Raw genomic sequence first — 112,022 nt, forward strand, 5'->3', positions numbered from 1 at the left:
CGCTCGCCGAGCAGGAGGTCGCCACGATCCGGACCCTGCTCGACCAGGCGGGACTGCTGTGAGCGACGTCCTCATCGGAGTGGACATCGGCGGCACCGAGATCGTCGCCGGACTCGTCCACGACGGCGGCCGGGTCAGCGCTCGCCGCAGCTGCCCCACGCCGCGCACCGGGGGGCGCGACATCGTCGAACGGGCGAATGAGCTGGTGAGCGGCCTGCTGCGGGAGAGCCCCGAGCCCGTCCGCGCCGTCGGGGTCGGAGCCCCGGGCACGATCGACCCGGTCAGCGGGTGCGTGACCTCGTGCACCGACACGGTGCCCGGGTGGCTGGGCACCGAGATCGCCGGTCCGCTGTCGGAGCGGTCCGGGTTGCCGGTCGCGGTCGACAACGACGTCCGGGCCGCCGCGGCGGCCGTGGCGCTCGACGAGCAGGTCCGCGAGTTCGGGCGAGTCCTGTACGTGTCGTTGGGAACCGGCGTCGGCGGGGCGTTGATCGTCGACGGCCGAGTGCTGCGGGGGCGGTTCGGGACGCACGGGGAGATCGCCCACCTGATCACGCCCGAACCCGGCCACCTGCCCTGCGGCTGCGGGCGTCACGACCACCTCGAAGCCGTCGCGGCGGGACCGGCGATCGCCGCCGCGTACGCCGCCGGGGGCGAGGACGCTCCCGCGCTGCCCGAGGTCGCCGCCCGGCTCCGCGACGGTGAGGAGCGTGCCGCGCTCGTCGTCGAACGCGCCGGACACCTCCTCGGGAGGACCTTGTCCGGCCTGGTCACCGCGCTCGACCTCGACGCCGTCGTGGTCGCGGGAGGAGCGGCCGGGCTCGGCGACCCGTTGCTCGGCCCGTTCGCCGCCGCGCTCGACGCCGAATCTCGCCCACCCGCGAGGACGACGCCCGTCCTGCGTCCCGCCACGCCCGACACACCCGTGCTCGGTGCAGCACGGGTGGCCGCGCACCACAGCCCGGAGGTCGTCCATGAGTCGTGACCGCGTGATCCAGCAGATCGAAGGCGGTCTGATCGTGTCCTGCCAGGCCGGGGACGGGCACGCGCTGCGCGACTCCGCCACGATCGCGCGGATGGCCCGCGCAGCGGTCGACGGCGGAGCCCGCGCGATCCGCTGCGGCGGAGTGGGTGGTCTCGACGACGTCGCCGCCGTGCGCCAGGCCGTCGACGTGCCGGTGATCGGGCTGACCAAGCACGATCGGGCCGGTGTGTTCATCACTCCCACCGTCGAGGACGCCCTCGCGGTCGCCCGCCTCGGTGCCGAGATCGTCGCGCTGGACGGGACCAGTCGGCCGCGCCCCGACGGTGCTGACCTGGCGACGGTGATCAAGGCCGTGCACGACGAGGGGGCGCTGGTCATGGCCGATGTCGCGACGCTGCCCGACGGCGAGCTCGCGGCCGCCGCCGGTGCCGACGTCGTGGCCAGCACGCTGTCCGGCTACACCGAGGACACGGCCGGCCGCACCGGGCCGGGTCCCGATCTCGCGCTCGTGGCGGGCCTGCGCGGTGCGCTTCCGGAGCACGCGATCGTGGCCGAGGGGCGCTACCACTCGCCGTCGTCGGTCGCCGAGGCCGTGGAGCGCGGTGCGACGGCGGTCGTCGTCGGGACCGCCATCACCGATCCGTCCTGGATCACCCGGTCTTTCGCCCAGGCCACGAGATCCGGCCCTGCGTGAGGTGAGAACCACTGGCTCAGGTGGCGGGCTGGGTGAGGCCCCGCAGCGCTTCGTCGACGCAGTCGGCCCAGCGGCGATCCCCGAGGTGGGTGACGCCGGAATCGCCGGTGAAGGCGCTGGAGATCACCGTGGTGGGGGTGAGGTCGGCGAGCGCTCGAAGGGTTGCCGCCAGCGATTCGCGGTCGCTGTGACCGGGGATGTAGCCGGCGAACCAGCCGCCGTCCTCGCCGCGGACGAGGGTGTCGCCGGTGAACAGGTAGCTCTCGCCCTCCGCGCCCGGCACCAGGAAGCAGGCGCTTCCCGGCGTGTGTCCGGGAGTGGGAATCGCCTCGAAACCGGGCGGTTCGGTCCCGCGCCGGTCGAACGTGCCGTCCACCGCGCAGGTCTCGGCGACGATCGGCGCCTCGACGGCGGTGGTGTGCAGTGTCGAGCCGAACCGCTGCTTGACGGTGCGCAGTGAAGGTGCGATCTCGTCCTGGTGGCTGAGGTACTGGCGCACGACACCGCCGAGCCCGGCGATCTCGTCGAACTCGGACTCCAGCGTGGTGTTGTAGAACAGCACGTTCCCGCCGGGTGCCGTCCAGAGGTAGGCGTGCGTGTTCAGGCCGGGGAACGGGTGCTCGGCTTCGGTCTCCCAGAGGTCGGGCCGGATCTGCTTCATGGTGTCCTCCTGGTCGTCGTTCCTGCGGACGACGTTAGGAGTTCCAGTTAGCTCGAAGTCAAGGTGAGCGGAGCCGTGCGGAACGTCACCGATCCGGTGATGTGCGGCCGTCGCGGTAATAGGGATCGGGGCGAGTGGGTACCCCTGCGGTCAGTGCGCTGTCATCGAGCGCCACAGGAATGGAGGGACCATGACCAAGCGCGACGAAATGCGGGTGGACAAGGCGCTGCAGGGCCTCGAGTTCCCGGTCGACCGCGAACGGATGGTCGATTTCGCCACCGACCGCGAGGCCGACGCTGAAACCCTCGCCGCACTCCGATCGTTGCCCGCCGGCCAGTACGCGAACAAGGATCAGGTCCTGGACGCCGTTCCCCAGCAGCCGGAAGGCGACGCCCCAGGCGGCACAGCCCGAGGCTGACCCCACCTCAGTCGGCTCGCTCGGGGGCATCGCTGCGGCAGGTCCCAGTTTTAGTCATAACTGAGCGGACATTTCGGACATGATCATGGCTCGGTTTGGACTAAAACTGGGACCTGCCGTGCACCTGCGGTGTCGCCGGAGCATGCGGGCCGTTCTCTAGGCCGAAGCGGTTCCGGTTGTGCTTTCGCGGTCACTCGTGGACCTCGTGTCGCTACCATGCCCGTTGCGCCTGCGTGATCATCGAGCTTCGCCCGTCGGGCGGGGGCTCGGGGGATCGCCGGTGGGCTGAGCGACGGCGAGAGGGAGAGCGGCCGGTATGACCACGAGCGAGAAGGCGGCACCGGTTCTCGACCACGGTGACTTACCCGGGCTCTTCCAGGCCGCGGATGAGATGTCCGTCGTCGGCCAGCGCAGGTACTTGCGGGCTGTGCGCGGGCGTTTGCTGCTCTCGGTCCTCGCCGCGGTCTCCGCTGCGTTCACGATCCCGGCGGGTTCCGCTGACGTCGCGGCGATCGGGACCGCGCTGTTCTTCGTCGGCGCGCTGAGCGTCGACATCCTCGTGCTGCGCAGCCACTCGAACCAGGCCTGGTACCAGGGCAGAGCGCTCGCCGAATCGACGAAGACCCTCGCCTGGCGCTACGCGGTCGGCGGAGCGCCGTTCCAGACCAGCGTGCCGGAAGCCGACGCCGACCGCGTGTTCGTGGACCGGCTCGCCAAGCTGCGCACGGACTTCGGTTCGGTCCCGCTCCTGCCCAGCCGTGCGAGCGCGATCAGCGAACGCATGCGCTCCCTGCGCAACGCCGACTTGGCCGAACGCCAGCAGGCCTACCTGTCCGACCGCATCGAAGACCAGCAGAACTGGTACGCGGACAAGGCCAAGTTCCACCAGCGGCAAGCGGACATCTACCAGCGGCTCATGCTCGTGTGCGAACTCGTCGGCATCGCCGCCGCGCTCGCGAGGGCCTTCGGCGTGGTCACCTTCGACCTCGCCGGGATCGTCGCCGCAACCGTGTCCGGTCTGGCCGCGTGGACCAGTGCCCGGCAGCACGCCACCACGGCGCACGCCTACGTGGTGGCGACCCACGATCTCGAGCTCGTCCGGGAGCACCTGCGCCATCACCCGGACGAAGCCGGGTGGGCCGCGGCGGTCGCGGATGCCGAAGCGGCCATCAGCCGCGAGCACAGCACCTGGCGCTCCTCGCACGGCGAGTAGGAACGCGGAGGTCACATGGGATCCACCCCCGGGGCGAACGCGGCGTGGCCGTACCTGGTCGCCTTCGGACTCCTCCTGCTCGGCGCGCTGGCCGCTCGGGCGGGAGCCTACTTCTGGGCGCAATCCAGAGCGGTTGCGCGAGTGCCGATCTCGCTCGGCCCCTACGACGTCGCGCTGCTGACCGGTCATTCGACTCGCGTCGTCGAGACGGCCCTCGCGTGTTTGGCGGAGGCGGACGCGGTCGTCGTGAATCACAGCCAGTTCTCGACGTTCAGGAGAGGCGCCCGCGCGGACCTGCAGGTGTGGGACGGCGTGCAGCGGCAGGTGCTGGACCTGCTGACCAAGGAGACGACCGCCCAAGCCCTGGCCCGGAAGTTCGCCCGCACCGACACCGGCGCGCACCTGCGACGACGGCTGGTGTCCGGGGGATACCTCCTCGGTTCCCCGAACCACCTGCGGCTCAGGCTGATCGTCCGGGCACTCATCCCGTTCGTCCTGGTCACGATGATTCTCGTGCAGCTGGGGATCGGCTTCGGACAGAACGTGACCATGATGCTGCTCAACGTCGAGGTCCCGGCGGCCGCGCTCGCCTGGTGGTGGGGCGAGAGCTCGTTGACCTTGACGCGCACCCGATTGGGCAAGCGCACGAAGCGGGAGATCGGATCGCTGGTGCGCAAGCATCGGACCGGGGAAGCGCAGCTGAAGCGGGAGAAGGTCGCGGACAGGCAGAAGATCCAGCAGCTGCGCGAGGCGATCGCCGCGCGCGCAGGGGAGTGGCGCCTGTCCCCCGGATGGATCGGCTCCGCGCCCGGGATCGTGCCCTTCATGGGATGGATGGGGTACCTGGCCGTACGAGCCGAGCACTGGGATTCGGCATCGCGCCGCCCGCTCGGTTCCCTGCTCCCCGCGCGGAAAACCGGCCCCGATCGCCGCGTCGGGTGGCTCTACCGATCGCTCGGCGCGCTCTGCGCCGTGGTCGCGTTGCTGGTGTTCTGGGTCGTGGATTTCGGCTGGGGCGCGATCGCGTTGTTCGTCGCCTGCTGCCTGGTCGGCGCGGGCCTGGCGACGCGCGGGCGGAAGCATCTCGCGGTCGAGGGGCGGGAGGCGCTGCGGAGCGGTCAACGGCCGCCGGTGCTCTACCTCCGCTCGTTCGCCCACGACGCGTTGCTCGAAGGGGCGTCACCGTTCCGGTCGCTCATGACCGCGCTGGGCTCGCGGTCCTCCTACATCGAGGAGATCGCCCGAGCCGTCCGCAACTTCGGGACACTCGTGGCGATCGGGGACCCCGGATCACGGCTTCCCGGCTTGGGCCCTGCGCAGATCTACGTCGAGCCGGATTCCACGCGCCCCGGCCAGGAACTCCAGCGGTGGCAGGCCGAAGTGCTCGGTCTCCTGCGAGGTTCCGCGCTCGTGCTGATCTCCGCGGGCTACAGCGACGGGCTGAGGTGGGAGTTCGCGCAGGCGACGGCGAACGTGCTGCCGGAGAGACTGGTCGTCTTCGTCCCGCTCAACCGCGCTCAGTACGCCCGGTTCCGGGAGCTCACCGAGGCGTACTTCCCCGCCGGACTTCCCGCGGACCCGCGCAAGAGCTCGACCTGGGGGAGCGAGCCCGTCCACGGGTTGGTCCACTTCGATCGCGACTGGACGCCGCACTTCGTCCCGTTCCGCCGCCACGCTTTGCTGCAGCTGCACCTCGGGCGGGTCGCGGTTCGGCTGAGCTTCCGCCGGATGCGAAATCGGCTGATGCACGCCCTCTACCCGGTTTTCCGGAGCAACCAGGTGATCTGGTCGGGCATCGAGGTCCCGGTCTTCTTCGGCCGGACGAGCCGCCACCTGATCGTCGGCGGATCGTCGTACGCCCGCGCGGTGGCGGTGCTGGTGGTGCTGAGCATCGCGTGGGCCTCCACGCTCGGCGGGGGCGGCTGACGGGATCGGGCCGGTCGCCGCGGGTGGGGTCGTCGCCGCACTTCGCGAAACCTCTGACCGGGTTATCGTGACCTGCATGAGCTGGGGTTTTCGCTTGTTCGCGCTCGTGGTGCCGGTCGTGTTGGCGGTGACGGCGTGCGGTGGCGGTGCGCCGCGCGGGCCTGCTCCGGCGCCGCCCGCGCCCAGTGCTCCTGCCCCGAGTCCCGCTCCGCCGCCGACTCCTGCGGTGCAGGTGAAGCAGGCTCCCGAGGGGTTCGTGCGGTTGCACGACGTCGACCCGTCGATCGTCGAGGAGATCCGCTACGCGACCCCGCACAACTTCACCGGTGATCCCGTGCCCGGCTACGACGAGCCGATGTGCGTGGTGACCCGCCCGCTCGCCGACGCCTTGCACAGGGCGCAACAGCAGGTCACCGCTCAGGGGTACACGCTCAAGGTCTACGACTGCTACCGGCCGCAGCAGGCCGACGATCGCTTCGTCGAGTGGGCGAAGGACGTCCCCGACCAGCGGATGAAGGACGAGTTCTACCCGGGCATGGAGAAGTCGCAGCTGTACTCCGGCGGCTACATCGCTAAGGACTCCGGGCACAGCCGGGGGAGTTCGGTGGACCTGACCCTGGTGCGGCTGCCCGTGCCGCCCCAGCGGCCTTACACGCCGGGGGAGCCGCTGGCGTCGTGCGCCGCACCGGTCGGGCAGCGGTTCCCGGACAACAGCGTCGACATGGGCACCGGCTTCGACTGCTTCGACGAGCGGGCGCACACCGACGCCTCGGGCGTGACCGGTGAGGCCCGTGCCAACCGGGACCGGCTGCGCGACGTGCTCACCTCGGCCGGCCTGGAGGGCTACGAGAACGAGTGGTGGCACTTCAACCTGCCGCAGGAACCGTTCCCGGACGAGTACTTCGACTTCCCGGTCAACAGCGCGGCCTTCCGCTGATCAGCTCGAACGCCGCTGTCGCAGTCCCACTGCCGACCGTCGCATCGTTGTGCAACGCAACTTCGTGAGTGTTGTGTCGTTGTTCACCTCAGAGTCGATGACAAGCCGGGGGCGCGGCTCGACAACCGCGCGCTCCGGTACGCCGTGCCGGGGCGGTGACCTCACCTGCTCGGACCGCGCACCGATCGACTGCGCAGTTCGCACCATCCGATGACGCAGGGAGCGACCGCATGTCCCGTTCCGTTCACCGCTCGCCTTCCGCAGCGCGCAGACGCGCGCGCGGGCTGATCACAGTGACCGCGTTGTCGCTGGTGGTCGGTGGCGTGCACGCCGCACCGGCCACCGCGGCCGACGAAGCGCCCACCACGCCGGGCATGGTCAGCGAGGGCTTCTACGACCCGCCGGCCGAGCTCCCCGAGGCGGACGGCGCCCTGGTGCGCACCGAACCGCTGCCGCTGGCGCTGAGCCTGCCCAGCGTCGGCGGGAAGCAGCTGCCGGGAACGGCGACCCGCCTGATGTACAAGACCACGGACTCCAACGGGAAGCCCGCGGCGGTGACGGGCGCCTACATCGAACCGTCGGCGCCGTGGAAGGGCGAGGGACCGCGCCCGGTGGTGGCCGTCGCGCCCGGAACCATGGGCCAGGGCGATTCCTGCTCGGCCTCCCAGGGCCTGGAGCGCCCGATCGCCTTCAACGGCGACCACGTGTCGGTCGGTTATGAGGACATCGCGATCTACCGGCTGCTGGCCGAGGGGAACGCGGTCGTGGTCACCGACTACGTGGGCCTGGGCACCACCGACCGGCTGCACACCTACGTGAACCGGATCGACGGCGGCCACGCCGTGCTCGACGCCGTGCGGGCGGCCCGCTCGCTGCCCGAGACGTCGATCACCGGCGACTCGCGCGTCGCGCTCTACGGCTACAGCCAGGGCGGCGGGGCGACGGCCTCCGCTTCCGAGCTGCAGCCCACCTACGCCCCGGACGTGGAGCTCGCGGGCGCCTACGTCGGCGCGCCCCCGGCGAACCTCACCGAGGTCATCGAGGGCATCGACGGCAGCGCGCTGGTCGGTGCGATCGGGTGGTCGCTCAACGGGTTCCTCCAGACCAACCCCGACCTCAAGCCCATCGCCGACCAGCACATCAACGAGGACGGCAAGGCCGCCCTGGAGGACCTGTCCTCGCGGTGCATCGGCGACGGCATCGCGCGCTACGCCTTCAACAAGACCTCGAACTGGACCACCACCGGGCAGAGCCTCGGAGAGGTCGTGGAGGCCGAGCCGGCGGTGCGCGAGGTCCTCGACGCCCAGCTCCTCGGGACGACGAAGCCGGCCACGCCGGTCCGCGTCACCACCGGCGTGCAGGACGACATCGTGCCGCACGACCAGGCCCGCCAGCTGGCGGTGGACTGGTGCTCGGCAGGCGGTGAGGTCACCTACACCCCGGTCCAGCTCCCGGACCTCGGCAAGGGGCTGATCACCAACCACGTCACGCCGCTGCTCGCCGACCAGGGCAACGCGATCTCCTGGATCACCGACCGGCTCTCCGGAGCCCCGGCGTCCAGCAACTGCGACACCCTGCCGGAACAGCCCTGACGCGACGGGGCCGCGAGCACTGCGCCCGCGGCCCCGCCCTCGGGCACGACAGCGCTTGAGCATGCCGCAGCGGCATGGTGCATGGTCTCCCTCTCGAGACGACCCCGAGAGGGAGACCATGCACCACGACACGTTGATCGTCGAAGGCCTGATGCTGCTGCTGCTCCACGACGAGCACGGGACCATCGCCGGAGCGGGCACGCTCCACTACACCCTCGGCGGGGCGATGCTCGTCGAGCTCGCGCTTCGCGGGGCGATCGACGCCGAGGAAGGTCGGGCGAGCCTGAACGGCCCCGAGGTTCGTGCGGTCGGGGACGTGCCGATCGAGGACCCGTTGCTCCGGTCCGCTTACGACGCCGTCGCGCAGAAGACCCAGCGCGTGCAGCCGCTCCTGCTCAAGATCGGCGGCGGCCTGCGGGAGCCGGTGATCGACCGGCTCGTCGAGCGCGGCCTGGTGCGGCGCGAGGAGAAGCGGGTGCTGGGAGTCTTCCGCAGCACCCGGTGGCCCGCCGAGGACTCCCAGCACGAAGCGGACCTCCTGGAGGACGTGCGCGCGGTCCTGGAAGACGGTTCGGAGCCCGATTCCCGCACGGCGGCGGTGATCGCGCTGCTGTCGTCCAGCGGTGCGCTGCCGACGCTGCACCCCACCCCGAAGTGGTCGAGCCGAGTCGCCACCCGCGCGAAGGAGATCGAACAGGGCAGCTGGGGAGCCTCGGCCGTGAACGCGGCCGTCACCCGGACGGCTGCGGCCATCGCCGCGTCGAGCGCCGCCGTCAGCGTCGCCGTGATCGCCGGAGTTCAGTGACACCGGGAAAACTGCTGTTCGAAGTACTTCTGGCCTGGAGCGGCGCATCGGGCGCAGGTGCAGAATCGGAGGCATCGCCGACCGAGGGGATCGTGTGCGATGACCGAGTTGCTGCCCGCTCTGCCCGATGAGGGCTTCCAGCGCGTGCTCTGCGTGGTCGCGCATCCGGACGACATGGAGTACGGCACGTCCGCTGCTGTCGCGCGGTGGACGGCGCGCGGCGTGGACGTCGGATATCTGCTGCTCACGCGAGGTGAAGCAGGCATGCCGAACCCTCCGGAGGAGACCGCGCGGCTGCGGCTGCAGGAGCAGCGGACCGCGTGCGAGACGGTCGGCGTCGAGCAGCTCGCGGTCCTCCAGCACCCCGACGGCGTGCTGGTCCACGGCCCGGAGCTGCGGCGGGACATCTGCCGGGAGATCCGCCGGTTCAAGCCGGACGCCGTGATCGGCATGCCCTACGAGATCGAGACGCCCTTCGGGTTCAACCAGCCGGATCACCGCGCCGCCGGGCTGGCGACCGTCGACGCGATCAACGACGCGGGGACCCGGTGGATCTTCCCCGAGCAGATCGACGACGAGGGCTTCGAGACGTGGAGCCCGCGGTGGTTCCTCATCCCCGGGATGCCCGGGGCGGGGGACGCGACGCACGGCGTGGACGTCACCGGCAGGCCGGTGGAGCTGGGGGTCGCCTCGCTGGAATCCCACGCCGCGTACCTGGCGGCGCTCCCGGACCACCCCGTTCCAGCGGATTTCATCCCGAAGATCTTGGCCGCCAACGGAAAACTGCTCGGCGTGGAGCACGCGGTGCTCTTCCGCGCCGTCGACCGCCACGCGCCCCCGCCCTTCCTGGACGACCTGACCTGACCCGCCGCCGTTCGCGGGATCGAGATCGACCTGCGGGCGGGACTTCGGCTCGCGTTCGGCCGTGCGGGCGGAATCGGGTGTGATCTCCCTCGTGTCGTGGTCGCGCCGCCGCGGGAGCAGGTAAGGTCAGCGCTATCTACTCACGAGTAGGTAGTTGCCGCCAGGATCGCCCGTCGACCGGGGTGAAGCCGGTTGTTCTGGCAAAACCGGCGTGTGGCAGGGGTGTTCGTCGGTAGGGTGGCGAGCGGGTCGGATTGTCGCTGAACAGCTGGGGGTTGCGTGACGCTCGTGGGGCGGCACGATTCGTTGCGCGTCCTCGCCGATGCCGCCTCGGCCGCGAAGGTCGGACAGGGCGCGCTGGTCATGGTGCGAGCCGATCCCGGACTCGGTGTCACGAGCCTGCTCGAAGCGCACGTGTCGGCCATGCGGGACTCGGGCCTGCGCCTCCACCGGATTCCGGTGCTGCGGCCGGGTGGTCGCACGTCGCTGTCGGATCAGATGCCCGAGCTGGACGAGCCCGCGATGGTCGTGATCGACGACCTGCACCAGGCCGATGACGCAACGCTGCTCGCGCTGCACGCCCTCGCCGAGGACGTCTACAGCAGGCCGCTGCTGATCGTGGCGGGCAGGCATCGCCGCGTCGCGGCTCAGCGGTTCGCCGCGCTCGACAGGTTCGCGATCGTGCACGACCTCGAACCGCTGACCCCCGACGCCGTCCGCGCGATGCTCGGGGAACCCTCACCGCGCGCCGCGGACGCCGGGGGCAACCCGTGGTTGCTGAGCCGGATCCACGCCGCCGACCGGCCCGCGCAGGTGACGGTCTGGGCGGCGGACCTCGCCGGTGCGGACACCCACCTGCTGCGCTGCGCCGCGCTGCTGGGCGACGCCGCTTCCGTCGACGAGCTCGCGGCGGTGACCGGCGCGACGCCGAGTGAGGTGCTCTCCGGCGTCGCGAGGCTGACCGCGCAGGGGCTGGCCGAGGAAGCGGCCGGCGAGGTGCGGCTGCGATATCCGTTGCTGCGCAAGGACATCGTCTCCACCTCCAGCGGTCTGCGGGGCTCGGTGGCCAAGGTGCTCGCCCAGCGCGGTGCCCGTGTCGAACGCGTCGCCGAGCACCTCGTGCACGGCACGGTGGATTCCTGGACCATCGACTGGCTCACCGAACGCGCCGAGATGCTGACCGCGCGGGCCACGCCGGCGGTCGTGCGGCTGCTGGAGCGGGGAGTGGCCGCGCTGCAGCCCGGCGACCCGAGACTGCCTCCGCTGCGCGCGGCGTGGGTCGAGGCGCTGCTGTGGAGCGGGCAGATGGACCGGGCCCGGCGCGCGGCCTCCGAAGGCCTGCTGGCGCAGCCCGACGAGTCGATCCGGAACCGGCTCCTCGCCGTGCTGGGCATCATCGCCAGCGGCGAGTTCACGCCCGAGCCGGTCCTCGAGGTGCTGGAAACCGTTCGAGGAGAAGGAGATCTGCCGCCCCGGCTCGCCGTCCTCGACGCCTACGCCCAACTGCTGGCCGGGGACATGGAGGCCACCCAACGCGCCGTCGCGGCGGCGAGCCCTGCCGCAGCAGACGATCCGCTCGTCGAGGTCTACCTGTGCAACGTCCGGACGATCGGGCTGTGCCTGCTGCGCGACTACGCCGCCGCGCGCGAACAGCTGGACCGGGGCGCCGTGCTGCTGGAGATCTCGGCCTACGACCGGGCGCAATGGCTGATCTCCCGGATGCTGCGGGCGCTGCTGCAGAACCTGGAGCACGACCCGGACGTGCTCGAGACCATCGAGCAGGCGAGGCCGATCGCCCGCGATCTGGGGCTGGGCTTCCTGCCCTGGCTGCACACGATCGCCGCCGTGGCCGCGCTGAACTTCGGCGAGTGGGACCGTGCGCTCACCGAGGTCGAGGACGCGCTCGCGCTCCCGCACCAGCACGGCATGGCCGGCCCGCTGCACGCGGTGGCGGCCACGATCCTGTTGAACCGAGGGGACCTCCCGGCGGCCCGCGCCCACGCCCAGCTCGCCGACCGGGCCCCGATCTACGGGGTCGCGATGTTCTACGAGTCGTTGATGATGGTGACCCGTGCCGTGCTGGCCGGTGTGGACGGAGATCTCGAGCGCGCGATGGAGATCGTGCGCGACGTCGTCGAGCGCAACGTCGGCATGCGGCACGACCGCTCGATCGCGCCGGTGTGCGTGCCGCTGGTGCGCATCGCCGTCGCAGGTGGGGAGAAGGAACTCGCGCTCCGGCTGATCGACCGGATGCGGGAGTGGAGCGACGAGGACGACGCCAAGGTGAACTACTGCTTGGGCCTGGTCGACGGGGACGTGGACCGGTTGCTCGCCGCCGCGCAGGACTTCACGGAGAACAGCACTCCGCTCGTCGCTGCGCAGGCCGCGCAGGACGCGGCGGTGGCGCTGGCCGCCTCCGGCAGGTCGGCCGCCGCGAAAGCCGCCTACCAGAGCGCGATCGACAAGTACGCGGCGATGGCCGCCCACCGGGAGATCGACAGGACCGCGGCCAATCTCCGCTCCTACGGCGTGCAATTCGGCGCCTCCGGCCCGCGCGGACGGCCCAAGCACGGCTGGGACAGCCTCACCGGCGCTGAGCTGAGGGTCGTGGAACTGGTCGCGCAGGGCCTGACGAACCGGGAGGCCGCCGAGCGGTTGATCCTCTCGGTGCGCACCGTCGACTCGCACGTCTCCCGCGTCCTGCGGAAGCTGGACTGCTCGTCCCGCCTGGAACTGGCCGTGAAGTTCCGCGACCGGGATGCCGACGCCTGAGGAATCGTCGACGGTGGTCGTTGCCGCAGGTGCGGGACTCGGCTCGCACAGCAATGCCTTCCCACGTGGTTCTCCGCCACCCGCACCGCCGAGCAGGGCGATTCCGCGATGCCCCAAAGATCAGCAACATTGCTGATGTTTCGGTACCGGCCTTCTGATGATCTGTAGGTGCTGCGCTGGGGGGCGCGGTCGGCACGGGGGTGGCGGCACAGCCGACCCCCGTGCCCTGCACATTTCGGCCGCAAGCACCGGCCGATCAGAGGAAGGCAGACCGGACATGACCGAATCCGGAGAGGCGGACGTCGTCGCCGTGGCGTCGGCCGGCGTGCACGACCTGGCCAGGGCGACCACTTCCGTGCTCGAAGGCGCCGGACCGGTGGGCGAGGTGGGCACACCCGTCGTGCGGACCCTGACCCACGTCTGGGAGGGCTACTTCGGCGCCCCGATCCCACCGGAGGGCACCAACTGGAACGCCTACACCCACGAGCAGCTGTACGCGATGGTGTGGGAGAGCGCCGACGTCACCGACGTCACCGGTGTTGCCGACGAATGGGGCAGGCACAGCACCGAGCTCGCCGGCCACGCTGATTCCCTGCAGCGCAACCGTTCTGCGATGCAGACCCACTGGAGCAGCGAGTCCGCCGACGCGGCCGGCGGCAGGCTGGGGATGATCGGTGACCGGACGTCCGGCGTGGGGGAGCGGGCGAGCACGGTCTCGCACGCCACCCAGAACGCGGGCGACGCCCTGTCCTCCGCGCGCAACGCGATGCCTCCGCCACCCGGGGACGCGACCGGCGCCGTGGTCGGGACCGGTGTCGCCGGAGCGGGCGCGGGTGCCGTGGTCGGCGGGGTCGTCGGTGCCGCCGCGGGCGGTGTGGGAGCGGTTCCCGGCGCGATGATCGGCGCTGCTGTCGGAGCGGCTGCGGCCGGGGGCAGCAGCATGTTCCTGGCCTCCGCCAACGCCGCCGAGAAGAAGGCGGAGGCGGTGCACGTCATGTCGCAGTACGAGGCGGTTCTGCGCCGCAGCAGTACCGCGATCGCTCCGGACGCGTCGGGCGCCGCCTGGGGGTCGGCGCCCGCCGCGACCAGTGCGGCCGGCTTCTCCGGGACGTCGGTCGGAGCACCCACCGGCGGAGCGCCGTGGGGGAAGTTGGTCGGTGGCCCCGACCCGCTGGGAGGAGCGGGACGCGTCGGTGCCGGGATGGGAGTTCTCGGCGCTCGGGGGATGTTCGGTGCGGGCGGCGCCGCCGGATCGAACGGCATGGCCCCGGGGCGGGGCGCGTCGGCCGGTGGTGACGACGACGAGCAGGTTCACGAGAACAAGCTGCCCACCATCGACCAGGGACTGTTCGACGACGACCGACCGGCGAGCGCGCCGGTCATCGGCTGAGAGGGGAGCGGACCGTTGAACAGTGGATACCGCGTCACGACCGACGATCTCGCCGCGCAGGTCAAGGAGCTCTCCAGGGTCGGCGATCAGGCCGACGGGCTGGTGACCTCCGCGCGGCAGCTGGCCGAGCGGATGCCGATGCTGGGCACCGCGCCGCCCGCGCTGCACCTGGCCATGCGACTGCGGGAGAGCGCGGGTGATTCCGGGTTGACGCAGGAGATCACCGCCGCGCACACCGAGCTCTCCCACTTCCACAGCGCGCTGCGCGACACCGCCACCGGCTACGAACACACCGACACAGCGGCTGCCGACGCGCTGCGCGACGCGGACGGGCGGACGACGTGACGACCGCGATCGCCCGCCCGACGGGCGAGGGAATCCACTTCGGACAGGTCGAGCTCGACCTGCTGTCCACCCACGCGGGCGTGCCGTTGCCCTTCCCGCTGCGCATCCCGTCCTTCGGGCGCATCGACGGGGAGCGGGACGTGCTGTTCGCGGCCGCCGGGCAGACCCTGCGGATGCGCGGTCTCGCCGATGAGGACGGCCCGGCCGGTGCCGCCGCCGAGCTGGTCGCCGCGCTCCGGCAGTACCGGGGCGCGCTGGACCTGGTGCTCGTCGACGAGTCCGGGGCCACCGGCGTGCTGGCGATGATCTACCGGTCCTCGGCGCTGATCTTCGAGCAGCGGCTCGACGGCGATCCCGCAGGCACCGTGCGGATTCGCCGGATCGCCTCGAACGCGCTGGTCGACGAGATGGTGGCACTGGTCCCGGAGCGCGCTCCGGTGAAATCGATGCCGATCAACCTCCCGCGACGCGTCGTGGACGACGTCGCCGAGCTCAACGCGATCGCCGACGACCGAACCAAGCAGCGTCGCTTCCGCGAGCTCGTCCGGGATTCCGGCGGTGATCCGGGGGCGCTGGACCGGCTGGTGAGCGCCTTGCCCACCCTCATCGGTCGCGGTCAGCTCGGTGCGACCCGGCACACCTGCGGCGGCGATCGCCGCCAGGGGATGGAACTGTCCTGGTTGGACGGTCCGCACGGGCGGCTCCGGGTGAGCAGGACCGAGGCCGGCTGGGTGAGCATCAACCCGCTCCGCCCGGCGGTCGTGCGGGCGGCTCTGGCCGACCTGGTCGCGATCGCGCGCGAGCAGCGCTGATCTGAACTCTCGAGAGGACCCAAGGTGAACTCTGCACAGCAGTGGCTCGCGGACTACGACGCGACGCTCGCGCGTGCGGCCGCCGACGCGAAGGCGGCCAGCGCGGGCCTCAAGCACGTCAACGGCACGGCGTCGTCGCCGCGCGGCGAGATCTCCGTGCAGGTCGGGCCCAGCGGTGCGCTGGTGGACATCCGGCTGACCCCGGCCGCCCGCGCGCTGGAGGCCGAGAAGCTCGCCCAGCTCATCCTCGCCACGACCCAGCAGGCGCAGCGGATGGTCGGCACGCAGGTCATGGAGATCATGACCGACTACCTCGGCGACGGGCCGGCGTTGGACTTCGTCCGGGAGAACATGCCCGTCGACACCGACGAGCCGGGACCGCAGGACGACGAGGACTTCTTCAACAACCCGAGGGTGATCGTCTGATGAGCGCACCCTCCGGCGACTTCCGCGTCGACCACGAGCAGATCCGCGCCCACGCGGGAACCGTGGCAGGGCTGTCCGACGTGCTGTCGGCCACGGCAGGTGCGATGACCGGTGGACCCGCGGGCAACGCGCTGGGCACCTTCCTGGAGTTCGCCGCCGCGGGGCTGGACGACGCCATTTCCCAAGCGGCGCAGTCGGTCTCGGACGCGTCGGGCGTGCTGGACAGCGTGAGCCGCGGGCTGACCGGCACCGCCGAGGACTACCAGCGCGCCGACGACGACGGCGTCGCGCTGCTGCGCGAGGGGGAGAACCGGTGAGCGCCGAGATGAGCCTTCCGCTGGGTTCGGCCGGGACCATGCGCTTCGTCGCCGACGTGCGGTCCACCAACGACGCGGTCCGCGGCGGCGGGTGGGATTCCGGGAGATACGGCTCCGGCGACGCGTCCGGTGGTGCGACGGGGGATCCGCTGTCGGCGCTGGTGGGATCCGGTTTCGGGTTCCTCGCCGATCTCGTGCCGTTCCTGGGCGAACCGCTGCAGCAGCTCGCGGGCGACCCGGGCGCGATCGCCTCCAGCGTGCAGGGTCTGCAGGACGTCGGCAGCGGGGTCGCCTCGATCTCCGACTCCTACGGCCAGGCGGCCGGCCCGGAGACCAGCGGCTGGTCCGGCGCTGCGGCCACCGAATACCTCAAGACCGCGGCCGAGCTGGTCGGCGGACTCCAGGGGATCGGTGAGGCCAGCACCGGGCTGGGCGAGGCGCTGGCGGGCATGGGTGATGCGCTGGCGAAGACGGCGAACGAGGTGACGATCCTGGTCAACGAGGCCGTCGGCCGGATCGTGCTCATCATGAACCAGGCGCTGGCCGCCGCGCAGGCGACGTTCGGCGCGAGCATCGCCGCTGCGATCCCGCAGGTGGTGCAGGTCGCCGCCGAGTACGGCGCCCGGATCTCGGGGCACATGGGCAACCTGCTCGCCAGCGCTCAGGGGCTGCTCGGGCACGTGGACGAGATCATGAAGGTGCTCAGCGCGGTCGGCGGCGTGGTCTCGAAGATCGCCGACCAGGCCGAGCAGGTCACCGCCGGATCGACCGCACCCGGCGGTCCCGGCGCCGCTTCCGCGGTGCCCACCTCGGGCTCCGCTCCCACGGGCGGCGGAGCCTCCACGTCCCCGGGACTGACCAGCGCGGCATCGGCGCTCGGGTCAGGAGGTTCGCCGGGAATCCCGAGCCCCGGCGGCGTCGCCTCCGCCGGGCCGATACCGGGCACCTCCCCGGCGGCCGGCGCGAGTGCCGGAGCCGGCGGGGGAGTGCCTTCGGGCGCAGGCGGTTTCGGCATGGGTCCCTTCGCCCCGCAGCAGAAGCAGCAGCAGTCGCAGGAGGATTCCGAGCGCTCGTCACCGCTGTCGGCGCGGCTGTCGGGCACGCTCGACTTCCCCGAGCACGACGACCCCGAGTACGGCCCGCGTCACCCCTGATTTCCTGGCACACCGCCCCGAGCGATTCCTGGTGCTCGGAACGCTGCGAGCATTGGTTTGAGCGACCCGGCGCGGTTGATTCAGCGACAGGGCCGGTTCGGGTACTTCCTCGCCGTGGCGGAAGCGGCGGCTTCAAGGCCTCTGGTGGATTCGCGTAGTCGAGTGACCTGAAATCTCTGGCGGAAAAGCCGTGGAGTCACTGATAGTGATCATCGGCTGATGGAGGGTGGGCGTGCAGGCTCGCGTGTGACGACCGCGAGTTGCTCGGCGCTGCTGTACGCCGGTGGTCCAACGCTTATTTGTGCTGGTATTCAGCTCTGTAGGCGCTGGGTTCGGTGGGCGGCTCGCTCTCGGACTCGCTCTCGGACTCGTGGAGCCCGAGCTGGACCGAACGGCGGATCTGATCGCGGTTCTCGCGCACGACCTCGGTGAAGAAGCGGTCGGTGCGCTCGTCGTTGAGCACGTCGAGGATGACCCGGATCGTGGTGTCCACGATGGACTTGACGATCTCGTCGTGGAACGGCAGGTGCTTGATCCGGCCCACCTGCTGGTCGTTCTTGAGCTTCTCGGTGACGATCTCGCGCAGCACTTCCCGGTGCTCGCCGAGCGAGCGCGCGACGTTCTCCGGGTAGTGGCCGGTTTCAACGACCTTGACGACCTCGTCGAGGACCGCCACTGTGATCGGCTTCTTGATGGCGAGCACGATCGGACGCGAGAAGCGCTCGATGATCCGCTGCGTGATGCGTTCGCCGAAGGCCCGGTCGGCGGTGCGGGCGAGCCGCATCAGCAGCACGACGACGCGCAGCAGCCGGAACCCGCGCAGGGCGGGGTGGGCCACCGGGATCATGCCGAGGATCTCGTACCAGCTCTGCATCGGGAACCGCCGCGTCCAGCCCGCCTCGCGCCACCGCCACAGGAACTCGACGAAGAAGACGCCGCAGATCACCGTGTCGATGATGAACACGGTGTGCGCCGTCTCGTGGGAGGTGTCGAAGAAGGTGGCGTAGCAGAGGAGCGCGAGCGAGAACACCGCGAGCACGAGCATCGCGATGTCCAACGTGGGCGTCCGGCGGAGTGCCACGGTTGCGCTGGTCATGGTCGTGATTGTGTCTCACGTCCATCCCAGCACGGGAACACCCGCGCCGAGCACGGGGCGGCGTGGGGCCGAGCGGCCCGCCCTCTCCCAGTTTTAGTCCAAACCGAGCCATGATCATGTCCGAAATGTCGGCTCAGTTAGGACTAAAACTGGGACCTGGTGCGGCGCTCTCGGCGAGTGGCGGTCAGACCCGGGTTGGTTCTGGGGTGAAGTGGCGGTTCGCGGTGGGCTGGAACATCAGCCAGGTCGCGGCCACGACGCCGACGATGTGGATCATCCTGACCAGCAGGAACGGCCACGCGAACGGTCCGTCGCCGCCGAGCGCGCCGATCAGGGTGCTGCCGCCGGCGATCTCGAGCGCGGCGGGCACGACCATCGAGGCCAGGCCGAGGACGCTGAGCATCACCGTCAGCGAGGTCCGGGCCCAGCGCCTGCCGCGGGCGAAGTGGAAGATCAGCACGCCCGCGATCGCGAACACCGGCAACCGGATCGCGAGCTGGGAGGCCACGTCGGAGCCGAGCGCGTTCTCGCTCGCGGCCCGCAGCACCGCCAGCGCCGACTCGGCCACGCCGCAGGCCACGGCGATCGTCCAGGCGGTGGTGGCGCGTCGGACTGAAACAGGTGCGTTCATGCCGGTCAGTCAAACTCGAACGTCCGCCCGGTGCCTCCGGTGCATCCCCGGCATCGGCCCTGACGCCGTTCGCGTGCTCAGGGGTTCATCACCGCGCGGCGAACGGTCTCGCGGAGCAGTTCGCGGCGGCGCTGGTGGTCCTCGCCGGGTTCGTCCGCGGAGGCGGCGTAGACGTTGCTGACCGGCGACCAGGCCATCGACATCGCGATGACCAGGGCCATCACGTCGAATGGGTCGCCGGGCACGACGTTCCCCGCGGCCTGGGCGTCGGCGATCGCGCGGATCTTGTGGTCGTTGCGGTGATCGGTGTCGGCCACCAGATGGCCCTGAGGCCGGCGCTCCATCCGGGACCAGGTGGCCAGCCGGATGAGGTCGGGGCGCAGCAGGTAGTCGTCGTAGAGGCGCACCGCCCAGTCGGCGAGATCGGGGCCGATCGGCACGGCGTTGACGATCCGGTCCAGGGAGGCCGTGAAGATCGCGTCGAACAAGGCCTCCTTGTTGCCGAAGTAGCCGTAGAGCTGGGCCTTGTTCGTGCGCGCGGCGGCGACGATCCGCTCGATGCGTGCGCCCGCGATCCCGTGCTCGGCGAACTCCTGGGTGGCGGCCTCGACGATGCGATCGCGGGTGGCGGCTCCGCGCGAGGTCAGGGGCTTGTCGACCATCAGTTCAGGGTAGCAAACAGAACAGTTGGTTTGCCTTCTGGCGCGGGCCGGACTAGCTTGGAACAGACAGAACAGTCTGTTTGAAGGAGTGCCGATGCGCACCACCACCGGATGGCGGGCCGACGGGCCTGCCCAGAAGCTGCACCGCACGTCCCTGCAACGGCGCGAGCTGCGAGCCGACGACCTCGCCGTTCGGGTCGACCACTGCGGCGTCTGCCACACCGATCTGCACAGCATCAACGCCGCCGACGGTCCGGTCGTGCCGGGGCACGAGTTCACCGGCACGGTCACCGACATCGGCCGGGACGTGACCGGTTTCGCCGTCGGAGATCCCGTCGCGGTCGGCAACATCGTGGACTCCTGCGGCGAGTGCGCGATGTGCCTCGCCGGTCAGGAGAACTTCTGCCACGAGTTCCCGACCCTGACCTACGGCGGCACCGACCGCCACGACGCGACGCCCACGCTGGGCGCCTACTCCCGCGAGTACGTCGTCCGGGAATCCTTCGCCTACGCGCTTCCTCGCGGGTGGGAGGCCGCCGCGGTCGCTCCGCTGATGTGCGCGGGGATCACCGTGTGGGAGCCGTTGCGCGCCCTCGGCATTGGCAGCGGCAGCCGCGTGGCGGTGGCCGGGCTCGGTGGCCTGGGGCATCTCGCGGTGAAGTTCGCGGTCGCGCTCGGTGCTGAGACCACGGTGATCAGCCGGAGTCCCGGCAAGCTCGACGACGCCCGGCGGCTCGGCGCGCAAGACCTGCTGGTCTCCGGTGACGATGCTCAGATGGCCCGCTCGCGCGACCGGTTCGACGTCATCATCGACACCATCTCCGCGGTGCACGATCCCGGTCCGTACCTGCGGCTGGCGGCCGTGGACGGAACGCTCGTCCAGGTCGGGCACCTCGGATCGGTCTCGCTGAACGCGATGGACCTGCTGATCGGGCGGAAGAAGTTCACCTCAGCCGGGAGCGGAGGACGGCCCGCGACTCGCGAGATGCTCGACTTCTGCGCCGAGCACGACATCACCGCCGACGTCGAGGTGCTGCCGTCGTCGCAGGTCAACGAGGCCTTGGAGCGCCTGGGGCGCAACGACGTCCGCTACCGCTTCGTGCTCGACATGTCCGATCTGGACTGAGGATCCTCGTGCTCCGGAAGCTCCGCGCAGGGGGCGATGGTGAGCAGGCCGATGCGGTACGGGCGGCGGACGTAGCACTCCCGGGGAAGGGGTGAGTTGTCCGCGGCGGGTTTCGCGCTCACTCTGGGGAGGTGGACAGCGAGAGCTACGCCCGTTTCCTGCCGGACTCCTACCGGCGGCGTGCCTCCGAAGTGGAGCCGACGTCGACCTGGTGGAACTGGCGGGGCGGTCGCGTGCACATCGCGCGGGCCGCGGCTCCGGAGGCCTCCGCGCGGGTGCTGGTGATCCACGGCGCCGCCGGTCACTCGGCCGCGCTGTGGCCGGTGTGCTCGCCGGTCGCGGGCATGGCCGACCTCCTGGTGCCCGACCTGCCGCCCTACGGCCGCACCGCCGTGCCGAACCCGAGCGGCATCAGGTACTCGGACTGGGTCGATCTCCTGTGCGATCTGGTGATCGCTGAGCGGCGGCGCGACGACCGGCCGCTGGTGCTGTTCGGAGCGAGCATGGGCGGGATGCTGGCCTACGAGGTCGCCGCCCGGACCGGGCAGGCGTCGGCGGTGGTCGCGACCTGCCTGCTCGACCCGGCTGATCCCGAGGCCCGCCGTCGCGCGGCCCGCGGCCCGCTCGGCTCGATCCCGCCTGCCGGTCTGGCCCTGCTGGAGCGGCTGGTCGGTGGTGTCCGGGTCCCGATGCGATGGCTCGCCGACGAGCGCCGGATCAGCGGCAACCCGGAGCTCTCGGCGATGTGCGCGGCCGACCCGCGCGGCGGCGGAGCCCGCACTCCGATCGGTCTGCTGACCAGCTTCGTCAACTACCGGCACGTGCCGCCGGAGACCTTCGCCGCGTCGCCGGTCATCCTCGCCCACCCGGCGGACGACGACTGGACGCCACCGGAGCTCAGCCTCCGCTTCCTGGACCGCATCGAGGCGCCGACCACGGCGGTGATGCTCGAGAAGTGCGGTCACTACCCGGCCGAGGAACCGGGCCTCACCCAACTCGCCGAAACTCTCTACAGCCTCGTCGGCAACACCCTCGAGGAAAGTGCCGAAGGTTGAACGAGAACGGCCCGGGAACCGTCCACGTGGGACTGCTCCCGGGCCGCTTCGGAGAGTTTCCTACTTGAGCTCGGCGCTGGACTTGCCGAGCAGTCGACGGGCGACGATGAGCTGCTGGATCTGCTGGGTTCCTTCGAAGATGTCGAGGATCTTCGAGTCGCGGGACCACTTCTCCAGCAAGGACTCCTCGGTGTACCCGACGGTGCCGCAGAGCTCGACGCAGCGCAGCGTGATGTCGACGACCGAGCGACCGGCCTTGGCCTTGGCCATCGACGCCTGCAGCGAGTTCGGCTTGCGGTTGTCGGCCATCCACGCGGCCTGCAGCGTCAGCAGGTACGCGGCCTCGTAGTCGGCCTCCAGCTGCAGGTATGCGGCAGCGGCGGCGTGCTGGGAGTTGGCGGGGCGGTCGTAGTCGACCGTCACGCCGGCCTCGGCGAGAACCTTCGCGGTCTCCTCCAGCGCGGCACGCGCCACGCCGATCGCCATGGCGGCGACCAGCGGGCGGGTGTTGTCGAAGGTCTGCATGACGCCCGCGAAACCGGACTTGGTGTCGATCTCGGGGGAGCCGAGCAGGTTCTCCTTCGGCACCCGGCAGTTGTCCAGCCGGATGACCGCGGTGTCGGAGGCCTTGATGCCGAGCTTGTGCTCCAGGCGCTCGACCTTGATGCCCGGACGGGTCTTCTCCACCACGAACGACTTGATCGCGGCACGGCCGAGCGACTTGTCCAGCGTCGCCCACACGACGACGGTGTCGGCGCGGTCCCCGGCGGTGACGAAGATCTTCTCACCGTTGAGGAGGTAGTCGTCGCCGTCGGCCACGGCGGTGGTGGTGATGTTGGCCGAGTCCGAGCCGGTGCTCGGCTCGGTGATGGCCATGGCCGCCCAGACGTCGGCGAAGCGCTTGGCCTGCTCCTCGTTGGCGACCGAGGCGATCGCCGCGTTGCCGAGGCCCTGGCGCGGCATGGCCAGCAGCATCGCCACGTCGCCCCAGCACATCTCCATGGTGCCCAGCACCAGGTTCAGGTTGGCGCCGTTGCGGTTGCCCTTGTCCTTGTCGTCGCCGTCCTTGCGCACGCCGGCCGCGCCCGCGCCGCCTTCACCGGAGGAGTTCAGCCCGTCCAGCAGCGCGGCGAGGGTGTCGAGCTCCTTGGGGTAGGAGTGCTCGGCGCGGTCGTACTTGCGCGAGATGGGGCGGAAGACCTCGGAAGCGGCTTGGTACGCCTGGTTGACCAGCGCGTTCGCCTTCTTGGGGATCTCAAGATTGATCATGGGAATAAGTCCTTCGCGTCTCGAGAGCCCTCGTCAGACGAGGACCGCGCCTTCCATCACGCCGATGGCCCGCAGGTCGCGGTACCACCGCTCCACGGGGTGTTCCTTGGTGTAGCCGTGGCCGCCGAGCAGCTGAACGCCGAGGTTGCCGATGAGCATCCCCTTGTCGGTGGCGAGCTTGCGGGCCAGCGCGGCCTCGCGGGCGAAGGGCTTGCCCTGCTCGGCGCGAGCGGCGGCGCGCAGCGTGGTCAGCCGGATGCTCTCCAGCTCGATGCCGATGTCGGCGACGCTGAACGCCACGGCCTGGCGGTGGCTGATCGGCTCGCCGAACGCGGTGCGCTCGTTGACGTAGGGGATCACGTAGTCGAGCACGGCCTTGCCGGTGCCGGCCGCGAGCGCGGACCAGCCCAGCCGGGACAGCCGGACGAGGTCGGTGAACACGTCGAGCTGCCCGCCGCCCAGCAGCGCGGTCACCGGGACGTTGACGTCGTCCAGGTGGACCTTGCCGGTACCGGCGGAGCGCAGACCCATCGCCGGGTCGGCTTCGATGGACAGCCCGTTGGTGGAGGACTCCACGAGGAACAGCGCGGGGCTGCCGTCGAGGTTCGCCGAGATGATGAACAGCTCGGCCTGCGCAGCGCGCGGGACCAGCGACTTCGTACCGCTGAGCTGGTAGCCCTGCGGGGTGCGCTTGGCCGTGGTGGTGGGCTTGAGCGGGTCGCCGAGCGCGACGTGCTCCTGCAGCGCCAGCGCGGCGGCGGGCACGCTCTCGCCCGCGAAGGCCGGCAGGTAGGTGGCCTGCTGGTCCTCGTCGCCCCACAGCGTCAGCGCGGTCGAGACCGCCGACGGCGCGAGCACCGCGACCGCCAGGCCCATGTCGCCGTGCGCGAGCGCTTCGGTGACCAGCACGTTGGTGACCGCGGACCGCTCGGTGCCGATGCCGCCGAGCGACTCGGGGATGCCCACGACGCTCAGGCCGAGCTCGCCGGCGCGCTCGAGGAGGTCCTCGGGCGGGGCGAGCTTGGCGTCGGCGTCCACGGCGGCGGGCCGCAGCTGCTCGGCGGCGAACTCGCTGACCGTCTCGGCGATGAGCGACTGCTCGTCGTCGGGCGAGAGGTCGAAGAGGTCCTTGGCCGGGGCCGGGGTCAGGCGCGCGGGCTTGTTGTGACCCTGCGCCTTCTTGAACGACCTGGTCGCGGCACCGGCGGCCCGGAAGCCGGTCCGGGTGCCCGACTGCACGAGCGTCTCGAACTGCTTCCGCAGGCCGAACTTGTCGATGATCGGCGCGCTGGCGATCTTGGTCAGTGCGGCGAGGCCGAGGCCCATGGCGTCGCGCTTCCGGGCGCCGCCTGCCTGTCCGCGATGGGCGTTTGACACGGTGCGTCTCCAATCGGCCGGCGTCGGCCGGGCATTACCTACTGACGAGTAAAATAACGTGTCCGGGGACCGTTGCGCCAGAGAGGTCGATCACGGCTTGCTTGCTTTTTCGCGCGGCGAATGGTTGAGCGACCGATTTCCGGTGGTCGTTGATGCGATTGGCTAGTATCACTGACCGAATTCTGTGGCAGGGGGCACATGTCGCTCGAGCAGCTGTACCTGGTGCTGCTCGCCGGTGGGTTGGTGTTGCTGGCGGGTGTGGTGGGCACTCGCGTCGCACACGGGGCCGGGCTGCCCAGCCTGCTGCTGTTCCTCGCGCTGGGCGTGGTGGTCGGGGAGGACGGGTTCGGCGTCGACTTCGACAACGCCGAGCTGGCGCGCAACCTCGGCACCGCAGCGCTCGCGGTGATCCTCGTCGAGGGCGGCCTCACCACGAAGTGGTCCGACGTGCGCAAGCTCGTGGCTCCGGCCGGAGTGCTGGCCACGGTCGGCATCTGCGTCAGCCTCGTGGTCACCGCGGCGGGAGCGCACTTCCTGCTGGGCTTCGACTGGCAGCTGGCCCTGCTGCTGGGCGCGATCGTCTCCTCGACCGACTCGGCCGCGGTGTTCTCGGTGCTGCGGGTGCTGCCGTTGCCCCGCCGGGTCGCCGGATTGCTGGAAGCCGAGTCGGGGTTCAACGACGCGCCCACCGTGATCCTCGTGCTGCTGTTCAGCACGACCCCCCTGGTGGTCTCGCCGGGGCCGTTGCTGGCGAGCCTGCTCTACCAGCTGGTGATCGGTGTGCTGGTCGGGCTGGGCGTCGGGTGGGTGGGCGGCGTCGTGCTGCCGCGCCTCGCCCTGCCGGCGTCCGGCCTCTACCCGCTCGCGTCGTTCGGGCTCGGGCTCGTCGCCTTCGCCGCCTCGGGTGCCGTGCAGGCCAGCGGGTTCATCGCCGCCTACCTGTGCGGGGTGGTGCTGGCCAACAGCGGGTTGCCGCACCGCTCGGCGACCCGCTCGTTCGCCGAGGGACTCGGTTGGCTGGCCCAGATCGGCCTGTTCGTGCTGCTCGGCCTGCTGGTCACCCCGAGCAGGCTGGCGGTCGAGGTCATTCCCGCCCTGGTCGTCGGTCTGGTGCTGCTGCTGGTCGCCCGGCCCCTGTCGGTGGTCGTCTCGCTGGTCTGGTTCCGGATCCCGTTGCGGGAGCAGGCGTTCCTGTCCTGGGCGGGGTTGCGCGGAGCGGTGCCCATCGTGCTCGGGACCTTCCCCGTGGTGCAGGGCGTTCCCGGCAGCGAGCGGTTGCTGGACGTCGTGTTCGTGCTGGTCATGGTCTACACCGTCGTGCAGGGCCCGAGCTTGCGGCCTGCCGCGAGGTGGCTGGGCATCCTCCCCCGGGAAGCGACCAGGGAGATCCAGGTCGAGGCCGCCCCGCTGGACGTCCTCGACGCGGAGCTCCTGTCGATGTCGGTGCCGCCGGGTTCGGCCATGCACGCGGTGTCGATCCGCGAGCTTCGACTGCCCGAGCCCAGCGTCGTCACGCTGGTCATCCGGGACGGTCACACCTTCGTCCCCAGCCCCGAGACCGCCATCGAGTCCGGGGACGAACTGCTCATCGTCACCACGTTCTCCCAGCGCCAGCGCACCGAGCAGCGCCTCCGCGCGGTGAGCCGCAAAGGCCGTCTGGCGCGCTGGTTCGGGGAGCGCGGCGATCCCGCGTGATTCGCGTCAGGTCTTGCGGGCGACCTCCGCGCTGAGCGCCTCGGACTCGTGGCGACGGCGGATGCGTCCGAACGTCCAGATCGTCACCGCGTGCGCGAGCGCCAGCACCAGCAGCAGAACGCCGATCCTGCCGATCACCGTCTTGGGGTCGCCTCCCATGTCCATCGGCAGGATCGCGATCAGCGCGGCCAGGCCGAGGGTCGCGAGGTGGAACACCACCGTGACCAGCTGGTTGAGCGGGCCCGCGTTCTCCCCGAGCTCGCGCAGGTAGGCGGTTCCGCTGCGCCGCAACAGGTGGCCGTCCACGACGACCAGCACCACCGCCACGAGAAGGAACGTCACCAACGATGCCATCGAACGACTCCTTTCCTCGCCCGTCGCCGTACCCCGAGATCGAGTGCGGGCAAACGCGAGTCCACCGAACGCACCAACGTTCGCGCGGCGAGTCGATGGCGGAGTCCGCGGTGGCTACGGCCTCGGCGGTGCCTGCAGGGGGCGCAGCTTGAGCCAGAGGAGGAACAACCCGCCGACGACCAGCATCGACAGGCCTGTCCACAGGTTGATGTTGATGCCCTGCGCCTTCTCCAGCTCGGCGGCGTCGGGGGCGATCCCGGCGGCGGCGATGAGCAACCCGTAGACGACGAACAGCCCGCCGATGACGGTCCGGACGTCGAAGAGTCGCGAGGCCGTGCCGGATTCGCGTTCCAGGTCCTCGATCTCGGCTGCGTGGTGGGCGATGTCGGTTTCTTCGCGCGGCTCGTCGACCATCACGGCTCCTAGAGGGTGAACGGGATGTAGCAGAGGGCGGAGAGGATCAGCGCACCCCAGCCGAGCACGGCGGGCTTGCGGTACCAGGCGTCGTCACCGGCGGCCACCACGCCCTTGTCCCTGGCGGAGGCCCTGGTGTAGACGAGCCCTTCGAGCTCGGCGTCCGGCTTCGGCTTGGTGGCGAGCGCGATCGGAACGCTGACCAGCAGGTCCACCGCGAAGGCGATCATCGATGCGGTCATGTTCGCGCCTTGGTCGGATCCCATCTCCACGATCCCGGCCTGGTAGGCGAAGTAGAACGCGATCGGGGCCGCGGTTCCCAGCAGCAGGCCCCAGAAGCCGGCCTTGGCGGTCATCCGCTTCCAGAACAGCGCCAGGATGAACGTCGCGAACAGCGGGACGTTGAAGAACGCGAACAACGTCTGCATGTAGTTCATGATGTTGCTGAACGAGGCCGCGAGGAACGCCGTGCCCATGCCGATGACCACGCCGATGGCGGTGATCGCGCGGCCCACCTGCAGGTAGTGCGCGTCGGGCATGTGCGGCTTGATGTACGCGCGCCAGATGTCGGTGGTGAACACGGTGTTGAAGCTCGACACGTTCGCGGCCATGCCGGCCATGAAGGAGGCCATCAGGCCGGTGACGGCGAGCCCGAGCACCCCGTTGGGCAGCAGGTCGCGCATCAGGATCGGGATCGCGTCGTTGTAGTCGTACCCACCGGTCTTGCCGATGGTCGGCTCGATGACCATCGCGATGATGCCGGGCAGCACCACGATCAGCGGGATGAAGATCTTCGGGAACGCGGCGATCAGCGGGGTGCGGCGCGCGGCGGAGAGGTTCTTGGCCGACAGCGACCGCTGCACCTCCGCGAAGTTCGTCGTCCAGTAGCCGAAGGAGATCGCGAAGCCGAGTCCGAGGGTGATGGTCAGCCAGTTGGTGCCCAGCGGGTTGGTCTCGCCGAATCCCGTTCCGGCCCAGGTGGACAGGAACATCTCGCCCTGCTGCGAGGTGACCTTCTCGATCAGCCCGTCGATTCCGCCGACCCGCACCAGTCCCAGCACCGTGAGCGGGATCAGCGCCGCGACGATCACGAAGAACTGCAGCACCTCGTTGTAGATCGCCGAGGACAGCCCGCCGATGACGATGTAGGCGAGCACGAAGATCCCGGCCAGCAGGATCGAGATCGGCAGCGGCCAGCCCAGCAGGGCCCGCAGCACGATGGCCAGCGCGTAGAGGTTCACCCCGGCGATCAGCACCGAGGCGACGGCGAAGATGATCGCGCTGAGCAGGTGCGACGAGCGGCTGAACCGCAGCAGCAGGAACTCCGGAACGCTGCGCACCTTCGAGTTGTAGTAGAAGGGCATCATCACCAGGCCGAGGAACACCATCGCCGGGATCGCGCCGATCCAGTACCAGTGCACGGTGTAGGCCCCGTACTGCGCGCCGTTGGCGGCCATTCCCAGGATCTCGGTGGCGCCCAGGTTCGCCGAGACGAACGCCAGTCCCGTCACCCAGGCCGGTAGCGCCCTACCCGCGAGGAAGAAGTCGAGGCTGTTGCTGACGCTGCGCCGCGCGGCCAGCGCGATGCCGAGGACCACGGCGAAGTAGATGATCAGGATGAGCGTGTCCATCCAGTTCATCGACAACCTGAGGTCGTCCGCTGCCAGAACCATGGGCCCCATCTCCGTCGCTCCGCTGACGATGTTCGACCAACCGGACATCGTTCGGGAACGCTACGGGAGGGGCGATCACCCGGTCAATCATCCATTCATACGGCAGGTTGCTAGTCCGATCGGATGTGAACCATTGCGGGACCGAAACTTTCGGACCATCCACAGTGGAACTCACATGTCCGCGGCGGCCAGGAAGTCCTCGCGGGCTTCCGAGCTCGTGTGCTGCGGCCACAGCGCGTGCAGCGGGACGAACGTCGGCGGGAGGAGTTCGAGCACGCGGACCGAGCCCCCGGGTGCCGCGCCCGCGGCGGCGGTGACGAACGCGACGTGGTTCGTGCCCTGCACAGCGGTGGTCGGGGGAGTGCCCTGGATGGGATTGCGCCGGACATCGGGTTCGAAACCCGCTCGGCGGCAGCTGTCGATGAGCAGGTCGGTGTAGCCGGAGTTGCCCGGCCGACCCCACACCATGATCGTTTCCTCGGCGAGCTCGCCGAGTTCGACGGATTCGCGCCGGGCGAGCCGGTGATCGGCCGCCACCGCCACCCGCAGCCGGTGGTGGGCCAGCGTGGTCCGGGTCAAGCCGCGCTCCGGCGCCATTCCGCGGCACAGCCCGAGATCGAGTTCCCCGGCGATCAGCTGCTCGGTGAGCTCGCCCGGGTAGCGCTGGTTGACCTGGGTGGACAGCTCCGACTGCACGTCGTGCGCGCGTCGCAGCAGCGCGGTCACCTCGTCGCCGGTGACCGCGGGAGTGTGACCGATCCGCAGCACCTCGGTCTCGCCGCGCCCGATCCGCCGGGCGCGGTGCAGCGCCGACCGGGCCGCGCCGTGCAGCAGCCGGGCGTCGGCGATCAGCGCCTCACCGGCGGGCAGCACCCGCAGCGTCGAGCCGCTGCGGTCCAGCAGCTCCACTCCCACCTCGCGCTCCAGCGCGCGGATCGAGGTGGACAGCGCCTGCTGGGAGAGGTGCAGCCGACGGGCTCCCCGGGTGAACCCGCCCTCCTCCGCGACAGCGATCAGGTGGGTGAGTTTGTGCAGGTCGATCGTCATCGGAACCATCCTGCCCCACGTGTCCTCGACAGCAGAAAGCGAACCGGCGTGGGCCCCCTCAGCGCCCACGCCGGTTCGTCCGCCCCACGCGGCTCAGCGGGTGGTGTAGCCCCCGTTGGGGAACAGCGTCTGGCCGGTGAACCACCAGCCCTCGGTGGTCAGGTGCCGGATGATCGGCACGATGTCCTCGATGTTGGTCAGCTGGTTGCCCAGCGCCTGGGACTTGTGGAACTCGACGCGTTCCGGCGTCTCCTGCGGGTAGAAGAACGGCGTGTCCATCGGGCCGGGCGCGACGACGTTCACCGAGATCCCGCGGTCCGCGAACTCCTTGGCCGCGGCCCGGGTGAAGTGCTCCAGCGGGGCCTTGCCGCCGGCGTAGGTGGAGTAGCCGTCGGTGAACGCGGCCAGCAGCGAGGTGCCCAGGCTGATGATCTTGCCGCCGTCGTTGAGACGCCGACCGGCCTCCTGGATGAAGAAGTACCCGGCCTTCGCGTTGATCGCGAACATCCGGTCGAACTCCTCCTCGGAGGTCTCCAGGATCGGCTTGCGCAGCACCATCCCGGTCGTGTTCACCGCGATGTCCACGCCGCCGAAGTCGTCCACGGCCGCGTCGAAGAGCTGCTGCACCCCGGCGACCTGCGTCAGATCGGCCTGAACCGAGATGGCCTGGCTGCCGGCTTCCTGCACGGCGCGCACGGTCTTCTCGGCGTCGGCGGCGGAGGCGTCGCCGTGGTAGTGCACCACGATCTTCGCCCCGTCCTCGGCGAGCGTCCGGGACAGCAGGCCGCCGAGGTTCTTGGCGCCCCCGCCGATCACGACGACCTTGCCCTGCAATGCGTTCGCACTCATCGTTAACCCCCTCGTCGGTTTCGCACCCCCGACGCTATGGGGATGAGCGGGAGCTGGAAAACGCGAACAACTGGTGGGTCCACAAGGAACTCGGATAGCTGCAGGTCATGGGTTTCCGGAGGCGGAGTCCGCCACTTTCGTGTGACTGGCGGGAAACCGCCCGGAGGCCGTTCTCGATCACCTACACTTCGCCGCGAAACGCGTCCGCTGCATGGAGGAACCCGTGGCGACCTGGGAAGACCTGAGCAAGTTCATCCGCACCGAGTACCTGCCGGCGCCGGAGGACGATGACGACGACGAGCTCGAAGAAGAGCCGGAATACCGGATCATCGAATCCAGCGAGGAGGAGATCCGGATCCTCGTCGAGTACGAGGACGACCGCAGCCAGATCGTCATCGTCTGCCGCGAACGGCTGGACGACACCGAGGACTGGGTCCAGGTGGTCTCGGTGATCGGCCGCGCCGACCAGGTCGACCTGCACAAGCTGCTCGACGAGCTGGGGCAGACGTCGGTGGTCTGCGGCGCGGTGGTCATCGGTGAGCACGTGGTGCTCCGGCACTCCGTTCCGCTGCTCAACCTCGACATCAACGAGTTCGTCGACCCGCTGAACTTCGTCGCCGAGACCGCGGATCACTTGGAGGAGATGTTCTTCCCCGAGGACGACTACTGATCCGCTCAGTCGGCGCGCCCGGTGACGGCCACGGTGACCCCGAGGCCGATCATCGAGGCGCCGCCGGTGCGGGTCAGCTGGGTGATTCGCCGCGGTGAGCGGCCGAACCAGCCGCGCGCGGCGGAGGCCATGAGGCCCCAGACGCCGTCGGAGGCCAGTTGCAGGAGCGCTCCGGCCAGGCCCAGCACCAGCATCTGGGCGATGACGCCGCCCGCCTCGCGGTCGACGAACTGCGGCAGCACGGCCATCAGGAAGACGATGCTCTTCGGGTTGCTGATCCCGACCAGCACGCCTTCCCAGATCCTCTGCGAGCCCGGAACCGGTTGCGGGTCACCGAGATCCGGTGCCGGTGCGCGCATCGCCTGAACGCCGAGGAAGATCAGGTAGGCGGCTCCGGCCAGCTTGATCGCGGTGAAGGCCAGGGCGGAGTGCGCCACCACGGTCCCCAGCCCGAGGGCGACCGCGATGACCAGGAAGTACCCGCCGAGCGCGTTGCCCAGCGCGGACGACAGCGCGGCGCGTCGGCCGTGCGCGAGGGCACGGCCGACGACGAAGAGCACGCTGGGCCCGGGAATCGCGGACAGCAGCAGCGACATCGCGCAGAACGCGATCAGTGCGTGCAGGTCGACCACGGTTCGAGCATGACACGCAGATCAGCCGGTGGTGGCCGGAATCGCCGCATCCGCGCGCTCTTCCGGCTTGGTCCGCGTCGCGCCGAGCATCAGCAGCACGCTGACACCGGCCAGTGCCGCGCCCACCCACAGCGGTGAGGTCAAGCCGAGGCCCGCCGCGATGGTCAGGCCACCCAGCCAAGCGCCGAGCGCGTTGCCGACGTTGAACGCGGCGATGTTGATGGCCGAGGCCATCGTCGGCGCGTCACCGCCGTAGGTCATCACCCTGGTCTGCAGCGGGGGAACGGTGCCGAACCCGAATCCTCCCATCAGCAGGATCGCCACCACGGCGATCACCTTGAACCCGGCGAGGAACCCGAACGCGGACATCACGATCGTCAGGCCGGCCAGCAGCACCAGCAGGGTGCCGTCGAGGTTCTTGTCGGCCATGCGGGCCCCGAACAGGTTGCCCGCGAACAGGCCTGCGCCGAACACCAGCATCAGCCACGGAACGGTGCCCGCCGCGAAGCCGGAGACCTCGGTGACCAGCGGCGCGATGTAGGTGAACGCGCCGAACATGCCGCCGAAGGCCAGGATCGTGATCGCCACGGTCCACCACACCTGGGGGCGGCGCAGAGCGGTGAGCTCGGCCCGCAGCCGGGTCGGGACCACGTCGGCGTCGACCTTCGCCCCCGGCACCAGCAGCTGGATGCCGACCAGCGCGATCAGGCCGATCGCGGTGATCGCCCAGAACGTCGAGCGCCAGCCCATCGCCTGCCCGAGGAACGTGCCCAGCGGCACGCCCAGGACATTGGCGGTGGTCAGGCCGGTGAACATGATCGCCACCGCGCCCGCCTTGCGGTTCGGTGGCACCAGCGCGGCGGCGACCACCGAGCCGATGCCGAAGAACGTGCCGTGGGTCAGCGCGGCGAGGATCCGGCCGGTCAGCATCAGCCCGTAGGTCGGCGCGACGGCCGAGAGCAGGTTGCCCGCGATGAACAGGAACATCAGCGAGACCAGGACTTTCTTGCGGGGAAGCCGGGTGACGGCGGCGGTCAGGAAGATCGCTCCGACCGCCACGGCCAGCGCGTAGCCGGAGATCAGGTAACCGGCGACCGGGATGCTGACCTCGAAATCGGCGGCGACCTCTGGGAGTAGGCCCATGATGACGAACTCGGTCAGGCCGATGCCGAACCCGCCGAGTGCGAGGGCCACGAGTGCAACGGGCATTCCCGTCGGCTCCTTACGTGCGTCTGTTGGTATCTAGCGCACGCAGGTAGTTGCACGCGCTGGGTAAATAGTTGCACGCGCGCTATATGGGCGCAAACGGCTACAGTGGGGACGAGGCGGATGTCACCGGCAGGGAGGTGCGGCAGTGGGTATCGCCGACGACGCGGTGGAGATCCGCGCGCGCGGCTGGCGCACGCTCGCCGCGCTGCACGGCAAGATCGAGACCGCGCTGGAGAAGGCGCTGCAGGCCGACCACGGCCTGTCGGTCGTCGAGTACACCGTGCTCGACGCCCTGAGCAGGCAGGACGGCTGGCACATGCGCATGCAGCAGCTCGGCCGCGCCACCGCGCTCAGCGGCAGCGCCACGACGCGCCTGGTCAGCAGGCTCGAAGACCGGATGCTGCTGACCCGCGTGCTGTGCCGCGACGACCGGCGCGGCATCTACACGGAGCTCACCGACCAGGGGCGCGCCTTGCTGGAAGCGGCCCGGCCGACGCACGACGAGGCCCTGGCGAAGGCGCTCGCGGAGACCGAGCAGGTTCCCGAGCTCGCCCCGCTGGTCGAGGCCTTGCACCGGCTCCCGCAGCTCGGCGAGTAGATGCCGGCGACGGGCGCGAGCATCGGCACCCCCGGTCGCCGCAACGAAGACCGCTTCGCCATCGGCCCCGACTGGGCCTTCGTCCTCGACGGCGCCACCGCACCGTCCGGTGTGGACAGCGGCTGCGTGCACGACGTCGTCTGGCTGGTCCGGCGGCTCGGCGGAGCGCTCGCGGAGCTGCTCACGATCAGCGACGACCCGCTCGCCGACCTCCTCGCCGAAGCGATCGACCGAGTCCGCGCCGCCCACGCCGACACCTGCGACCTGAACAACCCGAACAGCCCGTCCTCGACGGCGACCCTGCTGCGCCGGGGTGAGGGAACCGAGTACCTGGTCCTGGCCGACAGCCCGCTCGTCCTCGACGTGGGTGGTGAGGTCCGAGCCGTCGTCGACGACCGCATCGACCACCTGCCGAGCCGCACGCTCGACGCGGTCACCGAACTCCGCAACTCCGACGGCGGTTTCTGGGTCGCCTCGACGAAACCCGAAGCCGCGCACCAGGCTGTCACCGGCACGCTCCCGCCGTTCCGCAGAGCGGCCCTGCTCACCGACGGCGCCTCGCGGCTCGTCGACCACTTCGCCCTCACCGACTGGCGCGGCCTCCTCGACCTCCTCGAAGAGGAAGGCCCGGCCACCCTCCTCGCCCAGGTCCGCCAAGCCGAGTCGACCAACCCCCCACCAGCCAGAGCCAAACCCCACGACGACGCCACAGCCCTCTTCTGGCTTCCAGCCCCACACCCCTCGCACTGAGCTCACTGCGAGCCCTCGCACCTCCCGCGTGTTGCGCAGAGGGCAACAATCCCAGTTTTAGTCCAAACTGAGCCGACATTTCGGGCACGAAAGCCCCCCAATTAGGACTAAAACTGGGGCCGGGCAGCCGCCGCACACGAAACCGGCCACCACATCGGCGAAGCCACCCGGTCGCACGCTGGTCCGGGTCGAGGAAACCTCCCGTCTCGCCCGCAGGACTTCGAAAACTGCGGTTTTCGCACCGTCAAAAACTGCCGTTTTCGTACCGTCGATGGGACTGTCGGGGTAACGGTGTTTCCAGCCTGACGCGCCGGGCGTGGGTCCGGCGGGATGGGCACTGTGAGTGATGAGCTCTGACGCTGTGAGCGCAGACCGGAAGAAGATCGGCAAGTCGGATCGGACGTTGTCTCCTGAGCAGGCCGCTGTGGCCGAGATGGTGGCGATGGCCAAGGACAAGGGCCTGGATTTGACCGGTCCGGATGGGCTTTTGAAGCTGTTCACCAAGAATGTGTTGGAAACGGCGTTGAACGAGGAACTGACCGAGCACCTCGGGCATGAGAAAAACCGTGCCGACTCGGGCCGGGATTCAGCGAATGTGCGCAACGGTTCCCGTCCGAAGACCGTGATCTCCGATGCGGCCGGCGCGATCGAGATCACGGTTCCGCGGGATCGTGAAGGAACATTCGAGCCGCGGATCGTACGAAAGCGGCAGCGCCGTCTCGGCAGTGTGGACGAGGTGGTGTTGTCACTGTATGCGAAGGGATTGACCACCGGGGAAATTTCCGCGCATTTCGCGGAAATCTACGGGGCGTCGGTGTCCAAGGACACGATCTCCCGTATCACCGACACGGTCGTACGGGAGATGGAGGATTGGCGCAACCGTCCGCTGGATTCGGTCTACGCCGCGATCTTCATTGACGCTGTCGTGGTCAAGGTCCGGGACGGTCAGGTGGCCAACCAGCCCGTCTACGCGGCGATCGGGGTCACTGTGGACGGCCGCAAGGACGTGCTGGGGCTGTGGATGGGCACCGGCGGCGAGGGCGCGAAGTTCTGGCTGTCGGTCCTGATGGATCTGAAAAATCGCGGCATCACCGATGTCTTCTTCTGCGTCTGTGATGGCTTGAAAGGACTCCCGGATTCCGTCGCCTCGGTGTGGCCGCACACCATCGTCCAGACCTGCATCGTCCATCTGATTCGCAACACTTTCCGGCTCGTTCCCCGGCAGAAATGGGATGAGGTCAAAAAGGACATCAAACCGATTTACACCGCACCGAACCCGGACGCGGCACTGGCCGCTCTTGACGATCTCGATGAGAAATGGGGCAAGCAGTACCGGGCCATGATCCGATTGTGGCGCAACGCCTGGGAAGAATTCACGCCGTTCCTCTCCTACGACGTCGAGATCCGGAAAGTGCTGTGCTCCACCAATGCAATCGAATCCCTCAACGCCCGCTACCGTCGAGCGGTCCGCGCACGAGGACATTTCCCCAACGAACAGGCAGCGCTGAAATGCCTGTATCTTGTAACCCGCAGCCTGGATCCCACCGGAGCCGGCCGCACCCGATGGACGACACGTTGGAAGCCAGTCCTCGACGCCTTCGCCATCACCTTCGGTGACCGCTGGCCGGACGCCGAAACCTACTGATCAACACGCTGGAAACACCGTTCCTGCGAAAGACCCCCGTCGATTCCTGCGGTTTTCGTGTGGGTTGGTGCGGTGGGCGGTGGTGAATGCCGTGTCTGGGGGTCTCGGGTGCTGTCAGGTGCAGCGTTCGGCGAGGGCTAGGGCGTCGTGGGGTGCGTGGGCTTTGATGTCGTTGTCGAAGTAGGCGTAGACGTCGCGGTTCTCGCGTTCCTTCGGGGGTGTGGCGACCGTGTGGTCGGTGAGCGGGCAGTCGCCGTTGCGCCAGGCATCGATCAACCTCGCGAAGCGGTCGAGTTCGGCCGCGGTGTAGCCGCTGGCGTAGAGCTCCTCGGCGCCGTGCAGCCGCAGGTAGACGAAGTCGGCGGTGACGTCTTCGAGGTGCGGCCAGGAACCTGCCGCGTCCGCCACGACCAGGCCGATGCCGTGCTGCCGCAGGAATTCCACGGGTTCCGGCGCGGCGAACGAGGGGTGGCGGACCTCCAGCGCGTGGCGCAGCGGGCGGTCGGCGTCGGTTTCGGTCAACGCCCGCCCGTCGAGGCGTTCGTCGTGGCGCGCGGCGAGTTCGGCCGCCTGCGCGGTCGAACGGGGCAGCAGCGCGAAGAACTCGTCGAGATGCTCCGGGTTGTAGGCGAGCGACGGAGGGAGCTGCCACAGCAGCGGCCCGAGCTTGTGCCCGAGCGCCAGCAGCCCAGAGGCGAAGAAGTTCGCCAAAGCGGTCTCGACGCCGCGCAGTCGCTTCATGTGCGTGATGTAGCGACTGCCCTTGACCGAGAACACGAAGTCGCCAGGCGTCTCCTCGGCCCAGCGCCGATAGCTCTCCGGCCGCTGCAACGAGTAGAACGACCCGTTGAGCTCGACAGACCCCAGCCGCCCTGCCAGGTGCGCCAGCTCATCCCGCTGCCGCAACCCCTCCGGGTAGAACGCCCCGCGCCAAGGCCCGTAACGCCACCCGGAAGTCCCCACCACAACCCGACCGGCCACCACCCCACGCTAACGCCCCCAACCCCACCTGGCCGGACCCATCATTCGTTTTGAACCGGTCTCCAGGAAGCGTCCCAAATCACGGCCGTCGGGCTGTTGAGGTGATCGGCTCTACACTCTGCCGGTTTGATTAGTCGTCATACGTCAGGCCGTCTTGAAGCCAGGTTTCGTCTGAGAAGTCTCCGTCGTCCTCTTCCCATTTCGGGGTATTTGAGGGCCGGGCTTCGGTTGGCTGTGGTGGTTCTTCGTCGGTGTGTTCGGTGTTAATGAATTTGGTTACGCCCGAGAACAAGTCGACCATGTGCTCGTTCGTCGACATCTGCTCGACGAGCGTCTGTGGTGTGATCGTTCCGTCGAGGTAGTCGCGAACAGTCTTCACCGGCATGCGTGTGATCACGAAAAGATGCTCATGTAAAGCTGCGCGAGGTGGCGTAACAGGAAGGCGGCCAGCACTAAGAACAGGAAGACCGCGAGCGTGATGAGCACGGGCCAGCCTGGTGTGTTGCGGATGTATCTACGGCTGAGGAATCCGGGTAGCAGTTGCCGTCGCTGCGCGGGTGTCTTGTCCCGATGCCGGGTGCGATGCCCTCCAGGCTGGATTTCCTCAAACCTGTCGAATGGGATCAGCTGCTCATCCGAGCTGGGCACCTCTGGCTCTTCCCCATTGCCGTTGCGCGGTGGGGGTGCGTTGCTGTCTTTCGACATGTCGTACTCCCACTGAAGATCGGTCGATCACCTCAGGCGACGAAAGGCAGGACGTTTTCGGGGGTGGGGGAAGTTTTCATGAAAACTTCCCCCACCCCCGAAAAGAGACCGTCAGCTCGGTCGGGATCAGCTGCTGCGGTTGGCCGAGGCTTCGAGGGCTCTGCGGACCAGGACCTTGGCGAGGTGGCGGCGGTAGTCCGCGCTGGCCGTGGGCTGGTCCGGGGGAGAGGTGTCCTCCGCTGCGCGGTCCGCTGCTTCGGCGGGGTTGGCGCCGGAGGCCAGGGCCTCCTCGACGCCCGCTGCGCGCATCGGGGTCGGGCCCATGTTCACCAGGGCGACGCGGTTGCCCGCGACCGCCACGCCCACGACCGCCCAGTCGATGGCGCGCTTGGTGAACTTCTGGAAGTCCCAGCCCTGCGCGGAGTTCTTCTCGACCCGGATCTCCACCAGCAGCTCGTCCTCGCCGAGCGAGGTCTCGAAGAAGTCGGTGAAGAAGTCCGTGATCGCGATCTCCCGGGTGCCCGAGGGGCCCTGGGCGACCAGGACCGCGTCCAGCGCCAGCGCCACCGCGGGCAGGTCCGATGCCGGATCGCCGTGGACCAGCGAACCGCCGATGGTGCCGCGGTGGCGGACCTGCGGGTCGCCGATGGTGCCCGCAGCGTGGGCCAGCAGCGGCACCTCGCGCTGGAGCAGATCCGAGTGCTCGACGTCGTGGTGCCTGGTCAGGGCACCGATGCGGATCTGCGAACCCTCCTCGCGGATGTAGGAGAGGTCGCGCAGGCCGCCGACGTCGATGACGACCTCCGGCACCGCCAGCCGCAGCTTCATCAGCGGCAGCAGGGAATGCCCGCCCGCCAGCAGCTTCGCGTCGTCGCCGTGCTCGGCGAGCAGGGTCAGCGCCTCGTCGACCGTGCCGGCGCGCTTGTAGGTGAAGGCGGCAGGGATCATTCCGCGGCCCCCTGCTTCTCCTTGGCCGCGTCGAGCACGGCTTGGACGATGTTGTGGTACCCGGTGCAGCGGCAGAGGTTGCCCTCCAGCCCGGACCGGACGTCGGCCTCGGACGGGGTCGGGTTCTCCTCCACAAGGGACACCGACGCCATCACCATGCCCGGCGTGCAGTAACCGCACTGCAGACCGTGGTTCTTCTGGAAGGCGCGCTGCATGGGGTGCAGCTGCTCGCCGTCCGCCAGCCCCTCGATGGTCGTGACGTCGTGGCCCTCGGCCTGTGCCGCGAGCACCGTGCACGACTTCACCGACTCACCGTCGAGCAGCACCGTGCACGCACCGCACGACGTGGTGTCGCAGCCGATGTTGGTGCCGGTCAGCTCGCAATCGTCGCGCAGGTACTGGACGAGCAGGGCGCGGTCCTCGACCTCGTGGCTCCGCTGCTCGCCGTTGACGTTGATCGAAACTTGCACGAAGGAAACTCCTCAACGCTTCGCAGGTGTACTACCTGAACAACAACAGCGGGACTTCTATGCCTGGGTGATGGCCTGCCACACCCGTTCGGGGGTGGTGGGCATGTCGATGTGCCGGACACCGAGGTGGGCGAGCGCGTCGACCACCGCGTTCTGCACCGCCGGAGTGGCCCCGATGGTCCCCGCCTCGCCGATCCCCTTGGCGCCCAACGGGTTCAACGTCGTGGGGGTCTCCATCGTCAGCAGCTCGAAGCTCGGCAGCTCGGCGGCGGTGATGATCGCGTAGTCGGCGAAGCTCGCGTTCTGCGGGTTTCCGTCGGCGTCGTAGGAGACCTCCTCCAGCAGGGCCTGCGCCGCGCCCTGCGCGATGCCGCCGTGCCGCTGGCCCTCGGTGAGGACCGGGTTCACGATCACGCCCGCGTCGTCGACCGTGATGTGCCGCAGGTAGTCGACCTTGCCGGTCTCGACGTCGACCTCGACCAGCGCGAGGTGACTGCCGAACGGGAACGTCGGCCGGTCCTCCACGAAGTGCACGTCGGCTGCCAGCCCGTCATCGGCCTTCTGCGCCAGCTCCGCCCACGAGACCGTGACGCTCGGAGTACCGCGAACCTGCCACGTGCCGTCGGTGAGCTCCAGGTCCGCCTCGTCGATCTCGATCATCTCGGCGGCCAGCTTGCGGGCCTTCTCCTTGACGTCCACCGCGGCGCGGTGCACCGCCGTGCCGCCCAGCTGGAGCGAGCGGGAGCCCATCGTCCCGACGCCCTTCGGGATCAGATCCGTGTCACCGTGCACGACCTCGATCTTGTCCAGGTCGATGCCCAGCTGCTCGGACACCAGCATCGCGAACGACGTCCAGTGGCCCTGGCCGTGCGCGGAGCTGCCGGTGAGCACCAGAGCGCTGCCGTCGGGCCGGATTTCGACGTGCCCGGTCTCGCCCTCGGTGTTGTTCGGCGCGGTGATCTCCACGTAGCTGGACAGGCCGATGCCCAGCTGCTTGGTGGCGCCGTCCGCGCGCCGCTTGGCCTGCTCCTCGCGCAGCGAGGCGTAGTCGGCGGCCGCCAGGACCGAGTCGAGGCCCTTGATGTACTCGCCAGAGTCGTAGAGCATCCCGCCCGCCGTCTGGTACGGGAACTGCTCCGGTTTCACCAGGTTCGCGCGGCGCACGTCGGCCGGGTCGGCGCCGATCTCGGCGGCGAACAGGTCGATCGCGCGCTCGATCGCGGCGGTCGCCTCCGGGCGGCCCGCGCCCCGGTAGGCGCCGATCGGCGTGGTGTTGGTGACCACCGTCCGGCCCTGCGACTCGACCTTCGGGATGTCGTAGACGCCGCTGGCCATCATCCGCGTGAACACCGGCAGGAACGCGCCCATCCGCGGGTAGGCGCCCACGTCCTGCACGATGTCCAGCCGGTAGGCGAGCACCGTTCCGTCGCGCCGGCCGCCGATGGTGACCACGTGCCGCTGCGCGCGACCGTGGGTCATCGCGACCAGGTTCTCGCTGCGGGTCTCGACCCACTTGACGGGCTTGCCGACCTGCTTGGACAGCAGCGACAGCAGCGCGGCCTCCTGCTCGGAGCCGATCTTGGCGCCGAAACCGCCACCGACGTCCGGCGTGATCACCCGCAGCTTGTCCTGCGGCAGGCCGAGATTGGCCATCAGCTCGTCGCGGCAGGCCTGCGCGTTCTGGTTGGACAGCCAGAAGGTGACCTTCTCGCCCTCCCAGGCGCACGCCGCCGAACGGCCCTCCAGCGAGGCCGCGGCCACGCGCTGGTTGAGGATCTGCTCGCTGACCACGACCTCGCAGTCGTCGAAGAGCGAGTCGTCGGCCTCACCGGCGGCGCCGATGATGTTGGTGCCCGCCTCCGGGAAGACCAGCTTCTCGTCGGCCAGCGCCGCGTCGAAGTCGATCACCGCGTCCAGCGGCTCGTAGTCGATGGAGACCATCTCCGCCGCGTCCTGGGCCTGGCCGAGGGTGTCGGCGACCACCGCCACGACCGGCTCACCGGCGTAGCGGACCACGCCCTTCGCCAGGTGGGGCCGGTCCAGTCCTGGCGGGGTGGGGCCGGAGAGGCTCCCACCGGACGCGTAGGGCGGGAGGTCGACGTCATCAGCGGTGAAAACCCCGTGCACGCCCGGAGCCGACTTGGCTTCGTCGACGTCCACTTCGGTGATGGTGGCGCTCGCCAGCGGACTGCGGACGAACAGAACGTGCAATGCCCCCTGGAGGGCGGGCTCGCGCAGGTCGTCCACGTAGGTGCCGCCGACTGTGAGAAGGCGCGGGTCTTCGACACGTTGGACCCGGGTGCCGAGAATGCTCAAAGCTGCCTCGCAGTCAACAGGATCAAAAAGAGTTCGGGAACTGCCCCAGAGTCTTGTGCTCCGGACTGTGACCCACAAGACTTGACGCTCGGAGAAAGTCGGCGTGTCGGGATTTCTCCGAGGCGGACGGGTCGACGCGATGTTCGGCTGATCGGGTGAACCCGTACTCTGACAACGTTGAATGTCACAGTACGGCCTGACATCGTCGTAGGTTTTGGTGTTCGATCACGGAATGACCTCGCTCATCCAGCAGTCGCCGGGCGCTGTCCCGGCGGATGGCGCGAACCTCAGCCAGATCCTCATCGCCACCGGTAGTGCCGGACTGCTGGCCGCACTGCTGATCGCCCTCGGCCACGGACACCGCACCGGGAAGATCACGGTGCTGGCCCGCCTCGCCGAACGCTCCGAGCACTCGTGGCTCTTCCGCGGACTTCCCGGCTGGTCGGCTTTCCCGTTGCGACTCGCCCTGCTCTCGCAGCTGGTGCTGCTGCTGGGCATCTACTGGGACATCGCGCTGCGCATCACGCGGGGACGCGGGGACGGGCCGCTGTCGAACGCCGCGCACTACCCGATCCTGTTCGGGATCTTCGGCCTCTGCGCCGCGGGCACGCTGGCGATGGTGCTGCCGGTCGGCGAGCACCCGGGCCGGGCCGCGCTGCGCATCACCAAGTGCTGGGAAGCGCCCACCAGCGGACTCCTGCTGGGGCTCGCCGGATTCTTCTCGCTGCTCGGGTTCCCGCTCGACGCGGTGTGGCAGCGGCTGTTCGGCCAGGACGTCACCTTGTGGGGCCCCGCGCGGTTGATGGTCATCGGCGGCGCGTCGTTGGCACTGGTGGCCATGGCTCTGCTGGAGCGCGAGGGCCGGTTCGTGCGCACCGGCCGCGCCGAGACGATGCGCGCCCTCTACGTGCGGCGGAGTCTGCTCTGCGGAGCGCTGCTGGTCGGGCTGTCGTTGTTCCAGGCCGAGTGGGACTTCGGGGTCCCGCAATTCCGGATGGTCTTCCAGCCCCTGCTGATCGCCATCGCCGCCGGCTGCGCGCTGGTCGCCGCGCGGCTGTGGGTGGGCCGCGGCGGCGCGATGCTCGCGGTGGCCCTGTTCGTGCTCACCCGCGGCGTCCTCACGATCCTCGTCGATTCGGCGCTGGTCGGGCTGAGCTCGGCGATCCCGCTGTACGTGGTCGAGGCGCTGTGCGTGGAGATCGCGGCCGTCGCGCTGGCGCGACGACCGCTGGCGCTGGGCGTGTTCTCCGGGATGCTGATCGGAACCATCGGCTACACCAGCGAATACGTGTGGACCGCCGCCGCCTACCGGCTGCCGTGGTCGCCCGACATGCTGCCCGAGGGCGTGGCGATGTCGCTGGTCGGCGGCGTCTGCGGCGGTCTGATCGGGGCGTTGCTGGTGCGAGCCCTGCGCGGGGAGCTGCCGCCAGCGCGAGTGCGCAACGCCGTCTTCGCGGTGGCGATCGCCGGGATCGCGGCTGCGGTGGTCAACGGGCTGGTCGGGACGTCCCCGGACGGCGTGCGCGCCACCGTGGCGGTCGACGAGGCGACGAAGCAGGCCGAGGTGCGCATCGAGCCCGTGACGATGGCCCAGCACCCGACCTGGCTGACCGTCACCGGGTGGCACGGAGACGCGCTGCACGTCGACCGGCTGACGGAGGTCGCTCCCGGCGTTTACCGCACCAATCAGCCGATGCCGGTGGCCGGGCCGTGGAAGACGATCCTCAGGCTGCACACCGGCCGGGCCATCCTCGCGACCCCGGTGTACTTCCCGGCCAACGCGGCCAGGAACCAGCCGGGGGTGTCCGCGCCCGCGCAGTTCACCCGAGACGCCCTCCCGGAGTACCAGCTGCTGCGCCGGGAAGCCGCGCCCAGCATCCCGGTCTGGCTCTGGCCCGCTGCGTCGTCGGTGGTGGCGGCGTTGTCGCTGGCCTACGTCCTGGCGCTGGGCTGGGGAGCGCAGCGCATCGGCCGCGCCATCTCAGGCCCGCCGTGCGGCGAAGCCGGCAGCACCCCCGCCCACCTCGCCTCCGACTCCCGCTGACCCCACCCAGCCCGAACCTCACTCGGCCCAGCCGGGGTCCTGGGGAGAGCGCGACCTCGCCCGGTCCCAGTTTTAGTCCAAACCGAGGCGCATCCGTGTCCGTTTTGTCCGCTCAGTTTGGACTAAAACTGGGATTTGCCCTGAAGTGGGGACGCGCGGTTCGTGGTGGGCGGGGCTCGTTCGGGGGACGGGTGGGTGATCGTTCAGTGTGGTACTTGTCACATTCGGCTGTGGCGGGCAGAGTCTAGGTCGAGGTCCCACCACCTAGGCGCGAGAGGTGTACGCCGATGGCCCCCACGACGACCGAACTGGCCGAGTTCCAGAGGGCGCTGACGCAGCTGCGGGCGAGCGCAGGCGCGCTGCGGCAGCGGTACGGCGACGCCGCAGCCGTCCGCCGCATCGACAACGACCTCGAAAGACTCGACATCGACGCCGCCGAGCTCACGTCCGCCGTGCCCGTCCCGCGGCGCAGCGACGACGTCCGCGACGACGTGGTGATCGTGCCGGACACCCCCTACGACCCGTCGCTGTGGCGCGACGTCGACGACGAGGGGCTCGGCGGGCACTCGCGGTACTGATCCCGGGCGATCGATTCCGCTCGGCGGACCCGCGCAGGGCGCGCGGCGTGGCGAGAAGGTTGCGCCGGTCGGGGGACTACCGAGCGTGCTGTGATCTGATCCACAATGATCGGCCTCATGGTGAGCACATCGGACGACTCACGACAACGAGGTCAAAGAATGTCCGCTCCCGCTAGCGCCGGCGGCCGCGCTCGGATCGGTGCGCGCACCTTGCGCACCGATCGCTGGTGGCTCCCGCCCCTGGTGACCTTCCTCGGCCTGCTGGCCTTCGTGGTCTACGGCTTGATCCGCACGTTCATGAACCAGTGGTACTGGGTACCGGAGCACAACTACCTGGCACCGTTCTTCTCGCCCTGCCTGTCGGCCGCCTGCGTGCCGGGCTCCAGCCACTTCGGGCAACCGTTCCCGGACCTGGGCTGGCTGATCCCGCCGCCGATCTTCGTGCTGCCGTTCGTGCTCGGGTTCCGGCTGACCTGCTACTACTACCGCAAGGCCTACTACCGGTCGTTCTGGGCGTCGCCGCCGGCCTGCGCGGTCGCCGAACCGCACCGCCGCTACACCGGCGAGACGCGGTTCCCGCTGATCATGCAGAACGTGCACCGTTACTTCTTCTACGCGGCGCTGCTGGTCGCGTCGGTGCTGACCTACGACACGGTCATCGCCTTCAAGGGCACCGACGGCGGAGTCGGCGTCGGGCTGGGAACGCTGCTGATGCTGGTCAACGTGGTGCTGCTGTGGTCGTACACGCTGTCCTGCCACTCCTGCCGCCACCTCATCGGCGGGCGCCTCACCCACTTCTCCAGGCACCCGGTGCGCTACTGGCTCTGGACCAAGATCACCTGGCTGAACGGCAAGCACATGCTGCTGGCCTGGTCCTCGCTGGTGTCGGTGGCGCTGGTCGACCTGTACGTGATGCTCGTGGCGAGCGGCGCCTTCGCCGATCCGCGGCTCTTCAACTAGGAGCGCCGGAGGCCCGCGCACGCCGCGGGCTGCGATGCGCCCGGAACCCCCTGGTGAACGGAAGAGAGCGGCTGCGCCGCTTCCCAGCAACTCAGAAGGACTTGAAGTGGAGATCGAACGGCACGAGTACGACGTGGTCGTGATCGGCGCCGGTGGCGCGGGTCTGCGCGCGGCGATCGAGACGCGATCAGCGGGACTGCGCACCGCGGTGGTGTGCAAGTCGCTCTTCGGCAAGGCCCACACCGTGATGGCCGAGGGCGGCATCGCCGCCTCGATGGGCAACGTCAACTCCCGCGACGACTGGCAGGTGCACTTCCGGGACACGATGCGCGGCGGGAAGTTCCTCAACAACTGGCGGATGGCCGAGCTGCACGCTCGCGAGGCTCCGCAGCGGGTGTGGGAGCTGGAAACCTACGGCGCGCTGTTCGACCGCACCCCGGACGGCAGGATCAGCCAGCGCAACTTCGGCGGTCACGAGTACCCGAGGCTCGCGCACGTCGGCGACCGGACCGGCCTGGAGCTGATCCGCACGCTGCAGCAGAAGATCGTTTCGCTCCAGCAGGAGGACCACGCCGAGTTCGGCGACTACGAGGCCCGCATCAAGGTCTTCCAGGAATGCACGGTCACCGAGCTCCTCAAGGACGACTCGGGCGCGCAGGGATCGAAGGTCTCGGGCGCTTTCGGGTACTGGCGGGAGTCCGGCCGGTACGTGCTCTTCGACGCCCCGGCGGTCATCCTCGCCACCGGTGGCATCGGCAAGTCGTTCAAGGTCACCTCGAACTCCTGGGAGTACACCGGAGACGGGCACGCGCTGGCGCTGCGCGCCGGAGCGTCCCTGATCAACATGGAGTTCGTGCAGTTCCACCCGACCGGAATGGTGTGGCCGCCGAGCGTGAAGGGGATCCTGGTCACCGAATCGGTGCGCGGCGATGGCGGAGTGCTGCGCAACTCCGAGGGTCGCCGGTTCATGTTCGACTACATCCCCGAGGTGTTCAAGGACAACTACGCCGACAGCGAGGCCGAGGGCGATCGCTGGTACGACGACCCGGACAACAACCGCAGGCCTCCCGAGCTGCTGCCGCGGGACGAGGTCGCGCGAGCCATCAACAACGAGGTCAAGGAAGGCCGGGGCTCCCCGCACGGCGGTGTCTTCCTCGACGTGGCCACGCGCCTGCCCGCCGAGACCATTACCAAGCGGTTGCCGTCGATGCACCACCAGTTCAAGGAACTGGCCGATGTGGACATCACCACCGAGGCGATGGAAGTCGGCCCGACCTGCCACTACGTGATGGGCGGAGTCGAGGTCGAGCCCGACACCGCCGCCTCCCGCGTGCCCGGGCTGTTCGCGGCGGGTGAGGTCGCGGGCGGCATGCACGGTTCGAACCGGTTGGGCGGCAACTCGTTGTCGGATCTGCTGGTCTTCGGACGCCGGGCAGGCACCGGAGCCGCCGGTTACGTCCAGGGCCTCGTGGACCGCCCGCGGATCGCTCCGTCCGATGTGGACTCTGCGGCGGAACGCGCCGCGGACCCGTTCAACCCGGCCGAGGGCAAGAGCGAGAACCCCTACTCGCTGCACTCGGAGCTCCAGCAGGCGATGAACGACCTCGTGGGCATCATCCGGCGGGACGAGGAGATGCGCGAGGCGCTGGGCCGGCTGCGGGACTTGATCGCGCGAGCCGAACACCTCGAAGTGGAGGGCAACCGGCAGTTCAACCCCGGTTGGCACCTGGCCATCGACCTGCGCAACATGCTGCTGGTCAGCGAATGCGTCGCCCGCGCAGCGCTGCTGCGGACCGAGAGCCGCGGCGGGCACACCCGCGACGACCACCCGTCGATGGATGCGCAGTGGCGCCGGAAGCTCCTGGTCTGCGAGCGGTCCGGCACGGGGGTCGAGGTCACCGAGGAACCGCAGGTTGCGATGCGTCACGAGCTGCTGGAGCTGTTCAAGCTGGAGGAGCTGCGCAAGTACTACACCGATGACGAGCTCGCGGACGTCCAGGCTAAGGAGCTGTGATGGGTTACCAGGCGCACTTCCGGGTGTGGCGCGGCACGGACGACGGCGAGCTGCAGGACTTCGCCGTCGAGGTCAACGAGGGTGAGGTCGTCCTCGACATCATCCACCGGTTGCAGGCCACCCAGGCACCGGACATGGCGGTCCGCTGGAACTGCAAGGCGGGCAAGTGCGGCTCGTGCTCGGCGGAGATCAACGGCCGTCCGCGGCTGATGTGCATGACCCGGATGTCCACCTTCACCGAGGACGAGACCATCACGGTCACCCCGATGCGCGCGTTCCCGCTGATCAAGGATTTGGTGACGGACGTGTCGTACAACTACACCAAGGCCCGCGAGGTCCCGGCGTTCACGCCGCCCGCGGACCTGGAGCCCGGTGAGTACCGGATGCAGCAGGTCGACGTGGAGCGCTCGCAGGAGTTCCGCAAGTGCATCGAGTGCTTCCTCTGCCAGGACACCTGCCACGTCATCCGCGACCACGAGGAGAACAAGGAGGCGTTCTCCGGGCCCAGGTTCCTGATGCGCGTCGCCGAACTGGAGATGCACCCGCTCGACGAGGCCGAGGACCGGCCGGACAAGGCGAGGGGAGACCACGGGCTGGGCATGTGCAACATCACGAAGTGCTGCAGCGAGGTCTGCCCGGAGAACATCCACATCACCGACAACGCCCTCATCCCGTTGAAGGAGCGAGTGGCGGACCACCGCTACGACCCGATCCTGCGCTTGTTCCGGAAGAAGAAGGACTAGAAACTGTTCGCGTGCGAGCTGAGTCCCGTTCCTGGGTGAGCGACTCCGCCCCATTCCTCGACATGGCCTAGTCCCGACACGAGTGCGATGACGGCTCACCGACTTTCTTCGGTGGGCCGTCATCTTTTCGTCGGAGGCGGCTGCACGGGGCTGTTCGGTGGTGTGTAGTTTCAACCGTGCGCCGAGGTGGATGCGGCCCATTCGACACCGTGCGGTGGGGAGCGATTCACCCGCGAGTTCCCCATTATTCACGATACTCATCATCGCGTTCACCAGCGGTTACACACAATTCACGAACCTCCGCGCGCTGGCAATTGTGTGAATTATCTGACAGCGAACGCCCGGAAGTCGCTTTCCTCGCGAATTTTCGCTGGCCGCAGCGGATTGACTTTTCAAATTCGTCCATTGTGGACGGTTTTCGCGGCATGGCGTGTTCTCGTCATGGCTGTCGTTCGGCCCGCTTCTCCGGTTACGTTCCAGTGCGAACGGAGTCGATTCAGATGGACATCAACCGACCAGTCGCGGGGTTTGCTCTGTGGACGGCCGGACGGCCGATGGGAACCGTACCCCGACGAGGGCCCATCGATACGCCGAATGGCCTTTCACGTCGCCAAGCCCCGCCCTGCCGCCGAATCGGCGACAGGGGCCTGGCGGCCGGACGTCGCGAAACCCCGAGGTGGCGTCCGGCCGCCGCCGGCTGATGCAGACCCCAGAAAACTTCGGTCAACGCCGACCGCTGGAAATGGCAATTCCCAACGGTTTTCAGGTATCCGGGAGATCCGAGGAGGATTCACCGCGTGCCTTGAGTTCTGGCGCTGGCTGCCAGAGGAAGTGCGGCGGACGTGCAGCAGATTCTCGTGGCTTTCGACGGATTCGTTCCGGTGGTGACGACACTGCTCCTGATCGCGGGCGCCGTCGGATGCGGATCAGCCTTGTTCCGAGGCTATTCGACCGAGCCGTTCGTGATGCGGGAGCCGATGATCGACGGGGCCCTGGCCTATTCGGTCCTCGTCGTGGGATACCTGGTCTTCACACCCCAGGTGCCGACTCTCGAGCCGTTCCGGCCCGACATCGGCAACGACGTCACGGAGGCGCTCACAGCGGCTCCGGGTGACTCGCAGCCGTGGCTGCAGCTCGTGGGCAACCTCGTGCTGCTGCTGCCGCTGAGCGTGCTGGTGCCGCAACGGCTCCTGTGGTTCGACAACGTCGTGAAGATCGCGCTCGGCGGCCTGCTGTGCTCCGCGACGATCGAGACGATCCAGTTCATCGCGATCAGCGGGCGCGTCTGCTCCGCCGACGACGTGGTCTGCAACTCCATCGGAGCCACCCTCGGCGGCATGCTCGTGCGGCTGCCGTTCTGGATCAGCCCCACGAGTCGTCCGCAGCACCGGACCACGGGGGAGAGCGACCCGACGGTCTGGCTGCTCATCGCCCGCATCGAGCACGAGCGCCAGTGCTACAAGGCCGCGGCTCAGAGCCGGCAGAACCTCCCGCGCCGCCGCCCGTCCCTGCCCCAGCAGCCGGTGCTCACCAAGCGCCCGGCGCTGGCGGGGCAGGAAGTCTTCCGCCAGCCGCCCGGGCTGGTCGGCGGTCCTCAGCGGCGCGCTCTGGCGGGCCAGCAGCACATCCGCTGAAGACCCCGGTGGTCGGGAGCACTCCGTCGCGATCCCGGCCACCGGCCCTTCGCGTGCGCTGCGGCCGGGCTCACCAGAGCCCTGAGGTGCTCAGGAGTTCAGCTTCTCGTTCCGCGCGCTCATGGAGCGCCCGAGCTCTCGGGTCTCCTGCTCCAACTGCGGGATGAGCCGGATCAGCTGCCGGCGCATGACCAGTTCTACCAGCGCGGAGCCCGGCACGTTGCGCAGCCAGTGCATCAGCATGACGGCGCGCGGGACGTAGACGCGGCGCTTGCGGCGCTCGACGGCGTTGGCGAAGGCCTGAGCGCACCGGTCGGGCGTGGTGATGGCGCGCATCGGCCACGGCAGGCGCTTGCGCATCTCGGTGAAGGTCTTCAGGTCGCCGGCGACTTCGCGCACCAGGTCGGTGTCGATCCACGACGGGTGCGCCGAGCCGACCGACACGCCCAGGTGCAGGACCTCCATGCGCAGAGCCGAGGCGAGCGCCTCGCTGGCGGCCTTGCTCGCGGTGTAGGCGGCCATGCCGCCGATCGGGGCGAACGCCGACAGCGAGGACACCACGAGCAGGTAGCCCTTGCTCGCGGCGAGTTCGGGCATCACCGCGCGCGCGGTGTGGAACACGCCGTTGACGTTGACGTCGATGGTCTTGAGGAAGCCGCGCGGGTCCCCCGCCCGGACGCTGCCCAGCGGAGCGATGCCGGCGTTGGCGATGGCGGCGTCGATGCGGCCGAACTTCGCGGTCGCGGCGTCGACGGCGGCCTGCAGCGAGTCGGGGTCGGTGACGTCGGCCTCGGCCCAGAAGTGACCTTCGCCGAGCTCGGCGGCGACTGCGGCCAGCTCGTCCGGTTCCAGGCCCACGAGGGCGAGCTTGGCGCCGCGTCGTGCCAGCTCGCGCGCGGTTTCGGCGCCGATGCCCCGGGCGGCACCAGTGATCAGGACGACCTTGCCGGACACGTTCGCCATCTGCTCTCCCTCGAGTCGACCGCTAGCTACTCCGCAGTAGCTTACTGGCGGTAGCCTACGCCGAGTAGGTTTCGAGGTGAAGAGCGAAAAAGGCACCCGCGACGAATCGCGGGTGCCTCTCGTGCGGAGCCGGTAGCTCCGAAGATCAAGCGATGGCGTTGAGCTTCGCCGTGATCTCCTGCTGCTCGGTGGTCAGCTCGGTCGCGAGCTCCTTGAGCGCGGCGTCGTTCTGGGCCGAGGAGGCCAGCGTGGCGGCCTCGTTGACCAGCGACAGCACCTGCTGCTTCCACTGGGCGTCGAAGGCCGTTCCGCTCAGCGCCGAGAGCGCTGCGTCCGCCGACTCGGCGTGCGCGGCACCGCCCGCCTGCTGCTGGAGCTCGGAGACCTGCTCCGTCGCGGACTGCTGGAGCTCCGCCGCGACGGACTTCGCCTGCGGGCTCGTCGCCTTGGTGGCGCCCAGCTCGGCCAGCGCCAGGACCTGCTGGCGGTTGCTCAGCAGCTGAGCGGCCGGACCGCTCGCGCCGTGCTCGCCGGTCGAGGCCTGACCGGCCATCTTCGGCGCGTCCGCGGGCGGGGTGCCCGGGGCCGGCGGCTGGTCGCTGTCGTACTCGGCCGGTGTGCAGCCCGCGAGTGCGATACCGCCGACCAGCACAGCGCCGATGATCGTGCTCTTCCGCACGTGCTTCCCCTCCAGGATCTGGTGGACGTCGTCCCAGGGCTGCCCGGTGCGAACGCAGGTGGGCTGCCGGACCTGTTGTCACGTAGGTTATCTGTCCGCCTCGCGCCCGGTGCGGCCGACGTCCACGCGCGCGGCCGCAGATCGCCGTGTGTCTGATGGCTCTCACCCGGCGTGACGATCGAGGGCCCGATGAATAGGGTGGCTACGGCCCGGCCGAACTCCGGCCGGAGCCCAGGACTAGTATCCGCAGTCGGCGGTATTGCGACCAGCTCCCGCGCAGGGGTTCCTGCCGGGCGTCGCATGCGGTCACCGGCCCAACCCGGGCCGGGGCGGATCCGTCCGGGTCCGAGAAGGCTTCAAAGGGAGTTGCAGGAGGCACCGTGACGGCCGTCGCGCCACAGCCGATCGCCACGCGCCCCTATCCGGTGCGCAAAACGGTTAAGGGATCGTTCCTGGCGCGGATGTTCCGCACCACGGACCACAAGCAGATCGGCATCCTCTACCTGGTCACCTCGATCGCGTTCTTCTTGGTCGGCGGCCTCATGGCGATGCTGATCCGCGGCGAGCTGGCCGTTCCGGGACTTCAGTTCCTGTCGCAGGAGCAGTACAACCAGCTGTTCACCATGCACGGCACGATCATGCTGCTGCTGTACGCGACGCCGATCCTGTTCGGCTTCGCGAACTACATCCTTCCGCTGCAGATCGGTTCGCCCGACGTCGCGTTCCCGCGGTTGAACGCGTTCGGGTACTGGCTCTACCTGTTCGGCGGCCTCATGGTCGTCAGCGGCTTCCTGCTGCCGGGTGGCGCCGCCGACTTCGGCTGGTTCGCCTACACCCCGCTGTCGGACGCCCTGCACTCGCCGGGCCACGGCGCGGACATGTGGATCGCCGGTCTGGCCGTCTCCGGTCTGGGCACGATCCTCGGTGCGGTCAACATGCTGACCACCGTGGTCTGCCTGCGCGCCCCCGGCATGACGATGTTCCGGATGCCGATCTTCACCTGGAACATCATGGTCACCAGCGTGCTGATCCTGATGGCGTTCCCGATCCTGACCGCCGCGCTGCTCGGCCTCATGGCCGACCGCCACCTGGGCGCCCACGTCTTCGACCCGGCCAACGGCGGCGTCATCCTGTGGCAGCACCTGTTCTGGTTCTTCGGGCACCCCGAGGTCTACATCGTCGCGCTGCCGTTCTTCGGCATCGTCTCCGAGATCTTCCCGGTGTTCAGCCGCAAGCCGCTGTTCGGCTACTCGGGCCTGGTCTACGCGACCCTGGGCATCGCCGCGCTGTCGGTCGTCGTGTGGGCGCACCACATGTACGCCACCGGCGCCGTGCTGCTGCCGTTCTTCGCGTTCACCACGTTCCTGATCGCGGTCCCGACCGGTGTGAAGTTCTTCAACTGGATCGGCACCATGTGGAAGGGGCAGCTGACCTTCGAGACGCCGATGATCTTCAGCGTCGGCTTCCTGGTCACGTTCCTCTTCGGTGGTCTCACCGGCGTCCTGCTGGCCATGCCGCCGATCGACTTCCACGTGTCGGACACCTACTTCGTGGTCGCGCACTTCCACTACGTGCTCTACGGCACGATCGTGTTCGCCACCTTCGCCGGCATCTACTTCTGGTTCCCGAAGATGACGGGCCGGATGATGGACGAGCGGCTGGGCAAGCTGCACTTCTGGCTGACCTTCATCGGCTTCCACGGCACGTTCCTCGTCCAGCACTGGCTGGGCAACGAGGGCATGCCGCGCCGGTACGCCGACTACCTGGAGTCCGACGGCTTCACCACGCTGAACGCCATCTCCACCATCGGCGCGTTCATCCTGGGCGCCTCGATGCTCCCGTTCCTCTACAACGTCTTCAAGAGCTACCGGTACGGCGAGGTCGCCGAGGTCGACGACCCGTGGGGCTACGGCAACTCACTCGAGTGGGCCACGTCCTGCCCGCCGCCGCGGCACAACTTCAAGGAGCTGCCGCGGATCCGCTCCGAGCGGCCCGCGTTCGAGCTGCACTACCCGCACATCTCCGAGCGGATGCGGCTGGAAGCGCACCTGTCCCTGACCGGCAAGACCTTGGCCCACAAGGAGGAGGAAGGCTCTGGCGGTACCGCCACCCTGACTCAGCCGGCCAAGGACAAGGACACGTCGGATCGGGACGACACCACCGAGAAGTGACCTCGTCGATAGCCCCGAACGGCACGGTTGTGCCAGGGTAGGGACCAGCTCGACGGCGAGCCCCGGCAAGCCAAACGGCCTGCCGGGGCTCGTTGCTGTTTTTGGTGTTGTCTCGCGGAGGCTTGCGTGGCGGTGCGGGCTGAGTCCCACACCTGCGGCAAGGGCAAGCGCCACCTCCTCGAACGACCCACGTCCAGCATTCTCGGTTAGAGAGGAACTTTCGCAGTCGTGAGCTCCCATGTGACCACCGTGTTGATCACCGTGACCGGCAAGGACAAGCCCGGCGTCACCTCCGTGCTGTTCGCCGCGTTCACCCGTTACGGCGTGGACATCGTCGACGTCGAGCAGGTGGTGATCCGCGGTCGTCTCGTGCTGGGCGTGCTGGTGTCCACCGAGACCGACCCGGAGACGCTGCAAGAAGCCGTGGAACAGGCGATGGCGACCGTCGGCATGACCGTCGACGTCGAGATCGGCGCCGAGGACATCGACGCCGCCAAGCTCGGTTCCACGCACGCCGTGGTCGTGCTGGGGCAGCCGGTGACCGCCCGCAACTTCAGCGACGTGTCCCGGGCGCTCGCCGAGATCAACGTCAACATCGACTCCATCCGCCGCGTCGCCGACTACCCGGTGACCGGGCTGGAGTTGCAGGTCACAGCGCCGCACGTGGAAGACGACACGGAGCTCACCGAGGCGATGGCGGCGCTCGCCGCCAAGACCGGGGTCGACCTGGCGGTGGAGCGCAACGGCTTGTCCCGCCGCGCCAAGCGGCTCGTGGTCTTCGACGTCGACTCCACGCTGATCCAGGGCGAGGTCATCGAGATGCTGGCCCGCCGGGCCGGCTGCGAGGACCAGGTCCGCGAGGTCACCGAGCGCGCCATGCGCGGCGAGCTGGACTTCGGCGAGTCCTTACGGCAGCGGGTCGCCGTGCTGGAAGGACTGCCCGCGACCGTGCTCGACGAGGTCGCGGCCGAGCTGGAGCTCACCCCGGGCGCGCGGACCACGATCCGCACCCTGCGCAGGCTCGGGTTCCACACCGGCGTCGTCTCCGGCGGGTTCACGCAGATCATCGACCAGCTGGTGGACGAGCTCGGGCTCGACTTCAGCGCGGCCAACGAGCTGGAGATCGTCGACGGGAAGCTCACCGGGCGCGTCATCGGCGAGATCATCGACCGGCCGGGCAAGGCCAAGGCGCTGCGCAGCTTCGCCGAGTCCTTCGGCGTCCCCTCCGCGCAGTGCGTGGCCGTGGGCGACGGGGCCAACGACATCGACATGCTCTCCGCCGCAGGCCTCGGTGTGGCGTTCAACGCCAAACCCGCGCTGCGCGAGGTCGCCGACACCGCGCTGTCCTACCCGTTCCTGGACACGGTGCTGTTCGTGATGGGCGTGACCCGCGCCGAGATCGAATCCGCCGACGCCGAGGACGGTGTGCTGCGACGGGTGCCACTCGAGCAGTGATTCCGGAACACCCACGACGTGACGGGAGTTGAGCAGGTCGTGTTGCCGCTCTCCGTGCTGGACCCGCTCCTCTCCCGCTACGCGCAGTGGCTCTCGCTGACCGGCGAAGCCACCGCCGACACCTCGGACGAAGACCCCGAGCAGGTCGTGCTGATGCCGATGGTGCTGCGCATCGAGCGCCGCGAGCCCCCGGCGCGCACGGCGCTGCTGGAGGCCGCCGCCGCTGCCGCGCTCGCGGTCTGCCTCGACGAGCGCTGCGCGCCGGGCGGGGAGTGGCACGAGGCGATGCACGGCTGGATCTCCGGCCGCATCCGCAAGGTCACCCGCCGCGCCCGCGGTGCCCACTGGGAGGCGGTGCAGTCGCTGCCCGGCATCACCGTCGAGGTCGACGGCGCGGAAGTCCGCGCGCTGCTGCCGATGCGGGTCGCCGACATGCCGAAGGAGCTCAGCCGCCTGCAGATCTCCGGCAGCGAGCTCGAACCCGACGAGCCAGGTGAGGTCGCCCACGGCGTCCCGGTGCTCTGGCTCAACCCCGACGTCCCGATGAGCGCGGGCAAATCCGCAGCGCAGGTGGGCCACGCGACGATGATCCTCGCCGCCCAGCTGCACGGCGAAGGCATGGACCGGGCCCTGGAGCGCTGGGCAGCCGATGGCTACCCGTGCGCCGTCCGCCAGGCGACGCCGGAGACCTGGGCAGACCTCCACCCCGGAGACGACCCCGAAACCGCCTGGCGCAAGTCCCGAGTCGCGATGGTCCGCGACGCGGGCTTCACCGAAGTCGACCCCGGCACGGTCACCGTCCTCGCCCAGTGGCGGTTGACTTGGGTCGAACTTCCTCCGGGACAGCGGAGCGCCGACCTCCTCGATCGGGAGGACCGCTTCTGAGGATCAGCCCGTGCCCTCGCTCAGGGAACCGGCGAGATCGTCGTTCCGGGTGGAAAGCGGAACCAGGCGGACGATTCGGCATCCCAGCCTTGCATGGTCGTGATGCCGGAGGCCACGCGCATCGCAACGCCTTGGCAGTGCACGAGGCCCCTCGCCGAGAGGCGAACGACGTCGTAGTCGGCGGAGACGGCTCGCCAGGACACGCCGATCGTGCCGTCGGTGCAGCGGACGGGGTACTCGTTGACCAGCCGACGCCAGTCCTCCGGTTCGTCGATCAAGCGAACCCGCACCTCGGCGGGGTCGAACTCGAGGAGGAACAGCTTCTTGCTCTGCTTGTCCGGGACCGGTGAACGGATGGTGTCGAGGGAGCTCGTTCCGTCGGGCAGCAGCGAGCCCGTCCACACGGCGTGGCGCGGTTTCGCCGCGACCGCGGGGTTGTGCTCATCGGCCTCGAGCGTCGCGACGCCGAGTCCGGGGAGGTCGACGGCGTATCGAGATTGGGGCGAGGTCAAGGCGGTTTCGCCGAACCAACCCTGTTGAAGTCGCTGGACCAGCCTTTCCTGAACTGCGGCGCGCTCGTGTTCCCCCACGAGGTCTTCGCCGGTCGGCCCGTACAGGCACGACACGGCCATCGAGATCCGCCCGTAGAGCTCGGCATCATCACAGCTGTCCACAAGCGAAGGACCGCCCGAGAACGATCCCGACAGCTCCCGCAAAATCGGCGAAGCCGATCTTTCCTGTCCACCGGTCATGCGTCCCCCATTCCCATCATGATTCTTGTTGTGGCGGGGGAGAACTTGTCCGCTTCCCTGGTGGAGACAGGTCGGGTTGTGACACCACCGCTTGGCTGTTGACGCTCTCAGTCGTCGCCGAGGCCCCGGGCTGCGAGGGCTTCGCCGAGGTCGTCGGCGTGGCGGAGGGTCCTGACGAGGAAGGGGATCGCGAAGGCCGGCAGGGAGCGTTCCGCGCCTCGGGCGCGCTGGGCTTCCCGGACCTGGGCGGCGATCGTCGACAGGGCCGCGATCGCCTGCACCGTGAGCCCGACCAGCAGGCCGACTCGTTCCGGGCGGATGCCGAAGCGGGCGAACGGGGTCAGGGCTCGTTCCACCGACGAGACGAGGTCGTCGACCCTGGTGACCAGGGTGAACAGGTTCGCCGCCGCGAGGGTGGCCAGCAGGCGGAGGCTGATCGTCTCGGCGCGGGCGAGGTCGAGCATCCACCACTGCAGCGCGAAGACGATCGCGACCAGCGGGATCAGCACCCGGGCGAGCTGCCAGACGCGGCGGAGCCGGATCCGGGCCAGCGCGTAGCCCAGGGCCGCCGCCAGCACGCAGCCCGACAACGCCACCGGGCCGCTGAGCACGAACGTGACGACCGCGAACACCAGCAGTGCCAGCAGTTTCCAGCCCGCGCCGAGCCGGTGCAGCGGGCTGGTGCCGGGTTCGTACAGGCCCAGCGGGTTCACCCGATCAGCTCCCGGTAGAAGCCGACAGCCCGGTCCGGGACGTCGTCGGCGACGACGCGGCCCTGGTCGAGGACGATGACTCGGTCGAAGCCGTCGAGCAGGTCGAGGTCGTGGGTGACCAGCACGACCTGCTGCTCCAGCCCGGCCAGGACCTCACCGAAGTGCCGCTTGTTGCGCAGGTCCAGCAGGGTCGTGGGCTCGTCGCAGACCAGCACGTCCGGTTCCAGCACCAGCATCGAGCACAGCGCCAGCAGCTGCTTCTGCCCACCGGAGAGCTGGTGGGCGGGGTGCTCGGCGTAGCCTTCCAGCCCGTGCCGGGCCAGCATCTCGACCGCGCGCTGCTGCCGCTCCGCCTTGGACAGGCCCTGCTTGCGCAGCGAGAACGCGACGTCCTCGCCGGCCGTCGGCATCACGATCTGGCTGTCGGGGTGGGTGAAGACGAACCCGACGCGACGCCGGACCGCGCGACCCTCGCGGGCCACGTCCAGACCGTCGACCAGCACCCGGCCCCGGCTGGGGCGCACCAGGCCGTTGATCATCCTGGCCAGCGTGGACTTGCCGGAACCGTTGGCGCCGACGAACGCCACCCGCTGCTCGGACAGCCGCAGATCCACGCCGTCCAGCACGGTCCGCTCGTCGTAGCTGTGCCCGACGCCTTCGAACTCGATCAACCCACTCGCTCCCACATCGTCGCCACGCCCAGTCCGCCGCCGGAGGACAGCGCGGCCATGCCGATCCTCGGCCCGTCCTGGCGGACCATCCGGCTGAACAACCGGATCACCAGCACCGCTCCCGACGCGCCCCACGGGTGACCGAGCGCGATCGCCCCGCCGTCCGGGCTCGCGAGAGCATCATCGATGCCCACCGCGTCCAGGCACGCGAGGGCCTGCCCGGCGAAGGCCTCGTTGAACTCGACGATCTCCGGGGTGTGCCGCTCGCACAGCGCCCGCATCGCCGGGACCGCGCCCAGCCCGAGACGGTTCGGGTCCACGCCCGAGGTCCGCGCGCCCACCAGCCGCAGGCCCGGCACGCCCAGTCTCGCGCGTTGCCGTTCGCTGGTGACCAGCACCGCCGCCGCGCCGTCGCTGATGCCGCAGGAGTTCGCCGCGGTCGCGGTGCCGTCAGGGGTGAAGGCCGGGCGGAAGCGGGCGAGGCGCTGCGGGGTGAAAGCCCTGCGGGGGCGTTCGTCACCGGTCACCGAGCCGATCGGGACCAGCTCGGCGTCGAAGCGGTCGGCGTCCTGCGCCGCGACGGCGCGCGCGTGGCTGCGGGCGGCGAAGGCGTCCTGGCGGTCGCGGCCGATGCCGGCCTCGGCGGCGACGAGGTCGGCGGCCGGTCCCATGTCCGGGTCGCCGATGTCCGCGGGCGCGAACGGGGCTCTCCGGTAGAAGGTCGGCGGTTCGGTCGCGTTCCTCGGCCGCCACGCGCGCCACGGTGCCGTCGACGGGCTCTCCACGCCGCCTGCCAGGAAGAACTCGTCGTCGGTGATCATCGATGCCGCGGCGGTGATCGCCGACAGACCGCTGGCGCACTGCCGGTCGATCGTCATGCCCGGGGTCGCCTCGCCCAGGCCGGCGCGCAGCGCAGCGACCCGCGCGGGGTTGCCGCCGGGACCGAGGACGTTGCCCAGCAGCACGTCGTCGACCCGCTCGATCCCGGCGTCGTCCAGGACCGCGCGCAGCACCGGGGCGGCGAGCCGGTCGGCCTCGACGTTCCGGAGGGCCCCTCCGGCCTCGCCGATGGGGGAGCGGCGGGCTGCGATGATCACCGGGTTCACAGCTGCTCCCCGCTGCTCAGCCGCTCGGCGATCACCGCGCGCGCGGGCTTGCCGGACGCCGTGCGGGGAAGCGCGTCGACGATCAGCCAGCGACGCGGGAGCTCGGCGGGGTGCAGCTTCCGGCGGGCGTGCGCGCGCAGGTCGGCCAACTGCGCGTCGCCCTCGACGACCGCGGTGACGATCGATCCGAAGCGCGGATGACGGGTGGGGGCGACGACCACGTCCACCACGCCGTCGACCGCCCGGAGCGCCGACTCCACGGCCTCGACCGGGACCAGCCGGGCGCCGGTGTCGATCACCGCGCCCGCGCGGCCCAGGATCTCCAGCGCGCCGTCCGGGTGCTGAACGGCCTCATCACCGGTCCAGTGGGTGGAGGCGGGGACGAGCTCGCCGCGTTCCAGGTAGCCGTCGAAGGCGAGGTCGGAGCGGACCAGCAGGCGCCCGTCGAGGACCCCGACGTCGACCACCGGCATCAGCCGCTCGTCGTGGCGGACCGCGATCAGCGAGTGCTCGGCCGAGCCGTAGTACTCGACCAGCCCGCAGCCCGGAAGAGCCCTCGCCAGGCGCTCCGCCAACGCGGGATCGGGCTTCGCGCCGCCGCACACGACCAACCGCAGCGCGCACCGCGACCGCAGCAGCGGATCGTGCTCCAGCACGGCCAGAAGCGCCGACAGCTGGGCCGGGACCAGGTGGACCACGGTCGCGTCGCGGGTGGCCTCGGCGGCTGCCGACACCGACCAGCGGCCCAACAGGTGCAGGTCGGCGCCACCGTGGAGGGCGTGCAGGGCGCCGAAGAGGAACAGCGACGAGCTCAGCGGCGCGGGGATCAGCACCCGGTCGCCGGGCTCCAGCGGCACGCCGAGCGCGGTGAAGCTGCGCAGCCACGAACCCCGCGAACGGGCCAGCACCTTCGGCCGTCCCGTGGTCCCCGACGTCGTGGGCAGGTAGAACCACGTCGACTCGTCGCCCACCGGAACTGCGGTGCCCAGGTCGGGACCGGGCGGCGCGTCCGCGTCGAGCAGGACGTCCGGGCGCGCGTCGTCCAGCACCCCGTCGAGATCGGGCCAGTCCGGGTCGATCAGCAGCGACGCGCACCCGGCCAGGTCGGCGCCGAGGAAGTGGATCAGCCGGGACGTCTCGTCCGATCCGGAGATCGCCACCCGCGCACCCGGCGGCAGCCTGCGGGCGACCTCGTGCGCTGCCGACACCAGCTCCGGGCCGGTCAGGTCGCCGACGCGCGAGACGGGTTCGCGCCCGAGGATGGGCAGCACGTCAGCTCTCGGCCGGCCGCCGCGCAGCACCCGTGAGCGCCTGCGGCACCGCCCGGTGCACGGCCACGGCGACCAGCGACACCGCCACCAGCTTCACCGCATCGCCCGGCAGGAACACCAGCGACTGCACCGCGGCCGACGGCAGATCACCGATCATCAAGCCCCAGTACGGGATTCCGACGAGGTAGTCGGCGGCGACACCGGCGAGGTTGGCCAGCAGCAGGACGCCGAGACCCGGCTTCGCCGAGCGCTGCACGATCAGGCCGACGACCAGGGCCGAGAGGATCCAGCCGAGCAGGAAACCACCGCTGGGGCCCAGGAACGGCGCGATCCCGCCGCGCCCGCCCGACAGCAGCGGCAAGCCGATCGCGGTCAGCGCCACGAACAGCAGCACCGACGAAGTCCCTCGACGGGCGCCGAGGATGCTGCCCGCCAGCAGAGGTCCGGCGTTCTGCAGCACGACCGGCACCGCGGCACCGGCGAGGTAGAAACCGGGGAAGATCCCGAGCACCGCGATGAACGCGGCGAACACCACGGTGCGCGCCAGGTTCGCAGCCGGCGAGGACGGGCGTTCGGACACGGCGGTGCTCCCCAAGGTCGAGGTCGGCGACCGATTGAACCTACCTGGGTTCGACCAGGCCGTTCAATCGAGGAAGCGGAGCTCACACCGCGATCTCACCCCGTGGTGAGCCGCTTCAGCGCCCCGCGCACCACATCGGGATCGTGCGTCGTCCAGAACGGCGGGAGCGATGCCCGCAGGAAACCGCCGTAGCGCGCGGTGGCCAGCCGGGGGTCCAGGACCGCGATCACGCCCCGGTCGTTCTGGGACCGCAGGAGCCTGCCGGCGCCCTGCGCCAGCAGCAGCGCGGCGTGCGTGCCGGCGACGGTGAGGAAACCGTTGCCGCCGTGCTCGGAGATCCGCTGCTGGCGAGCCGAGGCGAGCGGGTCGTCGGGCCGGGGGAACGGGATCCGGTCCATGATCACCAGCTGCAGCGAGTCGCCGGGGACGTCCACGCCCTGCCACAGCGAGAGGGTTCCGAACAGCGATGTCTCCGGATCCTCGGCGAAGCGATTGACCAGCAGAGCCGTGGTGTCGTCGCCCTGGCACAGCACCGGCGTGGACAGGCGCTTGCGCAGCTCCTCACCCGCCTGATCGGCGGCGCGGCGGGAGGAGAACAGCCCCAGCGTGCGGCCGCCCGCCGCCTGCACCAGCTCGGTGATCTCGTCCAGGACCTGCGGCTGCAGCCCGTCGCGGCCGGGAGGCGGCAGGTGGCGGGCGACGTAGAGGATGCCGCTGCGCTGGTGCTCGAACGGCGAACCGACGTCCAGACCGCTCCACTTCAGCGTCCCGCCGTCCGACGGCGCCTCCTTCGCGGTGGCCATCCCGGCAGCGGGCTCGACCTGCTGCTGCGGGGGCAGGCCCCACTGGCGGGCCAGGGTGTCGAACGAGCCGCCCAGCGACAGCGTCGCCGAGGTCAGGACCGTCGTGCGCTGGCCGAAGAGGCGGTCGCGCAGCAGCCCGCCGACGCCGATCGGCGCCACCCGGACGGCCTGGGGCCGGTTCGGTTCGTTGGACACCCACACCACGTCGTGCTGCTTGGCGTCGTCGAAGGCCTCCAGCAACCGGACCGCCGTGTCGTGCACGTCCTCGGTGAGCGCGTGCGCGAGCTTGCGGGCGGTGCTGCCCTCGACGTCCTCCTTGCGCTCCGGGCCCAGCGCTGAGATGCACGCCCACGCGGCGTCGCGGACGACGGTCAGCGAGCCGGCGAGGGCTTCGGGGAGCTTCTCCAACCGGCCGGGGGAGGAGTCCTCGAGGACCAGCTCCAGGCCTTCGGCCGCCTCGTCGAGCCGGTCGGCGGTCTCCTCGTCGATCGCCCGCCCGCAGCGCCGCGCGGCCAGCTTCACCGCGCCCGCGGTGAGCTCGCCGGTGGCGGCGGAGGTGACCCGGTCCACCAGGTCGTGGGCCTCGTCGACCAGCACCACGTCGTGCTCGGGCAGCACCGGGCGATCGTCGAGGGCGTCGATGGCCAGCAGTGCGTGGTTGGTGACCACGATGTCGGCTCGACCGGCCGTGGAGCGGGCGCGCTCGGCGAAGCAGTCGGTGCCGACCGGGCAGCGGTGCACGCCCAGGCATTCCTTCGCGGTGACCGACAGCTGCCGCCACGCCTGGTCGGTCACGCCCGGCACGAGCTCGTCGCGGTCGCCCGTCTCGGTCTCGGTCGCCCACTCCTGCACCCGCTGCACCTGGCGTTCCAGGGCCGAGGCGGCGAAGGCGTCGAACAGCGCGTCCTCGTCCGGTTCGGACGGCGCGTTGCCGTGGATGCGGTTCAGGCACAGGTAGTTGCGGCGGCCCTTGAGGATCGCGAACGTCGGCTTGCGGCCGAGGGTTTCGGCCAGCGCGTCGGACAGGCGCGGCAGGTCGCGGTCCACCAGCTGGCGCTGCAGAGCGATCGTCGCGGTCGACACGACGACGGTCGTGCCGTCGGCGACGGCGTGGCGGATCGCCGGGACCAGGTAGGCCAGCGACTTGCCGGTGCCCGTCCCGGCCTGCACGGCGAGGTGCTCGCCGGAGGTGATGGTGTGCTCGACGGCATCCGCCATCTGCGCCTGGCCCTCGCGTGGCACACCGCCGACCGCCTCGACGGCGACCTTCATCAGCGTCGCGAGGTCCGGGATGTCCTTGCGCGCCTTGGCCAGCGGCAGCGAGGGTGCCTCGGAACCGGCGCGGTCGGCGCGCTCCAGGTCGGCGGCGATCTCCGGGGGGAGCTCGTCGTCGTCATCGGACTCGAACGCGACCGGGTCGGACCATCGCGGAACAGAGGTGGGCACCCGGAAAACCTACCGCCCACCCCCGACGCGATCGGTCAGGAGACCACCGGTTCTCCCAGGAGCGTGGCTCCGGCCTCGTCGAGCTCCTCGCGCGCCTGGTCGACGGTCGCGCGCGACACGCCGGCGGTGAGCGGGAGGCGGACGGTGGTGCGCAGCCCGGCGCGCAACGCGTCGAGAGCGGTGGCCCGGACGCAGTGGTCCGTGGCGATGCCGACGACCTCGACCTCGTCCACCCCTCGGTCCCGCAGCCAGCTCAGCAGTTGATCGTCCGCGCGGCCCACGCCCTCGAAACCCGAGTAGCCATCGCTGTACTGGCCCTTGGAGAACACCGCGGAGATCCGGCTGATGTCCAGCTCCGGGTGGAACGCCGCGCCCGCGGTGCCCGCCACGCAGTGCTTCGGCCAGGAGCGCACGAAGTCCGGCTCGTCGCTGAAGTGAGCGCCCGGATCCACGTGGTAGTCGCGGGTGGCCACGACGTGCTCGTGGTCGGAACCCGCCACGAACTCCGAGATCGCGGCCGCGACCCCGGCGCCCCCGGCGACGGCGAGCGCTCCGCCCTCGCAGAAGTCGTTCTGCACGTCCACGATGATCAACGCCTTGGTCATGTCACCTCACCTCAAGCCGATTCTCGTCGAACGTCAGGATCCGAGGAAGACCGTCGGGATGGCCGGTTCGCCGTTGGACAGCTTCAGGCCCTCCCACGGCAAGGTCACCAGCGCGCGCCGCAGCCGCTCGCGGTCCTGCTCGAGCGTCGGCAGGTCGTCGACCAGCTTGCCGTCGCGGATCATCGGGATCTGCACGTGGCGGTCGTGGGGCCCCAGCGACGGTTCGGCGTCCGCGCCGTGCACGACCTCCTCCACGGCGGTGCCGGTCTCCTTGCAGCGGCGGATCGCGGCCTTGCGGCCACCGCGCGACTCCTTGTGCGAGCTGCGCTTGGCCACCGGGCGGCCCTCGACCTCGACCAGCTTGTAGACCATCTCCGCCGTGGGCGCTCCCGATCCGGTGACCAGCGAGGTCCCGACGCCGTAGCCGTCGACGGGCTCGGCGCGCAGCGAGGCGATCGCGTACTCGTCGAGGTCCCCGGACACCACGACGCGGGTGCCGGTCGCGCCGAGGGAATCGAGCTGCTCGCGGGCCTGGCGCGCCAGCACCCCCACGTCACCGGAGTCGATGCGGACCGCGCCCAGCCCGGTTCCCGCCGTCCGCACGGCGAGGTCGATGCCGCGGCTGATGTCGTAGGTGTCGACCAGCAGCGTGGTGCCGGTGCCCAGCGCGGCGATCTGCGACTCGAACGCGGAGGCCTCCGAGTCGTGCAGCAGCGTGAAGGCGTGCGCGGCCGTGCCGGTGGTGGGAATGCCGTAGCGGCGCCCCGCCTCGAGGTTGGAGGTGGCGGTGAAACCGGCGAGGTAGGCGATGCGGGCCGCCGAGACCGCCGATTCCTCGTGGGTGCGGCGCGAGCCCATCTCGATGATCCGGCGACCGTTGGCGGCGGAGACCATGCGCGCGGCGGCCGCGGCGATCGCGCTGTCGTGGTTGAGGATCGACAGGATCACGGTCTCCAGCACGACGGCCTCGGCGAAGGTGCCGCGCACCGTCAGCAGCGGCGAGCCGGGGAAGTACAGCTCGCCCTCCGGGTAGCCGTCGATCTGCCCGCTGAACCGGTAGTCGCGCAGCCAGTCCAACGTGCGCTCGTCGACGACCTCGTGCTCGGCGAGCTGCGCGAGCTCGGCCTCGCCGAACCGGAAGTTCTCCACCGCGTCCAGCACCCGGCCGATGCCGCCTGCGACGCCGTAGCGGCGGCCGTTGGGCAGTCGCCGCGTGAACACCTCGAAGACGCACTCGCGGTGGGCTGTGCCGTCGCGCAGTGCACTGGCCAGCATCGTCAGCTCGTAGTGATCGGTCAGCAGCGCGGTGCTAGAGCTCATGAGCAGAGATTACGTGGTGCCTGCTGAGGACGAGCAGCTCACGTCGTGCCCCCGTGCCACTCGCGCCCGTGCCGGAAGATGACCACGGGCATATGCCCCGTGCCGTTGTTCGGATTTGTTCGTGCGGTGGGCACAGCCGTTATCGGCTCGTGCGACGATGGGGCCATGACCTCGCCCGCTGAAATCGAGCGCGCGCAACTCGAGCAGGACGCCGAAGGCACGACGGACAAGCCGTGGGTGACCGTGGTCTGGAACGACCCGGTCAACCTCATGTCCTATGTGACCTACGTGCTCCAGAAGATCTTCGGATACACCCGGGATCACGCTACGAAGTTGATGCTGGACGTGCACCACAAGGGCAAGGCGGTGGTTTCCTCGGGTTCGAAGGAGAAGGTCGAGGGCGATGTGGCGAAGCTGCACTCCGCCGGCTTGTGGGCGACGATGCAGAAGGATTCGTGAGTGGACGGCTGGACCCGCAAGAACGGCCACGTGCAGGCCGAGCTCTCCCAGCAGGAGGCGGCCGTGGTCCGCGGGCTGGTCGGGCAGATCAAGGACATGCTCACCGCCCGCGCCGACGAGGCCCCCAAGGACGAGCTCGCGGAGCTGACCGGCATCCGCACCGGACCGTCGGCTCCTCCGGAGGACCGGGTGGTCGCGCGGTTGCTGCCGGACTTCTACCGGCGCGATCCGATCACCGGTGACACCGACGAGGAAGATGCCGACGCGGCGGGCGCCATGAGGTCGTTGCACGAACCGGAGCTGCTGGAGGCCAAGACCGGCGCGGCTCAGCTCGTCCTGGAGACCTGCCCGCCGATGGGCGGCAAGGTCAAGCTCACCAGCGAGCAGGCGGACAACTGGCTGACGGCGCTCAACGACGTCCGCTTGGCCCTGGGCACGGCGCTGGACGTCGAGGACGACATGCCGGACGAGCTTCCCGAGGACGATCTCCGCCGCGAGCACCTCGGCGTCTACCAGTGGCTCACCTGGGTCCAGGACTCCCTGGTCTCCGCGATCCTCGACTGACCAGCGGGCGCGAGTTCACTCGACCTGGGCATTTCCCAGTTTTAGTCCAAACCGAGGACCCTTCGTGCCCGAAATGTCCGCTCAGTTTGGACTAAAACTGGGAACTGGCGACCACCCACCCGGCGTGCGCATCGACGGGGTTCTCAGCCGTGGAGGTCGCGGTAGGTGGTGGCGGCGCCTGGGTGCAGCGGGACTTCACCGGTGCCGATCAGGTTGCGCACGTCCAAGAACTGCGTTCCCACCGTCTCCCCGGGGACCAGGAACGGGGCGCGGCGTGCCAGCACCCGGACGACCGCCGCCGCGAGATCATCGGGGAGGCCCGGACCGCAGGCGAGGATGTTGGGGACGCCGATGGTCGGCGTCCCGGTGGCCTCCCGGTACGCCCCGGGCGGCACCTGCAGCTGGTCGCAGTCCGGCGTGCAGCGCGCCGCCGCGGTGTTCAACGGCAGCAGCCGGATCCCGATCCGCTCGTCGAGGGTCTTCAGCAGCGGAGTCGGGAGTCCGCCCGACCACAGGAACGCCTCGATGCGGCCGTCCTCCAACGACCTGACCGCCTCCTCCAGCGAGAGCATCTCGGTGCGCAGTCCCGGCCTCCCGTCGAAGAGCCGCGCTCCCATCAGCGCCGTCCCCGACTTCGGCGCGCCGACGGACACCGAACGCAGATCGGAGAGATCGCGCACCGGCGAGTCGGCGGGCACCACGAGCTGCGCGTAGTTCTCGTAGACGCGGCCGATCGCGCGCAGCGGCACCGACGGCCCGAGCTCGCCGGCGAGAGCGGCGTGAGCGGCATCGGCGAGCACCATGCCCAGGTCGGCGCGGCCGTCGCGGAGCATCTCCAGGTTGTCGACGCTGCCCTGGCTGGTCAGCACGACGGGGTGCAGCTCCGGTTCGGCCGCGGCGAGCTCAGCGCCGAGCAGCCTGCCGAAAGCCGTGTAGAAACCCCCGGATTCACCCGCCGCGATGCGCAGCTCGCGCACCGGCTCGGTGCGCCCGCACGCGGCGAGCAGGCCGAGGCCGAGGAACGCGCGCCGCCGCATCACCGCACCTCCGGCAGGTCGAGGTGCACGCTGAGCCCGTGCGGTTCGGTGCGGGCGATGCGCATCTCGCCGCCGTGCGCGGCGAGCAGCTGCCCGGCGATGGCCAGTCCGAGCCCGCTGCCGCGGCTGCCCCGGTGGTGATCGGCTCGCCAGAAGCGCTGCGCGGCGAGCGAGATCTCCTCGTCGGACAACCCCGGGCCGGTGTCCGCGACGGTGAGCGAGCGGCCGTCCCAGGCCATCTCGACCGACGCGCCGACGGCGTACTTCACCGCGTTGTCCAGCAGGACGTCCAGCACCTGCGTCAACTCCTCAGTGGACAGAGCGGTCCGGCCCGACGCGGAGTCCGGTGCGGACAGCGAGATCCCGGCGTCCTCGGCGGCGGGCCGCCACGCGCGGACCCGGTCGTCGATCACCGCCGCCACGTCGGCCGGCTCGCCGGACTCCGACGCCTGATCGGCGGTGGCCAGCGCCAGCAGCCGGTCCAGCAGCGCTTCCAGCCGGTCCACCTCCCCGACGGTGGAGCGGTAGGTCTGCTCGCCGTCGGGGGTGATGCGCCGCTCCAGCGCGTCCACCCGCAGCCGCAGCGCCGCCATCGGGTTGCGCAGCTGGTGCGAGGCGTCGGCGACCAGGCGGCGCTGGCGCTCGTCGGCCTCGGCCACCGCCTCGGACATCCGGTTGAAGGAGACGGCGAGTTCTCGCAGCTCAGGAGGCCCGGCGTCGGCGGGAACCCGGGAGCGCCGCGACCCAGCGCTGATCGCCCGCACCCCGGAGCCGAGATCGGCCAGCGGCCGCAGCACCCAGCGGGACAGCACCAGCGCCAGCAGCCCGCACACCACCAGCGCGGTCAGCGCGCCCGCCGCGATCAACGCCCAGTACCCGGCGATGTCGGAGGTGGCCCGGCGCACCGAGGCTTCCATCACGACCGCCCCGGTCACCCGCGTCCCGTCGCCGACCGGCCGGTAGCGCACCAGCTGCTCCCGCGACCACGGGCGCAACCACTGCACCGCCCCGGCGGGTTCGTTGCGCAGCGCCTTGTCGATCGGCCCGGCCACGTCGGCGGCCCGAGCCCCGCCGGTCTCCACCACGGGCGCGCGGGCGGCGTCGACGACGACGAGCGGTTCGCCGTAGAGGTCGGTGTAGCGGCGGGCTTCGGCGCGCAGCACCGTGGCGTCGCCGGTGCCGAAGGCGTGATCGGCCAGGCCCGCGAAGCGGTCGAGGTCGGCGTTGCGGGCCAGCACCAGCTGCTGGGTGCGCTCGGCGGCGGTGGCGCGCAGCAGCGGAGCGGCGAACCCGGCGACGGCCAGCACCGAGAACGTGAGCAGGACCAGCAGCAGCCGCTTACCCATCGGCGCCGAGCCGGTAGCCGAAGCCCCGGATGGTCACCAGCAGGTCCGGGCGGCCGAGTTTGGAGCGCAGCTGCGCGATGTGCACGTCCAGCGATCGCGACACCGCGAGGTAGGCGTCGCCCCACACCTCGTCCATCAGCCGTTGCCTGCTGACGGCCGTGCCGATCTCGGAGGCGAGGATCGCCAGCACGTCGAACTCCTTGGGCGTGAGCTCGATCTCGGACTCGGCGACCTGCACCCGGCGGGTCCGCAGGTCGATCCGCACGTCGTCGACCTCGACCTGTTCGGAGCCGGGGGAGGGGTGCCTGCCGCGCCGGGCGACGGCTTCGATGCGGGCCAGGAGTTCGGCCATGCGCACGGGTTTGACGAGGTAGTCGTCGGCGCCGGAGCGCAGGCCGCGCACGACCATCCGCTCCTCGCTGCGCGCGGTGAGCACCACGACCGGCATCGGCCCGATGCGCCGCAGCTTGCGCAGCACTTCCAGACCGTCGGTGTCCGGCAGGCCGAGGTCGAGCAGCACCAGGTCGTGCTCGCGGTGCCGCAGCAGGGCGTCCGACCCGCGGCTGACGCGGGTCGTCCGGTGCCCGTGGGAGTCGAGGACGTCGACGAGCGCTTCCGCGACGCCGTCGTCGTCCTCGACGAGCAGAACCCGCACCGGCCACACCTCCGGGTGCAGAGTATGGCCGGTGCCGGTCATCAGTTCCCCATCCGGGAATCCTTCGAGGTCTCCCGCATCCGCAGGTAGACCAGCAGCGAGATCAGCACGCAGCCGGAGACGTAGTAGAAGAACAGGCTCTCCATGCCCGCCTGCTTGAGCCACAGCGCCACCAGCTCGGAGGTGCCGCCGAAGATCGCGACGGTCAGCGCGTAGGGCAGGCCGACGCCGAGGGCGCGGATGTTCGTCGGGAACAGCTCGGCCTTCACGATCGCGTTGATCGAGGTGTAGCCGGTGACGATGATCAGGCCGCCCATCATCAGCAGGAACGCGGCGATCGGGTTCTGCGTGCCGCCCAGCACCGTCATCAGCGGGACGGTCAGCAGGGTGCCGGAGATGCCGAAGAACATCAGCAGCTTGCGGCGCCCGATCCGGTCGGACAGCGCACCCGCCAGCGGCTGCAGCACGCCGAAGGCCAGCAGCGCGAAGAAGTTGATCCAGGCGGCCGTGGGCTTGTCGATGCCGCCCGTGTTGACCATGTATTTCTGCAGGTAGGTGGTGTAGGTGTAGAACGCCACCGTGCCGCCGAGAGTCAGGCCGACGACCAGCATGCATTCGCGCGGGTACTGCAGCAGGGCCTTGACGGTGCCCTGCTCGGCGCCTGAGGACGACGAGTTCTTGTAGCTCTCCGTCTCGTCCATGCCGCGACGCAGCCACAGCACGACCAGGGCGCCGAACGCGCCGATGACGAACGGGATGCGCCAGCCCCAGGCGTCCATCTGATCGCCGGTGAGCACCTGCTGCAGGACGATCTGCACGCCCAGCGCGACCAGCTGACCGGACACCAGCGTCACGTACTGGAAGCTGGAGTAGAACCCGCGCTTGCCCTCGGTGGCGACCTCGGAGAGGTAGGTCGCGGAGGTCGCGTACTCGCCGCCGACCGAGAGTCCCTGCAGCAACCGCGCGGCGACCAGCAGGAGCGGCGCGGCCAGGCCGATCGAGTCGTATCCCGGGGTCAGCGCGATGATCAGCGAACCGAACGCCATCAGCGCCACCGACAGGGTCAGCGCGGCCCGCCTGCCGAAGCGGTCGGCGTAGCGGCCGAGCATCCAGCCGCCCAGCGGGCGCATCAGGAACCCGACCGCGAACACGGCTGCGGTGTTGAGCAGTTGCGCCGTCGAGTCGCCCTGGGGGAAGAACGTCGCGGCGAAGTAGATGCTGAACGCCGTGTAGGCGTACCAGTCGTACCACTCGATGAGGTTCCCGATGGAACCTCGCACGACGTTGCCGATCACCCGGCGTTCGGAGCGAACCGCCTCGTTGCGGTGTGCTGTCGTCATCTGTCCTCCCGGTCTTGCGTTGAGAAGTGACGATGAACAAGGGGCGACGGGAGGACAACGGTCGGCGGGTTTCCTTTACCTGGCGCTAACGTGATCGGCAGGAGGTGCGCGATGGCGTTGCAGCCGGGTGAACTGGACGCGCTGGTCGACGTGGAGGGTCTGCTGGTGGGCCACGACCAGCGGCTCGACGAGCACTGGGCGACCGGTGCGACCGCCGTGCTCGCCCCGGGTGGTGCCACCGCCGCCGTCGACGTCCGCGGCGGAGGGCCGGGCACCCGCGAGACCGACGTGCTCGAACCCAGCCACCTAGTGCAGCGCGTCAACGGGCTGGTGTTCGCGGGCGGCAGCGCCTACGGGCTCGCCGCGGCCGACGGGGCGATGCGCTGGCTGGGGGAGCGCGGTCACGGCGTCCCGGTCGGCGGACCCGGTCACGTCGTGCCGGTGGTGCCCGCGGCGGTGATCTTCGACGTGCCGATGAACGACTGGGGCAACCGGCCCGACGCCGAGTTCGGCTACCGGGCCTGCCGGAACGCGACTCGCACCGAGACCCGGCAGGGCAACGTCGGCGCCGGGACCGGGGCCGTGGTCGGGCCGGTCAAGGGCGGTGTCGGCACGGCCAGCGCCGTGCTGCCGGACGGCACCACCGTCGCCGCGCTCGTCGTGGTCAACGCCGCGGGCTCGGCGATCGACCCCGACACCGGCCTGCCGTGGACGCCCACGCCCGGACTCCACGCACCGAGTTCTCACGAAGTGGAAGCGGCGCGCCCGCGTTACGAGGGGAGACCCGGCCGTAACGGTCCGGTCGACCGGCCGCTCAACACCACGCTCGGCGTCGTGGCCACCGATCTGCGGATGAGCAAGTCCGAGTGCCGACGCCTGGCCGTGGCCGGTCACGACGCGCTGGCCCGCGCCGTACGGCCCGCTCACCTGCTCGTGGACGGCGACACGATGTTCGCCCTGGCCACGGGTGCCGGCGAGGCCCTGCCGGAGCCCGGAGAACCCGGCTGGGCGGTGCGATTGGACCAGGTTAGCGCCGTGGCGGCCGAGGTCGTCGAGCGCGCGATCGTGCGCGGGATGCTCGCGGCCGAGCCGGTCGGAGAGGTGACGTGCTACACGCGCCTCTACCCCTCCGCGCGGGAATGAATCATCGTTGGGCGTCGTTTGCCGAGACGACGAAGCCGCACCGGTTCGACCACGACTTCCACATGCTGGGAGGCCGGTGCCCCACCTACTAGGATGGTTGCTGTGCTGGTGATCCGACGCGACCTCGTGGACGCGATGGTCGCGCATGCCCGACGGGACCACCCGGATGAGGCGTGCGGCGTGATTGCTGGACCGGAAGGGTCCGACCGTCCGGAGCGCTTGGTCGAGATGATCAACGCCGAGCGGTCGCCCACGTTCTACCGGTTCGACTCCGCCGAGCAGTTGCAGGTGTGGCGGGGCATGGACTCCGCCGACGAGGAGCCGGTGGTCATCTACCACTCGCACACCTCGACCGAGGCCTACCCGTCGCGCACAGACGTCTCCTACGCCTCGGAGCCCCACGCGCACTACGTGCTCGTGTCCACGCGGGACCCGCAGACCCATGAGCTGCGCTCCTATCGCATCCTCGATGGCCAGGTCACCGAGGAGCCGGTGGAGGTCGTGGAGTCGTACATGTTCGCCCACACCGGTAGCGACGAGGTGCCCGACCGCGACTGATCCGCGGCTCGACCCCAACACCGTTGTTCGCGTTCCCTACGCAGTCCTTTGTGGACAGGAGGATTTCCCATGGCAGTCAACGTTTCCATCCCCACCATCCTGCGCACCCACACCGATGGCCAGAAGTCGGTGGAGGCCAAGGGTGACAACCTCGCCGCCGTGATCGACGACCTCGACACGAACTTCAACGGTCTCAAGGACCGCCTGGTCAAGGAGGGCAACCTCCACCGGTTCGTCAACGTCTACGTCAACGACGAGGACGTCCGCTTCTCCGGTGGGCTCGAAGCCCAGGTGTCCGACGGCGACAACGTCACCATCCTGCCGGCCGTCGCCGGCGGCATGCGCTGACGCAGGAGGAACCGTGGCTCGTTTCGGCTCGCTGCTCGACGCGCTGGGGGAAACCCCGCTCGTCGGGCTGCCGCAGCTCTCTCCCGCGCCCGACGTCCGCTTGTGGGCGAAGCTGGAGGACCGCAACCCGACCGGCTCCATCAAGGACCGGGCGGCGCTGAACATGATCGAGGCCGCCGAGAAGGAAGGCCGGCTCACCACCGGCTGCACCATCCTCGAACCGACCTCGGGCAACACCGGCATCTCGCTGGCCATGGCCGCCAAGCTCAAGGGCTACGGCCTGGTCTGCGTCATGCCGGAGAACACCTCCGAGGAGCGGCGTCAGCTGCTGCAGGCCTACGGCGCGCGGATCATCTCCTCGCCCGCGGCCGGCGGGTCGAACCAAGCCGTGGCGATGGCCAAGGAACTGGCCGAGCAGAACCCCGACTGGGTCATGCTCTACCAGTACGGGAACCCGGCCAACGCCGATGCGCACTACCGGGGCACCGGGCCCGAGATCCTGCGGGACCTGCCGACCATCACCCACTTCGTGGCCGGTCTCGGCACCACCGGGACGCTCGTGGGCGTCGGTCGGTACCTGCACGAGCACAAGCCCGGGACCCAGGTGGTGGCGGCCGAGCCGCGCTACGGCGAGCTCGTCTACGGGCTGCGCAACCTCGACGAGGGCTTCGTCCCGGAGCTCTACGACGAGAGCGTGCTCAACCGGCGGTTCTCCGTCGGGTCCTACGACGCCCTGCGCCGGACCCGTCAGCTGCTGGAGAACGAAGGCATCTTCGCCGGGATCTCCACCGGCGGGGTCCTGCACGCGGCCCTGACCATCGCCGAGAAGGCGGCGGCCGCAGGGGAATCCGCGGACATCGCCTTCGTGGTCGCCGACGCCGGCTGGAAGTACCTCTCCACCGGCGCCTACAGCGGCACCATCGACGAGGCCGCGCAGCGCCTCGAAGGCCAGCTCTGGGCCTGAGCCCCGCTCCGCTCCAGCTGGGGTGGCGACACGCGGGCAATTCCCAGTTTTAGTCCAAACCGAGCCATGATCATGTCCGAAATGTCGGCTCAGTTTGGACTAAAACTGGGAACTGCCGCGGCCTCGACGCGCAAGGCCCCGGCACGTCCCCGTGTTCGCGTCAGCCGGTGAAGGCGTAGGTGCGGAGGCCTTCTGCTGGCGCGTGGAGGCTCAGTACCGTGCCGTCGGTTCCGGTGGGGGACGGGAGGCCGTCGCGGGTCGTGGTGATGTAGAGGTCGCGCAGATCCCGGCCGCCGAAGCAGAGGCCGGCGGGTCGCTGCACCGGGAGCGGGATCGTCCCGACGAGCTCACCGTCGGGGGCGTAGCGGTGCAGTTCGCCCTTGTCCCGGACGGCGGTCCAGAGAGTCCCCTCGGTGTCCACCGCCAGGCCCGAGGGCTGGCCGCCGACCTCGCAGAGGGTCCGCCGGTTGCCCATCAGGCCCGCCTCGACGTCGAAGTCGAGGATCTCGATCCGGCTTGTGCCCGCGTCGGCGATGTAGAAGCGCGAGTCGTCCGGGCTGATCGCCAGGCCCAGACCCGCCTTCAGGTCCTTGATGATCACGCCCGCCGAGCCGTCCGGGTTCACCCTGGCCAGCCAGCCGTCCCCGGACTCGTCCTCGCGCATCGTCGTGGCCCACATGCGGCCGGTGCGGTCGATCGTGGTGGCACCGGCGGTCATGCCCTCGCGGGCCCAGTAGACCAGCCAGGTGCGCTGCTCCCCGTGGGCGTCGAACAGCGCGACGCCCTCCTGCAGGTGCAGCACCAGCCCGCCTCGGCTGCGGGGTTTCGCGCCGCCGGTCTGCTGCTGCAGCGTCATCGTCGCGTTGGTGTGACCCGGGCGGTAGCGGTGCACCTCACCCGCGGGCGGATCCGTCCACAGCAGGGTCTCGGTGCCGATGTCCCAGGTGGGCGCCTGTCCGGAACGAGCCGCCGCCTGCACTGCGATGTCGACCTGGGCGTGCACACTCCACCTTCCAACCACCGGACGCAACGGGGCCGAACCTTACCGCCAAGATCATCCGATGGGGCCGGATGGCGGAATCCGCGCTCATCCGCAACTCACTCGACACCCGGATGATGCTCGATCGCGGCGTCCGGAAATCAGGGACGATCCCGATCCTCCGCTTCTCCCGGGAAGCTAGGCTCGATGGTGTGACACGCCCGATGGAACGCCCACGCCCGCGAGTGCTGCCCGCGAACCCGCTTCGGGCCGCGATCGGAATGGTCATCGCCATCGCGGGGCTGTTCGCCATCGAGCTCTACGACGCGGCGACGCCCGCGCCCAACATCGCGGCGGACCTCGACGGCAACGGTATTCAGCCGCGCACCGTCGGTGGGCTCGACGGCATCCTCTGGGCGCCGCTGCTGCACCTCGGCTGGCCGCACCTGATCAGCAACTCGCTGCCGCTGTTCGTCCTCGGCTGGCTGCTGCTCGCCGGTGGGATCCGGCAGTTCATCGGGGTCACCGCGGTCGTGTGGATCGTCGCGGGCGCCGGCACCTGGCTCGTCGGTGCGCCCGGCTTCCACGTCGGGGCGTCCGGCGTGATCTTCGGCTGGATGGTGTTCCTGCTGCTGCGCGGGTTCGCCCAGCGCAGCATCGCCCAGATCCTGGTCGCGGTCGTGCTGTTCTTCTACTGGGGCGGGATGCTCTGGGGCGTGCTCCCCGGTCAGCCCGGCATCTCCTGGGAGGGCCACCTCTTCGGCGCGATCGGTGGGGTGCTCGCCACGTGGTTGGTGGCGCGCAGCACGCGACGGCGGGTGTCGCGCCCGGAGCCTGGCACACTGACCGCGTGACCAACGCTCCGATCGGGATCTTCGACTCGGGAGTCGGCGGGCTGACCGTGAGCCGCGCGATCATGGACCAGCTGCCCGGCGAGACCATCCACTACGTCGGGGACACCGCCAACGCCCCCTACGGGCCCATGCCGCTGGCCGAGATCCGCTCTCGCACCTTGGCGGTCACCGACGCGATGGTCGACGAGGGCGTGAAGATGCTGGTCATCGCCTGCAACACCGCCTCGTCGGCCTGCCTGCGCGACGCGCGCGAGCGCTACTCGATCCCCGTCGTGGAGGTCGTGCTGCCCGCTGTCCGCCGGGCCGTGGCCACCACCCGCAACCGGCGGGTCGGCGTCATCGGCACCGACGCCACGATCCGCTCCCGCGCCTACGACGACGCCTTCACCGCTGCCCCCGACATCGCGCTGACCACTGCCGCCTGCCCTCGGTTCGCGGACTTCGTCGAGCGCGGCATCACCAGCGGCAGGCAGGTGCTGGGACTCGCGCAGAACTACCTCGATCCGCTGCAGCAGGCCGGTGTCGACACCCTCGTGCTCGGCTGCACGCACTACCCGCTGCTGACCGGCGTCCTGCAGCTCGCGATGGGTGACCACGTCACGCTCGTCTCCAGCGCGGAGGAAACCGCCAAGGACGTCGTGCGGGTGCTCACCGAGCACGACCAGATGGCCGAGCCGGACAATCTTCCCGAGCACGAGTTCCGCGCCACGGGTGAACCAGAGCGTTTCGCCCGATTGGCCCGTCGCTTTCTCGGTCCGGCTCCCTCAGCCGATGCCGTTCGGCCGCTTCGCGTGACAAGCTCTCTCGCATGAAGCTGACGGTCCTCGGTTGCGCCGGGAGCATTCCCGGCCCCGACTCGCCCGCGTCCGGATACCTGCTGGAGTCCGGTGGCACCCGCATCGCGCTGGACCTGGGCAACGGCACCCTCGGCGCCATGCAGCGCTTCATCGACCCGTTCGACCTGGACGCGCTGTTCTTCAGCCACCTGCACCCCGATCACTGCGCCGATTTCGGCGCGCTGACCGTCTACCGGCGCTACCGGCCGAACCCGCCGTACGACGCGCGCGCCCGTCGGCTCCCGGTGTTCGCCCCGGACAACGCCCCGGAACGGCTCGCCGCGCTGTACGCGCCGACCGCGGCCGAGCTCGCCGAGACCGACCTGTCCGACGTCTTCGACTTCCGCCCGGTCAGCACCGAACCGGTGCGCATCGGGCCGTTCGCCATCCGCGCCGTCGAGGTCGCCCACTTGTGCCCGACCTGGGGATTCCGCGTGGAGGCGGAGGGCAGGGTCCTCGCCTACACCGGGGACACCGGTCCCTGCGGTCAGCTCACCGACCTGGCCGCAGGCGCTCACGTCCTGCTCGCCGAGGCGTCCTGGGAGCACCACGAGTCCGCCCCGATGAACGTCCACCTCTCCGGCCGCCAGGCGGGGGAGGTCGCCAAGACGGCGGCGGCCGAGCGCCTGCTGGTCACCCACCTCGTGCCCTGGACGGACCACGGCGCGATCGAGGCGGAGGCCGAGGCCGCTTTCGAGGGACCCGCCCAACTCGTCCGGGCGGGCGCCACCTACGAGGTCTGACGGTGGTGGGCGCCGGCGGCGCCCCTGGTGGGCGGGGCCTGCGACGGGAAGCCGGGGCCTGGGCTTAGGGTTGAGTCGTGGCTAGAGCGGATGGGCGTAGTGACGATCAGCTTCGCGATGTGAAGATCACCCGGGGTTACCAGGACTGGCCGGCGGGCTCGGTGCTGGTGGAGTTCGGCCGTACCCGGGTGCTGTGCGCGGCCAGCGTGCAGGAGGGCGTCCCGCGCTGGCGGACCGGCTCCGGACTGGGCTGGGTCACCGCCGAGTACGCGATGCTGCCCTCGGCGACCAACACGCGCAGCTCCCGCGAGTCGGTGAAGGGTCGCATCGGCGGCCGCACTCATGAGATCTCCCGGCTGGTCGGCCGGTCCCTGCGCGCCTGCATCGACATGGCAGCGCTCGGCGAGAACACCATCACCCTGGACTGCGACGTGATCCAGGCCGACGGCGGAACCCGCACCGCCGCGATCACCGGCGCCTACGTGGCGCTGGCCGACGCCGTGACGTGGCTGGGCGCCGCCAAGCGGTTGTCCGACCCGAAGCCGCTGTCGTGCTCGATCCAGGCGGTCAGCGTCGGTGTCGTCGACGGCCGGGTGCGGCTGGACCTGCCCTACGAGGAGGACTCGCGCGCCGAGGTCGACATGAACGTGGTCGCCACCGACCACGGCACGCTGGTCGAGGTGCAGGGCACCGGCGAGGGCGCGACCTACACGCGGTCCACCATGGACAAGATGCTCGACTTCGCGCTCGCGGGCTGCGGTGAGCTCGCGCGCCTGCAGGAGTCCGTGCTCGCCGAGCCGTACCCGGGTGAGCTGCCCGGAGGCGCTGCGTGAGCCGGTTGCTGCTGGCCACCCGCAACCGGAAGAAGCTGGTGGAGCTGCGCCGCATCCTCGACGCCGAGGGCGTCACCGGCCTGGAGGTCGTGGGGCTGGCCGACGTGCCGGAGTTCCCCGAAGCGCCCGAGACGGGCGCGACCTTCGAGGAGAACGCGGTGGCCAAGGCGGCCGACGCCGCTCGCGCCACCGGCCTGCCCGCCGTCGCCGACGACTCCGGGCTGGAGATCGACGCGCTCAACGGGATGCCGGGCGTGCTCTCGGCGCGCTGGGCGGGCCGGCACGGCGACGACCAGGCGAACCTCGAGCTGGTGCTCGGGCAGATCACCGACGTGCCCGACGAGCGGCGCGGCGGGGCGTTCGTCTCCGCCGCCGCGCTCGTGCGACCCGACGCGCGCGAGACCGTGGTGCGCGGCGAGTGGCGCGGCACGATCATCCGGGAATCGCGCGGAGCCAACGGGTTCGGCTACGACCCGATCTTCGTGCCCGAGGGCGGGACCGCCACCAGCGCGGAGCTGTCCCCGGAGGAGAAGGACGCCGACTCCCACCGCGGCCGAGCGCTGCGCCTGCTGCTGCCCGCGCTGCGGGAGCTCGCGGGCTGAGTGTGATGCCGCTCGCCCCGGTGGGGGCATCAGCGGCATCGACGGTTAACTTCGGTGCGTGTTCACCGATTGGTTCGAACTGGCCCTGCTCGTCGTCGTCGGATTCCTGTCCGGCGCGGTGAACGCGGTGGCCGGTGGCGGCTCCCTGCTGGTGTTCCCGGCGCTGCTGGCGACCGGGATGTCACCGCTGGTCGCCAACGTGACCAACTCGGTCGCCCAAGGTCCCGGTTTCGTCGGCGCGGCGGTCAGCCAGCGCAACGACCTCACCGGCAATTCGCGCAGGTTGTGGAGCACGTCGATCGCGGCCTGCGTGGGTTCGGCGATCGGCTGCGCGCTGCTGATGGTGCTGCCGGGCGAGGTGTTCGACGCCGTGGTCCCGGCGCTGGTGGCGTTGTCGGCGGTGCTGATGGCCTTCCAGAACACCATCCGCAAGTGGCTCGGCACACCGGCCGAGGAAGCGGGGGACCGGACGGTCCTGCTCACCGTCGGGATCTTCCTCGCCTCGATCTACGGCGGGTACTTCGGCGGGGCCCGCAGCGTCATCCTGATCGCGATCCTGGTGCTCGCGGCGACCGACAGCATGCGCAGGCTCAACGCGCTCAAGAGCTGGCTGGGCATGATCGGCAGCGCGGCCACGCTGGTGGTCTACTCGCTCATCGCGCCGGTCGACTGGCTGGCGGTGGCGATGCTGGTGCCCACCACGGTCCTCGGCGGCTACCTGGGCGGGAAGGTCGCCCAGCGCCTGCCTTCGACGCTGCTCCGCTACCTCGTCGTGGTCATCGCCGCGGGCGTCGCCATCTACATGGTCCTCGACTGAGAGGCCGTTCCTCCGCTGGTCTCGGGTGGGGTGGGGAAGTTTTCATGAAAACTTCCCCACCCCAGGAGTCGCCGAGCACGCTCTTAGACGCCGATCTCCTTGCGGAGGCGTTCGACGTGGCCGGTGGCCTTGACGTTGTAGAGAGCCTTGGCGATCTTGCCGTCGGGGTCGACGACGAAGGTCGAGCGGATGACGCCCTGGACGACCTTGCCGTAGTTCTTCTTCTCGCCGAAGGCGCCCCAGGCGGTCATGACCTCGCGGTTCTCGTCGGACAGCAGCGGGAACGTCAGCCCCTCGCCGTCGCGGAACTTCGCGAGCTTGGCGGGCTTGTCGGGCGAGACCCCCAGGACGTCGAAACCGGCGTCGTTGAGCTCCGCGAGGCTGTCGCGGAAGTCGCAGGCCTCCTTGGTGCAGCCCGGGGTGCTCGCGGCGGGGTAGAAGTAGACGACCACCGAGCGTCCGCGGAAGTCGCTCAGCGAGACGGTGTTGCCGTCGGCGTCCGGAAGTGAGAACTCGGGCGCGGCGTCGCCGTCGGAGAGTCGGTTCTGTTCGCTCATGCCCGCGACGCTAGCCGATGGGCCGGACGGCTCATTCGGGCAGCGCCGACCCGCCCGCGGCCGGGGTGAGTTGCGACACCTGCTCGATGGCCGGCTGCTGCGCCGCTTGTTGCTGGACGACGAGGAACCCGCCAACGATCAACCCGGCCAATGCCGAAGTCGTCACGGCAATTGCGCACCTCGTGTAGACGCGGACGGACACCGTCGAATTTCCTTTCGCAGTCCCGGAAACCGCCTCCGAGGCGGACAAACTAGAGATCGCCGGTTTCGCGGAGATCGTTACCGGAGTCCCTCGATCGGGCTACCGGGTTGCGTGGGTGGTGGCCCACGCGTAGACGAGGGGGTGACCACCGATCGCGTTCAACGACAGGAGAGTCATGCCGACCGTCGCCGAACAGTTCATCGAAGTCCTCGTGCAGGCCGGTGTGAAGCGGATCTACGGGATCGTCGGCGACAGCCTCAACCCGGTGGTCGACGCCGTGCGCCGGACCGAGGGGATCGAGTGGGTGCACACCAGGCACGAGGAAGCGGCGGCGTTCGCCGCGAGCGCCGAAGCGCAGGCCACCGGGCGTCTCGCAGTGTGCGCGGGCAGTTGCGGGCCGGGCAACCTGCACCTGATCAACGGGCTCTACGACGCGCACCGCAGCAGCGCTCCGGTGCTGGCGCTGGCCTCGCACATCCCGTCCGCGCAGATCGGCACCGGCTTCTTCCAGGAGACCCACCCCGAAGAGCTGTTCAACGAGTGCAGCCACTTCTGCGAACTCCTCTCGCAGCCGACGCAGATGCCGCGACTCCTGCGCTCCGCGGTCCAGACCGCGGTCGGACGGCGCGGGGTGTCCGTGCTGGTCATGCCGGGTGACGTCGCCGAGGAGGAGGCGGCCAAGCCGACCGGGCAGGGCGTGGTCGACTGGGACCCGCCGACGCTGCTGCCCTCGCGCGACCAGGTCGACGCGCTCGCGGAGAGGATCAACCGCGCCGAGCGGCCGATGCTGTTCTGCGGCGCGGGTTCTCGCGGCGCGCACGCCGATGTGATGCAACTCGCGGAGAAGATCAAGGCCCCGGTCGGGCACGCGCTGCGCGGCAAGGAGTGGATCCAGTACGACAACCCCTACGACGTCGGCATGAGCGGGTTGCTGGGCTACGGAGCCTGCCACGAGGCGATGCACAAGGCCGACCTCGTGCTGCTGCTGGGGACCGATTTCCCGTACGACAACTTCCTGCCGCAGGCCAACACCGTGCAGGTCGACATCGACCCCACGCACCTGGGCCGCCGCACGGTGCTGGACCTGGCGGTGCACGGTGACGTCGCCGAGACGATCCGGGCGGTCCTGCCCAAGCTCTCGGCCAAGTCCGACCGGTCGTACCTGGACCGGATGCTGCGCGAGCACGCCGGCCAGCTGGAGAAGGTCGTCGACGCCTACACGCGCAACGTCGAATCGCAGGTGCCCATCCACCCCGAGTACGTCGCCGACGTGCTCGACGACCTGGCGTCCGACGACGCCGTGTTCACAGTGGACACCGGTATGTGCAACGTGTGGGCGGCCCGCTACATCACGCCGAACGGACGCCGCCGGGTGCTCGGCTCCTTCGTTCACGGCTCGATGGCCAACGCGCTCCCGCAGGCGATCGGGGCGCAGATGGCCGCGCCGGAGCGCCAGGTGGTGTCGATGTCCGGCGACGGCGGTCTGGCGATGCTGATGGGCGAGCTGCTGAGCCTGCGGACCCACCATCTGCCGGTGAAGACCGTGGTGTTCAACAACTCCTCGCTGGGCATGGTGAAGCTGGAGATGCTGGTCGACGGGATGCCGGACTTCGGCACCGACCACGACAGCGTCGACTTCGCCGCGATCGCGCGCGCGGCCGGGATCCACTCGATCCGGGTGGAGAAGCCCGGCGAGGTTCGCGACGCGCTCGCCGAGGCCCTGTCACACCCGGGGCCCGCGCTCGTCGACGTCGTGACCGACGCGAACGCGCTGTCGCTGCCGCCGCAGATCACCGGTGAGCAGGTCAAGGGCTTCGCGCTCGCGGTCAGCCGCACGGTCCTGTCCGGTGGTGTGGGAAAGATGGTGCAACTCGCCAGGAGCAACCTCCGCAACGTCCCGAGGCCGTAGGCCGGCAGGTGCGCAAACCAGCCCCTGGAACCTGGAGCTCAGTCCGGATCCCTGGGCGAGGTGAGATGGCCTGCTCGCCACCAGAGGAGCAGGCCCATGCCGAAGAACAGGGCCCAGACGAGAACGGACGCGAGCATCAACAGGTACACCTGGAACGTCACCCCCCGGAGATGGCGGTCCGGCCCTCCTGCGCGGCCGCCACGACGAGCATCCACCCGCAGAAGCTTCCTGTGAAGATGTCGTAAGGGTGATCAGGATGTGACTCGGTGTGGCGGGCCCGGCAAGATGGGGGCCATGACAGTCAGTCCCACGGTCCGTCGTCGCAGGCTGGCCGCCGAACTGCGCAAGCTGCGCGCGCAGTCGGAGGTCACCCAGCAGCAGGCGGCCGGCCACCTCGGTTGCACGCAGGCGAAGATCGGGCGCTTCGAGACCGCGAAGAGATCACCCTCGGTCGGCGACGTGTCGGCACTGCTGGACTTCTACGGCGTGGACAACGCCGAGCGGGAGCCGCTGATCAACCTCGCGCGTGACGCCCGGAAGCGCGGGTGGTGGCATTCCTACAGCGACGTGCTGCCGGAGTGGTACGAGACCTACGTGGGTCTTGAGGCTGAGGCGTCCAGCATTCACACCTACGAGTCGGAAGCGATCCCCGGATTGCTGCAGACGCGTGAATACGCCTACGCCATCACCAAATCCACGCTCTTCCGGGCGCACGACGCGGAGATCGGCCGGCGCGTGGACCTGCGGATCCAGCGGCAGGAGCGCGTCACCGGCGACACCCCGCTGGAGCTGTGGGCGGTGGTGGGCGAGGCGGCGCTGCGCCGCCCCGTCGGCGGCGACGGGGTGCTGCGCAGGCAGCTGGAGCACATGCTCAAGCTGGGGCAGCTCGCCAACGTCACGTTGCAGGTGATGCCGCTGGATGCGGGAGCGCATCCGGCGCAGGCAGGTCCGTTCGTGATCCTCCGCTACTCCAACCACATTGACCCGGACGTGGTCTACCTGGAGACCCATGTGGGTGGGCTGTACCTGGAGCGCGAGATCGAGCTGACGAACTACGCCACGATGATGGACCATCTGAGAGCGCATGCGGTAGACCCGGAGGGTTCGATCGATTTCATCCAACAACGCATAGGAGAGTTGTAGATGCCGGAAATATCCTGCTGGCGCACCAGTTCCCGCTCCCAGGGGCAGGGTCAGTGCGTCGAGGTCGGCTTCGGGTCCGATCAAGTTGGTGTGCGGGACACCAAGAATCGGGGGTCGGGACGGATCGAGGTCGCCTCGAAGCTGTGGCAGGAGTTCGTCGGCGGCATCAAGAGCGGCCGGTTCGACCAGGGCTGATGTGCCGAGGGGAGCGCGTTGCATCGGGGGGCGCTCCCCATCAGCATCCGAAAAACTCTACTTCTCAACGCGTTCCAGGAACGGCGCGAGCAGGCCGGGAACGGCTTCGTCCGCCAGTGCCAGGCCTTCACCGGCCGGAACGTCGTAGATCCGGTACACGCTCGATCCGGCAGCGGTCGTCGCGCCGACGGTCATCAGACCCGAACGGCGCTGGAACACCGTGCGGGAGATCCGCCATCCGATGATGTTCTCGCGTTGCAGCGCCACGGTGCGCCGCAACGCGCTTCCGTTGCGCGCCAGCAGGTACCGCTCGTCCAGCGCGTGCCCGAGGGCGCGGTGGGCGTCGACGGCGAAGCCCAGGCCGGCCACCAGAGCCAGCAGCACCAGGGCGACGGCGAAGCCGACCGGGATCCAGCCCGGCACGGCCGGGATCGCCACCACGACGGCGACCGCGAGCGCGCTCATGAGAGCCCAGCCGATGCGGCGCCGCATCGCCGAGGTGGGGTGCCGGATGAGGGCGACGTCGAACGGCTGGTCGCGCAGCACGGCGGCCGCGACCCGCCGGGCTTCCGCGCGGGGAGCCGGTGGCAGCAGCGTCTTGCTGTCCGGCTGCTTCTGGTCCTGCTTCTGCTCCTGCAGTCCGGTCGCGACCGCGTTGAGCCGGGCGCCTCCGGCGAGCCGCAGCGGCAGCGGCTCGCACAGCTCCAGGCCGCGCAGCCTGCGCTCCTCCAGCGACAGCGATCGCGTCGTGAGCAGGCCGCGCTTGACCCGCAGCGTGCCCGGCTCGCGGGTGAGCTGGAAGCCCCACCACATCTCCAGGGAGAGCAGGAACGACCCGAGCACCCCGACCACGATCGCGATCGCGGCCACGACCAGGACGAAGATCACGATGCCCAGCGAGGTGATGACGCCGCCGAGCGCCTCGAACACGCCCCACTTGCGCAGCAGTTCGTCCAGGGAACCGACGGCCGAGCCGATGGCGCCCCAGACGACCAGCATCAGCGAGACGGTCAGAGCGGAGTAGCCGAGCCACTCCGGCTTGAGCCGGGACAGCACGCCGTCGTCCGGCGAATCCTCCACAATGGACTCACCGCCGAGGGTCATGTCCCTGCGGAGGCTCTCGGCGGCCGAACGCGTGACCGACTGCAGCCGGATGGTGGCTTCGGACGCCTGCGCGCCGGTGCTGATCTTCACCGTGGTGATGCCGAAGAGCCGTTCGTGCGGCGCGGCGGTCAGGTCCACGGTGCGGATCCGGTCGCGCGGGAGGGACCGGTGGTTGCGGAACAGCCCGCCGAGGTGCTGCTCGAAGCGCTCCTCGGTGATCCGGTACCGGAAGAAGACCCACTGGTAGGTGGCGATTCCCGCGACGAGCAGCGCCGAGGCCAAGCCGATCAGGAAGGTGATGAGCACCGGCATGGCACCGGCGCCCGCGATGACCATGACCAGCACCGCCGCGAGCACGGGCCCGGCGACGACGGCTCCCGCGGCCGCGATCGACCTGGCGTCCAGCCGGTGCCACTGCCCGTCGGTGGCGGTCATGTCGCGTCTCCCGGGGTGGCCTGGGTGGTCGCGGTCAGCTGCTCGACGACCGCGGTCGCCTGCTCGCGGTCCATGCCGTCGATGCTCAGCGGTCCCGCCGCGGAGGCGGTGGTGACGGTGACGCTGGAGAGGCCGAACATCTGCTGCAGCGGACCGCGCACCGTGTCGACGGTCTGGATCCGCGACATCGGCGCGACCCGCCACTCCTGCCGCAGCCAGCCCGCCGCCGTGTAGACCGCGTCATCGGTGATCTCCCAGCGGTGCACCCGGAATCGCCACTGCGGCATGACCGCGGTGTAGACCGCGCCCAGCACGGCGATCAGCACCGCGGGCAGCAGCAACCAGAAGCGGGCGGGCTCGATCAGGACGCCCAGCACCACGAGAACGATCACCGGTGGCAGCACCAGCACGAGCGCTTGAGTCGTCCACCAGCCGATCGCTCGTCGTTCGACCCGGTTGCGCGGCGGGCGCAGCCGCAGTCCGTCTTCGGACATCACGCGGACCCCTTTCGTGGGTGGTGCCCAGGATTGTGTCGAACAGCCCGCGGACGCGTGGGGATTTCGAGCTGTTTCCAGGATCGCTGCGAGCCCTCTGCGGGAACGCGGCTCGCAGCGCGCCTCAGGAGAGGGACTTGAGCTGCGGCCAGATCGCCGCCCAGGGCTGGGTCCTGCCCGTGGCGATCCACCCCTTGAGGTCGTCGCCGGGAATCGCCGGCCGGATGTCGGTGAAGTAGGGCCGGAGCGACTCCACGTCGCGTCCGTAGTAGACGACCGTGTCGATCTCGTCGGTCGGTGCGCCGAAGTAGCCGTAACCCCGGTGCGGGCTGAAGACCTCGGGCAGCGGGTGATGCGCGCTGCCGACGTCGAGCATCGCCCCTGTGATGTAGCTGTCGCCGATCACCGCCGTGCGAGCGCGTTGCTCGGCGGGCAGCGTCAGGTACGCGCCGGAGACGTCCCGGGCGATGCGTTCGCTGATCTTGCCGCTGTCGATCTTGGTGAGCGCCGCTGAGAAGCTCTGGTTGATCGCAGCGCCCGCGAACACCAGCATCCCGGCAGTGGCCACCGAGAGGACGTAGACAGGCCAAGCCGCCCACCCCCAGCGGGGCGGCTTGGCCTGCCTGCGCCGCTGCAGGCCCACGACCGCCGTCGCGATCGGCAGGCCGTACATCCCGATCAGGTAGTACGGGCGGCCGGCGGTGGCGACGAGGAAGACCCACAGCAAGATCGTGGTGACCGCGAACATCCGGTACGGGCGCAGCCGCGGCTCGCGCAGCAGCAGCCACAGGCCGCCGAGCACCAGCGCGGTACCGAGCACCCCGGCGTAGAGGACCAGGTTCACGGCGGTGCCGCCGCGACCGCCGGAGAGCATCGGGGACTCCTGCGCGACGACCGACGACATCGCCAGCTGGGGCCACCCGTTGACCGCCTGCCAGATCAGCGTCGGTGACGCGATCAGCAGCGCGAGACCGGTGCCCGCCCACAGCATCGGCCGGGTCAGGATCGCGCGCGGGCCCACGGCCAGGGCGCTGACCAGCAGGGCCACGCAGAGCAGCACGACCTGGAACTTCACCTGCAGGTTGAGGCCCAGCAGCACGCCGAACACCAGCAGCAGCCGGTCGTCGGCCACGCCTTCGGAGTGCTGCCGCAGCCAGCGCACCAGGGGCAGCAGCAAGGCGGTCCACAGCAGCGGCTCGAAGGTGTACGGAGCCGTCCAGTGACCGACCAGGTTGCTCCACAGCCCCGTCGCACCGGCCAGCGCCGCGATGGTCTGGGCTCGCCGGTCGGCGCCCAGCTCGCGGGCCAGCAGGGCGATCAGCAGGACCGCGCCGCCGGTGGCGAGCGCGGCGGGCAGTCGGAGCGCGAACATCGAGTCCGGCGCGATGAAGTCCATCGCCGCGGCGAGCAGCGGCGTCAGCGGCGGCTGGTCGACGTAGCCCCAGTTCGGGTGGTACTTCCCGGCCGCGAGCATGTAGACCTCGTCGATCCAGTAGTCCCCGAAGGCGCCCGCGACGGCGTGCACCAGGGCGAGGACGCCGGCGATGGTCAGCACCGGCCACCGGGCCAGCGCGTGCAGCCCACCCGGCGATGCCGGTCTCGCCTTCAGCGGATCGATGATCATGACTTCCCCCAGGGATCGTGATGTGACCTCGAGTGAACCCGGGTCAGGGGGTAGATCGACACTGCGGTTGGTCGTGATCCGGGTGGACGAAGGTCGTCCCGTTCCGGGCCGGGCGCAACTTTCGTCTAGACCTGGGCGACCGGGGTGGGCTACGGCTACGCGATCTGGGAGAGCGCCTCTAACGTGGGCCGGGTGAATCGACCGCTCTGGCGGCTTCTTTGGAACTCCCCGCGTGAGGCCGTGTTCGACATCTGCCTGGTGATCGGGCTGAACGCGTTCGCGTACGCGTTCGTCGTCGCCTTCCCGACCGAGACGCCGTTGAGCGCCTACGACTGGGTCGGCGGGTTGTGGCTGACCCGGGTCCTCGATGTCGTGCTGAATCTCGGGCTGCTCGCGCGTCGCCGCTTCCCGATGGCGCTGCTGTGGATGATCACCGTGCTCTCGGTGGCCCAAGCCCTGCTCATCGAGGTCGGTCCGGGCCCGTTCATGCAGGTCAACCTGGAAACCGACCCCTGGGTGCCGGGTGTCACCCCGTGGATTCTCTACGCGGCGATCGTCTACGGCCGCGGCCCCCGCTATCTCACCTGGGCGTTGATGGCCGTGGTGACCGTGGTGGGCATGAGGTTGTGGAACGTGTCCAACCCGGAAGTGATCGTCGCCGGTGCGGGCTGGACGATCTTCCCGATCGTGCTCGGCCTCTACGCCGCCGCGCGCCGCAAGCTGGAGGTCGCGCTGCGGGAGCGCGCGGAACGCGCGGAGCGCGAGCGCGAACTGCTCGCCGAGCAGGCGCGCGTGGACGAACGCGCCCGGCTGGCCGTGGAGATGCACGACGTGGTCACCCATCGCGTCAACCTGATGGTGCTGCAGGCCGGTGCGCTCGGCGTGCTCAGCGACGATCCCGCCGTGCACCGAGCCGCCGATGAGATGCGCACCAGCGGTGGCGAAGCGCTCGCCGAACTGCGCGACCTGGTCGGCGTGCTCCGACGCAGCGAGATCGAGCAGGGCGAGGCCGAGGTCGTCCAGCCCACCGACGTTCCGGACCTCCGCGAGCTCATCGCCCAGTCCGAGGGCGTCGGCATGTCCGTGGAGCTGACCATGAGCGGCGATGCCGGCCCGGTCACCTCGGCCGTGGGCAGGACCGCCTACCGCGTCGTCCAGGAAGGGCTGACCAACGCGCACAAGCACGCACCCGGTGCCGAGGTGCAGGTGCGCGTCCTCTACAGCGACGACCGGGTCCGCGTGAGCATCCGCAACACCGCTTCATCCGGTCGCGTGCCCGAGCTCGCCGGCAGCGGAGCGGGCGTCGGCCTGCTCGGGCTGCAGCAGCGCGTCGAGCTCGTCGGCGGTTCCTTCCGGTCCGGGCCCGTCGACGGCGACGGTTTCGAGGTCGAGGCCATACTGCCCGGGTACGTGCCCACCGAGGAGAACGCCGATGCCTGAGACGGTCCGCGTGCTCGTCGTCGACGACGAACCGATGGTCTGCGCGCACCTGCGCACGATCCTCGGTTCGGCGCCCGACATCGAGGTCGTCGACGACGCCCAGGACGGCGCCGCGGCCGTCGAAGCCGTCGTGCGGCACCAGCCCGACGTCGTGCTGATGGACCTGCGGATGCCCGGCGTCGACGGGCTCACCGCCACCGAGCGGATCTGTCGGATGCCGCACGCCCCGGCGGTGGTCGCGCTGACCACGTTCGACGCCGACAAGTACGTGCTGCGCGCGCTGCGCGCCGGTGCCGTCGGCTTCCTGATCAAGTCGACCCCGCCGCAGGACCTCATCGGACTGGTGCGGGTCGCGGCCGACGGGCACACGGTCCTGTCCGAGGAGGCGAAGCGGCGCTTGCTGGCGGCGACCGGCGGCGAGCAGGCGTCCCGGGAGCGCGCGGTCCAGCTGATCCGAGACCTCACCGAGCGGGAGGTCGAGGTGCTCACCTGCCTCGGGCGCGGGATGTCCAACTCGCAGATCGCCGCGCAGCTGCACCTCTCCGAGGCCACGGTGAAGAGCTACGTGTCCCGGATGCTCGTCAAGCTCGACTGCGAGAACCGCTTGCAGGCGGGGCTGCTCGCCTACGACGCGGGTCTCGTGCCGCGGTGATCTGAGGCACACCCGTTTGTCACTGCGCCATCCGGGTGGATTGGTCCAACAGGTTTAACGATCAATCGAGTGAGCTCCACCGATTGGCTCTGGAATATTCCACCCAAGATCGGTACACCATAGGTGACGCGTTTCGAACGGTTGTCGGGGCCGGAAACGCGTCAGCGCCGTCGGTTCGGGGATCGAGGGCGCACCGGTCGGAGGGGTCCGGCCGCAACGAGGGCACCCTCGGCGCATTCGGGGTGCGCCGAGGGTGCCTTTCTCTTCGTTCTCCTCGGCTTCCTCTATCGGTGGTCATCTTGCTCAGCGGTGCGGGTGGGGGAACCTCAGACGCCTTCTGGCTCCGGGATCCGCGACTTGAGCATGAGTGGATGCGCGGCGCTGCGGCTGTCCTCACCAGAAGACGTCTGAGAACCCCCGGCGGTGCCGGTTGCTCAGGTGGGGTACTGAGAAAGCACCTTCGGTGCTTGCCTGACGGTGGTCTGGTGGGCGCTGAGAAAACTGCTTCGGTGCTTGCCTGACGTTCGTCGGATCGGTGAGCAATTGTCGCCTCGGTGTTGCTTTTCGTTTGGTCATCAGGCTTGTGACCTGGGGATCAATGGGGAAAAGCGGCAAAATCCGTCTCTTTCGCGCTTGTAATGGGGTTGGTTAGTGTTCGGACAAGATTGCTGCGGGGAGCCGGTTGCGGGAAGGCAGGCCTTCGGCTGGAGTTCTCGTGGCAAGACCTTCGGACAAGGAGATTCACGATGGTCGATGCCCCACGTCGCCTGGCCCGGTTCGCCGGTGTCGCAGCGATCGCAGTCGCCGCGCTGACCTCGGCTTCCGTCGCGCAGGCGGCTCCGGCCGACGTCAACCCGTACATCGTCGGCGGCCAGGACGCCCAGATCGCGGACCACCCGTTCACCGTCGCGCTGACGACGCCTGACGGTCAGCAGTTCTGCGGTGGCTCGCTGGTTTCCCCGACCAAGGTCCTCACCGCTGCTCACTGCACCACCGGGCAGCAGCCCACCGACATGAAGGTCGTCAGCGGCCGCACCGTCATGAGCTCCACCGAGGGCACGGTTTCCGACGTCACCAACGTCTGGATCCACCCGGAGTACACCGACGCCACCAAGGGCTTCGACGTCTCCGTGCTGACCCTCGGTGCCCCGGTGCAGGAGGCGCCGATCGAGCTCGCCACCGCCGACGACGCGGCGTACGCCCCCGACACCCAGGCCACCATCCTGGGCTGGGGCAACACCACGGAAGGCGGAGAGCAGGCCGACAACCTGCAGATGGCGAACGTCCCGGTGAACGCCGACGACACGTGCTCCAAGGCCTACCCGGAGTACAGCAACGAGTCGATGGTCTGCGCCGGTGTGCCGGAAGGCGGAGTGGACAGCTGCCAGGGTGACTCGGGCGGCCCGATGGTCGCCGACGGTCGCCTGATCGGCGTCGTGTCCTGGGGTCAGGGTTGCGCGCAGCCCGGCTTCCCGGGCGTCTACGCCCGCGTCGGCGCGTACAACGACGTGATCACCGAGCAGATCAACTCCTGACGCGCGCTCCGGCCGGGGTTGTCATCCCGCTGGCCCCGGCCGGGCCCGTTCCAGGAGCGCTGAAGGCCGCGGACGTCCACCGTCCGCGGCCTTCCGCTATGCCCGCACCAGGCGCACCGACATGCCCAGCTTGGCGTCGGTGTGCTCGTCCGCCTCGGGGCTTTCGACGACCTCGGTGGCGAGCACGGCCCGGGAGATCTCGTCTCGGTGCGCCCGCACCGCCGACCCGATCTCCGCGGAGCCGCTCCAGCGCAACGAGATCCGGTCGGTGATCTGCAAACCGTCCTGCTTGCGGCAGTTCTGGACGAACCGGACGATCTCCCGCACCAGTCCGGCCAGCCTCAGCTCCGGCGTGATCTCGACGTCGAGCGCGATCGAGACCTCCCGCTGCGTCTCCGACGCCCACCCCGACCGCGGCACGTCCCCGTTCACGACCTCGCGGACGTTGATCTCCTCGGCCAGGTCGGCGCGCAGCGCGGCGGGAAGATCCGGGCTGATCACGGCCATCGCTAGCGGCTGGCGCACCTTGAGGTTCTCGGTGCGGCGCAACGAACGTCCCGCCACCGCCAGCTTCCGCTCGATGTCGACCTGGGTCAGCAGCGCCTCGTCGATCAGCTCCGCGTCGGGCTCCGGCCAGGACGCCAGGTGCACGGAATCGGGGTGACCGGGAGACCCCGGGCGCACGCTGTGCTCCCAGACCTCCTCGGTGATGAACGGGACGAACGGCGCCAGCAGCCGGGTCAGCACGTCCAGGCACTCGTGCAGCGTGCGCAGCGCGTTGACCTCGCCGTCCCAGAACCTCGGGCGGGACCGGCGCACGTACCAGTTCGACAGGTCGTCGACGAACTCCGCCAGAACCCGTCCCGCGCCGGCGGTGTCGTAGTCCTCCAACCGCGCATCGACCTGCTGCGCGACCTGGTTCACCCGAGCCAGCGCCCACCGGTCCAGCACCGGCCGGTCGGCGGGCGGATCCGGTTCGCCCCAGTCGGCCAGCGAGGCGTAGCGGTTGAAGAACGACGCCGTGTTCCAGTACGTCAGCAGCACCTTGCGGACGATCTCGCGCAGCGCCTCGTGCCCGACCCGGCGTGGTGACCAGGGCGAACCGCTGCACAACATGAACCAGCGCAGCGCGTCCGCGCCGTGGGCGTCCATCAGCGGCAGCGGTTCCAGCACGTTGCCCAGGTGCTTGCTCATCTTCCGGCCGTCGTCGGCCAGGATGTGCCCCAGGCACACCACGTTCCGGTAGCTGGAGCGGTCGAACAGCAGCGTGCCGATCGCCATCAGCGTGTAGAACCAGCCGCGGGTCTGGTCCAGCGCCTCGCAGATGTAGTCCGCCGGGTAGGTGCGCTCCAGCTCCTGCGCGCTGCCGTCGACGTGCGGGTAGCCCAGCTGCGCGAACGGCATCGACCCCGAGTCGAACCAGGCGTCGATCACCTCCGGCACCCGCGCGGCCGTCGTACCGCACACCGGGCAGGCGAAGGTGATCTCGTCGATGTGCGGCCGGTGCGGATCGAGGTCACCGAGATCGCGGCCGCTGCGTTCACCCAGCTCGGCGCGCGATCCGATCGCCGTCACGTGGCCCTGCGGGCAGCGCCACAGCGGCAGGGGAGTGCCCCAGTAGCGGTTGCGGGACAGCGCCCAGTCGACGTTGCCCGCCAGCCAGTCGCCGAACCTGCCGTGCTTGACGTGCTCCGGGTACCAGCGGGTGTTCTCGTTCTCCCGCTGGAGATTTTGGTGAATCGCGGTCGTGCGGATGTACCAGGACGGCTGCGCGTAGTGCAGCAGCGGCGTGTGGCAGCGCCAGCAGTGCGGGTAGGCGTGTTCGATCGTCCCGGCGCCGAGCAGCAGGTCCCGCCGCCGCAGGTCCTCGACGATCACCGGGTTCGCTTCCTTGAAGAACATCCCGCCGACCAGCGGCAACGCCGGGTCGAAGCGTCCGTCCGAGCCGATCGGGTTGACCACGGGGAGGCCGTTGGCCCGGCCGGCCGCGAGGTCGTCGGGCCCGAACGCGGGTGCCAGGTGCACCAGTCCGGTGCCGTCGGTGGTGGAGACGTGGCCGGAGAGCACCACGCGGTGCGCGTCGGCGACCTCGACCAGGTCGAACGGCGGCCGGTAGGTGAGGCCTTCCAGCTCGCGGCCGGGCATCCGGGTCAGCTCTTCGCCCTCGACGGCGGCGGCCAGCGGCTCGGCGACCACGAAGGTACCGCGCTCACCGCGTTTGAGCAGGTAGGTGACCTCGGGGTGGACGGCGACGGCGGTGTTGGACACCAGGGTCCACGGCGTCGTCGTCCACACCAGCAGCTCCGCGACCTGGCCCGCCAGCGGGGCGTTGAGCGGCAGTCGCACGAAAACCGAGGGATCCTCGACCGTTTCGTATCCCTGCGCGACCTCGTGCGCGGACAACGTCGTCTGGTCGCGCGGGCAGTACGGGGCCGCGCGGTAGTCCTCCACCAGCAGCCCGTCGTCGAAGATCCGCCGCAGTGCCCACCACACGCTGTCCACGTAGGACTCCGACATGGTCCAGTACGCGGTGGAGAAGTCGATCCAGTAGCCCATCCGCGTCGTGACGTCCTCGAACTCGCCGACGTAGCGCTGCACCGATTCCCGGCAACGCGCGTTGAACTCGGCGATCCCGAAGCGCTCCACGTCCGGCTTGCCGGTCAGCCCCAGCTCGCGCTCCACCGCCAGCTCCACGGGGAGGCCGTGGCAGTCCCAGCCCGCCCTGCGCGGCACCCGGTACCCCTTCATGGTGCGGAACCGGGGGAAGACGTCCTTGAACACCCGCGCCTCCACGTGGTGGGTGCCCGGTGTCCCGTTGGCCGTCGGCGGGCCTTCGTAGAAGACCCACAGCGGGCCGTCGGCTGTCCGCTCCAGGCTCCGCTGGAAGATCCGGTGCTCCTGCCACCACTCGATGCGCCGCCGCTCGGCCTCCGGCAGGTCGATCGCCGAGGCCAGCGGGCGGAAGGGAGAAGCCGATCTCATGCCCCCATGGTGGAGCCGCGCGGCCGTCGCGCGCTCGCTGTACTGTTCGGTAGGTCCCGCCCGGGGGTGGGGCGCGGTGATGAGCGAGCAGGAGGATCCCAGGGGTGACGGCGGAGGACGCGGCCAGCTCGCACGGGCAGAACCTGGTGAAGTCGGCGGACCGCGCCTTGATCATCCTGGAGCTGCTCTCACGGGGGCGGCACCGGCTCAGCGACATCGCCGAGACTCTCCGGCTGCCGCTGTCCAGCGTGCACGGCTTGCTCGGGACCCTCGTGCACCGCGGTTTCGCCGAGTTCGACCCGACCACCCGCACCTACGGGCTCGGGCTCAAGGCCTGGACCGTCGGGCAGGGCTACACCGGTCACCGCGACATCGTCGGGCTGGCGCTGCCGCTGATGGAGCGCCTCGCGCAGCAGACCGGTGAGACCGTGCAGCTCTCGCGGCTGGACGGCATCGAGAACGTCTACATCGCCATCGCCGAGTCCCCGCAACCGATGAAGCTCGTCTCCGCGGTGGGCATGCGGCTGCCTGCGCACTCGGTCGCGCTCGGCAAGGCGCTGCTGGCGGGGCTGAGCGACGACGAGGTCGCGGCCCGCTACGAGGACGTCAAGCTGGAGCGCTTCACCGACAACACGATCACCGATCTCGCGGAGCTGCTCGCCCGGCTCGACGAGGTCCGCCGCGACGGCTACTCGGTCGACGACGAGGAGTACATCGTGGGCTGCCGCTGCCTGGCGGTGCCGATCCGCGACCACGCGGGAGAAGTCGTCGCAGGCATGTCGGTCTCCGCTCCCACCCCCCGCTGCGGCCCCGACTGGACCGAGGCCACCAAAGCCCCCCTCACCGAAGTGGTGGAAGCAATCCACCACCAACTACGCCACTGACCATCGCCACTCCAACGTTGGTCGGCAACGGCGCGATCCTCGCCAGGCCCCAGTTTTAGTCATGGGTCATAATTGAGCGGACTTGCGTAACCAAAAGACACTCCTCCCCAGACCCAACGGCCCGGAATCAGGGTGTCCAGACGCCCACCGTGTTGATCTGATTGCTTTCTGGTGACTACTGTCAACCCAGTGGAAACAGAAGATGCTGGCGACGGCAAATGGGCGCAGCGGCGTGCGGCACGGCGAGCGGCCGCAGCCGAAGTGCCGGCAACGCTACCCAGCGTTGAACAAATTCGTGTCCACAAACCAAGGCAATCCGTCGTCTCTCTCGTCCTGTTGATCACTGCACTGCTCGCATGGGTGCCCGTTGCCGGCTATTTCGTCCCGGCGGCTGGGCTTCTGATGGTGCTGTGCATTTCGGCAGCGATCGGCGTCGCGAAAGGCAGGCACGCCGCCAGGGTGATGGTGACGATCGTGCTTGCGGTGCTCTACCTGTTGCTGTTGCCTTACTGCTGGCTGGGCTTCACTGACCCGCATCCGAGCGGCCCCGCATACGCCTTGATGGACGTCTACGCAGTCCTGGCTTCCGGTACGGCTTTGTTGCTGATGTATCTACCAGCAACCGACAGCTACATACGCCGGGTGACTGCTGCTCGGAAAGCGAGCTGACTCCACGTACGCGGAGAGCGCACTTCATGAACTGCACTTTTCGGAGTGGCGTCGCACGTTATCCGTCATGATCGGTCTGCTCCATTCGAGGGAAGATCCGTACTTCCTGCTCGATGGCTTGCCTGGTTTTCTACCGTGTCGCCTGGAGACCAGATAGCTGGGGACGGAGTTTGTGTGGTGGACGGCTTTCGGGTCGACTTGACCGCGTTGGACCGCGCCGCGCGGGGCGTACGCGCGAAACGATCGAGGCGATGAACCGCAAGCCGGTCGAGGATCTCGATTGCCCGGCTGAAGCGTTCGGTCATCAGCGCCTTGCCACCACGGTGAGCGAGTTCTGCGATCGGTGGGATGTCGGAGTCAGCAACCTCGCCGAGGACGCCGAGGAGGTCGCCGGGCGCCTCGATCAGTGCGTGCAGGACTACCGCCGCACCGATGAGGCCGCCCGAGCGCACCTCGTCGACGTCATCGCCAGTGCGTCCGGCGAGGACCCGGCCGCCGAGTGATGGCAGCAGAACTCGGCTCCACCGATGACCCCAAGGCCCTCATCCCCGGGGACACCGCTGCCGTGCGCGCGACCTCGGAGGCGATGCGGCGCTACGGCGATTCCCTTGCTGAGGCTGGTGACGGGCTCAAGCGCATCGACAGCAGCGAAGGCTGGCAAGGCGAGGCAGGCGAGCAATTCCGGGCGGCCTTCGATGGCGAGCCCACCAAGTGGATCACCGCCGGTGACAGCTTTCACCACGCTGCCGGGGCGCTGGAGAGCTACAGCCAGACCCTGACCTGGGCTCAAAGCCAGGCTGCCGAGGCAATCCGGCTCTGGAACGAAGGCGAAGCCGCAACCGAGCAGGCACAAACCAACCACGCCCAGCGCCTCGAACAGGCCCAGCAGCACGCGCAACCGGGCGCACCGGCACCGCAGATCGCCTTCCATGATCCAGGTGAGGCCAAACGCCAAGCCGCCCGAGCGACCCTGGGCCGGGCCCGCACCCAGCTGGCCACGGCCGGTGACCAGGTGGCCGACGTGGTCGGCCGAGCAGGCGACAAGGCCCCGGCCGAGCGAAGCTGGATCGCCGAGGCCGGCGAGGCGATCGGAAATGCCGCGGGGACCGCAATCAACGGACTCGCCTCGTTCGGCAACGCCGCCCTGCACCATCCCGAACTCGTCGCCAGCGCCGTCGGTGGTGCCGCACTCACCGCCGTCAGTTCAGCCGCGATGGCCGGCGGTGTCGTGCTCGATGCCACCGGTGCGGGAGCGGTGGTCGGTGCGCCGGTGAACTACGTCGCCGGGGCGGGCATGGTCGCCGGCGGGGCGATGGTCGCCGCTTCCGTCGGCGGGCTTGGGGCCGAAGCAGCGGGTGACGACTCGGTCGAGGTCGTCGACACCAGCGATGCCGAGCCCGCCCCTGCGCCGGAGCTGCCGTGGGAAGACCCGGCCGTACAAGAGAAACTTCCCGAAGAATGGGGAGACGGCAACGCCACCAAGAAGGGCGTCGGGCAACGCTGGCAAGACCCCAACGACCCTGGTAGCGGCGTTAGGATCGACGAAGGAAACCCGAACAACTCCCAACCCACCCAGCAGGTCGACCATGTCATCGTCCGCGATCAAGGCAAGGTCATCGGCCGGGACGGCGAGCCGATCTCCGGGTCGGTCAAGCAAGATCCCGAAAACGCGCACATCCCGCTCAGCGAATGGAAGCAGTGGAAATCGTGGAACCAGCCGTAACCCCGCTCCGCTACCCCGAAATGCGGGCCGAGGTCATCGACGCGGTCACCTCCCTCGCTGACCCCGACTACCAGCAGAAAGTCTGGATCCGACGCGAGTACCCGCAACCGGGCTTCTACGACGACCTCACCACCAACATCAACATCCTCTTCGATGACATCTGCGTCCTCCCCGATCCCCAAACCCGAGTCGGAATCGTCCTGCACCCCAACGAAGTCGATGTCATGAAGGCCCTCAGCGACGTACTCGAGCCACTAGTCGACGAACTCGGCGACGCGTCCGACGCCCAATACCTCAACCACCCGCAGTGGGCACGAGTCGTCGCAGCAGCTCGACACGCTCGCCAAACGCTCATTCAGAGCGACGCCGCCAAATCCTGAACCACCCACTCCGACAGGGCCGTTCATCCGGCGGTTCTCTCATTCCGATCACCTCCACGTGCGTGGAGAGCGCACTTCGTGACTTGTGGGGGGTTCTCCCGTGATGAGCGGAATTGAGTCCCCACTCCCGGGGCCACATGATTCACACTCCAGGGCTTCGATCGTGGACGGTTCTGACCGAAACTGCCTCTCGCCGGCTCAGCCCGACCAACGCGGCCGGCGCGGGGTTCTGTTGGGTCAGCCGAACTGGATCGAGCGTTTGGCGAGGCCCCACCAGAAGCCCTGGATGGGGACCGTCTGGGCGCTGAGGTCGTCGCCTGCTGCTCCGAGGGTGACGAAGAGGGGCGCGAAGTGCTCGGTGCGCGGGTGCGCGAGCCGGCCAGCGGGGGCCTTGCGCTCGAAGTCCAGGAGCGCGTCGACGTCGCCCGAGGCGAGCGCTCCGCCTCCCCAGTCGTCGAACTCCACGGACCAGCTCGGGGTCGACGGCGAGCGCAGCGCCGAGAGGTTGTGGGTGAAGAACCCGCTGCCGACGATCAGCACGCCCTCGTCGCGCAGCGGTTGGAGCGACCGTCCGAGGCGCATCAGGGCTTCGGGCTCCAGGGTGGGCATGGAGATCTGCAGCACGGGGATGTCGGCGTCCGGGTACATCTCCTTCAGCGGCACGTAGGCGCCGTGGTCGAGGCCGCGGTCGGGCACGTCGACCACGGGTGTGTCGGCACCGCCCAGAAGCGCGCGCACCCGCTCGGCCAGGGCCGGAGCGCCGGGAGCGGCGTAGCGGACGTCGTAGTACCGGTCGGGGAAGCCCCAGAAGTCGTAGACCAGCGGAACGGTCCTGGTCGCGCCGATCGCCAGGGGTGCTTCCTCCCAGTGCGCGGAGATGATCAGGATCGCTTCCGGGCGTCGCAGGTCGCTCGACCAGGCGGCGAGCTCGTCGGGCCAGAGGTCGTCGTCGGCCAGCGGCGGTGCGCCGTGGCTGAGGTACAGGGCGGGCATGCGATCGGCCATCGGAGGCCTCCTAGTTCGAATTTGAATCAAATGTACCTCGTGGTTCAAATTCGAACAAGATAGGATGGGGGAGTGACCGAACCGCGCTGGCTCGACGCCGACGAGATGGCCGCCTGGAACGCCTTCGTCGAGGTGGGCAACCTCGTGAACCGCCGCGTCGAGCAACAGCTCCGCGAGCAGGCGGGTCTCTCCCACCCGCAGTACGAGATCCTGGTCCGCCTCGCGGCCGCCGACGGGGGCGAGGTCCGCATGTCCGAGCTCGCACAGCTCGTGGTGACCTCCAAGAGCGGCCTGACCTACCAGGTCACGCAGCTGGAGAAGGCGGGGTTCGTGCGCCGCCGCACCTGCGACACCGATGACCGGGGCGTGATCGCCTGCTTGACCGAGGCCGGCCGCCGCAAGCTGGAGGACACCGCACCGGGTCACGTGGAGATCGTCCGCGAGCACCTCATCGACGTGCTCGACCGCGACCAGCTGCGCGCGCTCGCCGACGTGCTGGGCACGGTCTCCCGCGAGCTGCGCGGGTCTTGACGCCGCTCGTGCGCGCTGATCGGATTTCGCTGGCTCGAAGCATTTTCACGTGGGCGAAGCGGGGTCGGCATGAGGTTTCTGAGGCTGGGATCGTTCTCCGAAGAGCGTCCGCACGTGCTCGACGATCGAGGGCGGCTGTTCGATCTGAGCCCGGTGACCGACGACGTCGACGCCGCGTTCCTCGCCGGTGACGGCGTCGCGCGCACCCGCGCGGCGCTCGCGGCCGGCGAGCTCGCCGCTGTCGACGACCCGGCGGACGGCACCGGATCGCGGGTGGGCGCGCCGATCGCGCGGCCGATGGCGGTGCTGTGCATCGGGCAGAACTACGCCGCGCACGCCGCCGAATCGGGTTCGCGGCCGCCGGACGTCCCGATCCTGTTCTTCAAGCACCCCAACACCGTGGTCGGCCCGCACGACGACGTGGTGATCCCGCGCGGCGCGGGGCAGGTGGACTGGGAGGTCGAGCTGGGCGTGGTGATCGGCAGGCGTGCGAGCTACCTGCGCAGCGCCGAGCAGGCCCTGTCCCACGTGGCCGGGTACGTGCTGGCCAACGACGTCTCCGAGCGCTCGTTCCAGAAGGAGCAGTCCGGAGGTCAGTGGTCGAAGGGCAAGTGCGCGCCGACGTTCAACCCGGTGGGGCCGTGGTTGGTGCCGGCGGACGAGGTCGCTGATCCGCAGGGGTTGCGCTTGCGCAGCTGGGTCAACGGGGAGCCGAGGCAGGATTCCAGCACGGCCGACATGATCTTCGGCGTCGGCGAGATCGTCCGCCACCTCTCGCAGTACCTGACGCTGGAGCCGGGCGACCTGGTGATCACCGGTACTCCGGAGGGCGTGGCGCTGTCCGGTCGCTTCCCGTTCCTGGCGCCCGGCGACGTGGTCGAGATGGAGATCGACGGGCTCGGTCGTCAGCGCAGCGCGCTGAAGCCCGCCTGAGGTTGCGCCGTTCGGATCAAACCGAATGTGAAACGCTTTCTATTTTACCTCCGGGTAGCTAGCGTCCGGTGCCGGAGCGGTTCCGCATCGGAAAGGGCTTGGCATGGCGAGACGTTCACCGATCGCGGCCCTGGTGGCGATCATCGCCGGGGCGCTGCTGGTCGCACCGGGAGCCCACGCCCAACCGCCGGAGCCCTCCGCTCCCCGATCACCGGAGGACTACTGCCGCCAGCAGTGCCACGACATCCTCCCGCCCGGTCAGAACGGCAACGCGACCTTCGCGGAGCTGGTGTCGCACATGCTGCTGGGCACCCGCCCGAAGCACTCCGACGACCAGCTCGCCCAGTACGACGCGCTCGCAGGTGGCTACCGGCAGCTGACCACCGACACCGTCCAGGAGTTCTTCAACGACCACTCCTTCGGCGTGAAGCCCGAGGACGTGGAGCGCACCTACCGGCCGCGCGCCGACGTCACCGTCGTGCGCGACAAGACCGCAGGCGTTCCGCATGTCTACGGCGACACCCGGTCCGGGACCACCTTCGGCGCCGGCTACACCACGGCCGAGGACAAGCTGTTCATGATGGACGCGCTGCGTCACGCCGGTCGTGGTGAGGTGACTCCCTTCGCAGGGGGAGCGCCCGCCAACCGCGAGCTGGAGCAGAGCTTCTTCTCCGTTGCGCCCTACACCGAGGAAGAGCTGCAGGACCAGGTCGACCGGGTCGCGGCCCAGGGCGAGCGCGGCAAGCTCGCGATGCAGGACGCGCTGTCCTACGTCGACGGGATCAACGCCTACATCCAGGAATCGCACCAGGGGCGCTACTTCCCGGGCGAGTACGTCGCGACCGGCCACGTCGACCCGATCACCAACGAAGGCCGCATCGAGCCGTTCGAGCTCACCGACCTGGTGGTGCTCGCGTCGCTGGTCGGAGCCCAGTTCGGCGGTGGCGGCGGGGGAGAGGTGAGCAACGCCGTCGCCAAGATGGCGCTGATCGAACGCCTCGGTCCCGAACGCGGCGAGCAGGCCTGGACCGCCTTCCGTGCGGAGAACGATCCCGAGGCCATCAGCACGATCCACGACGGCAGCTCGTTCCCGTACGGCAACACCCCGGCGGACCCGAAGGGCGCGGCGATGCCCGACCCGGGTTCCGTCGAGGAGCAGCAGCTGATCTTCGACGCGTCAGGATCGGCGACGAAGCCCGACGAGGAGTCCCCGCGCCCGGCCGTCGACCCGCAGAACCCGTTGCGCGGCATGTTCAACGACGGCATCGCCCCCGAGGGGATGGGTGAGCGCCGGGGCATGTCGAACGCGCTGGTGGTGTCCGGCGAGCACACCGAGAGCGGGCACCCCGTGGCCGTTTTCGGCCCGCAGACCAGCTACTTCTCGCCGCAACTGCTGACCCTGCAGGAGCTGCAGGGGCCGGGGATCTCGTCGAAGGGCGCGTCGTTCGCGGGTCTGAGCTTCTACACGCTGCTGGGCCGCGGGCAGGACTACTCGTGGAGCGCGACCACGGCGTCCCAGGACATGATCGACACCTACGCGGTGGAGCTGTGCTCGCCCGACGGCGGTCCGGTCACCAAGGAGTCGAACTCCTACCTCTTCCGCGGCGAATGCCTGCCGATGCAGACCCTGGAGCGCAACAACTCCTGGAAGCCCAACCTCGGCGACGACACCCCGGAGGGGTCCTACCGGCTAATGTCGTTCCGCACCCGATACGGGCCGGTGACCCATCGGGCCACTGTGGACGGGAAGCCGGTCGCCTACACCACCGCGCGCTCGACGTTCCTGCACGAGGTGGACTCGATCCTCGGCTTCCAGGAGTTCAACGACCCGGGTGCGGTGAACTCCGCCGAGTCCTTCCAGCGGGCGGCCCACGACATCAACTACACGTTCAACTGGTTCTACGCCGACGCCCACGACACCGCGTACTTCAACTCGGGCGCGAACGTGGTGCGACAGCCGCACGTCGACCCGAACATGCCGATCGCGACCGGCCTGGCCAACGAGTGGCCGGGGTGGGATCCGAGCACCAACACCGCCACCTACCAGGACTTCGAGGAGCACCCGCACTCGATCAACCAGGACTTCTACATCAGCTGGAACAACAAGCAGGCCCCGGGAACCGCCGGTGACCGGGTGGAGAAGGGCTCGGTGCAGCGCGGCGACCTGCTCGATCGCCGGGTGCGCGAGCAGATCGCGGGAGGTGACGAGTTCAGCCGCGTCGAACTCGTGCAGGCGATGGCGGACGCCGGGATCACCGACCTGCGCGCCGAGCGGATCGTGCCCGACCTGCTGCGCGTCATCGGCGAACCGGACGAGCGCGCGAAACCCCTGGTCGATCAGCTGCGCGCGTGGCTGGCCGACGGCGGCAAGCGCACCGAGACCTCGCCCGGCAGCAAGGAGTACGCGCACGCCGAGACCATCGAGCTGATGGACGCCTGGTGGCCGCTGCTGGTCCGCGGCCAGTTCGAACCGGCCGTCGGCGAACCCGCCTACCGCGCGTTGACCGAGGTCATGCCGATCAACCAGTCGCCGTCCGGGTGGCAGAACGGGGAACCCGGGCTGCACGTCGGCCAGGGCCACCAGGGTTCGGCGTTCCAGCTGGGCTGGTTCGGCCAGGTCTCCAAGGACATCCGCGGAGTTCTCGGCGAACAGCCGCCCGGCGGCTTCAGCACACCGCTCTGCGGGAGCGGTGACGCCGCAGCCTGCCGCCAGATGCTGATGGACACCCTCGTGCAGGCCGCCGCGACCCCCTCGGAGGAGACCTACCCGGGCGACGACGAGTGCGAGCCCGGCGACCAGTGGTGCGCGGATTCGATCGTGCACAACAAGGTCGGCGGCATCAACCAGGAGAAGATCTCCTGGCAGAACCGACCCACATATCAGCAGGTGATCGAGTTCCCAGACCACCGCTGACCCGTTCGCCGGTACGGCATTTCGGCGAATCGGCTTCCCGACTCCTCCCGCTGCCGTAAGATGGACGGCTAATTCGGGTGCACCGGCGTGCCCGGGGACGAGGGGATGCGGATGTCCGAGCCCGTTCCGTTGACCGACAGCGCGCGGCTGGTCCGGCGATTGTTGTGGAACCGGGCGTCCGACGAACCCTCCAGCGCCCAACCCGTCGTGGTGCTGCTCGGCCCGTATGGGTCGGGGAAGACCCATGCGCTGGAATCGATTTCGTCCGATTGCGGGAACGGAGTCGTGCATTCCAGGCCGTTCGACTTCGCGCGGCAACAACCTGCCACCACCGTCGAGGTCTTGGCGACCATCGCCGACGACCTCTCCCGGCGCTGGCCCACGAGGCGCAACGCGAAGTTCACCCGGTTCGCGCTCGGTCTGGTCGCCGCGCAGACCGTGCTGGATCCGCACGACAGGGCCAAGGCGCGTGCGGAGATGAGCGCGGCGCTGCGCGCCTTCGCTGAGAACCCGCGCGCCAACGACATCGCAGGTCAGGTCGAACCGACTGCGGACGCCGTTGACCCGTTGGTGGACAACCCGGCGATCATCGCCGCGGCGAAGCTGTTCCTTCCTCGGCTGATTCGCACGATCGGGCGTAGATCATTGGGTAGTGCCAAGCGATGGCACGCTGACATCCCGGAGGCCGAAGGTGCTTCCGCGCTGGACGCGCTCGTTCACCTCAGCCGCAGAGCCCGCGCCGAACCCGAAGCCTTGACGGCGTGGCTGACCTCCGCGTTCCTCGCCGACGTGCGGGAGAGTCACCCGGTCATGGCTCGCTCCGAGCCGGGAAGCACGTGCTCGTGCGAGAACTTGACGGCCAAGAAGCACGTGCACAACTGGGTCGTGCTGCTCGACAACCTCGATCAGCAGGGCGGTTTCGACTTCCTCGATGACATCGTCGCCGCGCGTGAACGACATATCAGGCAGCACAACGAGCACGACCCGCTGCTGCTGGTCGGCACGAGCGGACGGTGGAACCACGAGTGGGAGATGCACTGGTACGCCCCGTGGAAGTCGATCACCAGCAAACCAGACGAGGTGCGGATCGTGCCGCGTTGCAGGGATGCCGGCTACTGGCGCACGGACCCGGAAGCCGAGAAGCCGCTGGGACATTTCCACCCGGTCCTGCTGGAACGGTTGGAGATCGAGGAGACCGCCGGGCTGATCGGCCGTAGTCAGTACTTCGGCGAGGCGCAGCTCGCGCAGCGCGCCACCGACGGTCTCCCGAAGGCGGTCCAAGCGGTCGCCGATCTGCTGCCCGAAGGTGACTTGCACGAGGGCAGGCGGGACACACTGGCTCCAGAGGAGCCGACTCCCGAAGCGTGGCAGCAGCGCTTGACCGAGCTCGGCGTCTCCGAGCAACTCCACGACGTCGACCTCTCCGAGTTCGTTCACGCGGCTCCGTTCGCGACCGCTCCGTGGTTGGTTCCGTCGGAATCGACCAGCCTCGTGCCGCTGCCGCAAGCCGGGCGCATCCTCACCGAACTTCGCAGCGCGTTGTGGGTGATCGCCCCGGATCGAGACGGTGGCACCGAGGACCACACCCTGCTGCACCCGTGGATCGCCCGGACGCTGCTGTTCGCACTGCACGCGCGTGGCGAGGGCGATTCGTACGAGCGCCAGTTCACGGCGCTGCTCGATGACCCGCACACGCGACGTGACCTCGCCCGCACCACGTACTGCCGGCTCGCGCTCGGCAGGTTCAGCGAGGTCGTCGACACCTTGCACACCAAGTTCGACGAGATCCCGCACCAGAAGTGGGTGGACCTGCTGGCCCTGGTGACCAGCGCTCCCGACAACAAACCGCTGCACCGCGACAACGCCGAGCTCTACGCCGAGCTCGTCGAGCAGGACGTGGCGGAAGGCCCGGCGGAGCGAGGCCGGGTCCGCAACGTGCTCGCCCGCCTGGTGGCCGCTCACTGGTTGCTCGCCAACCCGCTGGCCGGGCCGGACGAGGAGCGCAAGGAAATCGTCAAGCAGAGCTTCCACGAGCTCGCCCCGCTGTCGCGCCGCCCCGACGTCGCGGCGCTCTACGAAGCCGCCCGGCGGGCGGACCAGCAGTTCTAACTCCCCTGATTGGACCGGTCATGCCTCTGTTCCGCCGCTCCACCTCGTCAGGCCCGCTACAACCTCGCTCTTGGGGACATCGGCACAAGTTCACGACCGCAGCAGTGGTCGTGGTGCTCGTAGCGGCGGGGTTAGCGGTGTGGAGACCTTGGGAACAGTGCGGCTCCGGCATGCAGGAGTCGGCCTTCTCGCCCAACTGTGTTGGGTTGAACTTGGAGAACGCCTCGTTCGGTGATCACGACGTGGTGAAGGACCTGCAGGAGAAGGTTGCTCAGAACAACCGGGCGGTCACCGGTCCTGACTTCATGACCGTCGTGCTGCTGGAGAACATGACGCCGGATCCGCATACGAGCAACATCGTCAAGGGCAACGTGCAGCACAGTGTTGAGGGTGCGCTCACCGCAGTGCAGCGGGTCAACGAGCGCTACATCGCGAATCACGGCGCGCCAAAGGTCAAGCTGCAGCTGGCCAACTACGGCAACGGCGCTGAGGACTCCAAGGTTGCCGTGGAGAAGATCAAGGCTGAGCGCGACCGCGAACAAGTCGTCGCGGTCGTCGGGCTCGGGCAGAGCCTGATCGGCACTCGGTCGGCGGCGAGCGACCTCTCTCAAGATCGCATCGCGGTGATCAGCACGATGGCCAGTGCTGACAACATGAACCAGCACCTCACGCCTGGCCGAGGCAGCATCGAGGGGTTCTTCCGGATCACGCCGACCAACGCGGACGCGGCGAAAGCCGCGGTGAACTTCGTGTCGCAGAGACCAGACGCGGACGTGCTGCTGATCCAGGACACCAACCCGGATGACATCTACTCCAGCACGCTCGGCACCAAGTTCCGAGAGGCGTACAACGAGAAGTTCAAACGTGACCTGGCGGGCATCGAACGGTTCGAGGCGAACGACGAGAGCCACGGCTCCGGTCGCGGGGAGTACATGAAGGGGATGCTCGCCGACGCCCGCAAGCGGGTGTGCGACGACACTCCGGACCTCGTGTACTTCGCGGGCCGTGGAGTTGACCTGCGGACGTTCCTGAACGCTCTCTCGGAGGACGATCCGTGCCCCGGAATGTCCAAGCTGGACGTTCTCACCAGCGATGATGCCAGCAACATCGTGAACGAGGAATTGCCGCCGTTTCCCGCATTCGATGTGCGGCTCTTCTACACGAGCGTGGCGACCCGTGGACAGTGGGACAAAGCAGGGCCGGATCTGAAGGCTTACCGAGACGCCTACGCCCTGTTCGAATCCGCCTTCGCCGGTAGGGGATTCCAACCCGAGAACCTCGTCGACGGCTACGCGATGGCCACGTACGACGCCGCTTCCATCGCGATCGAGTCCGCTCAGAAGATTCCCATGTTGTCGATGCACCTGAGCGAGGTCTCGGATTGGATTGAGAAGTTCGACTGCATCGATCCGAAGCTAGGCGCGACCGGCCCCATCGCATACAGCGCTGATCCGGCCCAGCAGGGCAACCCGGTCGATAAGACGATGTCAATCATGCGGCTGAGCAGGGAGGACCGTGAGAATGGAGCGGGGAAGGGCACTCGCCTTGTGCAGGAGACCTTGTCCCGGCCTTCTCTGAATGCGTTCGATCCGAGAACGTGTGGCTGAGTTGAATCGTTCGGAGGTTGTGGTGGAGTTCGGACGGCTGGACGAGATCAGGGACGACCTGACTGCGCTGTACAAGGATCTGCACGCGCATCCGGAGCTGTCGTTCCAGGAGCACCGGACCGCGGCGGAGGTCGCGCGGCGGTTGGAGGCGCTGGGGCTGGAGGTCACCAGCGGGGTCGGCCGGACCGGTGTCGTCGGGGTGCTGCGCAACGGGTCCGGGCCGACCGTGCTGCTGCGCGCGGACTTCGACGGGCTGCCGGTGCAGGAGCAGACCGGGCTGGAGTACGCGAGCACCCAGCGGGCGACGTCGTCCGACGGATCCGACGTGCCGGTGATGCACGCCTGCGGGCACGACATGCACGTCACCTGCCTGCTGGGGGCGCTGGACCTGTTGAGCGACTCCCGTTCGAGCTGGTCGGGCACGGTGGTGGCGGTGTTCCAGCCCGCTGAGGAGTTCGGGACCGGAGCTCAGGCGATGCTCGACGACGGTTTCCTGGAGCGGTTCCCGCGGCCGGACGTCTGCCTCGGGCAGCACGTCTTCCCGTTCGAGAGCGGGTTCGTGGGCATGATGAGCGGGCCGAGCATGTCGGCCGCCGACTCGCTGAAGATCACCATGTTCGGGCGCGGCGGGCACGGTTCCCAGCCGCAGAACACCGTGGACCCGGTGGTGATGGCCTCGGCGACGGTCCTGCGGTTGCAGACCGTCGTGTCCCGCGAGGTCGCCGGTGATGACACGGCGGTGCTCACCGTCGGCTCGATCCGCGCGGGCACGAAGGAGAACATCATCCCCGACCAGGCGGAGCTCCTGGTCAACATCCGTTCCTTCGACGAACGCGTGCGCGAACGGGTGCTCGCCGCCGTCCACCGCATCGTCCGGGCCGAGGCGGTGGCCTCGGGCGCCGAACGGGAACCCGAGTTCGAGCAGCTCACCCGGTTCCCGCTCCTGGTCAACGACCCGGAGGCGGCCTCCCGCACCAGCAGCGCCCTGCGCGCCACCTTCGGGGACCACGTGGTGGACCTGCCACCGGCGATGGCCAGCGAGGACGTGGGCCTGTTCGGCACCGCGGCAGGGGTGCCCACCTGCTACTGGTTCTTCGGCGGGACGGACTCCGCCCGCTTCCAGGAGGCGGTGGCCGCGGACAACGTCGCTCGCGCGATCCCGGCCAACCACTCGCCGCACTTCGCACCCGAGGTCGAACCCACCCTCACCACCGGCGTGAAGGCCCTGACCAGCGCCGCGATCGAATGGCTCGGAACCCGCGGGTGAGCCAAGGTCGGTGGTGAAGCGGGTGCTGGAAGCAAGCCGAGGCGGCCGCTCACGACTGGGGAGGCGTCATGCGACTCGCGATCTTCGGGGCCACGGGCGGGACGGGGGCGCAGCTCGTCGAGCAGGCGTGCGCGGCAGGCCACGCGGTCACGGCCGTGGTGCGGGACGCGAGTGCGCTCGACCCGCGAGCACGGCTCACCACCGTGGAGGCCGACGTCATGGATCCCGCGGTGATCGCCCCGCACCTGAAGGGCAAGGACGCGGTCATCTCGGCGATCGGTTCCCGCAGCGCAAAGAAGCCGACGACCGTCCAGACCGACACCACCCGCAGCATCCTGGAGGCGATGGCCGAGGCCGGCGCCCGCAGGTTCCTGGTGATCAGCAACAGCGGGATGATCAGCGATCCCGCCGACGACGTGCTGACGCGGCGCGTGGTGAAACCGCTGCTGTGGCGATTCCTGAAGCATCCCTGGACCGACATGGGACGCATGGAGGACCTGCTCCGCGCCTCCGACGTCGACTGGACGATCATCCGCCCACCGATGCTCACCGACAAGCCCGGCAGGGGCGTCTACCGCACGGCGACCAACGTGAGCCTCCCCGGCGGGCGAACGCTCGCCCGCGCCGATCTGGCCCACTGCGTGTTGCAGAACCTCGCTGACACCAACAGTTCTCACGCGACAGTCACGGTCGCGGATTAGGGGATGTTGATGATTGTTTTGCGTGGCGGTGCGGGCTGAGTCCCACACCTGAAACGGCGGCTCTGCCGCCTTCCTCGACAACTCCTAGGGGTGACTCCGCAGCGTCAGGGCTTGGCCCAGGCGAGGTACCCGGATTCCAGTGCGGTCCAGAGGGTTCCGTCCAGGGCGAGGGTGATTCCGTGGGGCTCGGAACCCGGTTTCGGGAGGGCGTAGCTGTCGATCGCACCGGCGCGATCGATGCGGCCGACGCGGCCGGTGGCCCACTCGGTGAAGTAGCAGCAGCCGTCGGGGGCCGCGGTGATCGCGTGCGGTCGGGCGGTGCGGTCGGGGAGCGGGTGCTCGGTGATGTCACCCTCTGGGGTGATGCGGCCTACCTGACCTGCGCCGATCTCGACGAACCAGAGGGAATCGCGGTCCGCTGCGATCCCCACCGGTGCCGCGCCGGGAGTGGGCAGCGGGAAGGTGTTCAGCGAGCCCTCGACGGTGATCCGCCCGATCGCGTTGGCCTGGTTGAGCGTGAACCACAGCGCTCCGTCAGGCCCGGCGGTGATCAGGGACGGGAATCCGCCCGGATCGGGGAGATCGAACGCGGTGATCGTGCCGTCGGTGGTGATCCTCCCGATCTGGCCGGTGTTCATCGCGGTGAACCACAGCGCCGAGTCCGGTCCGATCGCGAGGCCGTACGGGTTGGCCTCCGGCACGCCGAATCCGCTGACCGCGCCGTCCGGGCCGATGCGCCCGATCCGGTTGCCCTGGTACTGGGTGAACCACATCGCCTCGTCGGGACCGGTGATGATCACCGTCGGCTTGGCGTCCGCCGGCCCCACCTGAAAACCCCGGTAGCCCCCGCCGGGATCCAGCCGACCGACGCGTCCGTGGTGCACCTCGGTGCACCAGATCTCGCCATCGGGACCGGCCGCGACCCCGTACGGGCCGCAGCCGGATTCGCCAACCGGCACCTCGGTGAACTCCATCCGAGCAGCTTCCCCCTCGAACTCGGCCGCAGCAACCGATTTCCGCAGGTGGCGAGTCACTCCGGGAGCGGTGACCGGAACGCGGCCACGAGCGCTCGGGTGAGGGGTGCGCGATCCTCCTCCGGGATCGTCGCGAGGAGCTTCTCGTCGGCAGCGGTGATGGTGGCTTGCGCTGCGGTGCGGAGCTCTTCACCGCGGTCGGTGACCTGGAGCCGGGCGGTTCGGCCGCGGCCGGCTTCCGTGGTCCGCTCGACGGCGCCGAGGGTTTTGAGCTGGTTGAGGGTGGCTTGCATGCTCTGCGCGGTGATCCCGGCGCGCCGGGCGAGTTCGCTGTAGGAGAGCCCGGGTTCACGCGAGAGGTGGCCGAGCGCGGAGAGGTGCCGCAGCGACAGCCCGCTGGCGCGGAGATCGCGTTCGACTTGTTCGCGCAGCTTCCGGCCCAAGGTCATGATCAGGAACGTCGGGCTCGGCGGCGGTGCGCCCTCGGGAGTGCTCACCGGGTCATCCTCCCACCCTCGCCTGGAGTTGCAGTCCGGCTGCAACTTATAGTTTAAGCCAGGCTGAAACTAGGAGGGCATGTGGAAACCGCACTGAACCTGATCTCGCCGGTGGTCATCGCGCTCGTCTACATCGCGCTGTGCTCGCAGCTGCCCGAGCCGACGCGGCAGAAGCTCAACGCGCTGATGGTCGCCGGTGCCGGGGCCGTCTACGTCTCCGGTGGAGGAATGGGCACGTGGGAACTGGCCTTCGCGACCGCGCTCACGTTCTGCGCGTTCAAGGGGCTCGCCGACTACCGCTGGATCGGCGTCGCCTGGTTGCTGCACACCGCCTGGGACGTCGTCCACCACCTCAAGGGCGCACCGATCATCCCGGCCTTCGCGCACTCCTCCTTCGGGTGTGCGATCTGCGATCCGGTCCTGGCCGTGTGGATGTTCCGCGGCGCCCCGGCGATCCAGACCTGGTTCGCCACCAAGCGCGTGGCGGCGTGATCAGCGGCGGAGTCCGTCCATCATCAGGTCGAGCAGCCGATCCGCCTGCTCGGGCTGGTCGGGGCCGCAGGCCAGGAAGATCCCGACGATCCCGGCCACCACGTCCTCGGCGGGCACGTCGGAGCGCAGAGACCCGTCCTGGGCCCCGGCTTCCAGCAGCGTTCGGGCGGCTTCGGCCAGCTCCGCGCGCTTCTCGGACAGCGAGATCGACGACATGACCGAGCGCAGTGCCTCCGCCATCTCACGCTTGGTCGCGATGTAGTCGGCGAACCGTCTCATCCAGGCGCGCAGCGCGGCGTCCGGCGGCTGGTCGGCGAGCAGTTCGGCGGTGCAGTCGCGCAGCGCTGCGAACTCGCTTCGGTACACGGCTTCGGCGAGCGCGTCCCGGGTGGGGAAGTGCCGGTACAGCGTGCCGATGCCGACGCCCGCGGCGCGCGCGACCGAATCAAGCGACACCTTCGCCGCGTCCGAGGTGTAGGCCTCCCTGGCCGCCGTGATCAGGCGCTCCCGGTTTCGCCGCGCGTCCGCGCGCATCTCGTCACTAATCGGAGGATCCTCCGCTTCTGCTACCGTGATGGAAGCGGAGGAACCTCCGCCTAGCTCTCCACTATGGCAGGAGCGCACCATGAACATCTCCGAGGTGGCCCCCGGCGGCGTGGCTCCGCTGGCAGGACGGCCGGTGGCGCGCGTCGGGTTCGGCGCCATGCAGCTGCGAGGGAGGGACCGGGACGCCGCGATCTCGATCCTGCGCCGTGCCGTCGAGTCGGGTGTCAACCACATCGACACCGCGCACTTCTACGGTCCTGGTGAGGTGAACGCGCTGATCCGCGAGGCCCTGCACCCCTACCCCGACGACTTGGTCCTTGTCAGCAAGGTCGGCGCGGCGCACTCGCCGGAGGCCGAGGCCGGACTGGCGCTCGCGCAACGCCCCGAGCAGCTGCGCGCCGGGGTCGAGGAGAACCTTGCCCAGCTCGGCGTGGAACGGCTCGAGGTGGTCAACCTGCGCCGAACCGACGCTCCGCCCGGCGTGGTCGCGGAAGGCGACCAACTGGTCGACGTCGAGGACCAGCTTGCCGAGCTCTCCGCGCTGCGCGACGAGGGCAAGATCGGTGGCATCGGGCTCAGCGCGGTCACCGCCGAGAAGCTGGAGCAGGCGCTGCCGGTCGGCGTCGCGTGCGTCCAGAACTCCCACAGCGTGCTGGACCGCCACGCCGAACCTGTCCTGGAAGTCTGCCGCGAGAACGGGATTCCGTGGGTCCCGTTCTTCCCGCTGGGCTCGGCCTTCCCGGCTGGTTCGGCGTTCCCGGGGCTGTCGAAGGTCACCGAGAACCCGGTCGTGATCGACGTCGCCGCCGCGATCGGCGCCACTCCGGCGCAGGTCGGGCTCGCCTGGCAGCTGGCCCACTACGAGAACACCCTGCTCATCCCGGGAACCGCTGATCCCGGCCACCTCGACGAGAACATCGCGGCGGGCGGGGTGTGCCTGACTCCCGAGCTCCAGTCCGAATTGGGCCGGCTGTCCGGAAAATCAGGTGCCGAGATCGGTGGCCTGTGATCTCCTGACGAGCATGGGAGACGAACGCCTGTGGGCGTGCAGCGCGGCTGAGATCGCCGAACTCGTCGGAGGCAAGCAGGTCAGCGCGCGCGAGGTCGTCCAGGCTCATCTCGAACGGATCGAAGCGGTCAACCCGCAGGTCAACGCGGTGACGGAGGTCTTCGCGGACACGGCCGCCGCCGACGCCGCCGAGTTGGACGCTCAGCTCGCGCGGGGCGAGCCGGGCGGTGCGCTGGCGGGCGTTCCGTTCTCGGTGAAGGACAACACCGACGTCGCCGGCCGGGCCACCACGCACGGGCTGCCGCGGTTCCGCGAGTTCGTGCGGGCGGTGGACGCGCCGCCGGTCGAGAGGCTGCGCCGGGCCGGGGCGATCCCGATCGGGCACACCAACCTGCCCACGATGACCCTGCGCGGCATGCACACCGTCAGCGAGCTCCACGGGCACACGATCAACCCGTGGGACCGGACGAAGACCCCGGGCGGCACCAGCGGCGGCGACGCCGTCGCCGTGGCCACCGGGATGGCGCCGGTCGGGCTGGGCAACGACTCCGGTGG

113 protein-coding genes (2 of these 113 only partly in view) are annotated in these 112,022 nt (G+C 69.6%); 66 read left to right on the forward strand and 47 right to left on the reverse strand.

Annotation, left to right across the window (positions count from 1 at the left end):
• The 3 genes in view from FHU35_RS22755 to FHU35_RS22765 are tightly spaced (each overlapping or abutting the next) and all read left to right on the forward strand, a layout consistent with a single transcriptional unit that may run on beyond the window.
• A protein-coding gene (locus FHU35_RS22755; RefSeq protein ID WP_145743117.1) for a dihydrodipicolinate synthase family protein crosses the window boundary here: on the forward strand, window positions 1-62 show its final stretch. The gene continues 859 nt to the left of window position 1, outside the view; only the last 62 of its 921 coding nucleotides appear in the window; its start codon lies beyond the left edge, outside the window; it ends in the stop codon at window positions 60-62.
• Window positions 59-985 carry an ROK family protein gene (locus FHU35_RS22760; RefSeq protein WP_186459570.1) on the forward strand — a complete coding sequence of 309 codons (927 nt, stop codon included), beginning with the start codon at window positions 59-61 and terminating at the stop codon, window positions 983-985. The genes FHU35_RS22755 and FHU35_RS22760 overlap by 4 nt, the downstream gene beginning before the upstream one ends.
• Complete coding sequence (locus FHU35_RS22765; RefSeq protein ID WP_145743121.1) at window positions 975-1,679, forward strand: N-acetylmannosamine-6-phosphate 2-epimerase; 705 nt, start codon at window positions 975-977, stop codon at window positions 1,677-1,679. Before FHU35_RS22760 ends, FHU35_RS22765 begins: the two co-directional genes overlap by 11 nt.
• A gap of 16 nt (window positions 1,680-1,695) precedes the next feature.
• Here the strand turns inward: FHU35_RS22765 and FHU35_RS22770 are convergent, their stop codons facing one another.
• Entirely contained in the window at window positions 1,696-2,340 is a 645-nt protein-coding gene (locus FHU35_RS22770; protein WP_145743124.1) for an MBL fold metallo-hydrolase, read from the reverse strand.
• Between the two features lie 190 nt (window positions 2,341-2,530).
• Here FHU35_RS22770 and FHU35_RS22775 point away from each other — a divergent pair, with 190 nt between their 5' ends.
• The 14 genes from FHU35_RS22775 to FHU35_RS22840 all read left to right on the forward strand — a co-directional run bounded on the left by FHU35_RS22775 (window position 2,531) and on the right by FHU35_RS22840 (window position 17,311).
• Window positions 2,531-2,758: a DUF2795 domain-containing protein gene (locus FHU35_RS22775; RefSeq protein WP_145743126.1), complete on the forward strand. Its 228-nt coding sequence runs from the start codon at window positions 2,531-2,533 to the stop codon at window positions 2,756-2,758.
• Between the two features lie 316 nt (window positions 2,759-3,074).
• Window positions 3,075-3,971, forward strand: a complete 897-nt coding sequence (locus FHU35_RS22780; RefSeq protein ID WP_145743128.1) for a DUF4231 domain-containing protein — start codon at window positions 3,075-3,077, stop codon at window positions 3,969-3,971.
• 15 nt (window positions 3,972-3,986) lie between these two features.
• Window positions 3,987-5,897, forward strand: coding sequence for a TIGR04222 domain-containing membrane protein (locus tag FHU35_RS22785; RefSeq protein WP_145743131.1), 1,911 nt, complete (start codon window positions 3,987-3,989; stop codon window positions 5,895-5,897).
• 76 nt (window positions 5,898-5,973) lie between these two features.
• Window positions 5,974-6,834 carry a M15 family metallopeptidase gene (locus FHU35_RS22790; RefSeq protein WP_145743133.1) on the forward strand — a complete coding sequence of 287 codons (861 nt, stop codon included), beginning with the start codon at window positions 5,974-5,976 and terminating at the stop codon, window positions 6,832-6,834.
• A 230-nt stretch (window positions 6,835-7,064) separates the two neighbouring features.
• On the forward strand, window positions 7,065-8,426 hold the full coding sequence (locus tag FHU35_RS22795; RefSeq protein WP_145743135.1) for a lipase family protein: 1,362 nt from the start codon (window positions 7,065-7,067) through the stop codon (window positions 8,424-8,426).
• A gap of 118 nt (window positions 8,427-8,544) precedes the next feature.
• Complete coding sequence (locus tag FHU35_RS22800) at window positions 8,545-9,231, forward strand: GOLPH3/VPS74 family protein (protein WP_145743137.1); 687 nt, start codon at window positions 8,545-8,547, stop codon at window positions 9,229-9,231.
• 99 nt (window positions 9,232-9,330) lie between these two features.
• Window positions 9,331-10,095, forward strand: a complete 765-nt coding sequence (locus FHU35_RS22805) for a PIG-L deacetylase family protein (RefSeq protein ID WP_145743139.1) — start codon at window positions 9,331-9,333, stop codon at window positions 10,093-10,095.
• 288 nt (window positions 10,096-10,383) lie between these two features.
• Window positions 10,384-12,867: a helix-turn-helix transcriptional regulator gene (locus FHU35_RS22810; RefSeq protein WP_145743141.1), complete on the forward strand. Its 2,484-nt coding sequence runs from the start codon at window positions 10,384-10,386 to the stop codon at window positions 12,865-12,867.
• Window positions 12,868-13,144: 277 nt separating this feature from the next.
• Entirely contained in the window at window positions 13,145-14,257 is a 1,113-nt protein-coding gene (locus tag FHU35_RS22815; protein WP_145743143.1) for a hypothetical protein, read from the forward strand.
• Between the two features lie 15 nt (window positions 14,258-14,272).
• Complete coding sequence (locus FHU35_RS22820; RefSeq protein WP_145743145.1) at window positions 14,273-14,602, forward strand: type VII secretion target; 330 nt, start codon at window positions 14,273-14,275, stop codon at window positions 14,600-14,602.
• The gene (locus tag FHU35_RS22825; protein ID WP_145743147.1) at window positions 14,599-15,414 is read left to right on the forward strand and encodes an ESX secretion-associated protein EspG; all 816 of its coding nucleotides are present in this window, start codon (window positions 14,599-14,601) and stop codon (window positions 15,412-15,414) included. The genes FHU35_RS22820 and FHU35_RS22825 overlap by 4 nt, the downstream gene beginning before the upstream one ends.
• A gap of 24 nt (window positions 15,415-15,438) precedes the next feature.
• Complete coding sequence (locus tag FHU35_RS22830) at window positions 15,439-15,840, forward strand: YbaB/EbfC family nucleoid-associated protein (protein WP_145743149.1); 402 nt, start codon at window positions 15,439-15,441, stop codon at window positions 15,838-15,840.
• Entirely contained in the window at window positions 15,840-16,157 is a 318-nt protein-coding gene (locus tag FHU35_RS22835) for a type VII secretion target (protein ID WP_145743151.1), read from the forward strand. Before FHU35_RS22830 ends, FHU35_RS22835 begins: the two co-directional genes overlap by 1 nt.
• A complete protein-coding gene (locus tag FHU35_RS22840; RefSeq protein WP_145743153.1) occupies window positions 16,154-17,311 on the forward strand; it encodes a WXG100 family type VII secretion target in 1,158 nt (385 codons plus the stop codon). The genes FHU35_RS22835 and FHU35_RS22840 overlap by 4 nt, the downstream gene beginning before the upstream one ends.
• A gap of 295 nt (window positions 17,312-17,606) precedes the next feature.
• On the opposite strand, the gene FHU35_RS22845 is transcribed toward FHU35_RS22840, so the two are convergent.
• From FHU35_RS22845 to FHU35_RS22855, 3 genes are all read right to left on the reverse strand, one after another.
• Window positions 17,607-18,407, reverse strand: coding sequence for an ion transporter (locus tag FHU35_RS22845; RefSeq protein ID WP_145743155.1), 801 nt, complete (start codon window positions 18,405-18,407; stop codon window positions 17,607-17,609).
• Window positions 18,408-18,591: 184 nt separating this feature from the next.
• Complete coding sequence (locus FHU35_RS22850) at window positions 18,592-19,038, reverse strand: hypothetical protein (RefSeq protein ID WP_145743157.1); 447 nt, start codon at window positions 19,036-19,038, stop codon at window positions 18,592-18,594.
• A 77-nt stretch (window positions 19,039-19,115) separates the two neighbouring features.
• Entirely contained in the window at window positions 19,116-19,700 is a 585-nt protein-coding gene (locus FHU35_RS22855; protein WP_145743159.1) for a TetR/AcrR family transcriptional regulator, read from the reverse strand.
• Window positions 19,701-19,794: 94 nt separating this feature from the next.
• On the opposite strand from FHU35_RS22855, the gene FHU35_RS22860 reads away from it, so the two are divergent.
• Both FHU35_RS22860 and FHU35_RS22865 read left to right on the forward strand, forming a co-directional pair.
• Complete coding sequence (locus FHU35_RS22860; protein WP_145743161.1) at window positions 19,795-20,826, forward strand: NAD(P)-dependent alcohol dehydrogenase; 1,032 nt, start codon at window positions 19,795-19,797, stop codon at window positions 20,824-20,826.
• Between the two features lie 131 nt (window positions 20,827-20,957).
• Window positions 20,958-21,881, forward strand: coding sequence for an alpha/beta fold hydrolase (locus FHU35_RS22865; RefSeq protein WP_145743163.1), 924 nt, complete (start codon window positions 20,958-20,960; stop codon window positions 21,879-21,881).
• A gap of 60 nt (window positions 21,882-21,941) precedes the next feature.
• On the opposite strand, the gene FHU35_RS22870 is transcribed toward FHU35_RS22865, so the two are convergent.
• The gene (locus FHU35_RS22870) at window positions 21,942-23,150 is read right to left on the reverse strand and encodes an acyl-CoA dehydrogenase family protein (protein ID WP_145743165.1); all 1,209 of its coding nucleotides are present in this window, start codon (window positions 23,148-23,150) and stop codon (window positions 21,942-21,944) included.
• A 33-nt stretch (window positions 23,151-23,183) separates the two neighbouring features.
• The gene (locus FHU35_RS22875) at window positions 23,184-24,476 is read right to left on the reverse strand and encodes an acyl-CoA dehydrogenase family protein (RefSeq protein WP_145743801.1); all 1,293 of its coding nucleotides are present in this window, start codon (window positions 24,474-24,476) and stop codon (window positions 23,184-23,186) included.
• A gap of 249 nt (window positions 24,477-24,725) precedes the next feature.
• On the opposite strand from FHU35_RS22875, the gene FHU35_RS22880 reads away from it, so the two are divergent.
• On the forward strand, window positions 24,726-26,222 hold the full coding sequence (locus FHU35_RS22880) for a potassium/proton antiporter (protein ID WP_145743166.1): 1,497 nt from the start codon (window positions 24,726-24,728) through the stop codon (window positions 26,220-26,222).
• Between the two features lie 6 nt (window positions 26,223-26,228).
• On the opposite strand, the gene FHU35_RS22885 is transcribed toward FHU35_RS22880, so the two are convergent.
• From FHU35_RS22885 to FHU35_RS22905, 5 genes are all read right to left on the reverse strand, one after another.
• Window positions 26,229-26,576 carry a hypothetical protein gene (locus FHU35_RS22885; RefSeq protein WP_145743168.1) on the reverse strand — a complete coding sequence of 116 codons (348 nt, stop codon included), beginning with the start codon at window positions 26,574-26,576 and terminating at the stop codon, window positions 26,229-26,231.
• Window positions 26,577-26,690: 114 nt separating this feature from the next.
• The gene (locus tag FHU35_RS22890) at window positions 26,691-26,990 is read right to left on the reverse strand and encodes a hypothetical protein (protein WP_145743170.1); all 300 of its coding nucleotides are present in this window, start codon (window positions 26,988-26,990) and stop codon (window positions 26,691-26,693) included.
• Between the two features lie 8 nt (window positions 26,991-26,998).
• Window positions 26,999-28,663: a sodium:solute symporter family protein gene (locus FHU35_RS22895; RefSeq protein ID WP_145743172.1), complete on the reverse strand. Its 1,665-nt coding sequence runs from the start codon at window positions 28,661-28,663 to the stop codon at window positions 26,999-27,001.
• A gap of 171 nt (window positions 28,664-28,834) precedes the next feature.
• Window positions 28,835-29,710, reverse strand: coding sequence for a LysR family transcriptional regulator (locus tag FHU35_RS22900; RefSeq protein ID WP_145743174.1), 876 nt, complete (start codon window positions 29,708-29,710; stop codon window positions 28,835-28,837).
• Between the two features lie 93 nt (window positions 29,711-29,803).
• Window positions 29,804-30,559, reverse strand: a complete 756-nt coding sequence (locus tag FHU35_RS22905; protein ID WP_145743176.1) for an SDR family oxidoreductase — start codon at window positions 30,557-30,559, stop codon at window positions 29,804-29,806.
• Window positions 30,560-30,782: 223 nt separating this feature from the next.
• On the opposite strand from FHU35_RS22905, the gene FHU35_RS22910 reads away from it, so the two are divergent.
• Entirely contained in the window at window positions 30,783-31,229 is a 447-nt protein-coding gene (locus FHU35_RS22910; RefSeq protein WP_186459571.1) for a hypothetical protein, read from the forward strand.
• Between the two features lie 5 nt (window positions 31,230-31,234).
• Here FHU35_RS22910 and FHU35_RS22915 read toward each other — a convergent pair whose 3' ends face one another.
• Window positions 31,235-31,861, reverse strand: coding sequence for a LysE family translocator (locus FHU35_RS22915; RefSeq protein WP_425474170.1), 627 nt, complete (start codon window positions 31,859-31,861; stop codon window positions 31,235-31,237).
• A gap of 21 nt (window positions 31,862-31,882) precedes the next feature.
• Window positions 31,883-33,070 (reverse strand): MFS transporter, encoded by a 1,188-nt coding sequence (locus tag FHU35_RS22920; protein WP_145743178.1) that lies wholly within the window; start codon window positions 33,068-33,070, stop codon window positions 31,883-31,885.
• 145 nt (window positions 33,071-33,215) lie between these two features.
• On the opposite strand from FHU35_RS22920, the gene FHU35_RS22925 reads away from it, so the two are divergent.
• The 3 genes from FHU35_RS22925 (at window position 33,216) to FHU35_RS22935 (ending at window position 36,063) form a co-directional block, all read left to right on the forward strand.
• On the forward strand, window positions 33,216-33,668 hold the full coding sequence (locus tag FHU35_RS22925; protein ID WP_145743180.1) for a MarR family winged helix-turn-helix transcriptional regulator: 453 nt from the start codon (window positions 33,216-33,218) through the stop codon (window positions 33,666-33,668).
• Window positions 33,669-34,418: a protein phosphatase 2C domain-containing protein gene (locus tag FHU35_RS22930; RefSeq protein ID WP_145743182.1), complete on the forward strand. Its 750-nt coding sequence runs from the start codon at window positions 33,669-33,671 to the stop codon at window positions 34,416-34,418. It abuts the gene before it with no gap.
• A 433-nt stretch (window positions 34,419-34,851) separates the two neighbouring features.
• Complete coding sequence (locus tag FHU35_RS22935; RefSeq protein WP_246110309.1) at window positions 34,852-36,063, forward strand: IS256 family transposase; 1,212 nt, start codon at window positions 34,852-34,854, stop codon at window positions 36,061-36,063.
• 114 nt (window positions 36,064-36,177) lie between these two features.
• On the opposite strand, the gene FHU35_RS22940 is transcribed toward FHU35_RS22935, so the two are convergent.
• The 6 genes from FHU35_RS22940 to FHU35_RS22965 all read right to left on the reverse strand — a co-directional run bounded on the left by FHU35_RS22940 (window position 36,178) and on the right by FHU35_RS22965 (window position 41,483).
• Entirely contained in the window at window positions 36,178-37,044 is an 867-nt protein-coding gene (locus tag FHU35_RS22940; RefSeq protein WP_145743184.1) for a DUF72 domain-containing protein, read from the reverse strand.
• A gap of 130 nt (window positions 37,045-37,174) precedes the next feature.
• Window positions 37,175-37,441 carry a hypothetical protein gene (locus tag FHU35_RS22945; RefSeq protein ID WP_145743186.1) on the reverse strand — a complete coding sequence of 89 codons (267 nt, stop codon included), beginning with the start codon at window positions 37,439-37,441 and terminating at the stop codon, window positions 37,175-37,177.
• Entirely contained in the window at window positions 37,438-37,749 is a 312-nt protein-coding gene (locus FHU35_RS22950; protein ID WP_145743188.1) for a hypothetical protein, read from the reverse strand. Before FHU35_RS22950 ends, FHU35_RS22945 begins: the two co-directional genes overlap by 4 nt.
• A gap of 126 nt (window positions 37,750-37,875) precedes the next feature.
• The gene (locus tag FHU35_RS22955) at window positions 37,876-38,697 is read right to left on the reverse strand and encodes an FAD binding domain-containing protein (protein ID WP_145743190.1); all 822 of its coding nucleotides are present in this window, start codon (window positions 38,695-38,697) and stop codon (window positions 37,876-37,878) included.
• Window positions 38,694-39,167: a (2Fe-2S)-binding protein gene (locus FHU35_RS22960; protein ID WP_145743193.1), complete on the reverse strand. Its 474-nt coding sequence runs from the start codon at window positions 39,165-39,167 to the stop codon at window positions 38,694-38,696. Before FHU35_RS22960 ends, FHU35_RS22955 begins: the two co-directional genes overlap by 4 nt.
• Before the next feature lie 57 nt (window positions 39,168-39,224).
• Complete coding sequence (locus FHU35_RS22965) at window positions 39,225-41,483, reverse strand: xanthine dehydrogenase family protein molybdopterin-binding subunit (RefSeq protein WP_145743195.1); 2,259 nt, start codon at window positions 41,481-41,483, stop codon at window positions 39,225-39,227.
• 232 nt (window positions 41,484-41,715) lie between these two features.
• Between FHU35_RS22965 and FHU35_RS22970 the strand changes: the two genes are divergently transcribed.
• The 6 genes from FHU35_RS22970 to FHU35_RS22995 all read left to right on the forward strand — a co-directional run bounded on the left by FHU35_RS22970 (window position 41,716) and on the right by FHU35_RS22995 (window position 49,456).
• Window positions 41,716-43,527, forward strand: coding sequence for a hypothetical protein (locus tag FHU35_RS22970; protein WP_186459572.1), 1,812 nt, complete (start codon window positions 41,716-41,718; stop codon window positions 43,525-43,527).
• 287 nt (window positions 43,528-43,814) lie between these two features.
• Window positions 43,815-44,105: a hypothetical protein gene (locus FHU35_RS22975; RefSeq protein WP_145743197.1), complete on the forward strand. Its 291-nt coding sequence runs from the start codon at window positions 43,815-43,817 to the stop codon at window positions 44,103-44,105.
• A gap of 159 nt (window positions 44,106-44,264) precedes the next feature.
• A complete protein-coding gene (locus tag FHU35_RS22980; RefSeq protein WP_145743199.1) occupies window positions 44,265-45,065 on the forward strand; it encodes a hypothetical protein in 801 nt (266 codons plus the stop codon).
• Window positions 45,066-45,171: 106 nt separating this feature from the next.
• Complete coding sequence (locus FHU35_RS22985; protein ID WP_246110512.1) at window positions 45,172-47,079, forward strand: fumarate reductase/succinate dehydrogenase flavoprotein subunit; 1,908 nt, start codon at window positions 45,172-45,174, stop codon at window positions 47,077-47,079.
• Window positions 47,079-47,822: a succinate dehydrogenase/fumarate reductase iron-sulfur subunit gene (locus FHU35_RS22990; RefSeq protein WP_145743203.1), complete on the forward strand. Its 744-nt coding sequence runs from the start codon at window positions 47,079-47,081 to the stop codon at window positions 47,820-47,822. Before FHU35_RS22985 ends, FHU35_RS22990 begins: the two co-directional genes overlap by 1 nt.
• A gap of 842 nt (window positions 47,823-48,664) precedes the next feature.
• Entirely contained in the window at window positions 48,665-49,456 is a 792-nt protein-coding gene (locus FHU35_RS22995; protein ID WP_145743205.1) for a VanZ family protein, read from the forward strand.
• Between the two features lie 90 nt (window positions 49,457-49,546).
• Here FHU35_RS22995 and FHU35_RS23000 read toward each other — a convergent pair whose 3' ends face one another.
• On the reverse strand, window positions 49,547-50,419 hold the full coding sequence (locus FHU35_RS23000) for an SDR family oxidoreductase (protein ID WP_145743207.1): 873 nt from the start codon (window positions 50,417-50,419) through the stop codon (window positions 49,547-49,549).
• A 145-nt stretch (window positions 50,420-50,564) separates the two neighbouring features.
• Complete coding sequence (locus FHU35_RS23005; protein ID WP_145743209.1) at window positions 50,565-51,098, reverse strand: DUF305 domain-containing protein; 534 nt, start codon at window positions 51,096-51,098, stop codon at window positions 50,565-50,567.
• 380 nt (window positions 51,099-51,478) lie between these two features.
• Here FHU35_RS23005 and ctaD point away from each other — a divergent pair, with 380 nt between their 5' ends.
• The 3 genes from ctaD (at window position 51,479) to FHU35_RS23020 (ending at window position 55,609) form a co-directional block, all read left to right on the forward strand.
• Window positions 51,479-53,269 carry an aa3-type cytochrome oxidase subunit I gene (gene ctaD / locus FHU35_RS23010; protein WP_145743211.1) on the forward strand — a complete coding sequence of 597 codons (1,791 nt, stop codon included), beginning with the start codon at window positions 51,479-51,481 and terminating at the stop codon, window positions 53,267-53,269.
• A gap of 228 nt (window positions 53,270-53,497) precedes the next feature.
• Window positions 53,498-54,724: a phosphoserine phosphatase SerB gene (serB, locus tag FHU35_RS23015; protein ID WP_145743213.1), complete on the forward strand. Its 1,227-nt coding sequence runs from the start codon at window positions 53,498-53,500 to the stop codon at window positions 54,722-54,724.
• A gap of 18 nt (window positions 54,725-54,742) precedes the next feature.
• Complete coding sequence (locus tag FHU35_RS23020; protein ID WP_246110513.1) at window positions 54,743-55,609, forward strand: aminoacyl-tRNA hydrolase; 867 nt, start codon at window positions 54,743-54,745, stop codon at window positions 55,607-55,609.
• A 20-nt stretch (window positions 55,610-55,629) separates the two neighbouring features.
• Here FHU35_RS23020 and FHU35_RS23025 read toward each other — a convergent pair whose 3' ends face one another.
• The 9 genes from FHU35_RS23025 to FHU35_RS23065 form a co-directional block, all read right to left on the reverse strand.
• Complete coding sequence (locus FHU35_RS23025; protein WP_246110514.1) at window positions 55,630-56,283, reverse strand: hypothetical protein; 654 nt, start codon at window positions 56,281-56,283, stop codon at window positions 55,630-55,632.
• 185 nt (window positions 56,284-56,468) lie between these two features.
• Window positions 56,469-57,074 (reverse strand): energy-coupling factor transporter transmembrane component T family protein, encoded by a 606-nt coding sequence (locus FHU35_RS23030; protein WP_145743215.1) that lies wholly within the window; start codon window positions 57,072-57,074, stop codon window positions 56,469-56,471.
• Window positions 57,071-57,745 (reverse strand): energy-coupling factor ABC transporter ATP-binding protein, encoded by a 675-nt coding sequence (locus tag FHU35_RS23035; RefSeq protein WP_145743217.1) that lies wholly within the window; start codon window positions 57,743-57,745, stop codon window positions 57,071-57,073. Before FHU35_RS23035 ends, FHU35_RS23030 begins: the two co-directional genes overlap by 4 nt.
• Complete coding sequence (locus FHU35_RS23040) at window positions 57,742-58,842, reverse strand: thiolase family protein (RefSeq protein ID WP_186459592.1); 1,101 nt, start codon at window positions 58,840-58,842, stop codon at window positions 57,742-57,744. Before FHU35_RS23040 ends, FHU35_RS23035 begins: the two co-directional genes overlap by 4 nt.
• A gap of 5 nt (window positions 58,843-58,847) precedes the next feature.
• Entirely contained in the window at window positions 58,848-60,122 is a 1,275-nt protein-coding gene (locus FHU35_RS23045) for a class I adenylate-forming enzyme family protein (protein ID WP_246110515.1), read from the reverse strand.
• A 1-nt stretch (window position 60,123) separates the two neighbouring features.
• On the reverse strand, window positions 60,124-60,702 hold the full coding sequence (locus FHU35_RS23050) for a biotin transporter BioY (RefSeq protein ID WP_145743222.1): 579 nt from the start codon (window positions 60,700-60,702) through the stop codon (window positions 60,124-60,126).
• Window positions 60,703-60,797: 95 nt separating this feature from the next.
• Entirely contained in the window at window positions 60,798-62,951 is a 2,154-nt protein-coding gene (locus FHU35_RS23055) for an ATP-dependent DNA helicase (protein ID WP_425474172.1), read from the reverse strand.
• Window positions 62,952-62,986: 35 nt separating this feature from the next.
• Window positions 62,987-63,556 (reverse strand): isochorismatase family protein, encoded by a 570-nt coding sequence (locus tag FHU35_RS23060; protein ID WP_145743224.1) that lies wholly within the window; start codon window positions 63,554-63,556, stop codon window positions 62,987-62,989.
• 33 nt (window positions 63,557-63,589) lie between these two features.
• Window positions 63,590-64,876: a nicotinate phosphoribosyltransferase gene (locus tag FHU35_RS23065; protein WP_145743226.1), complete on the reverse strand. Its 1,287-nt coding sequence runs from the start codon at window positions 64,874-64,876 to the stop codon at window positions 63,590-63,592.
• Between the two features lie 165 nt (window positions 64,877-65,041).
• Here FHU35_RS23065 and clpS point away from each other — a divergent pair, with 165 nt between their 5' ends.
• Window positions 65,042-65,335: an ATP-dependent Clp protease adapter ClpS gene (clpS, locus tag FHU35_RS23070; RefSeq protein ID WP_145743817.1), complete on the forward strand. Its 294-nt coding sequence runs from the start codon at window positions 65,042-65,044 to the stop codon at window positions 65,333-65,335.
• Entirely contained in the window at window positions 65,336-65,899 is a 564-nt protein-coding gene (locus FHU35_RS23075; RefSeq protein WP_145743228.1) for a DUF2017 domain-containing protein, read from the forward strand.
• Window positions 65,900-66,042: 143 nt separating this feature from the next.
• Here FHU35_RS23075 and FHU35_RS23080 read toward each other — a convergent pair whose 3' ends face one another.
• Genes FHU35_RS23080 through FHU35_RS23095 form a run of 4 tightly spaced genes read right to left on the reverse strand, consistent with a single transcriptional unit; the run spans window position 66,043 to window position 70,277 of the window.
• Window positions 66,043-66,936 carry a TAXI family TRAP transporter solute-binding subunit gene (locus FHU35_RS23080; protein ID WP_145743230.1) on the reverse strand — a complete coding sequence of 298 codons (894 nt, stop codon included), beginning with the start codon at window positions 66,934-66,936 and terminating at the stop codon, window positions 66,043-66,045.
• Window positions 66,936-68,282: a sensor histidine kinase gene (locus tag FHU35_RS23085; protein WP_145743232.1), complete on the reverse strand. Its 1,347-nt coding sequence runs from the start codon at window positions 68,280-68,282 to the stop codon at window positions 66,936-66,938. The genes FHU35_RS23080 and FHU35_RS23085 overlap by 1 nt, the downstream gene beginning before the upstream one ends.
• A complete protein-coding gene (locus FHU35_RS23090; protein ID WP_186459573.1) occupies window positions 68,275-68,979 on the reverse strand; it encodes a response regulator transcription factor in 705 nt (234 codons plus the stop codon). Before FHU35_RS23090 ends, FHU35_RS23085 begins: the two co-directional genes overlap by 8 nt.
• Window positions 68,979-70,277, reverse strand: a complete 1,299-nt coding sequence (locus FHU35_RS23095) for an MFS transporter (RefSeq protein WP_145743235.1) — start codon at window positions 70,275-70,277, stop codon at window positions 68,979-68,981. Before FHU35_RS23095 ends, FHU35_RS23090 begins: the two co-directional genes overlap by 1 nt.
• A gap of 111 nt (window positions 70,278-70,388) precedes the next feature.
• On the opposite strand from FHU35_RS23095, the gene FHU35_RS23100 reads away from it, so the two are divergent.
• The 4 genes from FHU35_RS23100 (at window position 70,389) to FHU35_RS23115 (ending at window position 73,290) form a co-directional block, all read left to right on the forward strand.
• Window positions 70,389-71,420: a P1 family peptidase gene (locus FHU35_RS23100; protein WP_145743237.1), complete on the forward strand. Its 1,032-nt coding sequence runs from the start codon at window positions 70,389-70,391 to the stop codon at window positions 71,418-71,420.
• A gap of 102 nt (window positions 71,421-71,522) precedes the next feature.
• On the forward strand, window positions 71,523-71,978 hold the full coding sequence (locus tag FHU35_RS23105; RefSeq protein WP_145743239.1) for a M67 family metallopeptidase: 456 nt from the start codon (window positions 71,523-71,525) through the stop codon (window positions 71,976-71,978).
• Window positions 71,979-72,047: 69 nt separating this feature from the next.
• Entirely contained in the window at window positions 72,048-72,326 is a 279-nt protein-coding gene (locus FHU35_RS23110; protein WP_145743241.1) for a MoaD/ThiS family protein, read from the forward strand.
• Window positions 72,327-72,339: 13 nt separating this feature from the next.
• Complete coding sequence (locus FHU35_RS23115) at window positions 72,340-73,290, forward strand: PLP-dependent cysteine synthase family protein (protein ID WP_145743243.1); 951 nt, start codon at window positions 72,340-72,342, stop codon at window positions 73,288-73,290.
• 160 nt (window positions 73,291-73,450) lie between these two features.
• Here the strand turns inward: FHU35_RS23115 and FHU35_RS23120 are convergent, their stop codons facing one another.
• Entirely contained in the window at window positions 73,451-74,293 is an 843-nt protein-coding gene (locus FHU35_RS23120) for an SMP-30/gluconolactonase/LRE family protein (RefSeq protein WP_145743245.1), read from the reverse strand.
• Window positions 74,294-74,481: 188 nt separating this feature from the next.
• Here FHU35_RS23120 and FHU35_RS23125 point away from each other — a divergent pair, with 188 nt between their 5' ends.
• The 6 genes from FHU35_RS23125 to FHU35_RS23150 all read left to right on the forward strand — a co-directional run bounded on the left by FHU35_RS23125 (window position 74,482) and on the right by FHU35_RS23150 (window position 78,954).
• Window positions 74,482-75,123: a rhomboid family intramembrane serine protease gene (locus FHU35_RS23125; protein ID WP_246110516.1), complete on the forward strand. Its 642-nt coding sequence runs from the start codon at window positions 74,482-74,484 to the stop codon at window positions 75,121-75,123.
• Window positions 75,120-75,935 carry a glutamate racemase gene (gene murI / locus FHU35_RS23130; RefSeq protein WP_145743247.1) on the forward strand — a complete coding sequence of 272 codons (816 nt, stop codon included), beginning with the start codon at window positions 75,120-75,122 and terminating at the stop codon, window positions 75,933-75,935. The genes FHU35_RS23125 and murI overlap by 4 nt, the downstream gene beginning before the upstream one ends.
• Window positions 75,932-76,702, forward strand: coding sequence for an MBL fold metallo-hydrolase (locus FHU35_RS23135; RefSeq protein WP_145743249.1), 771 nt, complete (start codon window positions 75,932-75,934; stop codon window positions 76,700-76,702). Before murI ends, FHU35_RS23135 begins: the two co-directional genes overlap by 4 nt.
• 77 nt (window positions 76,703-76,779) lie before the next feature.
• The gene (gene rph / locus FHU35_RS23140; RefSeq protein ID WP_145743251.1) at window positions 76,780-77,535 is read left to right on the forward strand and encodes a ribonuclease PH; all 756 of its coding nucleotides are present in this window, start codon (window positions 76,780-76,782) and stop codon (window positions 77,533-77,535) included.
• Complete coding sequence (rdgB, locus tag FHU35_RS23145) at window positions 77,532-78,137, forward strand: RdgB/HAM1 family non-canonical purine NTP pyrophosphatase (RefSeq protein WP_145743253.1); 606 nt, start codon at window positions 77,532-77,534, stop codon at window positions 78,135-78,137. Before rph ends, rdgB begins: the two co-directional genes overlap by 4 nt.
• A 58-nt stretch (window positions 78,138-78,195) precedes the next feature.
• Complete coding sequence (locus tag FHU35_RS23150) at window positions 78,196-78,954, forward strand: sulfite exporter TauE/SafE family protein (RefSeq protein WP_145743256.1); 759 nt, start codon at window positions 78,196-78,198, stop codon at window positions 78,952-78,954.
• 83 nt (window positions 78,955-79,037) lie between these two features.
• Here FHU35_RS23150 and bcp read toward each other — a convergent pair whose 3' ends face one another.
• Together bcp and FHU35_RS30215 are read right to left on the reverse strand one after the other, a co-directional pair.
• Window positions 79,038-79,511 (reverse strand): thioredoxin-dependent thiol peroxidase, encoded by a 474-nt coding sequence (bcp, locus tag FHU35_RS23155; RefSeq protein ID WP_145743259.1) that lies wholly within the window; start codon window positions 79,509-79,511, stop codon window positions 79,038-79,040.
• A 31-nt stretch (window positions 79,512-79,542) separates the two neighbouring features.
• On the reverse strand, window positions 79,543-79,677 hold the full coding sequence (locus FHU35_RS30215; RefSeq protein WP_281290260.1) for a hypothetical protein: 135 nt from the start codon (window positions 79,675-79,677) through the stop codon (window positions 79,543-79,545).
• 211 nt (window positions 79,678-79,888) lie between these two features.
• On the opposite strand from FHU35_RS30215, the gene FHU35_RS23160 reads away from it, so the two are divergent.
• Window positions 79,889-81,622 carry a pyruvate dehydrogenase gene (locus tag FHU35_RS23160; protein ID WP_145743261.1) on the forward strand — a complete coding sequence of 578 codons (1,734 nt, stop codon included), beginning with the start codon at window positions 79,889-79,891 and terminating at the stop codon, window positions 81,620-81,622.
• A 38-nt stretch (window positions 81,623-81,660) separates the two neighbouring features.
• On the opposite strand, the gene FHU35_RS30220 is transcribed toward FHU35_RS23160, so the two are convergent.
• Complete coding sequence (locus FHU35_RS30220) at window positions 81,661-81,783, reverse strand: hypothetical protein (protein ID WP_281290261.1); 123 nt, start codon at window positions 81,781-81,783, stop codon at window positions 81,661-81,663.
• A gap of 133 nt (window positions 81,784-81,916) precedes the next feature.
• Between FHU35_RS30220 and FHU35_RS23165 the strand changes: the two genes are divergently transcribed.
• Together FHU35_RS23165 and FHU35_RS23170 are read left to right on the forward strand one after the other, a co-directional pair.
• Complete coding sequence (locus FHU35_RS23165; RefSeq protein WP_246110517.1) at window positions 81,917-82,765, forward strand: helix-turn-helix domain-containing protein; 849 nt, start codon at window positions 81,917-81,919, stop codon at window positions 82,763-82,765.
• Window positions 82,766-82,960 (forward strand): DUF397 domain-containing protein, encoded by a 195-nt coding sequence (locus FHU35_RS23170; RefSeq protein WP_145743265.1) that lies wholly within the window; start codon window positions 82,766-82,768, stop codon window positions 82,958-82,960. It begins immediately after the preceding gene.
• Between the two features lie 57 nt (window positions 82,961-83,017).
• Here FHU35_RS23170 and FHU35_RS23175 read toward each other — a convergent pair whose 3' ends face one another.
• From FHU35_RS23175 to FHU35_RS23185, 3 genes are all read right to left on the reverse strand, one after another.
• The gene (locus FHU35_RS23175) at window positions 83,018-84,499 is read right to left on the reverse strand and encodes a PH domain-containing protein (protein ID WP_145743267.1); all 1,482 of its coding nucleotides are present in this window, start codon (window positions 84,497-84,499) and stop codon (window positions 83,018-83,020) included.
• Window positions 84,496-84,993: a PH domain-containing protein gene (locus FHU35_RS23180; RefSeq protein WP_145743269.1), complete on the reverse strand. Its 498-nt coding sequence runs from the start codon at window positions 84,991-84,993 to the stop codon at window positions 84,496-84,498. Before FHU35_RS23180 ends, FHU35_RS23175 begins: the two co-directional genes overlap by 4 nt.
• 124 nt (window positions 84,994-85,117) lie before the next feature.
• Entirely contained in the window at window positions 85,118-86,617 is a 1,500-nt protein-coding gene (locus FHU35_RS23185; protein WP_145743271.1) for a glycosyltransferase family 39 protein, read from the reverse strand.
• Window positions 86,618-86,809: 192 nt separating this feature from the next.
• On the opposite strand from FHU35_RS23185, the gene FHU35_RS23190 reads away from it, so the two are divergent.
• The 3 genes from FHU35_RS23190 (at window position 86,810) to FHU35_RS23200 (ending at window position 90,244) form a co-directional block, all read left to right on the forward strand.
• Window positions 86,810-88,057 (forward strand): sensor histidine kinase, encoded by a 1,248-nt coding sequence (locus FHU35_RS23190; protein ID WP_145743274.1) that lies wholly within the window; start codon window positions 86,810-86,812, stop codon window positions 88,055-88,057.
• Window positions 88,050-88,709 carry a response regulator gene (locus FHU35_RS23195; protein ID WP_145743276.1) on the forward strand — a complete coding sequence of 220 codons (660 nt, stop codon included), beginning with the start codon at window positions 88,050-88,052 and terminating at the stop codon, window positions 88,707-88,709. Before FHU35_RS23190 ends, FHU35_RS23195 begins: the two co-directional genes overlap by 8 nt.
• A gap of 746 nt (window positions 88,710-89,455) precedes the next feature.
• The gene (locus tag FHU35_RS23200) at window positions 89,456-90,244 is read left to right on the forward strand and encodes a S1 family peptidase (protein WP_145743278.1); all 789 of its coding nucleotides are present in this window, start codon (window positions 89,456-89,458) and stop codon (window positions 90,242-90,244) included.
• Window positions 90,245-90,340: 96 nt separating this feature from the next.
• On the opposite strand, the gene ileS is transcribed toward FHU35_RS23200, so the two are convergent.
• On the reverse strand, window positions 90,341-93,226 hold the full coding sequence (gene ileS, locus FHU35_RS23205; RefSeq protein ID WP_145743280.1) for an isoleucine--tRNA ligase: 2,886 nt from the start codon (window positions 93,224-93,226) through the stop codon (window positions 90,341-90,343).
• A gap of 104 nt (window positions 93,227-93,330) precedes the next feature.
• Between ileS and FHU35_RS23210 the strand changes: the two genes are divergently transcribed.
• The 5 genes from FHU35_RS23210 (at window position 93,331) to FHU35_RS23230 (ending at window position 96,882) form a co-directional block, all read left to right on the forward strand.
• Window positions 93,331-94,110: an IclR family transcriptional regulator gene (locus FHU35_RS23210; protein WP_246110518.1), complete on the forward strand. Its 780-nt coding sequence runs from the start codon at window positions 93,331-93,333 to the stop codon at window positions 94,108-94,110.
• Window positions 94,111-94,299: 189 nt separating this feature from the next.
• Window positions 94,300-94,779 carry a hypothetical protein gene (locus FHU35_RS23215; protein WP_145743283.1) on the forward strand — a complete coding sequence of 160 codons (480 nt, stop codon included), beginning with the start codon at window positions 94,300-94,302 and terminating at the stop codon, window positions 94,777-94,779.
• Between the two features lie 251 nt (window positions 94,780-95,030).
• On the forward strand, window positions 95,031-95,282 hold the full coding sequence (locus FHU35_RS23220) for a hypothetical protein (RefSeq protein WP_246110519.1): 252 nt from the start codon (window positions 95,031-95,033) through the stop codon (window positions 95,280-95,282).
• Entirely contained in the window at window positions 95,282-96,502 is a 1,221-nt protein-coding gene (locus FHU35_RS29735; protein ID WP_222429471.1) for a putative T7SS-secreted protein, read from the forward strand. Before FHU35_RS23220 ends, FHU35_RS29735 begins: the two co-directional genes overlap by 1 nt.
• Window positions 96,469-96,882, forward strand: a complete 414-nt coding sequence (locus FHU35_RS23230) for an SCO4402 family protein (RefSeq protein ID WP_222429472.1) — start codon at window positions 96,469-96,471, stop codon at window positions 96,880-96,882. Before FHU35_RS29735 ends, FHU35_RS23230 begins: the two co-directional genes overlap by 34 nt.
• Before the next feature lie 237 nt (window positions 96,883-97,119).
• Here FHU35_RS23230 and FHU35_RS23235 read toward each other — a convergent pair whose 3' ends face one another.
• Window positions 97,120-97,887: a dioxygenase family protein gene (locus FHU35_RS23235; protein WP_145743285.1), complete on the reverse strand. Its 768-nt coding sequence runs from the start codon at window positions 97,885-97,887 to the stop codon at window positions 97,120-97,122.
• 72 nt (window positions 97,888-97,959) lie between these two features.
• Between FHU35_RS23235 and FHU35_RS23240 the strand changes: the two genes are divergently transcribed.
• From FHU35_RS23240 to FHU35_RS23250, 3 genes are all read left to right on the forward strand, one after another.
• Window positions 97,960-98,418, forward strand: a complete 459-nt coding sequence (locus tag FHU35_RS23240; RefSeq protein ID WP_145743287.1) for a MarR family winged helix-turn-helix transcriptional regulator — start codon at window positions 97,960-97,962, stop codon at window positions 98,416-98,418.
• A gap of 69 nt (window positions 98,419-98,487) precedes the next feature.
• Entirely contained in the window at window positions 98,488-99,351 is an 864-nt protein-coding gene (locus tag FHU35_RS23245; protein ID WP_145743289.1) for a fumarylacetoacetate hydrolase family protein, read from the forward strand.
• 103 nt (window positions 99,352-99,454) lie between these two features.
• Entirely contained in the window at window positions 99,455-102,265 is a 2,811-nt protein-coding gene (locus FHU35_RS23250; protein WP_145743291.1) for a penicillin acylase family protein, read from the forward strand.
• A gap of 68 nt (window positions 102,266-102,333) precedes the next feature.
• Here the strand turns inward: FHU35_RS23250 and FHU35_RS23255 are convergent, their stop codons facing one another.
• Complete coding sequence (locus FHU35_RS23255) at window positions 102,334-102,618, reverse strand: hypothetical protein (protein ID WP_145743293.1); 285 nt, start codon at window positions 102,616-102,618, stop codon at window positions 102,334-102,336.
• Here FHU35_RS23255 and FHU35_RS23260 point away from each other — a divergent pair.
• The 4 genes from FHU35_RS23260 to FHU35_RS23275 all read left to right on the forward strand — a co-directional run bounded on the left by FHU35_RS23260 (window position 102,608) and on the right by FHU35_RS23275 (window position 107,949).
• Complete coding sequence (locus FHU35_RS23260; RefSeq protein ID WP_145743295.1) at window positions 102,608-104,374, forward strand: hypothetical protein; 1,767 nt, start codon at window positions 102,608-102,610, stop codon at window positions 104,372-104,374. The two genes, FHU35_RS23255 and FHU35_RS23260, sit on opposite strands and share 11 nt — an antisense overlap.
• Window positions 104,375-104,580: 206 nt before the next feature.
• Complete coding sequence (locus FHU35_RS23265) at window positions 104,581-105,981, forward strand: ABC transporter substrate-binding protein (RefSeq protein WP_145743297.1); 1,401 nt, start codon at window positions 104,581-104,583, stop codon at window positions 105,979-105,981.
• 22 nt (window positions 105,982-106,003) lie between these two features.
• Entirely contained in the window at window positions 106,004-107,248 is a 1,245-nt protein-coding gene (locus tag FHU35_RS23270; RefSeq protein ID WP_246110520.1) for an amidohydrolase, read from the forward strand.
• A gap of 68 nt (window positions 107,249-107,316) precedes the next feature.
• Window positions 107,317-107,949, forward strand: coding sequence for an NAD(P)-dependent oxidoreductase (locus tag FHU35_RS23275; protein ID WP_145743301.1), 633 nt, complete (start codon window positions 107,317-107,319; stop codon window positions 107,947-107,949).
• A 104-nt stretch (window positions 107,950-108,053) separates the two neighbouring features.
• Here FHU35_RS23275 and FHU35_RS23280 read toward each other — a convergent pair whose 3' ends face one another.
• Both FHU35_RS23280 and FHU35_RS23285 read right to left on the reverse strand, forming a co-directional pair.
• Complete coding sequence (locus FHU35_RS23280; RefSeq protein ID WP_145743303.1) at window positions 108,054-108,923, reverse strand: Vgb family protein; 870 nt, start codon at window positions 108,921-108,923, stop codon at window positions 108,054-108,056.
• Between the two features lie 56 nt (window positions 108,924-108,979).
• On the reverse strand, window positions 108,980-109,420 hold the full coding sequence (locus tag FHU35_RS23285; protein WP_246110521.1) for a MarR family winged helix-turn-helix transcriptional regulator: 441 nt from the start codon (window positions 109,418-109,420) through the stop codon (window positions 108,980-108,982).
• An 81-nt stretch (window positions 109,421-109,501) separates the two neighbouring features.
• Between FHU35_RS23285 and FHU35_RS23290 the strand changes: the two genes are divergently transcribed.
• The gene (locus tag FHU35_RS23290) at window positions 109,502-109,912 is read left to right on the forward strand and encodes a DUF6010 family protein (protein WP_246110522.1); all 411 of its coding nucleotides are present in this window, start codon (window positions 109,502-109,504) and stop codon (window positions 109,910-109,912) included.
• Here the strand turns inward: FHU35_RS23290 and FHU35_RS23295 are convergent, their stop codons facing one another.
• Window positions 109,913-110,446: a TetR/AcrR family transcriptional regulator gene (locus FHU35_RS23295; RefSeq protein ID WP_145743305.1), complete on the reverse strand. Its 534-nt coding sequence runs from the start codon at window positions 110,444-110,446 to the stop codon at window positions 109,913-109,915.
• A gap of 91 nt (window positions 110,447-110,537) precedes the next feature.
• On the opposite strand from FHU35_RS23295, the gene FHU35_RS23300 reads away from it, so the two are divergent.
• Window positions 110,538-111,467: an aldo/keto reductase gene (locus FHU35_RS23300; protein WP_145743307.1), complete on the forward strand. Its 930-nt coding sequence runs from the start codon at window positions 110,538-110,540 to the stop codon at window positions 111,465-111,467.
• 13 nt (window positions 111,468-111,480) lie between these two features.
• On the forward strand, window positions 111,481-112,022 hold the 5' portion of the coding sequence (locus FHU35_RS23305) for an amidase (RefSeq protein ID WP_145743309.1). 868 nt of this gene lie beyond the right edge of the window; only the first 542 of its 1,410 coding nucleotides appear in the window; its start codon is at window positions 111,481-111,483; its stop codon lies off the right edge, out of view.

The sequence above is a fragment of the Saccharopolyspora dendranthemae genome (assembly GCF_007829955.1).
GTDB lineage: Bacteria > Actinomycetota > Actinomycetes > Mycobacteriales > Pseudonocardiaceae > Saccharopolyspora > Saccharopolyspora dendranthemae.

What these genes read in the sequence shown, in the direction of transcription:
- FHU35_RS22765 (WP_145743121.1), top strand. Translation starts at nt 975, where the DNA reads ATGAGTCGTGACCGCGTGATCCAGCAGATCGAAGGCGGTCTGATCGTG.
- FHU35_RS22770 (WP_145743124.1), bottom strand. Translation starts at nt 2,340, where the DNA reads ATGAAGCAGATCCGGCCCGACCTCTGGGAGACCGAAGCCGAGCACCCG.
- FHU35_RS22775 (WP_145743126.1), top strand. Translation starts at nt 2,531, where the DNA reads ATGACCAAGCGCGACGAAATGCGGGTGGACAAGGCGCTGCAGGGCCTC.
- FHU35_RS22780 (WP_145743128.1), top strand. Translation starts at nt 3,075, where the DNA reads ATGACCACGAGCGAGAAGGCGGCACCGGTTCTCGACCACGGTGACTTA.
- FHU35_RS22785 (WP_145743131.1), top strand. Translation starts at nt 3,987, where the DNA reads ATGGGATCCACCCCCGGGGCGAACGCGGCGTGGCCGTACCTGGTCGCC.
- FHU35_RS22790 (WP_145743133.1), top strand. Translation starts at nt 5,974, where the DNA reads ATGAGCTGGGGTTTTCGCTTGTTCGCGCTCGTGGTGCCGGTCGTGTTG.
- FHU35_RS22795 (WP_145743135.1), top strand. Translation starts at nt 7,065, where the DNA reads ATGTCCCGTTCCGTTCACCGCTCGCCTTCCGCAGCGCGCAGACGCGCG.
- FHU35_RS22800 (WP_145743137.1), top strand. Translation starts at nt 8,545, where the DNA reads ATGCACCACGACACGTTGATCGTCGAAGGCCTGATGCTGCTGCTGCTC.
- FHU35_RS22805 (WP_145743139.1), top strand. Translation starts at nt 9,331, where the DNA reads ATGACCGAGTTGCTGCCCGCTCTGCCCGATGAGGGCTTCCAGCGCGTG.
- FHU35_RS22815 (WP_145743143.1), top strand. Translation starts at nt 13,145, where the DNA reads ATGACCGAATCCGGAGAGGCGGACGTCGTCGCCGTGGCGTCGGCCGGC.
- FHU35_RS22835 (WP_145743151.1), top strand. Translation starts at nt 15,840, where the DNA reads ATGAGCGCACCCTCCGGCGACTTCCGCGTCGACCACGAGCAGATCCGC.
- FHU35_RS22845 (WP_145743155.1), bottom strand. Translation starts at nt 18,407, where the DNA reads ATGACCAGCGCAACCGTGGCACTCCGCCGGACGCCCACGTTGGACATC.
- FHU35_RS22850 (WP_145743157.1), bottom strand. Translation starts at nt 19,038, where the DNA reads ATGAACGCACCTGTTTCAGTCCGACGCGCCACCACCGCCTGGACGATC.
- FHU35_RS22855 (WP_145743159.1), bottom strand. Translation starts at nt 19,700, where the DNA reads ATGGTCGACAAGCCCCTGACCTCGCGCGGAGCCGCCACCCGCGATCGC.
- FHU35_RS22860 (WP_145743161.1), top strand. Translation starts at nt 19,795, where the DNA reads ATGCGCACCACCACCGGATGGCGGGCCGACGGGCCTGCCCAGAAGCTG.
- FHU35_RS22870 (WP_145743165.1), bottom strand. Translation starts at nt 23,150, where the DNA reads ATGATCAATCTTGAGATCCCCAAGAAGGCGAACGCGCTGGTCAACCAG.
- FHU35_RS22875 (WP_145743801.1), bottom strand. Translation starts at nt 24,476, where the DNA reads ATGGGCCTCGGCCTCGCCGCACTGACCAAGATCGCCAGCGCGCCGATC.
- FHU35_RS22880 (WP_145743166.1), top strand. Translation starts at nt 24,726, where the DNA reads ATGTCGCTCGAGCAGCTGTACCTGGTGCTGCTCGCCGGTGGGTTGGTG.
- FHU35_RS22885 (WP_145743168.1), bottom strand. Translation starts at nt 26,576, where the DNA reads ATGGCATCGTTGGTGACGTTCCTTCTCGTGGCGGTGGTGCTGGTCGTC.
- FHU35_RS22890 (WP_145743170.1), bottom strand. Translation starts at nt 26,990, where the DNA reads ATGGTCGACGAGCCGCGCGAAGAAACCGACATCGCCCACCACGCAGCC.
- FHU35_RS22895 (WP_145743172.1), bottom strand. Translation starts at nt 28,663, where the DNA reads ATGGTTCTGGCAGCGGACGACCTCAGGTTGTCGATGAACTGGATGGAC.
- FHU35_RS22900 (WP_145743174.1), bottom strand. Translation starts at nt 29,710, where the DNA reads ATGACGATCGACCTGCACAAACTCACCCACCTGATCGCTGTCGCGGAG.
- FHU35_RS22905 (WP_145743176.1), bottom strand. Translation starts at nt 30,559, where the DNA reads ATGAGTGCGAACGCATTGCAGGGCAAGGTCGTCGTGATCGGCGGGGGC.
- FHU35_RS22920 (WP_145743178.1), bottom strand. Translation starts at nt 33,070, where the DNA reads ATGCCCGTTGCACTCGTGGCCCTCGCACTCGGCGGGTTCGGCATCGGC.
- FHU35_RS22930 (WP_145743182.1), top strand. Translation starts at nt 33,669, where the DNA reads ATGCCGGCGACGGGCGCGAGCATCGGCACCCCCGGTCGCCGCAACGAA.
- FHU35_RS22935 (WP_246110309.1), top strand. Translation starts at nt 34,852, where the DNA reads ATGGTGGCGATGGCCAAGGACAAGGGCCTGGATTTGACCGGTCCGGAT.
- FHU35_RS22950 (WP_145743188.1), bottom strand. Translation starts at nt 37,749, where the DNA reads ATGTCGAAAGACAGCAACGCACCCCCACCGCGCAACGGCAATGGGGAA.
- FHU35_RS22955 (WP_145743190.1), bottom strand. Translation starts at nt 38,697, where the DNA reads ATGATCCCTGCCGCCTTCACCTACAAGCGCGCCGGCACGGTCGACGAG.
- FHU35_RS22970 (WP_186459572.1), top strand. Translation starts at nt 41,716, where the DNA reads ATGACCTCGCTCATCCAGCAGTCGCCGGGCGCTGTCCCGGCGGATGGC.
- FHU35_RS22975 (WP_145743197.1), top strand. Translation starts at nt 43,815, where the DNA reads ATGGCCCCCACGACGACCGAACTGGCCGAGTTCCAGAGGGCGCTGACG.
- FHU35_RS22980 (WP_145743199.1), top strand. Translation starts at nt 44,265, where the DNA reads ATGTCCGCTCCCGCTAGCGCCGGCGGCCGCGCTCGGATCGGTGCGCGC.
- FHU35_RS22990 (WP_145743203.1), top strand. Translation starts at nt 47,079, where the DNA reads ATGGGTTACCAGGCGCACTTCCGGGTGTGGCGCGGCACGGACGACGGC.
- FHU35_RS23000 (WP_145743207.1), bottom strand. Translation starts at nt 50,419, where the DNA reads ATGGCGAACGTGTCCGGCAAGGTCGTCCTGATCACTGGTGCCGCCCGG.
- FHU35_RS23060 (WP_145743224.1), bottom strand. Translation starts at nt 63,556, where the DNA reads ATGACCAAGGCGTTGATCATCGTGGACGTGCAGAACGACTTCTGCGAG.
- FHU35_RS23065 (WP_145743226.1), bottom strand. Translation starts at nt 64,876, where the DNA reads ATGAGCTCTAGCACCGCGCTGCTGACCGATCACTACGAGCTGACGATG.
- clpS (WP_145743817.1), top strand. Translation starts at nt 65,042, where the DNA reads ATGACCTCGCCCGCTGAAATCGAGCGCGCGCAACTCGAGCAGGACGCC.
- FHU35_RS23080 (WP_145743230.1), bottom strand. Translation starts at nt 66,936, where the DNA reads ATGCGGCGGCGCGCGTTCCTCGGCCTCGGCCTGCTCGCCGCGTGCGGG.
- FHU35_RS23085 (WP_145743232.1), bottom strand. Translation starts at nt 68,282, where the DNA reads ATGGGTAAGCGGCTGCTGCTGGTCCTGCTCACGTTCTCGGTGCTGGCC.
- FHU35_RS23090 (WP_186459573.1), bottom strand. Translation starts at nt 68,979, where the DNA reads ATGACCGGCACCGGCCATACTCTGCACCCGGAGGTGTGGCCGGTGCGG.
- FHU35_RS23095 (WP_145743235.1), bottom strand. Translation starts at nt 70,277, where the DNA reads ATGACGACAGCACACCGCAACGAGGCGGTTCGCTCCGAACGCCGGGTG.
- FHU35_RS23100 (WP_145743237.1), top strand. Translation starts at nt 70,389, where the DNA reads ATGGCGTTGCAGCCGGGTGAACTGGACGCGCTGGTCGACGTGGAGGGT.
- FHU35_RS23110 (WP_145743241.1), top strand. Translation starts at nt 72,048, where the DNA reads ATGGCAGTCAACGTTTCCATCCCCACCATCCTGCGCACCCACACCGAT.
- FHU35_RS23135 (WP_145743249.1), top strand. Translation starts at nt 75,932, where the DNA reads ATGAAGCTGACGGTCCTCGGTTGCGCCGGGAGCATTCCCGGCCCCGAC.
- bcp (WP_145743259.1), bottom strand. Translation starts at nt 79,511, where the DNA reads ATGAGCGAACAGAACCGACTCTCCGACGGCGACGCCGCGCCCGAGTTC.
- FHU35_RS23160 (WP_145743261.1), top strand. Translation starts at nt 79,889, where the DNA reads ATGCCGACCGTCGCCGAACAGTTCATCGAAGTCCTCGTGCAGGCCGGT.
- FHU35_RS23165 (WP_246110517.1), top strand. Translation starts at nt 81,917, where the DNA reads ATGACAGTCAGTCCCACGGTCCGTCGTCGCAGGCTGGCCGCCGAACTG.
- FHU35_RS23170 (WP_145743265.1), top strand. Translation starts at nt 82,766, where the DNA reads ATGCCGGAAATATCCTGCTGGCGCACCAGTTCCCGCTCCCAGGGGCAG.
- FHU35_RS23175 (WP_145743267.1), bottom strand. Translation starts at nt 84,499, where the DNA reads ATGACCGCCACCGACGGGCAGTGGCACCGGCTGGACGCCAGGTCGATC.
- FHU35_RS23180 (WP_145743269.1), bottom strand. Translation starts at nt 84,993, where the DNA reads ATGTCCGAAGACGGACTGCGGCTGCGCCCGCCGCGCAACCGGGTCGAA.
- FHU35_RS23185 (WP_145743271.1), bottom strand. Translation starts at nt 86,617, where the DNA reads ATGATCATCGATCCGCTGAAGGCGAGACCGGCATCGCCGGGTGGGCTG.
- FHU35_RS23195 (WP_145743276.1), top strand. Translation starts at nt 88,050, where the DNA reads ATGCCTGAGACGGTCCGCGTGCTCGTCGTCGACGACGAACCGATGGTC.
- FHU35_RS23200 (WP_145743278.1), top strand. Translation starts at nt 89,456, where the DNA reads ATGGTCGATGCCCCACGTCGCCTGGCCCGGTTCGCCGGTGTCGCAGCG.
- ileS (WP_145743280.1), bottom strand. Translation starts at nt 93,226, where the DNA reads ATGAGATCGGCTTCTCCCTTCCGCCCGCTGGCCTCGGCGATCGACCTG.
- FHU35_RS23220 (WP_246110519.1), top strand. Translation starts at nt 95,031, where the DNA reads ATGAACCGCAAGCCGGTCGAGGATCTCGATTGCCCGGCTGAAGCGTTC.
- FHU35_RS29735 (WP_222429471.1), top strand. Translation starts at nt 95,282, where the DNA reads ATGGCAGCAGAACTCGGCTCCACCGATGACCCCAAGGCCCTCATCCCC.
- FHU35_RS23230 (WP_222429472.1), top strand. Translation starts at nt 96,469, where the DNA reads ATGGAAGCAGTGGAAATCGTGGAACCAGCCGTAACCCCGCTCCGCTAC.
- FHU35_RS23235 (WP_145743285.1), bottom strand. Translation starts at nt 97,887, where the DNA reads ATGGCCGATCGCATGCCCGCCCTGTACCTCAGCCACGGCGCACCGCCG.
- FHU35_RS23245 (WP_145743289.1), top strand. Translation starts at nt 98,488, where the DNA reads ATGAGGTTTCTGAGGCTGGGATCGTTCTCCGAAGAGCGTCCGCACGTG.
- FHU35_RS23250 (WP_145743291.1), top strand. Translation starts at nt 99,455, where the DNA reads ATGGCGAGACGTTCACCGATCGCGGCCCTGGTGGCGATCATCGCCGGG.
- FHU35_RS23255 (WP_145743293.1), bottom strand. Translation starts at nt 102,618, where the DNA reads ATGGTCGCCAAGACCTCGACGGTGGTGGCAGGTTGTTGCCGCGCGAAG.
- FHU35_RS23275 (WP_145743301.1), top strand. Translation starts at nt 107,317, where the DNA reads ATGCGACTCGCGATCTTCGGGGCCACGGGCGGGACGGGGGCGCAGCTC.
- FHU35_RS23280 (WP_145743303.1), bottom strand. Translation starts at nt 108,923, where the DNA reads ATGGAGTTCACCGAGGTGCCGGTTGGCGAATCCGGCTGCGGCCCGTAC.
- FHU35_RS23295 (WP_145743305.1), bottom strand. Translation starts at nt 110,446, where the DNA reads ATGCGCGCGGACGCGCGGCGAAACCGGGAGCGCCTGATCACGGCGGCC.
- FHU35_RS23300 (WP_145743307.1), top strand. Translation starts at nt 110,538, where the DNA reads ATGAACATCTCCGAGGTGGCCCCCGGCGGCGTGGCTCCGCTGGCAGGA.